The sequence below is a fragment of the Bartonella vaga genome (genome assembly GCF_037070895.1).
Classification (GTDB): Bacteria; Pseudomonadota; Alphaproteobacteria; order Rhizobiales; family Rhizobiaceae; genus Bartonella.
Map to the genome: position 1 here is coordinate 173,014 of NZ_JAYMZK010000001.1, position 115,343 is coordinate 288,356.

Below are 115,343 nucleotides of genomic sequence, written 5' to 3' on the forward strand. Positions count from 1 at the left end.
CAATTTCCACAGCATATTACAAAAACCAGCCACGGCTCCTACAGGAAGTCCATCCTTTTTGCGCTTTAAAGACGGCAAAGCGTAATAAGCACGAAAAATATAACCTGATCCATCAACCAAAAAAAGATGATCTGTTGCTTTCATTACAGTTTAATTTCTCCGTTTTAGTTAAAAAATAATTCACTTGTATATATTTTTTCACTATTACTTTTAAATTTAAAAAAAATTATTTTAAAATTTACAAAACCGCCTCTAAAAAGCCATTTTTTATTTCCATAAAGTATAAAGTCGTTACACTTTATATTCAGTACCTAGAGCTTTTCTTTGCTGTTACAGGATATAATAGCTTTCATTTTGCTCCTCCTATGATAGCTGAGGTACAATGTGGCGACATGGTCGTTGTGGTGTTCCCCTCCCCACAACGGCCGTATTTTTTTTGTTTTGCATCCTATTCAAATAATATTTCCAAATAAAGGAGTTAATGAAAGCTTTTGAACCTATTCCATAGAGCTTTTTCACCCATTTTTTTGATAAAATTGGCATGCATATTTTTTTCTTGCGCACTTAATCTTGAAGGTAAAGGCCGAGGACGAGTTTTAACTATGTAGAGCTCACCCTTATCATTTTGGATTTTCTCATCAAGACTCTCTATATTATCAAAGCCTAATACACCCTGTTTTCCTCCAATGAGTTCAATATAAACATCGGCGAGAATCTCTGCATCAAGTAAAGCACCGTGAAAAACACGATGACTATTATCAATTCCAAAACGCTTACACAAAATATCAAGAGAATTAGGCCCCATGGGAAATTTACGCCGCGCCATAGCTAATGTATCAAGAACATTATCGACACTAATAAGCGGTTTATTTGCTCGTCCCAATTCTGCATTAAGAAAGCCAATATCAAAATTAGCATTATGCGCAATCATTTTTGCTCCCTTGATAAATTCCAAAAATGCATCGGCAATATCACTAAAGCTTTTTTCATTTTTTAAACGTTCATTGGTCAATCCATGAATTGCTGCGACTTCATCAGGAATAATAACGCCTTGTGGGTTTAAATAAACATGGAATCGGCGCCCTGTGAGATAGCGATCAACCATCTCTATACAACCTATCTCGATTATGCGGTCTTTCTCTTTATCTAAACCTGTTGTTTCTGTATCAAAAATAATTTCACGCATTATTTTAATTCTTTAATAAACTTTTTATCATACTAAAAACTTGTTGACGTGTATCTTCTAAATCTTTTCCTGTATCAATAATGAAATCAGCACGTTCTCGTTTTTTTTCATCAGACATTTGTTGAGAATTTATAAAAGCTATTTTCTTTTCATCCATGTTTGGTCGAATCATTACACGCTCTTTTTGTATTTCTAAAGGAGCAGATACAACAACCACACTATCTACACGTTTTTCACTATTTGTTTCAAAAAGAAGCGGAATATCAAGAACAATTAGTTTTTCCCCCTTTTGGCGTGCTTTATCAATGAATTCTTTTTCTTTTTCTCGAACAAAAGGGTGAATTATTTTTTCTAATGTTTGCAATTTTTTACTATCATCAATCACAATTTTAGAAAGCTTTGAACGATTAACTTCTCCATTTTCAACAACATTAGGGAACGTATGAGCTATGAGCGACAAAATTGGCTCACTCTTATAAAGTTGGTATACTGCATCATCAGCACTAAAAACGGAGATACCCGCTTGTCTGAAAAAATTAGCAACCGTTGATTTTCCCATAGCTATGGATCCAGTTAATCCTATGATTTTCATCCTGTCTCTTCACCCATACTTTCTAAAATTGCCATTCGTAACGCCTTTGTTACCTGTGGTCTTATTCCAAACCATCTTTCAAAACCAAGAACAGCCTGATGTAGAAGCATTCCAAGTCCATCCACGATCCTCAAATCATGCGCTTTTGCTTGTTTTAAGAAGGGCGTTATCAACGGTGTGTAAACAATATCTGTCACCAATGCTGTTGTCTTCGTTTTTTGAAAATCACAAAAGGGAAGAGCATTTTTTTCATCATAGGATGATGACAACTCCGTAGAAGTTGCATTAACAATTAAATCAGCTTGGTAAAATATTTCATCAGCACGATGCCAATCGTAAACTTTAATAATTTTTCCGAAATGTTCGGCTAAATCGTCTGCGCGTTCTTTTGTACGATTAACTAAGTAAATACGTTCAAATCCACGTTTTTTTAAAGCATATATGATAGCGCGTGCAGCACCACCTGCACCAAAAACAAGAGCTACTTCTCTAGCCCAATCAGGAAAAAAATCGTCAAGATTAGCACTAAAGCCATAAGCATCGCTATTTGTGGCACAAAGTTTACCACCTTCATACCATAGAGTATTAACAGCACCAATCATTGTTGCTATATCATCTTTATGACTCACTAAATGAAAGGCTTCCTGTTTATAGGGTAGAGTGACATTACCTCCACAAAATCCTCTTCTTTTTATAGATACTAAAAAATCTCTAAATTCTTCAGGTATTACGTCCTGCGCTAGATATTCACCTTGTAAATTATATTTTTTGAGCCAAAAATTGTGAATTTTTGGTGACTTTGAATGGTAAATAGGATGGCCAACAACAAAAGCACGCGGAAAAGTTGTTTTTTGGCATTTGATTGTCAACTCAACCATCAATAACTCCTAAATTACGCAGCTTTACTAATAAAGGTAATAAAGGTAAACCAATAATGGTGAAAAAATCTCCATCAATTTTTTCAAAAAGATGGATTCCTTCTCCTTCTATTTGATACACTCCCACACTATTTAAAACATCTGTTCCTACACGTGCTAAATAACGTTCAATGAAGTCTGATGAAAGAAGACGCACTGACATATGCGCACTAAAAACTTCTGCCCAAATTTTTTGTCCACTTTTGTATAAAGCCACTGCACTATGAAGGGAATGGGTTTTTCCCGATAAATTAAGTAAACGTTGACGTGCTTCTTTTCTACTTTTGGCCTTATGAAAAACCTTCCCTTCTAAATTAAGCACTTGATCACAACCAATAACAAAAGCATCAGGAAAGCGATCAGAAACATTTTTTGCCTTTGCACTTGCAAGAAAACAACTAAGTTCTTTAGGATCCTTTGTTTTTTCTTCTTTTTCTATTGTCCTTTCATCAAAAGAGGCTCCTTCAATAAAAAAGTTTAAACCTGCTTTTTTCAATAGTTGTGCACGATAGGAACTAAGTGATGCTAATATTAATGTGTCTTTTGTCATTTTCTTCATGAAATCACGATAAAAGTTTAGATACAATCACAGCTATTTTTTTAATAAAGTATCTTGTGGCTTACATAACAGGTAAAAAACATTCAAAATACGTTTTACACAAATCAATTTTTAGCTATTTAAATGCTATTAGTACAAATTTAAATGGAAAAAGCTTTCTCAAAAATTCCAACATTTTCAAATATGTTGGATCTTTTCATTTTATTCTTTTAAATACCCAGCACAATGAGAGTAATCTGTATTGAGCCACTCTATCCTGTGAAACAGGAATTTGTTAACTTTTTAAAATAAAGAAAAATACCTAACTCTTGCTTATATTCCACGACAAACTTTCTAACGAAAGCGTTTCATTATAAATCATAGGGAAAATACACCATACCCTTTGAGTCAAGTTGCATAGCAATACAACAGTCCCTCAAAAATAGATTCTCATCTTTTATCTAAGGAATCAGAGTATGCATAAAAAGGATTTTCTTTCTCTTGTCACAAAAAAATTAACTCCTTGTTAACAAATGTGTATATATCTTGAATGCTCTTTAATAAAACTAAAATTTTGGAAAAACTTTCCATTATTATACACAAATTGAACAGTTGTGATATCTATGCTTCTCTTATTAAAAAAGAACGGGGATAGCATCTCTAATATAATGTTATATTTGTCTTTTTCCTTTTTATATCTGTGGATAAAATTCAGGAAAACTAAAGCATAACTAATAATTAATATTAAACACAGACTTAAATAAAAATAATCACCTTTTTAATAAATTATTAATATAAAAAATTTATGGATATTTAAAAATATATTTTGAATATTGGTCAAAAATATTGTAAACAAAATTCATTGTACAATTTGACTCTTGAAAAATGATGCTTCAATGTATCTCATTTTCTAAATATATTAATTTACATATAAATACTTATATAGTTACTTAATTTTATATGAAAACACCTCATATAAATGATGCTTGCGGATTAAAAAAATTGAGTATATAATGTCTTTTTCTTATAAGAATGTTCCATTCTTTAAATTTTCCGCACTTGATTCAAGGACAATCTCCCACACATACATCCACCATTATTAAAGAGCATATTTCATGCAAGAAATGAAACTACAAGAACTTAAAAGTAAAAATCCAGTTGAACTTGTCTCTTTTGCTGAAACATTAGAAGTTGAAAATGCTTCTTTGATGCGTAAACAAGAATTGATGTTCGCTATCTTAAAAAAACTTGCTTTACAAGATGTAGAGATTATCGGAGAGGGAGTCGTTGAGGTTTTACAAGATGGATTTGGGTTTTTGCGATCTGCTGACGCTAATTACCTTCCAGGTCCTGACGATATTTACCTTTCGCCTACACAAATTCAATCATTTTCCCTAAAAACAGGCGATACCGTTGAAGGTCCTATACGTAGTCCAAAAGAAGGAGAACGTTATTTTGCTCTTCTTAAAATTAATACAATTAATTTTGAAGACCCTGAAAAGATTCGTTATAAAATTCATTTCGACAATCTCACCCCTCTTTACTCAAATGAACGTTTTCAAATGGAAATACAGGATCCTACAGAGAAGGATATGTCATCACGGGTGATTGATTTAATATCTCCATTGGGAAAAGGACAGAGAGGATTAATTGTAGCACCTCCTCGAACAGGAAAGACGGTTTTACTTCAAAACATTGCTCATTCTATTACAACTAATCATCCTGAATGTTATCTTATAGTTCTTTTAATTGATGAGCGTCCAGAAGAAGTTACTGATATGCAACGTTCTGTGAAAGGAGAAGTGGTTTCTTCTACTTTTGATGAACCAGCAATGCGTCATGTGCAAGTAGCTGAAATGGTTATTGAAAAAGCAAAGCGCTTAGTTGAATATGGGCGTGATGTTGTTATTCTTCTTGATTCTATTACGCGTCTTGGACGTGCATATAATACAGTTGTTCCTTCATCAGGTAAAGTTTTGACGGGTGGTGTAGATGCAAATGCTTTACAGCGTCCAAAACGTTTTTTTGGTGCAGCGCGTAACATTGAAGAGGGTGGATCTTTAACCATTATTGCAACTGCTTTGATTGATACAGGTAGTCGTATGGATGAGGTTATTTTTGAAGAATTTAAAGGAACTGGCAACTCGGAAATTGTTCTTGATCGTAAAGTTGCTGATAAGCGTATTTTTCCTGCTATGGATATTTTAAAGTCAGGAACACGCAAAGAAGAGCTTTTGGTGGCACGACAAGAATTACACAAAATTTTTGTACTTCGCCGTATTTTAGCGCCTATGAATGTAACTGATGCAATTGAATTTTTAATTGACAAATTAAAACAAACAAAAAACAATAATGAATTCTTTGATTCAATGAATACATAAATATTAAACTTTTAAATTAGGATATATCCTGTGGATACAATCTTTGCCGTTTCGAGTGGATTGTTGCCTTCAGGGGTTGCTGTTATTCGGCTTTCTGGTCCTCATGTTGTAAACATTGTTAAAACGCTTTGTGGTTGTTTGCCTAAAGCGCGGTTTATGCATTATGGAAATCTTATTGCCCGTGATGGTAGTTTTTTAGATTCTGCTCTAACTGTTTTTTTTCCTTCTCCGCATAGTTTTACAGGAGAAGATTGTGCAGAATTTCATTTACATGGAGGAATAGCTGTTGTTAATCGATTCCTCGATGAATTATCCACATTTTACGGATGTCGTCTTGCCGAAGCAGGTGAGTTTTCACGTCGTGCATTTAGAGAAGGAAAATTAGATCTTGTTCAAGCAGAGGGTCTTGCTGATTTAATAGAAGCAGAAACAGAAAGTCAGCGACGTTTAGCAATCATGGGTACAAGTGGACGTCTAACCGCACTTTATCGCGATTGGCGTCATAAACTTACAAAGGCACGTGCTTTTATTGAAGCAGAATTTGATTTTTCTGATGAAGCTGATGTTCCAAATTCGGTATCTGATAAAATTTGGAAAGATATGGAGGATCTTTGTGCTTCTCTTCGAGAACATATTAATGAAGGGGAACGTGCGAGCATTCTACGTGATGGGTTAAAAATTGTTATTGTTGGTGCTCCAAATTCTGGCAAGTCAAGCATTATGAATCGTTTAGCGGGAAAATCTATTTCTATTGTGACAGAAGAAGAAGGTACAACCCGTGATGCTTTAGAAATGAGATTAGTTCTTGGTGGTTTACCAGTTTGTTTAACAGATACTGCTGGTTTTAGGAAAACGGAAAATAAAATAGAAAAATTAGGAATAGAAGTTGCAAAGAAGCATGTCATAAATGCAGATTTGGTTATTTTAGTTTATGATATGAAAAATCCTAAAAAAGTTGATTTACCGGAAACGTCAGCTGAAATATGGCATGTTGGTAATAAACTTGATCTTTATGAAAATAGTGAAACCCATTGGTTTGTGCAGTTTTCTGCATTAACTGGTTTAAATTTTGATTATTTTATTAAGGAATTGGAGTTATTTTGTTCACGTCGTGCTTCTGAAATTGGAAATCTTTTCCCAGCACGCAAAAGACAACTTCAGTTGTTAAAAGAGACAGTTGAAGAAATTGAGGCTTCTGTTAATTCTGATTTTCTTGATTTAAGTTTACGTGCAGAACATCTTCGCCGCGCAAGTGATTTTCTTGGAAGGATTACGGGAGATATAGATGTTGAGGATTTGCTTGACATTATTTTTTCAGAGTTTTGTATTGGTAAATAACGATTCACGTGAAACATTAATTATTACATAGACAGATTTAAAAGTTCATGTATTTTGTGTCTTGTTTCACGTGAAACTTTATATCTTTCTATGGAATTAATTTAAATGCAATTATATGATGTTGTCATTATTGGTGGTGGTCATGCTGGTTGTGAAGCTGCTTCAGCTTCAGCGCGTACAGGAGCACTAACAGCACTTGTTACACACAAAATATCAGGTTTAGGAACAATGTCATGTAATCCTGCTATTGGTGGGCTTGGAAAAGGGCATTTAGTTCGTGAAATAGATGCTTTGGGTGGTCTTATGGGGAGAGCTGCGGATGCTTCTGGAATTCAATTTAGGCTTCTTAATCGACGTAAAGGGCCAGCCGTAAGAGGGCCGCGTACACAAGCTGATAGACAATTATATAAAAAAGAAATTCAAAAGCTTTTACAAGAACAAGATAATCTCGTTTTAATTGAAGATGAGGCAGTTGATTTGCTTGTAAAAGATAATCATGTTTCAGGCGTTATTTTAAAAAAACAAGGAACTATTTTTTCTGGTGCTGTTGTTTTGGCAACGGGTACATTTTTAAACGGTTTCATTCATATTGGTGATAGAAGGTGGGCTGCTGGCCGTATGGGAGATAAATCAAGTGTACAACTTGCTGAACGTTTAAAAAAATATAATATAAATCTTAGTAGGTTAAAAACAGGGACTCCTGCTCGCCTTAGTAAAAAAACAATTAATTGGGATGTACTTCAAAAACAAAAAGCGGATGAAGATCCAGTTCCTTTTTCTTTTTTAACAGAAAAAATTGACCAGCCTCAGATTGAATGTGCAATAACTCGCACAAATAGTCAAACACATAAAATTATACGTGAAAATATTCATAGATCTGCTTTGTATTCTGGAAATATTGAAGGATTAGGACCGCGTTATTGTCCTTCAGTTGAAGATAAAATAATTAAATTTGGTGAACGTGATGGACATCAGATTTTTTTGGAACCAGAAGGCTTGAATGATGACACTATTTATCCAAATGGTCTTTCTACCTCTCTTCCTGAAGATGTACAAATTTCTTTATTAAAAACTATTGAGGGGTTGGAAAATGCTAAAGTTTTACAACCTGGTTATGCTATTGAATACGATTTTGTTAATCCTCAACAATTAACTAAAACTTTAGAATTACGAGCTTTACCAGGGCTGTTTTTAGCTGGTCAAATTAATGGTACAACAGGATATGAAGAAGCTGCAGCACAGGGACTTTTAGCTGGATTAAATGCTGCGCATAAAGTGGGTAAGTTAAACGAGGTTATCATAAGTCGTTCCATTGCTTATATTGGTGTTATGGTGGATGATTTAGTTACACGTGGTGTTTGCGAACCTTATCGAATGTTTACATCACGTGCAGAATTTCGTTTATCTTTACGATCTGATAATGCTGATGCTCGTTTAACGCCTTTGGCACAGAAATGGGGAATTGTTAATAAATTGCGTTGGAATTATTTTCAACAAAAGCAACAACGTCTCAATCAGGCACGATCAATATGTAAAGAGCTTTTTTTAACTCCTAATGAAGCTTCTGCTCATGGATTACAAATAAATCACGATGGAGTTCGACGCTCAGCTTATGATCTTCTTGCTTATCCTCATATGAGCATAAAACGTCTTTCACATTTTTGGCCACAATTGCAGTCAATTGATTCTAAAACATGTGAATCTTTAGAAATTGAAGCACAATATGCAGTTTATTTAGAAAAACAAGCACAGGATATTGCTGCTCTTCAAAGAGATGAAGGGTTAGAAATTCCATCTTCTCTTGATATTCAATCAATTTCTGGGCTTTCAAATGAGCTAAAAACAAAGATTCAAAAGATATCACCGCGTTCAATCGCTGATGCCCAGAAAATTGATGGTATGACACCTGCCGCATTGTCGCTTATTATTACGTATATTCAACGGAAAAGACGTGAAAAGGCTAAATCAGTTTAATGGATTTTTGTATAGAAAAAAAATATAAAGCATTATTAGATATCATTCCTTCTGTTTCACGTGAAACAATGGAGACTTTAATAAAATTTGAAACTTTAATCATCCAGTGGAATGCACATATTAATTTAGTATCCGCTACAACAATACCAGTTTTATGGAAACGTCATATTTTGGACTCTGCTCAAATTTATCCTTTACATAGTAATTTTCTAAATTGGTGTGATCTTGGATCAGGTGGTGGATTTCCTGCAATTGTTATTGCTATTCTTATGAAAGAAAAAAAAATAGGGCACATTGATCTCGTTGAAAGTAACGGAAAAAAAATAGCTTTTCTAAGAACAGTTATTACCCAACTTAATCTACCAGCCACAGTTCATCATTGTAGAATTGAAGATGCCTATCAAAAAATAAAAGCACCAGATGTTATAACAGCGAGAGGCTTAGCTTCACTGGATGATCTTTTAAAACTTGCTTTTCCTTTTTTTTCACAAAAAACAATAGCTCTTTTACAAAAAGGTCGGGATTATTCTAGAGAAATTACAAATGCCTCTGCCAATTGGCAATTTAATCTGATAAAATATAAGAGTAAAATTGATGAAGATTCTGTTATTTTAGAAATTTCTCATCTTTTATCACGAAGAAAGTAAGGCAAAATGAGCCAAACACGGATTATCGCTATTGCAAACCAAAAAGGTGGAGTCGGTAAAACGACTACAGCAATCAATCTTGCTACAGCTCTAGCAGCTATTGGTGAAAATGTTCTTATTATGGATGTTGATCCTCAAGGTAATGCTAGTACAGGATTGGGGATTGATCGTAATAGTCGCCCTCTATCTTCTTATGATGTTTTAGTTTCAGAAATTTCAATTACAAAGGCAGCTTTAAAAACAGCTGTACCAAATCTACACATTGTACCTTCTACACTTGATCTTTTAGGCGTAGAAATGGAAATTTCCTCATCAAAAGATCGTATTCAAAGGTTGCGTAAAGCCCTATGCCATGATCCAAAAATGGAAAAAAAGTTCAGTTATATTTTAATTGATTGTCCTCCCTCACTTAATCTTTTAACACTTAATGCTATGGGGGCTGCAGATTCTGTTTTAGTGCCCATGCAATGTGAATTTTTGGCACTTGAAGGTTTAAGCCAGTTGCTTGAAACTGTAAAGCAAGTGCAATCTGTACTTAATCCATCTTTAGAAATTCAAGGTATTGTTCTAACAATGTATGATGGACGGAATAACCTTTCAAATCAAGTTGTTGAAGATGTACGCTCTTTTATGGGGGATAAAGTTTATCGCACTGTTATTCCACGAAATGTAAGGGTATCTGAAGCACCTTCTTTTGGTAAGCCAGTATTGCTTTATGATCTAAAATGTGCTGGTAGCCAAGCCTACTTGCGTTTAGCATCGGAGATGATTCAACGTGAAAAACAAGCACGCGCTGCTGCTTGAAAATGTAAAAAATAACTTTTTAAAAGATAACTCAAAGAGCAAGATTATGAATGATGATCAATCAAAAAAAAGACTTGGGCGTGGATTAGCGGCATTGATTGGCGATATAAGTTTAAATGATAGTCTTTCATCTTTACAAAATAATGATAAATTGGCAGAATCTAGTACATTTTCTGAAAAGTTTGTCCCTATAGAATCTATTTCTTGTAATCCACATAATCCACGGCGTAATTTTACAGAATCAGAACTTGATAATCTAGCACAGTCAATTCGCCAACATGGCATTGTTCAACCTATTATTGTTAGGCCTTCACGCGATCATCCTCATAAATTTGAATTAATTGCTGGAGAGCGTCGATGGCGTGCTGCACAAAGAGCAAATTTAAATGAATTGCCGGTTATTGTTCGTGATGTGGATGATAAGACAGCTTTTGAATTGGCAATTATAGAAAATGTTCAACGTGCTGATCTTAATCCCATTGAAGAAGCTATAGGATATGAAATTTTGCTGAATGAGCATGGTTATACGCAAGAAGATTTGGCGCAAGTAATTGGAAAAAGCAGAAGTTATGTTGCTAATGCACTTCGTTTGTTAAAATTGCCACAAAAGGTACAAAAATTTTTAATAAATGGGGAGCTTTCAGTAGGTCATGCACGTTGTCTTATAACCGTTGATAATCCGGAAAATTTGGCGGAAAAAATTATTCGTGAAGGTTTTTCGGTACGTCAAACAGAAATGCTTGCATATGATCAGGCAAATACAAAAGTAAAAAAACGAACTTCTGTGGAAAAAGACGCGGAAACAAAATCCTTAGAAAAATTGCTTGCAGATGTAATAGGAATGAGAGTGATTATTCAACCTGGTAAAAAGGGTGGTGATTTAAAAATACACTATTCTTCACTAGAGCAATTGGATGATATTTGCCGACGTTTGCAAACCTAAACATTTTCCATAATTCGAGCCCTATAAAAAATATATTTATAGGGCTTAAAATTTTTCAAAAAATTTCTTTGTCTTCAAAAATTATACTTGAAGCTAATATTACCTTAAATTCTGTGAAAACAGATTACCCAATCTTCAGCTGTTATATTATTTTAAAACAATTTCTTTTGCTAAAAATATAGTTTTGTGAGGACTTAGAATACTATTATTTTTTCTTTTAAGGCGTATTTACTGTGGGTATTTGTATTACTGATAAGTGATAGAACAAAATGGTAGTGTATTCCTCTTATCATGCTTATTTGAGTATATGTTACAAAAGAGGAAGCAATAGAAATTAAAACATTATCAAAAATTATCTTTTCTTTTTCTTATGTTAGCAAATACCTCTTCATCCGTTGCATCTTCCATTCCGAGATTCTTTCTCAGCAAATTATCATCCCAACGAAGGAAAGGGTTAGTCGCCTTTTCCTGCCCCAAAGTGACAGGCAAAGTCATAGAATTTTTTGCACATAACAAAAAAACATTTTCTGCTCTTTTATGAAGTTTTCTATTATATGGATCAAGTGTCAATGCAAAAAGAGCATTGTTTTTGGTATACTCGTGTCCACAATAAAGAAGCGTTTCGTCTGGAAGTTGACGAAGTTTTTTTAAAGAATTCAGCATTTGTGCTGATGTTCCTTCAAAAAGACGTCCGCAACCAAGTGAAAAAAGTGTATCTCCAGTAAAAAGTAAATTTTCTTCAGGAAAATAATAAGATAATGATCCTAGAGTATGGCCAGGTGTTGAAAGAGCTAAAAGCTTTTGAGTTCCAAAGAAAAAAGTTTCATTGGGTTCGAGTGTTTTATCAAGATGAGTAATTTTTTCTTTTTCTGCTTCTGGACCAATAACTATAGCCTTATAAGTTTGCTTTAATTCTTCTAATGCTTCGATATGGTCATGGTGATGATGAGTTACAAAAATAGCTTGGAGTGTCCAGTTGCGCCGTTTTAATGCATGGTGAATTGCTTTACTTTCAGGTGCATCAATTGCAGCTGTGTATCTGCTTTTTTCATCGTGAATAAGCACACCGAAATTATCTTTTCGGCAAATGAACTGCTCGATTAACACGCATTTTCTCCATAACAATACGCAGCAATAAGCTATAAAATAATCTCTAGTAATGAATGTCTTATGTTTAAGAATCAGACCTATCAGTTTTTGTAAAGAGTTCCTGTGAATGTTTCATAATAAGAGGTATTTGGGTAAGCATGAAGAGAATTGTTATAGGCATGACACCGAAGACTTTAAAACTAGTCCAAAAATTATCGTTAAAATTTCGCCAAATTATTTCATTTAAAAAAGCAAGAAAAACGAAAAAAAACGCCCAACGGTAGGTAAGCTTCTGCCATCCTAAATCATCAAGCTTTAAAGTAGAATCGAAAATATAAAACAAAAGCGGTTTTTTAAAAAACATACCCCCAAAAAGGACAAGTGCAAATAAGCTATTAATAATAGTTGGCTTCATTTTTATGAAAGTGTCATTATGAAGCCAAAGAGTTAGAAATCCAAAGAATAAAACAAACACGCCTGAGATAAGAGGCATTATGGGAATTTTCTGTGCAAGAATCCAGGATAATCCTAAGGAAGCAACAATTGCCACCATGAAAATAGCAGTTGCAGGGAAAATAGGCTTATCAAAATTTTTAAATAGTTCAATGTTTTTTATCAGCCATTCACCTTTATAGTTAGCAAGAAAAAAGACGATTAACGGTCCTATTTCTAAGAGAAATTTAGTAAATGCTGGTGAAAAAAGTGGCTTTTTAAAATCAGAATTATTAGATAGATTGGGTTTTAAAGAAGTTTTTTTCATATGGATTTCCCTGCGATAGTTTCGGTAAAATCAGAAGCAGAAAAAGGTTGAAGATCCTCAATACTCTCTCCTATACCAACAAAATAAATGGGCAATTTATATTTTTCTGCAATAGCAACCAAAACCCCCCCCCGTGCAGTACCATCAAGCTTTGTCATTATTAAGCCATTAACTCCGGCGATTTCACGGAAAATATCTACTTGGCTAAGTGCATTTTGTCCGGTGGTTGCATCAAGCGTTTGAAGGATTGTATGAGGTGCTTGAGGTGTGTGTTTTCTTAAAACACGAATAATTTTTGCTAATTCATCCATCAATTCAGTTTTATTTTGTAAGCGCCCAGCTGTATCAATAATTAACACATCACTGTTTTCTTTTTTTGCTTTTTCATAAGCATCGAAGGCTAAACTAGCAGAGTCTGCACCTAGTTTTGTTGAAATAACTTTAGATCCTGTGCGCTCACCCCAAATGTGCAATTGCTCAATGGCTGCAGCGCGGAATGTGTCACCAGCAGCGAGCATAACTTTTAGCCCTCCTGCAGTAAGTTTTGCAGCAAGTTTTCCAATAGTTGTTGTTTTTCCAGTACCATTTACACCTACCAGTAAAATAACGTGAGGCTTATGATTAATATCAAGTTCTAATGGAATCGCAACGGGTTCTAAAACCTTTTTTATTTCATCAGCTACAATGGCGTAAATATCATCTAGAGATAAATTTTTTTCGTAACGATTAGAAGCTAAAGTATCTATAATGCGTGTAGCTGTTTCTACACCAAAATCAGCTTGAATAAGGATATCTTCCAGTTCTTGTAGTGTGTCTTCACCAAGCTTTCCCTTAACAAATAGAGCACTCATAGACTCGCTTAAGCGTTGTGAAGAAAGAGCTAACCCTTTTTTAAAGCGTTCAACCCACGCTGTATTGCTATGTTCAACAGGGAGTGGAATCGCAGACTCTTCAATTTTTTTTTCACAGATTGTATTCGTAACAATTATTTTTCCGGAATATTTTTCAAAATGTGGAGTTTTTTCATCATGTTTTATAGGTTTTATATTTTTATTTTCTGCTTTTTCTTCTTTTTTTAAATTTGTGCTTCCACTTTCTTCCTCTATATCGGTTTCGTAAGGAGTATAAACTTGTTTTGTTTTCTTCTTTTTATTTTGGTTAAAAGAAAATATTTTTTTTATAAAAGATTTTGTCATAGGGGCTTTCCTGCTCAAGCTGCATTTAATTTTTGTGGGACAGCAATCAATTTATCACCATCATGATCAACGATAAGGGCTTGAACAATTGTTCCATCTTTTGCACCTTTTATTTGTACAAGAGTGTAATCTTCTGTTCGTCCGATTTCATTTTTTTCAATGAGAACTTTTTGCTGACTGTTTTGTAAGTGAGCTAAATGCTTTTGGTAAGCTTCTTTACCTGCTTTACGCAATTTTTCTGCACGCATCTTAATTATTCTACGGTTTATTTGTGGCATACGTGCTGCAGGTGTTCCTTCTCTTGGACTAAAAGGAAAGATATGGAGATGTGTTAAATTACATTCATCAATCAAAGAGAGGCTGTTTTGGAACATTTCTTCTGTTTCTGTGGGGAAGCCAGCAATTAAATCAGCACCATAAACAATTGTAGGGCGTTTAGCGCGCAAATCTTGGCAAAATTGAATTGCATGTTCACGCAAGTGCCGTCTTTTCATTCTTTTTAGAATCATATTATCGCCTGCTTGCAAAGATAAATGCAGATGAGGCATTATTCTTTTTTCATAAGCTAAGAGATTGATTAGTTCTTCATCTGTTTCAATAGAATCTATTGATGAAAGGCGCAATCGGGGTAAATCGGGAATGTGGCGTAAAATAGCTGAAGTTAATTTTCCTAAGGTTGCTTTTCCAGGGAGGTCGTGACCATAACTTGTAAGATCCACGCCCGTTAGAACAATTTCTTGGATACCATTTCCTGTGAGTTTTTTTATTTGTTCAACTACAGCCCCCATGGGAACTGAGCGTGATGGTCCGCGCCCATAAGGGATAATACAAAATGTACAACGATGATCACAGCCATTTTGCACCTGTACAAAAGCACGTGTGCGCTCTTTCATTGCACTAACTATATGTGGAGCAATTTTTTTAACTTCCATGATGTCATTGATAAGCACTTTTTCAGAATGGTTTATGCCAAAATCAGGAAGCTGGCGATAAGAATGGGCATGAAGTTTGTCTTCGTTGCCTAAAACGAGATCTACCTCTGTCATAGAGGCAAAATTTTGTGCTTCTGTTTGTGCAGCACATCCCGTGACGATAATGCGAGCATGAGGGTTTTCACGTCTAGCTCTGCGGATTGCTTGTTTTGCTTGTCGTACAGCTTCAGCAGTGACTGCGCAAGTATTAAAGATAATAGCACCATCTTTCAGCTTATCGAGTCCAGAAGAAGCAGTTTTTTTGCGTATAATTTCTGATTCATAGCTATTGAGTCGGCAACCTAGTGTTACAATTTCTATCGCCATAAAAAACGATCCTTTTTGTAGTTCCCTGTTAAAGGATTAAGAAAACCACTAAATTCATATTCAATTGGGCCAGTCATAATAATGTGATCGTCTTTTTTATAAAAAATATCAAGTGTTCCCCCAGGTAAATTCACGTTGATATGGCGTTTTGTGAGTCCACGCCTATAAGCAGCCACCGCACTGGCACAAGCAGCGCTACCACATGCTTGTGTTAACCCGACCCCTCTTTCCCATGTGCGTAAATTTAGGCTTTTTTGTGATGTTACAAAAGCAATAGAAATATTACAACCTTCTAGAAAAAGAGGATCATGTTCAAGTTTTGGTCCATACTCTTCTAAGGGAATATGTTGAATATTATTCTTAACAAAAAAAACAGCGTGGAGGTTACCAACAGATATAAGGCAAGCATCCTTTAAGGGTCCAGCCGTAATTTCTAAGTGATTAGTATCAATTATTTCACGTGAAACAGACATTTTTCGGGGATTGAAATTTGGACACCCCATATCGACAGAGATAAGATTATTGGTTTGGCGCTTACCTTTAACAATTCCAGTAGGCATTTCCAATCTAAATGTTTCACCTAGATTGTGGTCTGTGAGCCACGCAATTACACAACGAGTGCCGTTACCGCAAGCCTTAGCCATTGAACCATCAGCATTCCATATTTCTATGCGGAAGTCGGCTTCCTTTAGACTTGGTGGATGGATAGCCATAATTTGATCAAAATGCATTTTTGGATCTTCTGATAAAGCAAAGATTGCTTGTGGTGTGATAGCGTATGTACTTTCACGCATATCAACAACAATGATTTTATTTCCAAGACCATTCATTTTGCTAAATGGCGTTTTCATGAAATTTCTCTATTTCTAATGATTATTCATAAGAAATATATGACTGAGAATCTTATAAATTTCTAGTACTTGGTAAACATAAACTACTAGAAGGAATTATTTATCGTCTAAAATAGAAAGTTTTCACCCTATTTTTTTTATTTGTTAATTTATCTTTGTAAAAGTCATATAAAAAATGTTCACCTATTTTTTTGAGTGAATCTATGTTCTTGTCATAGGAAAGAGTATAAATATGTCATTTTCAAAAATTTCGCCTTTCGTTGCAATGTTAACTGTAACTCTTTTAGGGGGATGTTCGACGTCGCAGTTTGGCAGTAACGATAGTAGCAACACAGCAGAAGTTTTTTATCCAGTTCAACAAATGTCAACATTTGAAGTGGTATCTGATAGTTCATCCGTATCTGAAGCATCAAATGTTTCAATGTATGAAAAAGGAGATTCTCAAACTGATGGGCAAATGGCTAAGCTTGAACTGCCAAACGATGCCGTTGATTTGTTTCCTGCAAGTATTGCTGGAGTGTGGAATCTTTCTGTTGGTGGAAAAGTTTGCCGAATTGCAACACCACAAACAAAATTTGGTCAAGGATATCGTGCTGCTCCTTTACATTGCTCGGGAATCTTTTCTCAGGTAAAATCATGGGATGTTAAAGGAAAGAGGTTGTATTTTTATAATAATTCAGGACGCATTATCGTTGTTTTTTATTCTTCTAATATTGATCGTTTTGAAGGGCGGACACTTAATAATCATCTAGTTGTTTTAAGTCGTTAAATTTTTTAAAGCCATTTATGAAAAAGTAAGAGATACGTTAAAGCTATGAAGAGAATTTCCACCGTTCATTAAAAACGTATTGAAAAAGGTTATTTGGATGATTTTAGTTTCAACGCATTATAAAGAGTTGGTCTGTAAAGGAGAAATCAGCTTTGATCCAGCTCAACAATCCTTAGCAGAACGTTTTGACTATTTATTAAAAGAAATTGCAGAGAAAAACATTCCTCGTCCTTGTAAATTCTGGCGTTTCTTTAAGAGAGAAAAACAAACTTCTTTTTCAAAACAAGATGGTTTTTTTCAGGGGCTGTATATTTACGGTGAAGTAGGACGGGGCAAAACTATGTTGATGGATTTGTTCTTTTCTTGTTTGCAGCAGAAGCGTAAAAAGCGCGCACATTTTAATGATTTCATGGTTGATGTGCATGAGCGCATTAATATTTATCGCCAAGCATCAACACGAAAAAAATCCGGACAACATGATCCCATTTTAGCTGTTTCTGCAGATTTGGCACAAGAAGCCCAGGTTCTTTGTTTTGATGAATTTAGTGTAACAGATATTGCTGACGCTATGGTGTTGGGGCGCCTTGTTTCTGCCTTATTTGATAAAGGGGTTTTTTTTATTGCTACTTCAAATGTTGCTCCTGATAATCTTTATTATAACGGTTTAAACCGAGAGCTTTTTTTGCCTTTTATTCAAATTTTGAAAGCACGCGTTCATATTATAAATCTTGATGCAAAAACAGATTATCGTCTTGATAAATCGGATCTACAAAATGTGTATATGACACCGTTAGGATTAGAAGCAAATAAATGCATGGATCAATCGTGGGCGTTGGTGCTACAAGGGCAGAAGGAAATATCTGATGAACTTTCTGTAAGAGGGCGTCTTATTCATATTTCACGCTCCGGAGCAGGTTGTGCACGATTTGATTATAAAGATTTGTGTGTGAAGCCTTTGGCAGCAGCTGACTATTTAGCACTAGGAAAACGTTATCATACTATTTTTATCGATAACGTGCCTGTGATGGATGATACGTGTCGCAATGAAACAAAACGGTTTATTTTACTTATTGATATTCTCTATGAACGCAACATAAGATTGTTTATGTCAGCGGCAGCTATACTTGAGAATTTGTATAAAGGATGTGCACAGACAATAGAAACCTTTGAGTTTAAAAGAACGCAATCGCGTCTTTATGAAATGCAAAGTCAAGATTATTTAAAACTTTGGGCAGAGCGTTTTCTTTTGAAATAGAAAAGCTGATTATACCTTTTCCTTTACATAGATCAAAAAAACAGTAACTTATTTGAAAATAAAAGAAGTATAATAATTCTATTGTATTTTTTTTAAATTCACTTTATCGATACAGCATGGTAGTTTTCTAACAATTGTTTTTACAGGAGATTATTGCTTCTGTGATGAAAAAAATGGGATAAATTTTATATTTGATGACATTATTGGAAATATGAATAAGATAAGAAAATATTCAGTATACTGGCGCTCATAAATGTGCGCTGATTGATCTAGTGTTAGAAAGAAATAAAATGGCACAAAAAAAAATAGCTCTTATTGGCTCGGGTATGATTGGTGGAACGTTAGCGCATATTATTGGGCTTAAAGAGCTTGGTGATGTTGTCCTATTTGATATTGCAGAAGGTTTGCCACAGGGGAAAGCTCTCGATATTGCTGAATCTTCGCCTGTTGATGGTTTTGATGTCAATTTAAAAGGTACTAATACTTATGAAGCAATTGAAGACGCGGATGTTATTATTGTAACAGCGGGAGTTGCACGAAAACCAGGTATGAGCCGTGATGACCTTTTGGGTATTAATCTAAAAGTGATGGAACAAGTAAGTGCAGGAATTAAAAAATATGCGCCTTCAGCTTTTGTTATTTGTATTACGAATCCCCTTGATGCGATGGTATGGGCACTACAGAAATTTTCAGGTCTTCCTACACATAAAGTAGTTGGTATGGCTGGTATTCTTGATTCGGCACGTTTTCGTTATTTCTTATCTAAGGAATTTAATGTTTCAGTTAAAGATGTAACTGCGTTTGTTTTGGGGGGGCATGGTGATTCAATGGTGCCTTTGGTGCGTTACTCAACGGTTGGTGGTATTCCTTTGCCTGATCTTATTAAGATGGGTTGGACAACACAGGAAAAAATTGATCAAATTATCCAGCGTACCCGTGATGGTGGTGCCGAAGTTGTTAGTTTGTTAAAAACGGGTTCAGCTTTTTACGCACCAGCGGCTTCTGCTGTTTCTATGGCTGAAGCCTATTTGAAGGACACTAAGCGTGTTATCCCTGTTGCTGCCTATCTTTCAGGTGAATACGGGGTTAATGATACATATGTCGGTGTTCCCGTTGTACTTGGCTCAGGTGGTGTTGAACGGATTATAGAAATTGATCTTGATAAAGAGGAAAGAAGTGCTTTTGAGCATTCTGTGAATGCAGTACAAAAGCTTTGTGAAGCTTGTATCACTATTGTGCCTAGTCTCGAGTAAATTGAGTAAGCTTCCGTTCGTTAAGTTATTTAACTACTTGTATTCAAAGCTTAATAAAGCAATTCATAAAAGAAAAGGACAAATGTATGAATATCCATGAATATCAGGCAAAACGTCTGCTTCATGCATATGGAGCACCAATTGCAAGTGGTGTTGCTGTTTATTCTGTAGAGCAAGCTGAAACCTGGGCAAAAAAATTGCCTGGGCCGCTTTATGTGGTTAAAAGTCAAATACATGCTGGTGGTCGTGGTAAGGGAAAATTTAAGGAACTTGGTTCTGACTCAAAGGGTGGTGTTCGGCTTGCAAAATCTGTTGAAGAAGTTGTTGCATATGCCCAAGAAATGCTTGGTAAAACTTTGGTAACCAAACAAACTGGTCCAGAGGGGAAGCAAGTGAATCGTCTTTATATTGAGGATGGTGCCGATATTGAACGAGAGCTTTACCTTTCACTTTTGGTTGATCGTGCGGTTGGTCGAATAGCCTTCGTTGTTTCAACAGAAGGGGGAATGGATATTGAAACGGTTGCTGAAAAAACACCTGAAAAAATATTAACTCTACCAATTGATGCTACGCAGGGTGTTACTTCTATTGATTGTATAAAGTTATGTGATGCATTGGATTTGCGTGATAGTGCACGAGAAGATGGTGAAAAACTTTTTCCAATTCTTTATAAAGTGTTTTGTGAAAAAGACATGAGTCTTCTTGAAATTAATCCGCTTATTGTAATGAAAAATGGCCATTTGCGTGTTCTTGATGCAAAAGTTTCTTTTGATAATAATGCTCTGTTCCGTCATCCAGAAATTTTGGAACTACGTGATCTTTCAGAAGAAGATCCAAAGGAGATAGAAGCATCAAAGCATGATCTTGCTTATGTTGCTCTTAATGGCACAATTGGTTGTATGGTCAATGGTGCGGGTCTTGCTATGGCAACAATGGATATTATTAAGCTTTATGGGGCTGAGCCAGCAAATTTCCTTGATGTCGGTGGTGGAGCTTCACAAGAAAAAGTAACTGCTGCTTTTAAAATTATCACTGCTGATCCAAATGTTAAAGGCATTTTAGTTAATATTTTTGGTGGTATCATGCGTTGCGATGTTATTGCTGAAGGTGTGGTTGCTGCTGTTAGGGAAGTTGGTTTAAAGGTTCCTTTGGTTGTTCGTCTTGAAGGTACAAACGTTGAGCAGGGTAAAGCGATTATCAGTGACAGCGGTTTGAACGTTATTCCCGCTGATGATTTAGATGATGCTGCTAAAAAAATTGTTGCAGCCGTGAAGGGAGCTTAAGTTATGTCAATTCTTGTGAATAAAGATACGAGAGTTCTGGTTCAGGGGCTTACAGGAAAAACAGGAACGTTTCATACAGAACAGGCGCTTGCTTATCATGGTACACAAATGGTTGGTGGTGTTAATCCTAAAAAAGGTGGTGAGGTATGGAAAGGTTCAAAAGGTGAAACTCTTCCTATTTTTGCAAGTGTTGCAGAAGGAAAAGAAAAAACAGGTGCGGATGCTTCTGTTATTTATGTTCCTCCTGCAGGGGCAGCGGCCGCTATTATAGAAGCCATTGATGCTGAGATTCGTTTAATTATCTGTATTACGGAAGGCATTCCAGTTATGGATATGGTTAGAGTAAAGGCTCGATTAGAAAAATCACAATCACGTCTTATTGGTCCAAATTGTCCTGGTATTCTCACGCCAAATGAATGTAAGATTGGTATTATGCCTGGTTCTGTTTTTAGAAAAGGCTCTGTTGGGATTGTTTCACGGTCTGGAACTTTAACTTATGAGGCAGTTTTTCAAACAAGTAATGAAGGTCTTGGACAGACAACAGCTATTGGTATTGGTGGTGACCCTATTAAAGGTACTGAGTTTATTGATGTGTTGGAAATGTTTTTAGCTGATGATGAAACTCAGTTCATTGTGATGATTGGTGAGATTGGTGGTTCATCTGAAGAAGAAGCAGCTCAGTTTCTCAAAGATGAAGCAAAAAAAGGTCGTAAGAAGCCGGTTGTTGGTTTTATTGCTGGTCGTACAGCTCCTCCAGGACGTACAATGGGGCATGCTGGTGCTGTTATTTCTGGCGGTAAAGGTGGTGCAGAAGATAAAATTTCTGCAATGGAATCAGCTGGAATTCAGATATCTCCTTCACCTTCGCAGATAGGAAAGACTTTGATGTCGATTTTGAAGGGATAAAAGAAAACTTTATATGCGTAACATGTGTTCTTATGTAGGTGAAGTATAGAGTATAAAAAAGATGAAACTTTTTTAATCTTTAGAGCATGGCTTTCTTTTCAGACATTTAAAGGTTGAAAAGAAATATAAGGAGACGGAATAAAGTGTTCCGGAGAGGTATATGGCAAGGCAGGACGAGATAAACAGTCTTTTTGCACAAACGTCTTTTCTGTATGGTGGAAATGCAGATTATATAGATCAACTTTATGCTGAATATGAAAAAGATCCCACCAGCGTGGATTCACAATGGCGTAGTTTTTTTAAAAATCTTCAGGATAATAAAGAAGATGTACTCAAAAATGCTGAAGGAGCAACTTGGCAACGTAATCATTGGCCATTAAAGGCAAATGGTGAGTTAGTTTCTGCTCTTGATGGAGATTGGTCTTCTCTTGAGCAATATTTTGGTGATAAGTTAAAGAAAAAAACGACATCCGGTGCTGCAGAAAAGGGAGAAATCTTTAGCAAACAAGATGTTATTTTAGCAACACGCGATTCTGTTCAGGCACTCATGATGATTCGTGCTTTTCGAGCACGAGGGCATCTTCGTGCACAGCTTGATCCTCTTAAATTAGCAGAAAAAATTGAGGATTACAAAGAACTGTCTCCGGAAGCTTATGGATTTACTCCTGCTGATTATGAGCGTCCAATTTTTATTGATAATGTTTTAGGGGTGGAATATGCAACTATTCCCCAGATTCTCGAGATCCTCAATCGTATCTACTGTTCGACGATTGGGATGGAATATATGCATATTTCTGATCCTGTCCAAAAAGCATGGCTTCAAGAGCGTATTGAGGGATCAAATAAGAACGTTGTCTTTACTCAGAAAGACAAGAAGGCTATCCTTAACAAACTTATTGAAGCAGAAGGGTTTGAGCAGTTTTTAGATATAAAATATAAAGGAACAAAACGTTTTGGACTTGATGGTGGTGAAGCGTTAATTCCTGCTCTTGAACAGATTATTCAATGCGGTAGTGCTTTAGGTGTACAGGAAATTGTTTTAGGGATGGCCCATCGTGGTCGTTTAAATGTTCTTTCACAAGTTTTTGCAAAGCCACATCGAGCTATTTTTCATGAATTCAAAGGTGGATCTTATAAGCCAGATGATGTAGAGGGATCAGGTGATGTCAAGTATCATTTAGGAACTTCAACAGATCTTGAATTTGATGGAAAAAAGGTGCATTTATCGCTTTTGGCTAACCCATCTCATCTTGAAATTGTTGATCCAGTTGTTATTGGCAAGGCCCGTGCTAAACAAGACAAACTTGCCGGCTCTATGTACGCTGATGAGCTGCCATTAAGCGAGCGTTCAAAAATCTTGCCGTTACTTATTCATGGTGATGCTGCTTTTGCAGGACAAGGTGTAATTCAGGAAACTTTTGGACTTTCAGGCCTTAAAGGTTATAGCGTTGCGGGCTCTATACATGTGATTATCAATAATCAGATTGGTTTTACAACAGATCCACGCTTTTCACGCTCTTCGCCTTATCCGTCAGATGTGGCAAAAATGATTGATGCGCCAATTTTCCATGTAAATGGTGATGATCCTGAAGCTGTTGTCTTTGTTGCAAAATTAGCAACAGAATTTCGTCAAATTTTTCATAAGTCAGTTGTTATTGATATGTTCTGTTATCGTCGTTTTGGACATAATGAGGGCGATGAGCCTTCCTTTACACAACCTCTTATGTATAAAGCTATCCGTAATCACCGGACTACCCTCCAACTTTATGGAGATAAGTTGGTAGCGGGAGGTGTGGTTTCTTCAGAAGAAATTGAACAACAGAAAAAACTATGGCGCGATAAGCTTGAAGTTGAATTTGAAGCGAGTGCTTCTTATAAACCCAACAAAGCTGATTGGCTTGATGGAAGTTGGACGGGGCTTAAAGCTTTCAGTAATGCTGATGAGCAATATTCTAAAACGACAGGTGTTGAGTTAAAAGATTTAAAAGAAATTGGTAAAAAGCTTGTAGAAATACCAGCAGATTTCCATGTTCATAAAACCATCCAGCGTTTTTTAAACAGCCGGGCTAAAATTTTTGAAACCGGTGAAGCTGTTGATTGGGCAACAGCCGAAGCTTTAGCTTTTGGTTCTCTTTGTTCAGAAGGAGCGCCAGTTCGTCTTTCCGGTGAGGATGTTGAACGTGGAACTTTTTCACAACGTCATTCAGTTCTTTATGATCAAGAAAATGAAGCGCGTTATATCCCTTTAAATAATTTGAAAAAGGGACAAGCTTTTTATGAAGTTGTTAATTCTATGCTTTCTGAAGAAGCTGTTCTTGGTTTTGAATATGGATATTCCCTTGCTGAACCAAGGGGATTAACGCTTTGGGAAGCACAGTTTGGTGATTTCTCTAATGGTGCACAGGTCATTTTTGACCAATTTATTTCATCTGCAGAGCGTAAGTGGCTTCGCATGTCTGGTCTTGTTTGTTTGTTGCCTCATGGTTTCGAAGGGCAAGGGCCAGAGCATTCTTCAGCACGTTTAGAACGTTTTCTTCAACTTTGTGCGGAAGATAATATGCAGGTTGCTAATTGTACAACCCCTGCAAATTATTTTCATATTTTACGTCGGCAAATTAAACGCGATTTCCGTAAGCCTTTAATTTTAATGACACCAAAATCACTTTTGCGTCATAAACGAGCAGTTTCTTCTTTAAGTGAGATGGGAGCAGAAACGAATTTTCAGCGTGTATTGCTTGATGATGCAGAATGTCTCAAAAATTCTGCCATCAAATTGCAGAAAGATAATAAAATTCGCCGTATTGTTCTTTGTACGGGCAAGGTTTATTACGATCTTTATGAAGAACGTGAAAAGAGAGGCATTGATGATATCTACTTGCTTCGTATTGAACAGCTTTATCCTTTCCCAGCGAAAAATTTAGTGAATGTATTGTCACGTTTTTTACAAGCGGAAGTTGTTTGGTGCCAAGAAGAACCAAAAAATATGGGGGCTTGGTCATTTATTGAGCCTTATTTAGAATGGGTTTTGACACATATTAATGCACAATATTCACGTGCACGTTATGCAGGGCGTCCTGCAAGTGCATCACCAGCCTCTGGGTTGATGGTGAAACACCTTGAACAGCTTGCTGCGTTTCTTGAAGATGCATTAGGCTCTTAATTTATTATTACTCTGATGTATGGAAAAAATATTATGACTACTGAAATCCGTGTTCCTACTTTGGGTGAATCGGTTACCGAAGCAACGGTTGGTAAATGGTTTAAAAAACTTGGCGAAGCTGTTGCTATGGATGAGCCCTTAGTTGAATTAGAAACTGATAAGGTAACAGTTGAAGTTCCTTCGCCTATTGCGGGAAAATTATCTGAAATCATTGCAAAAGAAGGCGATACAGTTGAAGTGAATGCGCTCTTAGGGGCAGTTGAAGCTGGAGTTTCAGGTATTTCTAAATCACCATCATCTTCTAAAGTACCTGTTCCAGCGGTAACATCTGAATTGGAACAGTTATCTTCGAGTGATACAATGCCTCCTGCACCTTCAGCAGCAAAATTGATGGCTGAAAATAATATTGCAAAAAGCGATATTTCAGGTTCTGGAAAACGTGGACAAATTCTCAAGGAAGATGTTCTGAATGCCTTGGCACAAGGAACAAAAGCACCTGCTCTTATGGCTTCTACAGCCAGCTCTTCCTCCAGCTCTTCAGTTGTTGCTACTCAGGAAATGCGTGAAGAGCGGGTTCGTATGACAAAGTTACGTCAAACAATTGCTCGTCGTCTTAAAGATGCACAGAATACAACAGCAATGTTAACCACATTTAATGAAGTTGATATGTCTGCTGTGATGGATTTACGCAAGCGTTATAAAGATCTTTTTGAAAAGAAGCATGGTGTTAAGCTTGGTTTTATGGGATTTTTTACTAAGGCTGTTTGTCATGCATTAAAAGAACTCCCTGCTATCAATGCAGAAATTGATGGGACAGATATTGTTTACAAAAACTACGTCAATGTTGGAATCGCTGTTGGAACAGATAAAGGACTTGTTGTTCCAGTGGTTCGTGATGCAGATCAGATGTCTTTGGCAGAAATTGAAAAAGAGATTGGCCGTCTTGGCCGCCTTGCTCGTGATGGAAAATTGGCAGTTTCTGATATGCAAGGCGGGACTTTTACCATTACAAATGGGGGAGTGTATGGCTCGTTAATGTCCACGCCAATTTTGAATGCACCACAGTCTGGTATCTTGGGTATGCATACGATTAAAGAACGAGCAGTGGTTGTTGGGGGACAAATCGTGATCCGACCTATGATGTATTTGGCGCTTTCTTATGACCATCGTATTGTAGATGGACAAGAAGCTGTCACTTTCCTTGTACGTGTTAAGGAAAGTTTGGAAGATCCGGAACGCCTTGTTCTTGACTTGTAAAAGTACAGTTTTCAAGATGAAAGGAAAAATGGATGTCTTATGATGTAGTTGTAATCGGAGCGGGTCCAGGAGGTTATGTAGCAGCAATCAAAGCAGCGCAATTGGGTCTTAAAACAGCAATTATTGAAAAGCGTATGACACTTGGTGGCACATGTCTTAATGTTGGTTGCATTCCTTCTAAGGCATTATTACATGCTTCCGAAGTGTTTGCTGAGGCGCAGCATGGATTTGAAACACTCGGTATTTCTATTTCAAAACCTAAGCTTAATCTTGAGCAGATGATGACGCATAAAAAAGCTGTTGTAACAGCCAATACCAGTGGTATTTCTTTTTTGATGAAAAAGAATAAAGTTGATACTTTTTTTGGTACAGCTAAAATTTTAGGCGCAGATCAAATTGAAATTGTTGCTAGGGATGGTCATAAACAAAAGATTGCAACAAAGAATATTATTATTGCTACGGGTTCAGCAAGTTCAAGCGTTCCAGGTGTAAGTGTTGAAGTTGATGAGAAGGTTATTGTATCTTCTACGGGAGCGATTGCTCTTGAAAAAATACCAGCGCGTATGATTGTTGTTGGAGCTGGTGTTATTGGTTCAGAGCTAGGTTCGGTTTGGAGCCGCTTAGGCGCTAAAGTTACTATTATTGAATATCTTAACAAAGTTTTAGGATCAATGGATGGTGAAGTTTCACGACAGTTCCAAAAAATAATGGAAAAACAAGGAATTGAATATAAGACTGGTACAAAGGTAACAGCCATTACTCGATCTGGTTCAAGTGCTCAGGTGAGTTGTGAAGCGGTTAAAGGTGGTGCATCTGAAACTTTAGACGCTGATGTTGTACTTATTGCTACTGGGCGTTCTCCCTATACAGAAGGTCTTGGTTTGGTGGAAGCTGGGATTCAATTGGATGAACGCGGCTTTATTGCGATTGATGCGCATTGGCAAACGAATGTTCCAGGAATTTATGCGATTGGTGATGTTGTTAAAGGACCAATGTTAGCGCATAAAGCAGAAGAAGAAGGTGTTGCTGTCGCTGAAATTTTGGCCGGTCAAAAGGGACACGTTAACTTTGATGTTATTCCTAGTGTTGTTTATACACAGCCAGAAATTGCTAGTGTAGGAAAAACAGAAGAAGAACTTAAAGCTTCTAGTATTGATTATAATGTTGGCAAATTTCCATTCATGGCCAATGGTCGTGCACGTGCTATGCAACAAAGTGATGGATTTGTTAAAATTCTTGCTGATAAAAAGACAGATAGAGTTTTGGGTGGGCATATTCTTGGATTTGGTGCTGGTGAAATGATACATGAAATTGCAGTTTTAATGGAATTTGGTGGTTCATCAGAAGATCTAGGACGTTGTTGCCACGCGCATCCTACCTTGTCAGAAGCGGTGCGGGAAGCAGCTTTAGCAACATTCGCTAAACCTCTTCATATTTAAGTTTTCTTTTAGAGGTTACGGTGCTTTTAAAAAACTAAAAGATACTTTTCTGTGACTTTATTGTTATGTGTTCTTGGAAAAACCGCTCTGAAAAGAGCGGTTTTCTGTATCTGAAACTGATATATAAGAAAAGTTTAAAACTGTAATTTTTTATCTTCTTGTCGTTCTCTTATATAAGTAGAAAGACCCATATAATCCAGATATTTTAGGAAGGGATGTGGTGGTAATTCTTCTACATTGACCATGGTTTTAACATCCCATTCACCGGTAGCAATAAGAATGGCTGCTGCTGCTGCTGGTACACCAGCTGTATAAGAAATACCTTGTGAACCTGTTTCATTGAAAGCTTGTTTGTGATCGGTTATATTATATATGAAGACTTCTCTTGATTTGCCATCTTTTTCACCTTTAACGAGATCTCCAATACAGGTTTTTCCTGTATAATCAGGCGCTAAAGAGGAAGGATTAGGTAAGACAGCTTTTACGACTTTCAAAGGGACAACTTCTTGGCCTTCTGCCGTTTTTATGGGCTGTTCGGATAAGAGTCCAAGATTTTTCAAAACTGTAAAAACAGTTATATAACGTTCACTAAATCCCATCCAGAAGCGGATGTTCTTAACATCTAAATTTTTAGATAATGAGTGGATTTCATCATGTCCTGACATGTAGGCTGTTTGCTTTCCAACAACGGGTAGATCCCATTCATGGCTAATTTCAAACATTTTATTGGAAGTCCACTTTTTATTTTGCCAGGACCACACCTGCCCTGTAAATTCTCGAAAATTAATTTCTGGATCAAAATTGGTAGCAAACCAGCGTCCGTGGTTTCCAGCATTAATATCAATAATATCAATATCAGTAATTATATCGAAGTAGTCATCACGTGCAAGTGCTGCATAAGCATTAACAACACCAGGATCAAAGCCTGCTCCCAAAATAGCAGTTATCCCAGCTTTTTCACATTCTTGACGCCGAGGCCATTCATAATTGCTATACCAAGGAGGTGTTTCACAAATTTTTAGAGGGTCTTCGTGAATTGCGGTATCGATATAGGCACATTTTGCTTGAATACAAGCTGAAAGAATAGACATATTAAGAAAAGATGACCCAACATTAATGACAATTTCGCATTTTGTTTTTTTAATAATTTTTACAGTTTCTTCCACATTCATTGCATCGAGCTCATGACCTTGAAGAGCCCCTTGTTTTTTCATAGTGTTTTTTTCTTTTATAGAAGCAATGATGGCTTCACATTTTTGGAGTGTTCGTGAAGCTATATGAATTTCACCAAGAATATCGTTGTTTTGAGCACATTTGTGCGCAACAACTTGTGCAACACCTCCAGCACCAATAATGAGAACATTTTTCTTCATCGTAGGTTTATCTCCTTTTCAATAGTGTTGTATGTTATTTTTCTATGAAAGACTTTTTTGATAATCACTGTAATTAAACTGGTGTTGAAGTTTTAGTGTACCATCAAACTCTTTGATGACAATGGCAGGCATTGCGATACCATTAAACCAGTTTTTTTTGACCATTGTATAACCTGCAGCATCTTGAAAAGATAGTTTGTCACCTATTTTTAGAGGTTTAGGAAACTGAAATGTTCCAAAAATATCACCAGCAAGGCAAGATTTTCCGCAGACCATAATTTCGTAAGGTCCCTGATTTGGTTCTAATTTGGCATTTTCACGATAAATTAAAAGATCAAGCATATGTGCTTCAATGGAACTATCAACGATCGCGAGGTTTTTTTCATTATACAATGTATCAAGAACACTTACTTCTAGTGTAGTGCTTTTAGTAATAGCAGCTTCTCCTGGTTCTAGAAAAACCGTCACACCATGAGTTTTTGAGAAATGTTTTAAGCGTTCTGCAAAAGCTTCTAGAGGATAATTTTCAGCTGTGAAGTGAATTCCACCGCCAAGGCTTATCCAGTCAACTGCAGCGAAAAGTTCTGCAAATTTTTCTTCCATGCGATTCAGCATTTTATTAAAAAGATTAAAATCTGCGTTTTCGCAATTGTTGTGGATCATCAATCCATTAATAAAGGGTAGAACTTCTTTAATAGTGCTCTGATTAGTTTCTCCTAAGCGGCTAAAAGGTCTAGAGGGATTGGCGATATCAAAATTAGATGCGCTGATTCCTGGATTTAACCTTAGTCCTCGTTGAATGTTTTTTGTTGCATCAGCAAAGCGTCGAAGTTGTTGAATGGAGTTAAAAATAATTTTATCTGCGTAACTACATGCTTCATCAATTTCATGATCTGCCCAGGCGACTGAATAGGCATGGGTTTCTTTGCCGAATTTTTCTCTTCCTAAACGCAGTTCATAAAGGGACGATGATGTGGTTCCATCCATAAACTCAGACATTAAATCAAACAAGCTCCATGTGGCAAAACATTTCAGAGCAAGCAAGATTTTTGCTCCAGACAGTTCACGTAAGCGAGCGATAATTTCCATATTTTTTATCAGCTTGGATTTATCTATAAGATAATAGGGAGTTCTTATCATTGTTTATCTGTTCTCTTTTTAAGGATCTTATTGCTAAGATTAACGTTTAGTACAAAGAGCGACAGAATATCTCAAGGGAAAAGAATATTTTTTTGTCTAGCGGTAAAAATATTTTCTGTAGCTTCGTTTTATTTTTATTATTTTGAGATTTGTGTTATGTGTATGAAAAGAAAATTATATTACGCTTTGGCTTTTATATCTGGTAGCAGTTTTTTCATTATAATAAACAATATTGTTGATTTAGTACAAAATAAGGGTGAAGCCGAAGCAAAAGTAGCCTCTCAAGTTTTTATTCAAAAGAATTCGGTTCCTTTAATTTTTACAGGACGTAGGGAACTTAATGGTTTTAAAGGTTATCATCATTATCGGAGTGGTTATCGTAAGTATAAAGATAATTGGTGGTATCCTGAAGCAGCCTTTGTTGTATTTCCAGATATAAATACAAAACTTGCGTCATCAAAAGCCGTACTAGAGAAAAAAAGAATGTTGTTAACCCCTCCTTTGGAGAAAAAAGAGCCATGGATGCTTAAAAAGCATATAGAATCTTGTCATGAGCGCTATCGTTCTTACAATAAAAATGATAATAGCTATCAACCTTTTCATGGGCCTCGTAAGGCGTGTTTTTCACGTTTTTTTAAAGGATAAAAATTATCCAATATAAAAACTCTTTGAGATGTTTGTATGTTGAGAAATTTTTTACACAATAATTTTTTTTGAGAATTCAAAATACTTTTAAGTTTTATTAAAACTTATTATCGTAAGTGCAAGATGGGGATGACAATATAGGTTTTTATTTTTGTCGGTGACAAAATATTAAGAGCATAGTGGAGCCTTAAAGAATGACAACACGGGAAGCAATATTGATATTGCTGATTTTGTTGCCCTTTTGTGGAAGTATTGTTATTAGCTTTTTTCGTTCAACAGCAAAAAATAATGAAGCTTGGTTTGCTGGTATTATTGCACTTTTTAGCCTTCTTTTTACAATAATACTTTATCCTGCAGTTCATGGAAACCGCGTAGTGCGTTTAGATATTTCGTGGCTTCCAGAATGGGGAGCTGATTTGATCCTCCGTATGGATGGTTTGTCGTGGCTTTTTTGCTTACTCATTACAGGAATTGGATTACTTGTTGTTGTTTATGCACGTTACTATATGGATCCGGCAGATTCTGTGCCACGTTTTTTTTCTTTTTTTCTGGCCTTTATGGGTTCAATGACAGGGATAGTCTTATCAGGTAATCTCATTTTTTTGGTTGTTTTCTGGGAACTTACTAGTATTTTTTCTTTTTTGTTGATCGGTTATTGGTACCATAATGCGAGTGCGCGTGAGGGTGCACGTATGGCTTTAACGATTACAGGTTTTGGTGGTTTTTTCCTTTTTATTGGAGTTTTATTGATTGGCCACATCGTCGGCAGTTTTGATTTGGATAAGGTGTTACGGTCTGGAAACCTGATTCGGTCAAGCCCCCTTTATAGTTATGTTCTTATTTGTATTTTATTAGGGGGATTAACAAAAAGTGCGCAGTTTCCATTTCATTTTTGGCTGCCCAATGCAATGGCTGCTCCAACACCTGTATCATCTTATTTGCATTCGGCGACAATGGTGAAAGCAGGATTATTTTTGCTTGTTCGTTTATGGCCTGTGCTTTCTGGGACAGAATCTTGGTTTTGGCTTGTTGGCTTTTCAGGACTCTCCACATTGTTGCTCGGTGCCTATTTTTCCATGTTTCAGCAAGATTTAAAAGGACTGCTTGCTTATTCAACCATTAGTCATCTTGGATTGATTACTACGCTTTTAAGTCTTGGTAGTCCACTCGCATGCGTTGCGGCAATCTTTCATATGGCTAATCATGCTACTTTTAAAGCTTCTTTGTTTATGGCTGCTGGCATTATCGACCATGAGACAGGGACACGTGATATGCGTAAGCTGACAGGTCTTTATTGTTCTATGCCGATTACAGCAACTCTAGCTTTAGTAGCGAGCGCAGCGATGGCAGGAGTTCCTTTATTGAATGGCTTTTTATCAAAAGAGATGTTTTTTGCTGAAGCGGTTGAAACGCATATGGAATCATGGCTTGATTGGATTGCGCCTTACGTGGCAACGCTGGCTAGCTTGTTTAGTGTAACCTATTCTATACGTTTTATTCATGGCGTCTTTCTAGGCTCAAAGCCTGTTAATTTACCAAAAACTCCACATGAACCTCCATATTTTATGCGTTTACCAATAGAACTTTTGGTGTTTATTTGTTTGGCGGTTGGTATTTTTCCCAATTTAACGATCGGGCCTATCTTGGATAATGCGGTTGTATCTGTTTTAGGGCCCATAACAATTCCTTATAATTTGGCTGTTTGGCATGGAGTTAATACTCCATTGATGATGAGTTTTGTGGCTTTATTAGGAGGTGGATTGCTCTATGTTGTTGGGTTTCGTTATTTTTTATCCTGTGATGATGGGCCTCCTTTTTTTCGTCACTTAAAGGGAACTCGTATTTTTGAACGTATTCTTGTGATCATTTCTTGGAAATGGGCACGTGCGGTGGAATCTACTTTTTCAACAAGACGTTTGCAAATGCAGTTACATTGGATTTTTCTGCTGTGTTTTGCATTTGTTGGTTTTTTGCTTTGGTGCAATGGTTTAATTTTAGAAGGTTCGTTTTCGTTTTTCCCGCTTGATATTCCTTTTCTCGTTTTTTGGTTAGTTGGTGGATTGTGCGCGATTTTAGTTGCTTGGAAAGCAAAATTTCATCGTCTTACCTCCCTTATGCTCTTGGGGGGAGCGGGTCTGATGATTTGTGCAACATTTTTATGGCTTTCTGCCCCTGATTTAGCAATAACACAGTTGGTTGTTGAAGTTGTAACAATTGTTTTATTATTGCTTGGTTTACGGTGGTTACCTAAGCGTTTGCATTATCCCAATCCAACGCCTGTTCATTTTTTGGTGCGCTTGCGTCGTATCCGTGATTTCGCCATAGCCCTTGCGGGAGGTGCTGGTGTGGCATGGCTCTCATTTGCTATGATGACACGCCCTAAAAGTGCGACAGTTTCTGATTTTTTTCTGACACATGCTTATTCGAGTGCTGGTGGTCGAAATGTTGTGAATGTATTGTTGGTGGATTTTCGCGGTTTTGATACCATGGGAGAAATTGTGGTTTTAGGGGTTGTTTCACTTACTGTTTTTGCTCTTTTACGGCGCTTTCGTCCTGCTCCTGAAAGTATTAATACTTCTTTGAAAAAAGAGACTGATGTAGATTTTGATACCGAAAAGTTTGATAAAAACATTGAGGATACAATGTCAAATTATTTAGCTGTTCCTGCTGTTATTATGTCTTGGCTTTTTCCGGTTATTATTGCTTTTGCTGTTTATTTATTTTTGCGGGGACACGATCTTCCAGGAGGAGGGTTTGCAGGTGGTGTGACTTTAGCTATAGGAATTATTTTACAATATCTTGCACGTGATATTCGGTGGGTGGAAAATCATTTGAAAGTTTTGCCTTTGAGGTGGATGGGCTTTGGCTTGCTTTTGTCAGTAGTAACGGGTATGGGATCTTGGTTTTTCGGGTATCCTTTTTTAACGTCCTTTTTTCAATATATTCACCTCCCATTTCTTGGAAATATTCCTATAGCATCTGCTTTTTTATTTGATTTTGGTGTATTTTCTTTGGTGTTAGGAGCAACTGTTCTTATTTTAATTGCACTTGCACATCAATCAATTCGCAGTTATCGAATCGGTAAAAAACCGAGTGTAAAAGAGAAAAAAAGCTAATGGAAATAGTTCTTTCTTTAGGTATTGGCATTCTTGTCGGATCAGGTATTTGGCTTCTTTTGCGTCCACGAACTTTTCAGGTAATTCTTGGTTTGTCTTTACTCTCCTATGGTGTCAATCTTTTCATATTTGCAATGAGTAGACCACGTGATAGTGCTGTACCAATTGTTGATCCATCCACTATAATCAATCCAGCTTATTATGTTGACCCTCTTCCACAGGCTTTGGTTTTGACTGCAATTGTAATTGGTTTTGCAACGACAGCTTTATTTTTGGTTATTCTTTTGGTTTCACGCGGTTTAACAGATTCAGATCACGTTGATGGACGTGAGGTGCAATGATGAAAGTTGAGATGCATCATCTCCTTATTTTGCCTATTCTTTTGCCTTTAATCACTGGAGCGATTCTTCTTTTCTATGATGAACGCCGTTCGAAACTTAAATCATTTATTAGTCTTTCTTCTTCAGGACTATTGATTGTTATTGCTTTTTTGTTAGTTCTACGTACTCTTGAAATAGCACCGGCTTCGGATGTTTATAGGCTTGGTAATTGGCCCTCTCCCTTCGGAATTGTTTTAGTTCTTGATCGCTTAAGTGCCATGATGCTTTTGCTTTCTAGCTTTTTGATAACTGCCGCATTAGTTTTTTCACAGGCTCATTGGTACAAAGCTGGTTCTCATTTTCAATCATTAATGCAATTTTTTATGGTGGGGATAAATGGTGCTTTTTTGACCGGTGATTTATTCAATTTATTTGTATTTTTTGAAGTCATGTTAACGGCTTCTTATGGGCTTGCTTTGCACGGTTCTGGTCAGTCACGCGTGCGTGCAGGGTTGCATTATGTTGTGGTTAATCTTGTTGCATCGCTGTTTTTTTTAATTGGTACGGCACTCATTTATGGAATCGTTGGAACTCTTAATATGGCCGATTTAGCTGTCAAAATAAAATATATAGCTTCAACGGATATTGTTTTATTTGAAATAGGTGCTGCGCTTTTAGGTATCGTTTTTTTACTTAAAGTGGGTATGTGGCCGCTTAATTTTTGGTTGCTACCCACTTATAGTGCAGCAGCAGCGCCTGTTGGGGCTTCTTTTGTACTTTTGAGCAAGGTAGGTCTTTATATTATTTTGCGTTTAATATTGCTATGGTTTGGTTCTGAGAGCGGAAATTTTAGCCATTTTGGTCATACTGTTCTGTTTTATGGTGGTCTTGCCACCATAACTTTTGGTTTTATTGGGATATTAGCCAGCCAAGTTTTAGTGCGCTTAGCAGCTTATAGTGTTCTTGTATCTTCTGGCACATTGTTGACAGCGATCGGGGTGGGCAATACAGCGCTCATCGCGGGTGCACTTTTTTATATGGTTTCTTCAACTTTAGCACTTGGAGCTTTTTTTCTTTTGGTGGAGTTGGTTGAGCGCTGTCAAGATGTAGCTGCTAATGTTCTGGCTGTCACAATGGAGGTGTATGGTGATGATGAAGAAGATGAAGAAGATGAAGTTGGTACTTATTTGCCAGTAACTTTGGCAATTCTTGGAGCTTGTTTTGGGATCTGTGCTATTTTGATTATTGGACTGCCGCCTTTTTCTGGTTTTGTTGCTAAATTTATGATGTTCATGGCAATTTTAAATAACAGTAAAGAGAGTTTTTCTTCTTCTACGCTGGTTTTACATGATTGGCTTTTTTTGGCTTTTGTCACAATATCTAGTTTTGCATCTTTGATCGCTATGACACGAATAGGTATTCGAACTTTTTGGGTTTCTCTTGAAGGTAGGATTCCACGTGTGCAGATGATCGAATTTGCACCTATTGCAGTTCTTATTTTTTTATGTTTTCTTGTGACGATTATAGCAAATTATGCTGGCCATTATATGTCTGAAACTGCCAAAACCTTGAAAAATCCTCAGAATTATATTGGGAGTGTTTTAACAGATTTTTCTCTTGAAAATAGGAAGATGAATCGATGAATCATTTTTTCCCTTATCCTTTTTTTAGTAGCTCGATTGTTTTTATGTGGCTGATCTTAAACGGTTGTAATTTAGGACAATTACTTTTTGGGATTATGATTGCTTTGTTGTGTGGTTGGATGATGCGGTTTCTTGAGCCAGAAAAAGTTACCATTAAAAATTGGAGTGCAGTTTTTTGTTTAATTTTTCGGCTGTTTATAGATTCTATAGTCTCAAATATTTCTGTTGCTTGGTTTATTTTGACAAAAAGATATAGAGAGCAGCAGTCTTGCTTTGTTGTTGTACCTCTTTTGCTCAAGAGCCGCACTGCTTTAGCTGTTTTAGCATGTATCCTCTCAGCAACTCCAGGAATCGTTTGGATTTCCTATAATAGAAAAAATAGTGAACTTTTACTTCATGTATTGAATTTTAAAAGAGGATATAATTATCAACAGTTGATTAAACAGCGATATGAGCAGTTACTTTTGGAGATTTTTTAATGGGTATGATGATCCTATTTTGGGGTTTTTTTCTTTCACAGAGTTTTTTAAGTTTAGCGATGATTCTTGCTCTGTTTCGGTTGATTCGTGGCCCACGGGCGCAGGATCGGATTGTTGGGTTGGACACTCTTTATATAACCACTATCCTTTTGTTTCTTACATTTGATATTCGTTCCGGAACAACTATTTACTTTGTAGCAACCCTCATTGTTGGGCTTTTAGGGCCTGTATCAAGTATTGCTTTGGCAAAGTTTTTAATGAGGGGAGAAATTATTGAATGAGGGATGATGTATCGCTCACGGTTGCTATTGCTGTTACGGTTTTTTTAATATTGGGGTCTGGTCTTACATTGATTGGGACAATCGGCTTGGTAAGATTTTCCAATTTTTATAAACGTTTACATATGCTTTCTCTGAGTACGGGTTGGGGTACCGGCAGTATTCTCATTTCTTCGTTTCTTTATTCCACGTTTGTGGATCATCATTTTGTGTTTCATGAAATATTATTGATGATTTTTTTATTTGTGACGATACCTGTGTCCTCTATGCTTATTTCACAGGCTGCAGCTTATCGACAATATTTAGAAAACAAATCAGAAAAACCGCTGGCTCTTTTATTTCCTCAAACAGAAGAACAAATACACGAATCAGAAGAAAAACCATATGATAAGAGCCAGCGTAATCTTTAATATATAATAGCCTTTTTTATTCTGTGCCTTTTTCTTCTATACAGTGTATAGGCTTTTCCTCATTTGGGTCACTAATCAGGTTATAAAATGAGGCTTCGTTTCTTTTTGTCCACCAAACATATGGTCCTCCCACATATTTTGCTCCGGAAGCAGCAATGACATTGGAGCCGATAATGCGGTTCCCTTTCCATTTGAAATCAACTAACGCAATATTGTCGGCATTGTGGTATATTGCTTCAACACGCTCTTTACTTGTTCCCGTATCACATTGATAAACAATGGTCTCTGTTGTTGGTTTTGGGTTGTCTGGTACCTCAATGATTAGAGAACCAGCAAAAGCATTGACTGAACCGAAGAATGATAAACTTAAAGTTGTAAAAAGTTGTACAATAAAAAAAGTTTTTTTCATAATTTTCCCTTAGTTTTTTAGAATAGTAATGTTTCTTCATCTTTACAGAGGATAGGTTTTTTCTCTTCTGGATCGTTAATAAGATCATAAAGTGTCACTTTATTGTCAGCCTCCCACCAGATATACTGGCCCCCTGCATATTTTGCTCCCGTAGCAGCGATGACATTAGCAGCAATTACGCGATTACCTTTCCATTTGAAATCAACCAACGAAATATTTTCAGCTTTGAGATAAATTGCTTCAACACGTTCTTCATTTATTCCTGTATCACATTTATAAACAACAGTCTGTGTTTTTGGTTCTGGATTATCTGGTACTTCAAGGATTAAAGAACCAGCTAAGGCATTGCCTGAACTAAAAAGCCATAGGCTTGAAGCGGCTAAAAATTCTAAAATACATAGAGTTTTTTTCATAGTGCTTTCCTATATTACGCAGAAGAATGACTGACTTTATGGTGTCTACGGCAGGATTCGAACCTGCGACCCCAGGATTCATACCACTTCGATTTTCACCGCCAGTTTTACAAACTGTTTGTGGTCTGGACTGTCTCTTCACCGTGAAGCTTGCGCTCTTTAGGTGCCGCCCGTTCAGTCTCTACACCTTCCTCCTCTTTGAAAGGAGGCTTGGCTCGGGATTGGCATATAGTCTCCTATGAAGCTTTCCCCGAATTTGAGCAGATCCACTTTGAGGATTTCTCCTTAAAGCGCCCAATTTCTTTAGGAATCCTGTGCTCTATCCTACTGAGCTACGCAGACATCACCATACTTATTTCTTTAATAGAAGTACAAAAACGAATCAATTATATTCAATATGAATTAACGAATTTCTGCTAATTTTTGTTCCAAAAAAGTAAAAACTGCATCTGATGGAATGTTTTTTGCAATAAATGATTGTCCCAATCCACGTGTTAATATGAAGACCAAATTGTCTTGCGAAACTTTTTTATCCTGAGCAATGAATGACATTAGTGTTTCAGCATCTGGCAGTTTACCTGGAATATCTTTTAACTGTGTAGGCAGCCCTACGGCTTTAAGATGTGCTTCGATGCGGTGTGTGAGTGCGTGATCTATTAAATTGAGTTGGGCAGAGAATTGGTGGGCCAAAGTCATCCCAATCGCTACAGCTTCGCCGTGGATTAAACGCTTTGAATCGTAGGCGGTTGCTGTTTCAAGCATATGCCCAAATGTGTGACCAAGGTTTAATAATGCGCGTTCTCCCATTTCGCATTCATCGCGTGCTACAATGTCGGCTTTAAATTGGCATGAGCGGATAATGGCTTCTGTTCGTATCGGGCCATTAGAAAAAACTTTTTGCCCGTTTTTTTCAAGCCATTCAAAGAAATCGGGCTGGTTAATAAGTCCATATTTGACTATTTCCGCGTAACCTGCGCGAAATTCACGTAATGGTAGTGTATCAAGAATACAAGTATCCGCAATAACGCATCGTGGTTGATAAAACGTACCAATAAGATTTTTACCATATTTGCTATTGATTCCAGTTTTTCCACCAACAGAGGAGTCAATTTGTGCAAGAAGCGTTGTGGGCATCTGAATGAAGTTCATACCACGGCGTATAATACTTGCGGCAAACCCTACTAGGTCACCAACGACACCACCACCAAAAGCAATAACGCAATCACCTCTTTCTAGACGCGCGGCAAGAATTTTATCAATGACAGTTTGTAGGGTCGAAAATGATTTTGATTGTTCCCCTGCCTCTACAATGATAGGAACAGTACGAATTTTATTTTTTGTTAGTTCTGCCTGTAATATCTCCAAGTGGAGAGATGCGACATTTGTATCTGTAATCAGTGCCAGGCGCGTTTTTTGTAAATCTTTTTTGTTAAGAGAAAGCTTAATCTGTGAAGCAACCTGTGCAATGAGGTCTGAACCAATAATGATATCGTAACAGTACTTGTTCAGTTTAACAGTGACGATTTTGGCTTGCATGGTTGTTATTCCTATTATTATTTTCTGTAGAGAGGTATTTCTGTACAGCTCGTATAACATTTTGTGCTATGGTATGAAGGCTTTCTTCGTGGTTGTTAATTGTTAAGTTAGCTTTTGCATAGATAGGATAACGCTGTTCCATAAGTTTTTTCATGGTTTCTTTAGGATTTTTTGTTTTAAGCAGTGGTCGTGTTGGATGCCTCGAAACACGTTGCATTAGGATATCAAGATCTGCTTTGAGCCAGATGGATATTCCATTTTGATGAATGGCGTTTTGTATGTCTTGGTTTATGTAGGAACCGCCACCTGTTGCTAAAACAAGAGGACTTTTTTTTATAAGGTTTAGAATAATACTCCGTTCAAGAGTACGAAATTCTGGCTCACCATAAGTTTTAAAGAATTCGGTGATGGTCATTTTTGCAGCTTTTTCGATTTCTTGATCAGAATCATAAAAGGGCAAATGGAGTAGTGTGGCAACGTGTTTTCCAATTGCTGATTTACCTACACCCATCAGACCGATAAGCACGAGTGCTCGTTTATCAAGAGATAATAAGAGTTGATTTTTTATTTGCGTTATCGGTATATGTTTAGATCGATTAGTTTTCATGGTGTTGTTTCTTTAATTTTTGCTTTAAAGTTAGCTCCTGTTAATCTTTATAAGGTATTATAGAAATAGAATATTTTGAGGATAGGTTATGGCCTTATGCCAACATTGACCAGATTTTTAATGATTCTTTTCATTTTTTGTGCTGTTCTTTTCGGTGTAATGATTACTCTTGTAGTTTATGTTGAACCAATAACAGTGGATACGCATATTGATGTTCCTCTAGATTTATCAGATCTTTCTTTGAGCGTAAATCGATGAAAAGTGGTGTTTTGATAGATCGTTTTCTTGAAATGATGAGCGCTGAGCGAGGAGCTTCCACTCATACGCTTGCAGCTTATCATCATGATTTACAGTGGGCACAAGATGAATTATCTCCACATTCGGTGTCACTTTTTTCAGCTCAAAGAAAAGACTTAATTGATCTTTTGTTTCTTATGCATACTCTTGGTTTTACAGCATCTTCGCAAGCGCGTCGTTTATCGACCTTGCGTCAGTTTTATCAGTTCCTTTATGCAGAAGGATTGAGAGCAGATGATCCCTCTAATAATATTGATGTACCTCGTCAGGGGCGTCCTTTGCCTAAAATCATTAGTGAAGATGCGGTGACAAAATTACTTGATTTGGCGCAATTGGAAGTAAATCAAGCGGATTATGGATCCAAGAATCATTTTCGTGCATTGCGTCTTCAGGTGTTGATTGAAATGCTTTATGCAACGGGATTACGTATTAGTGAGTTGGTGAGTCTTCCGGTGCAAGCTGTCCGAGGGACAGAATACAGTATTTTGGTTTGCGGGAAGGGCAAAAAAGAACGAATAGTAATATTTTCAAAAAAAGCGAGCCAAGTTCTTGCGCAGTGGTTAATACTACGTGATCAAGGAAAAGGTGCGAAAAGTATTTATCTTTTTCCTGCGGGTTCGGAAACAGGGTATCTTGCTCGTCAAGTTGTTGCACGAGAGTTAAAAAGCCTCGCCAGAAGAGCGGGAATAAAAAGTGTTGGCCTTTCTCCCCATATGTTGCGCCATGCTTTTGCTAGCCATCTTTTGCAAAATGGTGCTGATTTGCGTACAGTTCAACATTTGTTAGGTCATTCTGATATTTCTACCACTCAGATTTATACACATGTATTGGAAGCAGGGCTGTATCGTTTGGTCAATGAGCATCACCCACTTGTCGACGAGCAAAAGGCCAGGTAAAGAACGGGTGATGTTTTTGAAAAATACTTTATACTGCAGTGTATAAGTTACGCTAAATAAGTTAGGTACAATGTATAATTATCTTGATTTTGAAAAACCAGTTGCTGATCTTGATGGGAAAATTCTTGAATTAAAAAAGATTTCTCAGGAAGAAGGCAGTCTTGATATGAGTGACGAAATTGCACGCCTTGAAATGCGTTCCCAAACAGCCTTGCATGATATTTATAAAAAATTGTCGCCATGGCAAAAAACACAAGTCGCTCGCCATCCTGATCGTCCTCATTTTTTGGACTACTCTACGCGATTACTGAGTGATGTTACACCTTTGGCAGGAGACCGAAAATTTGCTGAAGATGAAGCTATTCAAGCTGGGTTTGCACGTTTTAAAGGTGAATCAGTTGCTTACATAGGCCAAGAGAAAGGTCATGATACGCAAACACGTTTACGTTATAATTTTGGTTCTGCACGTCCAGAAGGGTATCGCAAAGCGGTACGTATTATGGAAATGGCTGATCGTTTTGGTTTGCCATTACTCACTTTTGTCGATACAGCAGGGGCTTATCCTGGTGTGAGTGCTGAAGAACGCGGTCAAGCAGAGGCAATTGCTCAATCCACAGCAGCAACTTTGCGCTTAAAAGTTCCTGTTGTTTCAGTTGTGATTGGAGAGGGTGGTTCAGGAGGGGCGATAGCAATTGCAGCAGCTAATAAAGTTTATATGTTGGAGCATGCAATTTACTCTGTTATTTCTCCAGAAGGAGCAGCTTCTATTTTATGGCGTGATCCAACTCGCGCGAAAGATGCTGCAATGAATATGCGTATTACGGCTCAAGACTTGTATGGATTAAAGATTATTGATGGCATTATTCCGGAACCTTTAGGAGGAGCACACCGTAGCAAAGAGACCGTGATTGATGCAACGGGTAATGTTATCTCTACAGCTTTAGAGTCTATGGCTGGTAAAGACGGTGAAGTTCTTAAAAAAGATCGTTGGGAAAAATATCTGCAAATTGGTAGGTCTCTTGCATAAGTCATTTTTCGTGAAAAGACGGATTGGAGTTTTGTTCTATGATATTAAAGAGATCCTTCACAATATACCTTTTATTTTTAATTGGAATATTGGTAGCATGTGAGGGAAGATTGCCAACTTCTTTGCGCGCTAAAACTGAACAGCCACTACCAAGGAAAATTCAAAATAGAATGATTACGTATAACGTTGATCGGTATGCGCCAATTATGATGCGTTTTTTTAAGGAAGAAAATGTTGCTGAAGTTTGGAAGCAGTCCCGTTCAGGGTCTTTTCTTCTGGTGGCAAGTTATGATATTTGCAAATGGTCTGGTCATCTTGGGCCTAAATATAGGGAAGGTGATTTCCAAACACCGGAAGGTTTTTATACTGTTAGTGCTGACCAAATGAATCCTTATTCGAAATATTATCTTTCTTTTGATATAGGATTTCCTAACATTTATGATAAAAGTAATGGGCGCACAGGAAGCTATCTTATGGTGCATGGTTCTTGTTTTTCTGCTGGTTGTTATGCCATGAGTGATAAGAATATGGCGCAGATTTATGCTTTTGCACGGGATGCTTTTATAGGTGGACAGAAAGAATTTCAATTACAGACTTTTCCATTCCGCATGACTGAAGCTAATATGGCGCGTCATAAGAATAATCCTCATTATCGATTCTGGATTATGCTTAAGGAAGGCTATGATTTTTTTGAAAAAAATCATAAACCGCCGGTGGTTAATGTGTATGAAAAACGCTATGTTTTCAATTATGATATTGATAAAACTTTAGCTTCTAGAACACTGTAAGTATCATTTATCATTAAATGGAGCTCTCTTTGCTTCTTTCAGAATACTTTTTCTTTTATCATGGTATGTTAGCGTTTGTAGTTAATAATTAATAAGGCGTTTTGAAAATTGGCAATAGTGTCCGTCAAATGTTTTTATTGATTAATGGTTTGAGAAAAAACTAAAACTTTATTCCTGGAATAACTAGAGGGTTGTTTAATATAGCTGTTTTGTCTGCTGTATCTATTGCTGGTTTATTTAAAAAAGCATTGAAGAGTTTTTGTATCTCTTCTTTTTCAACACCATCAGAAATTATGACAAAACGCGTTTGTGTAATTCCTTTGGGCCATGCTGGAAGTCTTATCGGTGGATGAAAAAATGTTTGAATACCGTGTAACACAAGTGGGCGATGCGGGTCATCATGTAATGCGATAATTGCTTTAATACGTAATAATTTTTTACCGTAACGGTTTTTTAGAAGATCTAAAAAAGCTTCAATAACAGCATAATCAATTGGTTCCTCACAATCTAGTGAAAAGGCATGAATAGTCCACGGGTGGGTGTGATCATGGGGAAAAAGATTAAGACATTTTTTAAGTTGTATATTTTTTTCTTTTGCATCCCATAATGTCTTATTTATTAATATATTTGAACAAGAGTGGTTAGAATGTACATCAATAATTTGTGCTATAGGATTAATTATTTTAAGTGTGTTGAGTAGCGTATTTTGAGGTATCCTTGGGGTTGGAATGTCTGTTTTTGTGAGGATAATTTTGTCAGCAAGTGCTAATTGCTTATGTATTTCAGGATAGCGCTCAAATATGGAAAATGTGTTTAATGTATTAAATGTTGCAAGAACAGCGTTTATGGATAATGCTTGAGTTAAGCTAGGGTGGTTTAGAAGAGCTTGTAAAATAGGAGCAGGATCAGCCATTCCTGTTGTTTCAACGATAATATGATTAAGTCGTTTGAGATGTCTTGTCTGAACGCGATTAATTAAATCTATTAATGTATCTATGAGGTCACTGCGTAAATTGCAGCATAAGCAACCATTTGCGAGCTCTATGATTCCTTCAGTCGTTTTTTCAACTAAAAGGTGGTCAATACTTACTTCGCCAAATTCATTGATGATGACAGCACTATTAGCCAAAAGAGGATCACGTAGCATACGGTTGAGCAACGTTGTCTTTCCAGAACCTAAAAAGCCGGTAATAAGTGTGATAGGAATTCGTTTTGTTTTTATGCTCATCATTGACTGTGATTTGCGGCCTTTGTTATCGGGCTCTCTGCTTGTTTTTTACGCGGAATAGGATATTTTTTTAGCGGTTTTTCTTTGATTTTGTGTTTTTTGGGTGCACTAATGAGTCGTACGGGTAAAGGAAGAAAAAAAGCAGGTGAAGCAGCGATAAAAGGTGAAGTGAGGATAATATTTCCCTGATCATCATAGGACTCTGTATGTATTTTGATGCCATCATTTGTGCATATTTGTTGTCTCATATCACTTGCTTGTGTCATTTTTTTACCATAAGGTTTTAGTGTCTCCAGTGTTAATTGCGGCGTGCCTTTATGCAAAAAACCTTCTTCAAGTAGCTGTGCGGCCTTTTCTTCCCTTTCGTTGATGTTATTAGACCCTAAAATGACAGTAATTATTGTGCGCTTATTGCGGGTTGCTGAAGCAACAAGATTATAACCAGAGGCACAAATAAATCCTGTTTTCATGCCATCTATTCCATCAAAACGACCAATGAGGTTATTTGAATTTAGTTGGATTTTTTGTTGGTCACCAAAATCAATGGCTGGGATAGAAAAATAATGGGCATATTGAGGAAATTCCCTACGAAGCTGAACCGCTAAAAGAGCCATATCGCGTGCTGTGGAGTAATTTTGTGGGTTGGGTAAACCACTTGCATTGGTAAAATGGGTACCAAACATGCCTAGGCGTTGAGCCTCAGCATTCATTTGTTCTACAAAAGCTTCTTGTGAACCAGCAATTGCTTCACTCATACTGATAGCTAAGTCATTGGTAGATTTAACCATGGTTATGCTTAAAGCTGTATCAAGTGTGAGGACGGAACCAGCTGCATAGCCTGAACGATATGCAGGAGCCTTTACTGCAGATTTGCTGATGGTAATGAGTTTGTTGGGTGAAACTTTTCCTGTGCTCATGGTGCGAAAAATAACATAAGCGGTCATTAATTTTGTTAAGGATGCTGGATACCAACGCTCAAAAGCTTGATTATGTTCCAGAACTTGTTTAGTCGCAAGATCAACAGAAATAAAGGGTTGAGCCAGAGCAAGTGTGCTTACTAAACTCAACATGAAAGACAAAAATAAATTGTGTAAGGATCGTTGCATTAAGTCCCATTCCTTTTTATAGGTTATTTAGAACTGTTCCAATGTAGTACAAAAAGCTTTTAAATTCACAATATAGAAAGCAAATTATTAATTACGTATCAGTTTTTTCATGATTAAAAACAAGCTCTTATCTTTATTTTTCCCCTTGAATTCAATTTTACAGCTTGCAAGAGTCTCTAAGATAACATCTTTTAGTTTTATATCCTATAATGTAATTATGTCCCCCACGAAAAGTAGTTCACTATTGAACTGCTTATTCATATAATTCCTTTAAAGAGATATCTCGCTTTTTTCCATCCCATATCTTGGCACGACTCATGAGTGGTATAATATAAAGCTTATTGGGTCATTGCTATATTTATTATTATGAGGGAGAATGTTCTCATCACATTATATTTTATAGTATTTCCAATGTCGCAATTACTTTTGTATTGAGATGGTTCATAAAAGGTATATTCTTTTCTTTTTCAAATGGTTTTGCTTATATGTCTCTCTTTTTTTTAACTAGAAAGCGAACACTTTTTTATAATTATAGTAGGATAAAATATCCTGCACCTGGTACTTTATGCTTAATAAAAAGTAGTAACTTATTTTTATAAATCAATTTTTTAGCTTATAATTCTTCAGTTTTTTGAGTTTTTTTATAGCGCAAGGTGGCATAGGCGGAGGATTAGAATCTTGGGCTGCTAATAAAAGCAGTTCATCACAGTTTTTTTCCGTTTTTTGGATAAGTTGATCTAGGAAATCGCGTTTACTTAAGCCAGCTTCTATAGGGGGGAGAATGCGAACCCGAATTGTTCCAGGATAGCGACGAAAATTGTTGCGCGGCCAATATAAGCCAGCATTGTGTGCAATGGGAACAACTTGAAGCCCCAATTCATTGTAGAGAGCAACAATCCCTGATTTATAATTTGGTTCTTGACCTGGCTGTCGGCGTGTCCCTTCAGGGAATATTAGAATTTGACGCCCTTGTTTCACTTTTTTTTTAGCTTTTTGTATAATAGCTTTTAAGGCTTTAATGGGTGTTGTTCGGTTAATTGGAATAATTTGTGTTTTTGCCATGTACCAGCCAAAAAATGGAATCCACGTCAGCTCACGTTTTAGAATGAGGGTGGGATCATCAAGATAGGGAATAAGGCCAAAGGTTTCCCACGCAGATTGATGTTTTGGAGCAATGATGTAGGCTCCTTTGGGGAGGTTTTCTAATCCTTCAATTTCATAGCGTGTACCTGCAATATATTTTTGCAAAAAGAGGGTGAAACGCGCCCATGTTTTAGGAACAATCCACGCTTTTTTGCGTGGCATTAGAAAATAGACGGGAGCATAGAGAATCATTTGTATAAAAGTAGTTGTATAAAAAGCTAATGTAAAAAGAAGAGAACGAAAGATGAGCACTGCATTTTCCATTTTATATTTGCAAAAGTACCGTACATATAACCTAGTTTATGTGAGAAAACATCTCTCTTTTGTGTTTTTCAAACATCTATTTTTTCTAGAATTTATTTTTAGACATTTAAAAACATAAGGAAAGAGGCTGATGAAATTACAGGTTAGCCAAGATTCCCTTTTTATTCCACGAATTTTATCTATTTCTGGGACTGATCCTTCTGGTGGCGCTGGAATGCAAGCGGATCTGAAAGTTTTTTCAGCGATGAAGACTTATGGTATGAGTGTGGTTACAGCTGTTGTTGCACAAAACACACAAGGTGTCCGTGCTTTTAAAGCGTTAGATGCTTCTTTTGTTGCTGATCAAATTGATTCTGTTTTTGAAGATATCCATGTTGATGCTGTTAAAATCGGTATGGTAGCAAATGCTCAAATTGCAAAGATTATCGCAGAGCGTCTTGCTTATCACAAGGCGCGCTTTATTGTTTTTGATCCCGTTATGGTTGCAAAAAGCGGTGATCTTCTTTTAAAACTTGATACGATTGAAGTGATGCGTGATGTTCTTGTGCCGATGTCCACTTTAATCACGCCAAATTTGCCTGAAGCAGCTTTGTTGTTGGGATCTGATGTACAGTGGTCGTTAAACGCTATGTACCACTACGGTCCACGGCTTCTCGCTCTGGGTTGTAATGCAATTTTGTTGAAGGGAGGGCATTTGAGTACTCTTGCAAAAAAGAGTGCAGAAAATCACAATTCTTTTAGTCCAGATCTTTATTGTGATTCCAAAGGATCTGTTATGCTTGAAGGCTCTCGTTTCATAACTACTCATGATCATGGTACAGGTTGTACCATTTCAGCTGCTATTGCAGCTTTTTTACCTACACGGCCTTTGGTTTGTGCAGTTAGACAAGCAAAAGACTATTTAAATGGGGCTCTATATGCTTCAGAAGCGTTACAAGTAGGGAAGGGCCGAGGACCACTTCATCATTTCTACGAGTTATGGAAAAATATGTGAAACAACCGATTGTTGAAACGGAAACTTTCACTCTGCGGTTTTTTTCATAGTTGAATTATACCAAAGACTTAAACCCTATTTTAGATGGTGTAATAGTTTTTATTCTAAGCGAAAAAACGAGAATTAGCTTTTTATATGTATTTTTATCTTATGATCTGTTTAACAGAGAATTTTCTTAATCCTTGTTCATTGCAAGATAGAAATATTAAATAGAAATATTAAAGAGTAAAGTTCTCTGAGCATTCCCTTAACTTGCTGGTAAAGCATTTATGATGGAGTATGAAATTCTATTTGAATTCATTTCTAATAGCTATATCGACAGTACAATCAATCAAAAATAGAAAAAACAGATGGCATTCCGTAGCAGTTTTTGGCCTTCATTTTGCAAAATGTTGTCGAGGCATCCATCCACGTTCTGGATACGATGAACTGACATTTGCTCTAGATTCTGAACTCGTGGGAGAGGTGTTGAACGTTATCGGTGAATTGGCAGATGAGAGGTGCACAATAATTGTGGCACATGAAATGAGGTTTTCAGTGATGTTTCCAGAAAAGTCATTTTCCCGCAAAAAGAAATTATTGCTGAAGAAGGAAGGTCGAATCAGTTTTTTTACTACGTTGAAAATTAGGTCTGCCGATAATTTGTTTCACATTCGTTGTCGTACTGAAATTCTGCTAAGAACAGGACATTCTTAATCTGTAGTCGGTATTCGGTCGAGTTTAGGCTCGAACTGAGCTACAATAGAGTGCCTGTCGCCAGCATAAAGCAGATTGACCTTTGTTACGATACCGTTATGATTGCGGGTCAGGCGTTCAACAAGAAGGCAGGCGTCGCGCTCGGCAATTTGCAATATCCGCGACGTTTCCAAATCGGCCAATACGGCTGCAATGCGGTTGTCGGCTGTACTCCATGGAACCGTCTCGATTAGCCAATTTCCCGGTGCGATAGCCTTAAAATCGACGTTTTCAGCATTTGGTACGGTTTGAAGGTTGATGAGGCGTCGCTCAAGGCAAAATGGCCGCGCATTGGCAAGGTGAAGGCAGCTTATTGCAAGAACCACATCGCCTTGTCGCAAGTCCAGTTTTTGTCTTTCTTCCGGTTTTGCTTTGCGTTTTTCCTGTTCAAGAATGTTCCAACTGTAACTAAGCCCCATCGTTGCAACTTCTGTCGCAATTTCATTAATGGGCAAAATGGCAGACTGGCTTTGCGGCATACGGACAAATGTCCCTGATTTGCGCTTGCGTTCTACCATACCCGCTGCAGCAAGCTGCGTCATAACCTTGTTAACTGTCATACGTGAACAACCATAATGTTTAGCCAGATCAACTTCGAATGGCAAACGGTGTTTTGGCAACCAAATACCCGAGAGAATGTTATTTTGGATTTCGTGCAATATGCGCTGGTGTAGAGTTTTATCTTCTTTGGGTGTCATAACGTTATCTTATTCAATTCTATGACATCAGGCAAAGCACAGTTTGCGCAGATCACAATAAATTATGAGAAATCCATGTTATTTTTCAAACAAGGAACGCATAGTTTTTTGAAATGCTCCTGTTATCATTTGTCGCGCATGGTGTTGACCATTCTTGACGATTTCACGGCCCCCGATCCAAACACTCTCAACAGAGATATTGCCGGTGAAGATCCAATTATCTAATATAGCATCATCCACAAGCCAATCTTGTCCTTGACGGTCGAGTGCAACAAAATCAGCTGGTTGGCCGACATGTATGGCACTTTTGCAACCTAATGCTTTTTTTCCACCGGAAATAGCTTTTGTATATAGGTTGAGGCCATTGGACTGTTCTGTCGTTGCAACCACATTGCGCATGTGATTTTTTAATCGTAACGAATATTCAAGCTGACGCAATTCCTGATCGACAGAAATACAAACATTTGAGTCTGATCCGATACCGAAATCACCACCATGGTCAAGAAATTTCAAACCATTAAAAATACCATCGCCCAGATTGCCTTCCGTTATCGGGCAGAGACCGGCGATTGCGCCGGTCAAGGCCGCGCTTTTTGTTTCCCGTTCGGTCATGTGGGTAGCATGGATCAAGCACCATTTATCATCAACGGGCTGGTGTTCGAGCAACCATTCCACAGGGCGCTGTCCTGACCATGCGATACAATCATCCACTTCTTTTATCTGTTCGGCAATGTGGATATGGACGGGGCTGCCTTCAGTCATAGGCAAAATGGTTTCAAGTTCTTGTGGTGTCACTGCACGCAAACTATGCGGCGCAATACCAAGAACAGAACCATCAAGTTGTTTCAGGTGCCGCTTGCAGGATGTTAGAAGTTTGTAAAAAGTTTCGGGATTATTGATAAAAGGTTTTTGCCCGTCAATTGGTTCTATTCCTCCAAAGTTTGCATGAGCATAAAACACCGGTAGAAGTGTCAGGCGTATGGATGTTTTTTCGGCAGCTGCTGCAATACGACTTGCCATTTCACCAATGTCATCATAGGGCTTTCCATCAACATTATGATGCAGATAATGAAATTCTCCGACGCGTGTAAAACCAGCTTCCAACATTTCCATGTAAAGTTGGCTAGCTACATCTTCTAACTGCTGGGGTTTCATGGAAAGTGCAAGCCGATACATCTCCGTGCGCCAGCTCCAGAAACTGTCTATTGTGCTGCCGCGACGCTCGGCAAAACCAGCCATGGCACGCTGAAAAGCATGGCTGTGCAGGTTGGGCATGCCGGCAACCAGTGCTTGATAATGGTGTGCATGATCTGTAAGTTTCGTATCGGGGGTGATGGACTGTATCATCCCGTTTTCTACGCAGAGCGTGACATTATGTTGCCAAGCACGTCCAATCAGAGCAGTTTCTGAAAAAATTTTGTGCATTACGTCCTCCAAATTGCGCGTTTTTTAAAAGGGGCTTGCCAAGAAAAGTATTATGTATATACATTATAATCGCATTCAGGGAGGCTGCAATGGGAAAATTCACACCGCATGCTAATTTTGAAGAATTGGGCAAGGGTCGGTTTTTTTTTAAAAATGCGCGTCTCATGACGATGGCAGAAGGTTTTTCGGGCGTAGGTATCATTGAAGATGGTGTGCTCTATGTGGAAAATGGATTGATAGTATATTGCGGGTCTTCTGCTGGATTTAATCCAATTGAAGATGATACACGTATTATTGATTTACAGCAGCGCTGGGTTACACCTGGACTTATAGATTGCCATACGCACATTATCTACGGAGGAAATCGCGCAAAAGAATTTGAAATGCGGCTTGAGGGTGCTTCTTATGAAGAAATAGCGCGGGCAGGGGGGGGCATTACCTCCACGGTATCAGCGACAGCTTCGATGACCGTGGATGAATTAGCAACCTCAGCTTTGCCGCGGCTCGACCATTTGCTAAGTGAAGGCGTGACAACTATTGAAATCAAATCTGGTTACGGCCTTTCGGTTGAAGCTGAATTGAATATGCTTCGAGCCGCCAGAAAGATTGCTAATCTGCGCTCTGTTCATGTGTGCACAACCTGCCTTGCAGCTCATGCTGTGCCGCCGCTTTATAAAAATCGTATAGACGAATATATTGACGAAGTGGTTTTTCCCGTTATTGAACAAGGGCATGCGGAAGGTCTCATTGATGCTGTGGATGGGTTTTGTGAAAATATTGCTTTTTCTCCAGAGCAGATAGCTCGTGTCTTCAATAAAGCGAAAGAATTAAGTTTACCTGTTAAGTTGCATGCAGAACAATTGAGCAATCTTGGTGGTGCAAAATTGGCTGCTTCCTACGGTGCTTTGTCGGCAGATCATCTGGAATATCTCGACGAGGACGGTGTTCAAGCTATGGCAGCAGCGGGCACTGTGGCGGTTATTGTGCCCGGTGCTTTTTATACAATCCACGAAACCCGAAAACCTCCTATTGCACTTTTGCGTGCAGAAAATGTCCCCATTGCATTAGCAACCGATTGTAATCCCGGCACGTCGCCGCTGACGTCGCTACTATTGACAATGAATATGGCGGCAACGCTTTTTGATATCCGAGTTGATGAATGTTTGTCTGCAGTTACGCGCGAGGCGGCGCGTGCGCTTGGTATTCTGAAGTACTGCGGCACTCTTGAAAAAGGTAAGCGTGCTGATTTTGCAGTATGGGATATTGAGGAGCCTGCAGAGCTTGTCTATCGAATTGGCTTCAATCCTCTTCATGCCCATTATCGCTCATTGGCACCGTTTCCAAAAAATAACTTTAATTCTAAGTAACAGCTGAGAGAGGACATTATGAATTATATTTTAAAACCAGGACACGTTTCTCTTGATATATTAGAAGCCGTCTATTGGCACGGTGCTTTATGCAAGCTTGATTCATCCACAAACGCTGCTATTGAAAAAGGTGTTGCTCGCATTGCAGAAATAGTGGCAGGAAACGAGCCTGTTTATGGTGTGAATACGGGATTTGGTAAGCTCGCTTCCATAAAAATTGATGCGGCCGATGTGACAACTTTGCAAAGAAATCTTATCTTGTCGCATTGTTGTGGTATAGGCGCTCCGCTTCCTGAAAACATTGTTCGATTGATCATGACGCTTAAGCTCATTTCGCTTGGTCGGGGTGCTTCCGGTGTACGGCCGGAATTGATTGCTCTGATCGAAGCGATGCTGGAAAAAGGTGTTATCCCCGTCATTCCTGAAAAAGGATCGGTTGGTGCTTCTGGCGATCTAGCTCCATTGGCGCATATGGCGGCTGTTTTGATGGGTGAAGGTGAAGCTTTTTATCAAAATGCTCGTATGAGTGGTGCCGATGCTTTGGCAAAGGTAGGGTTAAAGCCTGTGGTGTTGCAAGCTAAAGAAGGATTAGCCCTGATTAATGGCACGCAGACATCGACTGCGCTTGCTCTTGCCGGTTTATTTCGAGGTTATCGTGCATTATGCGGAGCGCTTTTGGCGGGAGCTATGTCAACGGAAGCCATCATGGGATTATTAGCTCCTTTTCATCCAGATATCCACAGCTTGCGTGGGCATAAAGGGCAGATTGTTACTGCACAAAGTTTGCGCAAATTGCTTGAGGGTTCGCAGATACGCGTCAGTCATCTCAATAATGATGGGCGGGTACAGGATCCCTATTGTATCCGCTGCCAGCCGCAGGTTAATGGGGCATGTTACGATCTCCTTTCAGCGGCTGCTAAAACGCTTATCATTGAGGCAAATGCCGTAACCGACAATCCGTTGGTGTTGAGTGACAATAGCGTTGTGTCAGGTGGCAATTTCCATGCAGAACCAGTTGCATTTGCAGCTGACCAGATTGCTCTTGCGCTTTGCGAAATTGGTGCTATCGCACAACGCCGCATTGCGTTAATGGTGGATCCGGCATTGTCTTATGGCTTGCCGGCATTTTTGGTTAAAAAACCAGGGCTCAATTCTGGCTTGATGATTGCTGAAGTAACATCGGCTGCTTTGATGTCGGAAAACAAACAGATGGCGCATCCTGCGTCAGTCGATTCAACGCCGACTTCGGCAAATCAGGAAGACCATGTTTCCATGGCTTGCCATGGTGCGCGCCGTCTTTTGCAAATGAGCGATAACCTGTTTGCCATTATCGGGATTGAAACTATTGCGGCAGCACAGGGTATAGAGTTTCGTGCGCCGCTCAAAACCAGTCCGCTGTTATTGTCGGTTATTGAAAAATTACGCAAAGACGTGGCGACACTTGAAATAGACCGTTATATGGCTTCAGATTTGGAAAAGGGGCAGAAACTGGTGGCTGAAGGGATACTGCTTGGCGTGCTTCCGAGAGATATTTTTGTGGCACTGGAGGTTTAAGATGGATGTGTTCGATGTTAAATGTGGAAATAGCCCGCTCATATTGGCTTTTCCCCATACCGGCACCTTTATCCCTGAAAATATTCATCATAATTTGAACGAAAAAGGACAAATTCTTGCTGATACGGATTGGTATGTCGACCGGCTTTATGACGGTCTTGTCGACGATGTTACAACTGTTCGCGCTCTTTTCCATCGCTATGTTATTGATGCAAATCGTGATCCTGCTGATGTCAGCCTTTATCCGGGACAAAATACGACATCACTTGTACCGGTAACCGATTTTGATGGATGTCCTATTTGGTTTGAGAATCCCGATTCCGCTGAAATTGAACAGCGCAAAGAGCTCTATCATGCACCCTATCACGCTTCTTTACAGGCGGAAATTGATCGCGTGAAGGAGATGCATGGATTTGCTGTTTTGTATGACTGCCATTCAATTCGGTCACATATACCGTTTTTGTTTGAAGAAAAACTACCAGATTTCAACGTAGGGACTAATAGCGGCAAAACTACAATACCATCTATGGAGCAGGCAGTCTTGAACGTTTTGGTAAAAGCTGCAGGCTATGACCATGTTCTGAATGGACGGTTTAAAGGTGGCTGGACAACACGCCATTATGGTGATCCAGAAAACAATATTTATGCAATACAGATGGAGCTTGCGCAATCGACATATCTGGAAAAGGAAAAACCACCATTTGCCTATGATAGTGAAAAGGCAACGGCTTTGCAGATCCATCTCAAAGAGATTCTTGAAGCTATATTGGCTGATGTCAAAACATATTCAAACAATGGGAGATAAGAATGAAAATGATAAATCCGCGCCATAATATTTGTGAAATAAAGCCACCAGTGGGAAGTGAAATATCGGCAAAAAGCTGGTTGACAGAAGCGCCACTGCGAATGCTTATGAATAATCTTCACCCCGATGTTGCAGAAAATCCCCATGAATTGGTGGTTTATGGCGGTATTGGACGTGCAGCCCGCACATGGGAGGATTTCTACCGTATTATTGATACATTGCGCTTGTTGGAAGAGGACGAAACTTTGCTAGTGCAATCGGGTAAGCCTGTCGGTGTCTTCCGCACACATAAAGATGCTCCTCGGGTATTGATTGCTAATTCTAACCTTGTCCCACATTGGGCAAACTGGGACCATTTCAATGAACTTGATAAAAAAGGCCTAATGATGTACGGACAGATGACTGCAGGTTCGTGGATTTATATCGGTTCACAAGGTATAGTGCAGGGCACTTATGAAACCTTTGTTGAAGCTGGCCGCCAACATTACAATGGCGACTTGAAAGGAAAGTGGATTCTGACTGCAGGACTTGGCGGTATGGGTGGTGCACAACCACTTGCGGCCGTTATGGCAGGAGCATCATGTCTTGCTGTTGAATGTAATCCTGAGAGCATCGACTTCCGGTTACGTACGCGTTACCTTGATGAAAAGGCAGAAACCCTTGACGAGGCTTTGTCCATGATAGCAGACTGGACTTCAAAAGGTATCGCAAAATCTGTCGGGTTACTTGGAAACGCTGCCGAAATTTTTACAGAAATGGTGCACCGTGGTGTGCGTCCGAATATGGTAACAGATCAAACATCTGCCCATGATCCGATCAATGGTTATTTGCCAATCGGCTGGACAATGGAGCAATGGAAAGAAAAACGTGTATCTCATCCTGCAGAGGTTGAAAAAGCGGCGCGTGCGTCAATGAAAGTGCACGTACAAGCTATTTTAGATTTCTATCATGATGGCATTCCAACATTTGACTATGGGAACAATATCAGACAGATGGCCAAGGATGAAGGTTTGGAAAATGCGTTTGATTTTCCGGGCTTTGTACCTGCATATATTCGGCCGCTTTTCTGTCGAGGCATTGGGCCTTTCCGTTGGGCTGCACTGTCAGGCGATCCGGAAGATATCTACAAGACTGATCAAAAGGTTAAGGAATTGATACCGAATGATAAGCACCTGCATAACTGGCTTGATATGGCACGCGAACGCATAGCATTTCAAGGGTTGCCTGCTCGTATATGCTGGGTTGGCCTTGGTGATCGCCACCGCCTTGGTTTGGCATTCAACGAGATGGTCAAGAATGGTGAATTATCTGCTCCAATCGTTATTGGGCGTGACCATCTGGATTCAGGATCTGTCGCTTCACCAAACCGTGAAACCGAAGCCATGAAAGATGGTTCCGATGCAGTTTCGGATTGGCCATTATTAAATGCGCTGTTGAATACCTCATCTGGTGCAACATGGGTTTCATTTCATCATGGTGGTGGTGTTGGCATGGGCTTCAGCCAGCATTCTGGTATGGTCATCTGTTGTGATGGCAGCGACGATGCCGCAAAAAGAATTGAGCGCGTCTTGTGGAACGATCCGGCAACTGGTGTCATGCGTCATGCTGATGCCGGATATGAAATAGCGATTGAATGTGCAAAAGAACACAATTTACGGCTTCCCGGCATTTTGGGAAACTGATCGTATAAAACAGCAGTAAGGCAAGCCTAAAGTATGGGAGTATTGTACGGCTTGTCTTAAACTTCGCACTTTTTTCCTTAAGAGATAATACAAAATATGGGAGGAATAGGAATGGGTCGTCGTGGGTTAAAAAAAGGTTTGAATAAGAGGCACATCTTTTTTATTGCGCTTGGATCGACTATTGGTACAGGTCTTTTTTATGGCTCGGCAAGTGCAATCAAATTGGCCGGACCTATCGTGCTTCTGGCATATTGCATTTCTGGCGTTATGGCCTTCATGGTTATGCGCGCTCTGGGAGAAATGGCCATACGTAATCCACTTCCTGGTTCATTTTGCCGCTATGCTTCAGCTTACATTACTCCTCTCGCTGGTTTTTTGGCAGGTTGGACATACATTTTTGAAATGGCATTAGTTTGTGTTGCCGATATTACTGCTTTTGCCACCTATATGGCTTTTTGGTATCCTGGCGTGTCTCCTTGGATATGGACATTGAGTATCACGCTGATCATTACGGCCTTAAACTTAACTGCTGTAAAGATTTTCGGTGAAATGGAGTTTTGCCTGTCTATGATAAAAATATCAGCAATCATTGCAATGATTGTGGGCGGTATTATTATTATCGTTTTTGGCTTTGGCAGCTACGCAGATCAACCCGTAGGCATTCATAATCTTTGGAGCCATAGTGGTTGGATGCCCAATGGCTGGTTTGGTTTCATCGCATCATTTAGTGTGGTGGTTTTTGCTTTCGGTGGGGTAGCAATCATTGGTCTCACAGTTGTCGAGGCCGAAGATGCAGATAAGAATATTCCCAAAGCAATCAATGCAATACCGTTCCGCATCCTACTGTTTTATATTATGACGTTGGCTATCCTTATGTCGCTTTATCCATGGAATCAGATTGGCATACAAGGAAGCCCTTTTGTTACAATCTTTGAAAGTATTGGCATCAAATATGCTGCCAATATCCTTAATATTGTTGTCATAACGGCAGCAGTTTCAGCAATTAACAGTAATCTTTTTGGTGCTGGACGAATGATGCATGGTCTAGCGGAAGAAGGCCATGCCTTGAAATACCTTACCCATGTTTCAGAAAATGGCATACCCGTTCCGGCAGTTTTAATCATGTTTCTAGTGTTGGTAACTGGTGTCGTACTCAATTACTTCTATCATGATAAATTATTTTTTCTGATCGCTGCCATGGCAACTTTTGCGACGGTTTTTGTTTGGCTTTTTATCCTGCTTTCGCAATTTTTTATGCGGTTGAAAATGTCGGTGAGTGAGGTTGCGGATTTGAAATATCCTGTACCGTTTTGGCCCATAGGTTCCATTGTTGCCATCCTTTTTATGGTTTTCATCATTGTTCTTTTAGGGGTATTTGAAACAACAAGGGCGGCACTTGTTGTTGGTGCAATATGGGTCATATGGTTGACCCTATGTTACTATACCATTCAATATCTGGACAAAGATGGTCGATGGGTTGTCAAAAAGAATAATGGTTTTGGCTGTGATTAATGCGGATAAAAAAATTCTAATTATACTGAAGTTGAGGGTCCCAGATGCAATGGTTGAAAGCTAGTCAATATAAAGTCATGCCTTGGAAAAATGGCGGTGGGAGCACACGTGAAGTAGCACTTTCGCTGAATGATCATGGTGAAATGGATTGGCGCATTAGCATTGCGACTATTAGTCAATCCGGTCCCTTTTCCAGTTTCGAAGGTATTGATCGGACGATAGCGCTATTAGATGGAGATCAGGTTACTCTGAATGTTGCAAACCAAGATACTATCGTTCTCGATCGTAGCAGCCAGCCTTTTTCGTTTGCTGGTGAGGCTTCTGTGGACGCGATACTGAATGGTCGCGAAACGACCGATTTGAATATTATGACGCGCAGAAAAACTTGGAAACATGAGATGGTGCGGATGGACACCGATGAAGAAAATTTGCTGCTAAATGATGCTGCATATCTATTAGTTGTTTTCAATGCTGAGTATGAAGTAGAATTTGAAAGCAGAATAATAAATGTTTCGCGCTTTGATACGGTGATGCTGGAATACCCCGGTACAGTAAATTTGCGCTGTATAACAGGGAAAGGTACGTTCTTTGTTATTAAGCTTTATTATAATCAAAAGTGCTAATTAAAGAATTTAATCTTTATATTTGATAAGAGGTGGCTTTAAGGGGATGCGCAGCTTAAATTTATCAAATGCAAAAAGAAAAATAGTCAGTCTTTTATCGGATATTACTACAATAGGAATTAAGAGATTGGAATGACAAAAAAGCGAATAATTATGAAGAGGGCTTTTCTCTCATCTTTAACTTAACAATCGCTATTATGTGATAGATTTTCTTCATCAAAAACACAAGGATTACCATATGGTGATTATTTTTTCCTAAAGGATGTTTTTTGTCTTTATGGTTCATACGCTGCCATATCCAAGAATAGCGAGAATCGTCTTTTAACTTGATATTTAGAACCTGCATGACAGTTTGATGGCCAGTGTTGGTAACTTTTATCAACGGGCTTATAGTATGGACAAATGAACATACAATTTTAACCGGTGTCATTATCAAAATTATTGCTGTCCTCATGGCTTTTACCATTGCTCTATGGGTAGCTCGTTTTACCATGGCTGAAACACATCTTTGGTTTCTTCAATTGATCTCTTCTTTGTATAAAGTATGAAAACAATTTTTTCTGAAACGTTAAAATCGATTCATCTTATTATACCAGCTAACTGCTTACGTCGGTGGAAAAGGAATATTGGGCAAAACCCTTGTCAAAATTATTGAAGAGATTTCGCACAACATTTATGCTAAACCTTTTATCGGTACGGATGGGGCTTTTTTTAGGAGGAAATTGATATCAGCTGCGGAAGTCATTAATAATCGTGTGGGTGATGTAGTGAATTTTCCGAGTGTTGCAACGCTATTATCAGCTCTTTATGGATTTGCTGAAGTTCAAGATCAGCAGCCGTCAGGAGTTTCAAGGTCTCTTACGACAAGATCAAAAGGATTTAACTGATTTAGAGTGTGCTCTTCGATTTTTGTATTTGCAACTGTCAAGTTTTAGCGGCAAGGTGTTAAAGCGCGGGGGTGGCGGATTTCGCTTTATCCGTAGCATGTGGTTTAATACTTTTAAAATTGAAGCGTTTTTAAAGGCTCTTTACCGCCGTTTAGCAGGGGTTACCATTGAACATTTAAACTGGTCAGACTTTATGCTTCGCTATGATAAGTCAAACATTTTGTTTTACTTTGATCTGCCTTATTGGTGTGTTGAGGACTATTGCGGGAAATACTTGTTTCAGCAGTAAGATTATCAGGCGATGGCCAAGCTTCTTGCGCAATTAAAAGGTAAGCTCTTTCTTTAAATGACGTGCCAGAGATTTGCAAAAACTTTATCGATTTTCTATAAAAGAGGTTACTACATCTTATTCCTGTGGCATTTTAAATCATACTATTGCCAAAGAATTGATCATCACAAATTGCGATTTTTGACAGAAGAAAGAATACTCATTTAAAAGGTCTTTAAATGACCTTTGAAGATTCTTTGAGACCCCCTTAAAAACCCTGTGAAAAAAAATGAATTTATGCAAAAGGAGGTGGTAAGCTACATATAATAAGCCGAAAAAAAACTAGTTTGTAAATGCAAAATTTACATGGAGCGGGCGATGGGATTCGAACCCACGACCCCAACCTTGGCAAGGTTGTGCTCTACCCCTGAGCTACACCCGCTCACCGATTCGAAACATATTTTGCTTCAGATGTTGCCTGTATGGCGTAGGCTTTTGAGAATTGCAACAAAAAAATAACATTTCAGTTTGATTTATTTTTCTTACATCTCAAAAATAGAAATAAGTACCGAATTTGAAAGGTTTTTCAGAAATAAATTATTTCCTTTTTAATTGTTGTAAAACAAAGATCGTAATAGAATTTCGAAAAGAGTATTCGTATTGTAGATTACGATTACAGCTTTTTTTATCATGAATAGTTGTAAGAAAATGGCTGATTATTTTAAATACATTAAATTTATGCTTATACAAATTATAGAATATTGTGGATGCTTTTCGCAAAGAGATGGTGGTTGTATTTGTATAAAAAGGCTATCAAGATAGTAAAATTTTCAAAATCACTTTATTTATCAGTGTGAGATAATATATCTAAAAAAATGCAAACTGCACATAAGTTGTTGGCGATAAACTTAAATGTTATTGTAACAATTACTACCTATTCAGTACAAACAGTACTTGCGGTAACAAAGAAACTTTTATTGTTTCTGTTACAATTTTTGATCCTACTGAAACTAAAATAGTGTTTTCATTTACCAAGATTGCTGGTGATGTCATGGAGGTTGTTTATCATATAAATGTTGTAAAAATTTTAAAGTATTTATAAAAATTAAGCAAATTTGAAAAAAGTTGTTACTTGTATAATGCTTATTAGGTTAATTCTGTTTAAAAACTTAAGATATTAAAAGATGAAGCAGATAAAGCTGAGATTAAAGTCATTTCTTCATTGGTATTTAAATTTTCTGATGTTTAAGAAACAACACAGGCTTTAATTGATATTAACCAAGATTAATCAAAGCATTTTTACAGCTCTTCATGGTTCTTATCATCGTTTGTATTCAGCTTTAAATTTAGGAATGGTTCGTTTTGTAAAATGGTTAACTAAAAAACTGTTGAAGATAAGAGATTAACAACTATCATGGTGACGTATTTATACGTAAAGCTTTTAATTACAGAGATCGTACATTGATATCACACGTTGGAAAAGTGATTTTTGATATGTATCAAGAAAAGCTGAATGGTGTGAGTGTAAATGATTTGATTGATATGTTTTTTAACGTTTACAGGGAAGCTTTTTATGATGGTTAACTTTTAGTGGATTAATATTTTGGCTCAGAAAAAAGCGCATGAAGTTGATCATTTTTTAACGCGTTTTTCGCGTTCCTTTCCTGTTGTTCTCATTTATGGGTCAGACCGCGGTCTTGTTTGTGAACGTGCACAACGTTTTGCTAAGCTTACACAAGTAGCGATAGAGGATCCGTTTTCAACCATTCGTTTGGATGCAGCTGAGATCGATAAAGATCCTGCCCGTTTGGGAAATGAAGCGCGTACTTTGTCGCTTTTTGGGGGTGATCGTTTGATATGGATCTCTAATGGAGCTAACCAAAAGGGCTTCCTTAGGGCCTTGAAGCTTTTAATTGAGGAACCACTAGATGCGTGTTTTATTCTCATTGAGGCAGGAGATTTGAAAAAAGGAACAGGGCTGCGCAATATTATTGAAACGACTTCAAAAGCAATGGCTCTTCCTTGTTTTGCAGATGATGCTCATTCTCTTGACTGTCTGATTGATGAGGTTTTAGGCTATTTTAAGAAGACCCTTTCTTTAGATGCGCGCAAGTGGTTACACGAAAGCTTTGGAGGGGATCGTCTTGTATCACGGAGTGAATTAGAAAAGCTTTGTCTTTACGTTTCGGATACTCATATTACTATAGAAGATGTGAAAGCTGTTGTAAGTAATGTAAGTGCTGTTTCTCTAGATGAAGTAATTGATGCTGTTTTATTGGGTGATGTACAAAGTTTTGAGGCTTGTTTTAGCAGATACACAGCACTTCATGGTACGCTTTTTTTTATTTTGAGTACGGCACAAAGGCATTTTCAACAATTGCAGCTTTTGCGTTATCAATTTGAAATTGAAGGAAAGTCTCCTTCTACAGTGATTTCTCAAGCACGGCCACCGATTTTTTTTCAACGGAAAAGAACAGTTGAGAAAGCTTTAAAGTATTGGAAGTTGGAACACATATCCTACGCAATGGAAAAAATTCAGAGTGCTGTTTTAGAAAGTCGTAAAAATCCGCTTTTAGAGGAAGCTATCATTCGCCAATCCTTGTTAGGACTTACAATTTTTTTACGGCGCCAAATGGCTAATTAAGATATTCAGCTGTATTTGTGAAAGCTTATTTGAAGAGCTGGAGAATTTCATGAAATAAATTTTTCTCTCATGAGGTTTATTTATTTTTTTTAGAATAGATATGATGACCTTTAAAAGGCAGTGGTGATATAATTTGTATCTATCACTTTTTGTAATTTTTTATGACCACAAGGAGGCTTATAGGGAGAGAGCTTTTTATATCTTTGATAAAAAATGCATACCACTTTTATTACTAAATTTGTCTAATAAGAAGAATGTTAAAGGTGTTATTGCTCTAAAATCTTCTTTGTTTATAGCGAATTTACCTCATATTTATTTTATTTATGGCTCTTGAGGGGGGAAGAAGAAATGTTTTGGGAATACAGTATCTTTTTTCATAGTTTGTTTAGTGGAGTTTTCAACATTTGAAAAATTTGTGTTAATGATTGCTGTCGGAGAGTATTGTACATTATAATCCAAGCATTTTGGAGAGGAGTCGTATAAGCTTACATTTTAAGGGAATTTATTTCAAATAAAACCATAATGGTTTATACAGAACTGTTATTATTATTTCCAAACTCTTAAAAGAAAGCATTTGTACTTTATATTGTGATGTTTTCTAGCAGTGAATTGATCAGTTTTAGGACTTGATTTCACTTTTTCTATTACTAATTTCGGTGCATTTTTCAGGTAAAAATGACCTGTTAGTGGTTTATACAGGTGATTATTAGATGAGGTGTAGCTTTATCATTTATTTATAGGTTGTAGTTTTTAAATGTTTAATACATAACTCTTGAATAAACAGACATAAAAATTGGGGCCTTGTTATTGTTTCTCAAGAGTTTTTAAAGGTGAAAGATGCTCCATATTAGGTTTAAAAAAATAACACTCATTGGGATCGGTCTTATCGGCTCTTCTTTAGCAAGAGTGATTAAAAAGAAAAATCTCGCAGATCAAATTTCTATTGCAACACGTCGACAAGAAACCTTGAAAAGGGCGCGCGAATTAGAACTTGGAGATTTTTATACAACGGATAATGCAGAAGCTGTTGAAGGAGCGGATTTAGTTATTGTTTCTGTTCCTGTTGGAGCAAGTGCGGAGGTAGCAAAGACTATTCGTGACCATTTAAAGCTGGGGGCAATTGTGAGTGATGTTGGCTCTACAAAAGCATTGGTTATTGAAGAAATGGCGCCTTTACTGCCCAAAACAGTCCATTTTATTCCTGGGCATCCGGTTGCAGGAACAGAATATTCAGGACCAGATGCTGGTTTTGCTGATTTGTTTCTGAATCGCTGGTGTATTTTAACACCTTTTGCTGAAAGTAATGCTATGGCTATAGCCCAATTGACAGCGTTTTGGGAAGCTTGTGGCGCGCGTGTCGAAAAGATGGATCCTAAGCATCATGATCTTGTTTTGGCTGTTGTTTCACATTTGCCCCATTTGATTGCTTACAATACTGTTGGAATGGCTAGTGATTTAGAAAAGGTAACAGATTCGGAAGTAATTGCTTATTCCGCTTCAGGTTTTCGTGATTTTACCCGTTTGGCATCTTCTGATCCTGTTATGTGGCGAGATATTTGTTTGCATAATAAAGACGCTATTTTAGAAATGTTGAGCCGCTTTACTGAAGGGCTAGCTTCTTTAAAACAAGCGATTTGTGTGGGAGATGGTGAAACACTATTTAACTTTTTTACACGTACACGTGCGGTGCGCCGCAACATTATTGCTGCGGGACAGGAAATTGATGCTCCTGATTTTGGGCGCAATATTGCTAAAGAGGATGTGTAAAAAAATTTTTGTCAAATTGCGCTGGCTTTTTTAGAAATTTGTAAGAGATTTTTCTTTCTTGATTGATATAAAGAAGGCAGATAATTTCTCGGATGTAGATGACTATTGCTCAAAAACTTTTATGGGTACAAGATTATCTATGAATTTATATATTATATGATGTCTCAAAAAGGTTGTTTGTCCTGTCAGAGAGGTAAATTTTGTGCACAAGCTGTTTCTGGATAATCTCGTGAGCTGCATTATGCTTCATTGCTCTCTAGTTGTGGTGGGTATAATTTAAAACAAAAAATCATTTAATGTATATTTAAGTGTATAATGAAATTACAATTTATCTTGTGTAAGTTTTGTGGGTGAATGTATCTGTTTGATAAACAATATTGACGGTTTGTAGGTAGTGCCCTTTATCGTTTTTAGTTCTAATGCAGAGCTAAACTTGACTATGCTGGTTATTACCCTTTATATTAAAGAATGTTTGTTGTTAGAGATTTGGTGATTTTTTCTAAAGCTTGGGTAGATTAAGGAAGCGTGTTACCAGAAAGTATTAAGACTTGTTAAGAAATATCTTTTGGTATAGCTACCGTATTTTTGTTGATGCAGTAAGCCATTATTGGCGTGATAATGGGAGTGCTTTTGCTAGCCATGTCGCGCTGTCTGGGCTTTTAGCATTTTTTCCTTTTTTTATTTTTGGAACATCTCTTTCTGGTTTTATAGGCGCTTTCACGTATACACCACAAAAAATTAAAGCACTTGTGCAGTTGTTGCCAGATTTCATTGCAGAGCCTTTATCTAAAGAAATTATAAATGTTTTAACCGTTCAGCGGGGGGATGTATTGACGATTTCCGTCATTGGAGCAGCCTATTTTGCTTCTAATGGGATAGAAGCTTTGCGCATGGCCTTAAATAAAGCTTATCGTGTTATTGATCAACGCAGTTTATTGTTTTGCCGTTTTCAAAGTTTATTTTTTGTTATAATTGGAGCCATTGGTCTAGTGGCAATCAGCTTTTTATTAATTCTGACGCCTTTACTAGTCAAAATTGCACAAAATCATTCTTGTTTTATTACTGAATATATTTGTATCATTCGTTTATGGCGCTACATAATTGTGGCAGGTGTTTTATTTGTAAGTCTTGTGATTGTTCATAAATGGTTACCAGCAGAGCGACGTAAATTTATCGATATTTTACCAGGAATTGTGGTGACAATATCGGTATGGTTTCTGGCTTCAATTGCTTTTGCTCAATATTTAAAAATGTTTGGTTATATTTCTACTTATGCAGGGTTAGCATCTGTTATGGTGACCATAATTTTTCTTTACATATTAAGTGCCATTTTTATTTTAGGAGGGGAAATAAATGCGGCAATAATATTTTATCGCAATCATTTACGATATTCTAGATGAATGAAAGAGTATGTTATTGTTTGAAAATAAAGAGACACATACACAAATAAAATATGCCATAACTTTGTTAATTGATGCGGATGCTTGTCCTGTAAAAGCTGAAATTTATCGCGTTATGAGTCGTTATAAGCTCAAGACATTTATCGTAGCAAATCGTTTTTTCTCCCTTCCAGATGAAGAACTCATTGAAAGGGTTGTTGTTACTGGTGGACTCGGTTGTGTCGATGATTGGATCGTCGAACATGTGCATGAAGCTAGTATTGTTATCACTAGTGATATCCCTTTAGCATCACGAGTTGTACAGGCGGGTGGGGTTTGCCTTTCGCCAACGGGGCGTATTTTTGATGTAAGCTCGATTGGTCCAGCTTTGGCGATGCGCAATTTGATGGAAGATTTGCGAAGACAGGGCAAGATAACAGGTGGCCCTCGTCCTTTTTGTCGCAAAGATCGTTTTTCTTTTTTGTTAGCATTGGATTTGGCTGTACGGCGTTTAAAAAGACGTGGTTATTAAGCTATTGTGTTTCTTTTATAAAAGCTTTTATAAGCGTTTTTGCATCGTCATTAGCCCATGGAGCTTCACCATTAAAGGAAGCAATGAGGTGAGCATTTTTATCAATTAGAAGTGTGACGGGAAGTCCTAAAGCGAGCCCTTGTTTTCTGAGGTTATTAAAAATATTCGTTGTTTTATCACGGTAGTAAAATGAGTTATCCGCATGAACATTCTGTAAAAACTGTTGAATTTTTTCAGAAGAAGAAGTTGTATCGGTATTAATAGCTATTACATCGAAATTTTCTCCACCCATTTCACGTTTTAATTTTACCAATTCGGGCATTTCTGTTCGGCATGGCAGGCACCAGGTACCCCATAAATTGATTAACATCGGTTTGCCGGTAAATTCAGCGAGTGTATAGTTTTTTCCTTGAATATCTTGAAAAGAAAGTTTGCTCATATCATATTGCGTATCAGCGAAGCGTATTTTTGTAAAAAAGCCTTTTGCTGCTTTTCGGATTGCAATTATTTTTTCCTTTTGTATTTTGTTTGTATTTGTTTCGTGTGCTGTTTCTTCTGAGACAAAACTGGAAAAGAGGGATTCTTTTTTATTATAATAGTTTATTATTACGTATAAGCTTAAAGCAATAGAGAGCGTAATGAAGAACTGTACTTTCTTTTTCATAATAGTTTTATAAATCATAATTTTTATCCTTCTAATGGGGCTTGTGGGGTATGGTGGGTAAGAAATTTAAAAACAAAATGGGATATCGTTGGTTTATAGCAAGATTTTTTGTAATTATGGAGAAAATTAAAACTTCAGTTAATTATGACTAGAAACTTTATTGGTAAGGTATTAAAAATCCATTTTCTCATAAAAAGATATTAGTGCAAATGAAAACCATTATACAATAGAATTACGAAAAGGTTATTAATTGTTTAAGCTTATTCGTGAAAAAATTGAAGATGGTACATTGATTTTTTCACGAAGGTTTGAAGATATCCATATGAATATTGGAATATGGCTGAGCAAATTAATTGTGTCTTGTAAATTTTGAGAGTGTTTTCATATTTTCTTTATAGGTGTGTGAAGCTTTCGTAGAGAATAGCGCAAGCTAAAAGGACTGAGAGAGAAAATTGCTTGTTCGAGAAGAACAATGTGTCGATATTTTTATGTTAGCTTTATGCATTTATAATAGATACAACCTGTAATATGTGGTTACTCGGTCACTATATGATGAATTATATTGAAATGTTTGCGCGGAATTTACTGCGGATCCATAATTGTGGTTAAGTGGAGAAATAAACCGCTGTTAGGGGTCGAGCTGTCTCGTTTACAGAAGAACAATGTGATTTAAATGAATGGTTGTTGGTTGGGCATTAAATGGAGATGACCAATATCAACATAACATTTTTTAATATTTTAACGGTTGAAAAGTCTTTTAAAAGCCGTAAAAGCTTTTGTAGCACGGCGCTTTCAGAAGTATTTTATAAATTTATATATTGAAAAAACGTCTTGGAATTATCTCAATGATTTTATCGTAAATCTAAAAGAATGAGAAGCATCGATAGGAGAGAAAAGGACGTATGGAAATCATTTTAAAGAATTTAACAATTGTCCTTTTTGGGTGTGTTGTTATCGTTGGATGTGGGCGTAAAGGATTATTAGAGATGCCTTTTCAAAGTGTAGAAAAATCTGCACAAAGATCACCTATTTCCAAAAGTGAAGAAAATAAACCTTTTATTCTTGATCGTTTGATACAGTAGGAATGAAATATGCATTTTTTCCCTTATCATCAAGGCACACTTCATGCTGAAGGCCTTTCGCTTTCTGCTCTCGCGCAGGATGTTGGGACACCTTTTTATTGTTATTCAGCTAATGCATTAGTTACACGTTTTAAAGACTACAAAAATGCATTTCAAGAAATGCCCAGCCTAATTGCTTATGCGGTCAAAGCTAATTCTAATCAAGCAGTTTTACGATTACTAGCAGCAAATGGATCGGGAGCCGATGTTGTTTCAGAAGGTGAATTGCGACGCGTGCTTGCTGCTGGTATTCCTGCACATCGTATTGTTTATTCTGGTGTTGGTAAAACAGTGAGAGAAATAGATTTTGCACTTTCTAAAGATATTTATTGTTTTAATGTTGAATCAGAGGCGGAGCTTGAACAATTGTCGCAACGTGCTGTTGCGCTTTCAAAAATAGCACGTGTTTCATTACGCATTAATCCAGATGTTGATGCAAAGACTCACAAGAAAATTACAACAGGAAAATCTGAGAATAAATTTGGTATTCCATTGTCGTTTGCAAGCGAGGCTTATAGAAAAGCTGTTTGTTTACCTGGATTGAAAGTTTGTGGTATCGATATGCATATTGGCAGTCAAATTTGTGATTTAAAACCGTTTGAGGAAGCATTCCTTATCATTGCAGATTTTGTGCGTCAGTTATGGAGCGATGGTTATAAGATAACACATATAGATATTGGCGGTGGGCTCGGTATTGCATATGATAATGAAAAACAGGATATACCTTCTATTTATGATTATGCAGCACTTGTGAAGAAGCATATTGCACCTTTAGGGATCAATATTATCGTAGAACCAGGGCGTAGCATTGTTGGAGAAGCTGGTGTGTTGGTGACATCTGTTCTCTATTTTAAAAAAGGAAAAGGGCGGAATTTCGTGATTGTTGATGCAGCGATGAATGATTTTATACGCCCAACACTTTATGATGCTTGGCAGAATGTGGTGCTTGTGAAACAAGCAGAAGCAGATGTATCACTTGTTCGTGCAGATATTGTTGGTTCAGTTTGTGAAACAGGTGATTATTTAGCATTTAATCGCTGCGTGCCAATTTTAGCATCAGGTGATCTCTTGGCGATTACAGGGGCAGGTGCTTACGGTGCAGTGATGGCGAGTACTTATAATAGTCGGCTTCTAGTACCGGAAGTTCTTGTTCATGAGACGCGTTATGCTGTCATTCGTCCGCGTCTTGATTATACGCAATTGATAGGATGCGATCATATTCCAGATTGGATTGAGCATTGTTAGGTGTTTTTGGTCTTATTTTTACTAAACTTTGGTGAAACAATTTTATTTTCTGGAAATTGTCTTGTATGGGTTTTATGATCTTAACTTATTGCTGTAAAAGAGGGCAAGTATTTGTCTATGAAAAATGAAAACATCAAGAGTTTTGCAATAATAAAACTTTTGTATGTGCGCATTTTGATGTGGTTTATCCTCTTTTTTGAGCGGATATGGGTCCGGTTGTTACCATTTTTTCTAATTCTCAGTCTCTTTTGTTCGCTTAGTTGGTTTGGTGTTTTTGGCATTCTCGGTTATTGGCAGCATTTATTCTTACTTGGGATTATGCTTTTTGGTGCTTTGGGGAGCTTATTTTTTCTCGTTAATTTTCGATTTCCCACAATTAAAGCTGTTGATCAGCGCCTTGAACGAGAAAATAATCTTAAAAATCATCCTTTAAGCGTCCAAGCAGATCGTTTATGTCCCGAAAATGATGAAGATTTCAGTGCGATTATTTGGCATGAACATCAACGTCGCATGGCAGAACAATTACACAATTTAAAAACTGGGTTTGCTTATCCTAATAGTGCGGCTTTTGATCCTTTAGCTCTGAGGGCTTTATGTATTCTCCTTTGTGTGTGTGCTTTTAGCTTTTCTTTTGGCTCTTTGGGGGGACGTTTGGCAGATGGATTTGACTTACGTCCTATAGTCGATGAAGCGTCAATGCGAGTTGATGCTTGGGTAATCCCACCTGTTTATACCGGTGTTGCGCCCATTTATCTAACAAAAGGTGAGAAAACACAGCTGGAAATTCCTGAAGGGAGTGACGTGGTTGTGCGTGTTGTCAATGGTGCCGGCATTAAAGTACATGCAATATCTGAAGGAGATGCGCATAAAGTTTTATTTTCAAAGAAAAGCGAAAAAATAGCTTTGAATGATCCAATTGTTCAGTTTGAAGCACAGTTGGAACATTCAATAAATTTATTTGTATCGTCACGCCATAAGCAGTACCAGTGGCATTTGCAAGTGGTTAAAGATCAGGTACCAACAATTCATTGGATAGAAAAGCCAGGGAGGATTTTGGCTGGTTCATTAGAACTTCAGTATGAGTTAAGTGATGATTATGGAGTGACAAAGGCTTTTGTTGAAATAGAGCCCTTTTTAAAAACACCAAAAGCTACTCCCGCTCTTTATAAAGCACCTGAAATAAAACTTCTGCTACCGCGTGGTGGAAAGGGCAAAATGCGAGTGGTACAAGATGTGTCAGCTCATCCATGGGCTGGTTCGGAAGTCAAAATTACTTTACTGGCAGAAGATGGTGCAGGGCAGCAAGGTCGTAGTAAAACTTTTGTCATAACGCTACCACAGCGTGTTTTTTCGAATCCTGTCGCACGGGCAGTGGGCGAATTACGTCGTTTACTAGCTCTTGATGCTTCTGCGCAAGAGCGTGTGCTCGATATGCTTTCTGCTTTGCTTGTCCGTCCAGAAGAGGGGCTTCAAAATATTACACATTTTCTTGTTTTACAAAGTGCGTGGACAAGGCTCTTTATGGCAGAAACAAAGGATGATTTGTGCGGTGTGGTTGATTATTTATGGCAGATTGCTTTGGGTATTGAGGGCAATCAACCTGAATCCATGCAGAAAAATTTAAAACAAGCACAAGCTGCGTTACGTGATGCACTGCGTTACGGTGCTCCAGCTGCAGAAATTGAACGACTTATGGCAGATTTACGCCAAGCTATGAATGATTATATTCAAGCTTTGGCTGAAAAAGCACAAGACAGTAAAAATTTTAATCGTCCCAACGTTTCAGAGGATTCATTACAAAAAAAGTTGAATTTAATTGAAGAAATGGCCAAGACGGGCTCTTCTTTAGCAGCTGAACAACTATTGGCTGAAGTCGAACAGACTCTTGATCATTTGCAAATTCAAAAAGGCAATCAAGATGGAGAGCAGAGCCAGGGACAATCTGCACAAATGAAGGAAAAAATGGATCAGTTGGGAGATTTTATGCGTCGTCAGCAGGAAATTCTCAATGAAACACATCAATTAGAAATGAAACAGAAACGTGGAGAAAGGATACCAGAAAAGAAAAGAAAATCTTTAAAAAAACGTCAAGCTGAATTACAGTCGGAATTATCAATATTAGAAAAAGAATTATCAATGCAGGGTTTTGAACCGAGTAACGCATTCAAAGAAGCAAAAGAAAAAATGAATTCTGCCGGGGATGCTCTTGGTCATGGAGATAGTAAAGTATCTATTGAAAATCAATCAGATGCTTTGGAAGCCTTGAGGCAAGGCGCACAAAATGTTTTAAAAAAGATGCGTGAAATACTTAAAGAATCTGGAGACAATCAAAATGCTTCTTCTATTCTTGAGGATCCATTAGGGCGTCCACTTTCTTCAAAAACAGATCAGAAAGTACAAGAAGGCGTAGCTATACCACAAGAAAGTGATCAAATGCGTGCGCGGCATATTTTGGAAGAAATTCGCAAACGTCTTGGTAAGGAGAATATTTCAGAAGAAGAAAAAAATTATCTTGAGAAGCTCCTCCATTTTAATTAATCACTTTGCTTTCTTTTAGCTAATGTCAAAAAGAATGTGTTGAAAGCCTTCGCAGGGTTTAAAGCTAGAAAAGCGTGATCTAACAACTTATAATGAAGCGATTATAAAAATATTCTATATGGTTTTTTTATCATTTTTGTTTAAAATATGAAGTATTAAAGTTTTTTCCATTGTGAAGAAAAGACAAAGGTCCATATAAGTATGGTATATAAAAACCTGTGATGTTTGAAGTTTTTTTCTACACGGTATGTTGAGTTGGATATAGTCACACTGAAAGATTTTTATGTTTCTTCACTTGGATTGCGTGTGCAGGAGACATTGTGTGACCAATTAAATTTATGGTGGCCTAATCTCGCTGATAAAAGAGTGATGGGGCTTGGGTATGCTCCTCCTTATCTTTCTGCTTTGTGTACGCGTGCGCAACAATGTTTTGCTTTTATGCCCGCTGCTCAAGGTGCTTCGCCGTGGCCTTGTGCTAAAAAAGTTGCTACAGCACTTGTTTTTGAAGAAGATTTGCCGCTTCCTGATGCTTCGGTTGATTGTGTTTTATTGATACATGCACTTGAATACACAGAAAATGCGTATGAAACGCTGAATGAAATATGGAGAGTTTTAGTTCCAAATGGTAGCTTGATTGTTATTGTTCCTAATCGCCCTGGCTTTTGGGCACGCAATAGTTGTACACCTTTTGGTTACGGTGAACCTTATAGCCGACAACAGATTGCTCGTTTGTTTGAAAAAACAAATTTTATTTCTGGGTCAATGCAGGAAATTGTACATTATATGCCTTCTTCAGGTTATGTCTCGCGGTTATTCTCGTTTTTTTATGAACCGTTGGCACGTTATCTTTTGCCTTATTTTGGTGGACTCTTAATGTGTCAGGCGCAGAAACGTGTTTATCAAGGCTTGCTTGTCCAGCGTCGTCAATCTCGGCGTATTTTTATTCCTGCGTTATCACCACAAGCTTGTGAGAGTTCTTTTTCATCTCGGATGCACGTTATTTCAGAAAAAAATTAAAAATCGTTTTTGAGTCAGTCAATGTTGGAGAGCCTGTAAAGGCTTAAATGGTAGCTATTTTGATCGGTAATGAGAATTCATGAATTTTAGAAGTTTTTTTGATGATTTTTCTGTAAACAACACTAGATATCGGATCTTTAAGGCTGAGTGACTATATTTTCATTGTTGCCCAAATTTTTTAAGCAATGTTTTGCGGTTTATGATTTAGTCGTTGGTGTAGTATTATGGTACTTAAGAATTTCTGTTTTTTTCTGTCAGGTGTGTTATTATTGATCAATAAAGAGTTTTTATCCAATTTGTGTGTCTTCCTTATAGTGGCCATTCTAAAAAGATGTATCGTGAAGAAAAAAATGGTAAGAGAGAGTGCTATATTTATGCATTTAATGCGTAACGCGGAAAATTATACGCAAACAGAAGGATGTATTGCATTTGTTCACTGTGATATGAAGCATTTTTATCCCCGCCATTAGCTTGAGGATAAAAATTACCATTTTAAGATGGAAGAATTTCTATATTAAGGTTGCCCATCAAACAAACTTCTCTCCATTCATCTTCTGTTACAGGTTGTACTGATAAGCGGCTGGCATTTACAAGCACCATATTTTCTAGTTTTGGGTTTGCTTTAATTTGTTTTAATGAAACAGGCGTTGGCATATCGTAGAGTGCACGGATATCCACACATTCCCAGCGTGGATCAGAAGTTGTAGAATCATGATGTGCTTCAGCACATACTTCTACAATTCCTACGATTTCTAATCCTTTGTTTGAGTGATAAAAAAAACCTTTATCGCCATATTTCATGGAACGCATATTGTTACGAGCTTGATAATTGCGTACACCATCCCATTGTTCTCCGTCGGAACCTTTTTGTTTTTGCATATCCCATGACCATTTATGGGGTTCAGATTTAAAAAGCCAATAAGCCATGTGAGCTCCTTTTTATGAGTTGTAATGTATTTAACGAGTTATGCGCATTTTTTGTAAGCGTGTGTATAACATTATTCAGTACGATTTTTAAAATTAGATAAAGAGCGTGCATTATAGTTTTGTTTCTTCTTTTTTAGAAGAAATTGAACTGGGATAGAAAGATGAGCTATATTTTTACATGATGCGTGAAAACGTTTTACCTTTATTTCTTTTTTATTATGAAAGTATACACGTAGAGCAAAGAATATTCGTAAAGTAAAACTTTAAGTATAAGAAATTTACTCATTTTTACTTTATTATGGAAAGGTTAGTTAATATTATTACGTTGAATTAAATAAAATAGAGAAAATTTTATTTAAAATATTACTATGATAATAGTGATAAGTGAAATGTTAAAGGATGATGTTTATATTGTGCTTTGTGAATAATATAAGCGCCATTTTGATTTTCCTACACTTTTGTTCCACGGCGCCCCATACCGATTAAGGGGGTGGATTTTTCGTCCAATGGCCAGCGTGAGCGAGGGGCAATGTCAAGAGAGCTGGTTTCTCCCCGAGCGAGCTTTTGTGCTCCGGCAAAAGCAATCATTGCAGCGTTATCTGTACACAAAGAAAGAGGAGGAGCGATAAATTCAAAACCATGTTGATGTGCGAGTTCTTGCAACGTATTTCGAATAGCTTTGTTGGCAGCAACTCCACCCGAGACAACTAAAGCAGGAGGCTTACATCCTTGATAACAAGAGAAGGGATACTGGTGGATAAAATGTTGCAAAGCTAAGCCAACGCGATCATGTAGTGTATCGGTAACTGCTGCTTGAAAACTTGCAGCAATATCACAAATATCGCTTTCTGTAAGGGGAGCTATGGCAGTTGCTGCTTGTCGAACGGCAGTTTTTAGTCCGGAAAAAGAAAAATCTAACCGTTTTTCACCTTTTAAAGGGCGCGGAAGAGGGATACGGTTTTTATTACCCAATAAAGCCGCTTTTTCAAGTGCTGGGCCGCCAGGATAAGGAAGCCCTAAGAGTTTTGCTGTTTTATCAAAAGCTTCTCCCAATGCATCATCAATGGTGGTTCCTAAACGCTGGTAGTTGCCTAGCCCATGAACAAGAATTGTTTGCGTATGTCCACCTGAAACCAAAAGCAATAAATAAGGAAACTTGACATTATGGGTTAGTACAGCTGTTAAAGCGTGACCTTCCAGATGATTTACGGCAATAAAAGGTTTTCCAGTGGCAAGAGAGAGTGCTTTTGCGCTCATAACGCCTACTAACAGCCCTCCTATCAAACCAGGGCCACTGGTAGCTGCGATGCCGTCAATATCTTTTAGCTTTGTGTTTGCTTCTGTAAGTGCTTTGGAAATCAAACCATCAAGAATTTCAACATGAGCACGAGCAGCAATTTCAGGAACAACACCACCGTAGGGTGCATGCTGATCAATTTGGCTCCAAACAATATTGGAAAGAATGCAACTTTTTTCTTCATTTTTGTATTCAACAACAGCAGCAGCAGTTTCATCGCAGCTTGTTTCTATTCCCAACAGGCGCATTTCAAACAAGACCTTTATATTGAAGATTCTTTGTCTATGTGAGTATCACAGACGAGTAAAGATACAAAGAATTTCTCTAGGAGTTGATTTTTCTATGAAAAGGTGCATTCTAGCACTTTATTTGAATATAATGGATATATTAATTAACGATTTTTCTGTGTTTTTTAGTATAAAGTGCTTATGTGTTTTCAAAATCATTTTTATTAAAGTAAATAAGTATAACTGTTTTTTATAAAGATAAAATATTGAAAATTTTGTGAAATTATACTCTTTAGTAAAAATAGCGTAAAATAAAATATTATGTTTTATAATAGCTTTAATTTTAAAACTTTTTTTATTTTATTATTTTATCTTTAAAAAAAATTTGCGCAAAAAGTGACTAAAATGGCAGATTCTTTAAAACCAAAAGTTAAACCACATTATACGAAGGGTCGTCGTAAAAAAACGGTGATTGAACATGAAGTGGTGAAGCATGATTCAGAGAAGATGACCCAAAACTTTGTAGCAGCAGAGAGAATGGAGAAGAAAAATATGCAAAGTAAACATACGTCAGGTTTTACTTTGTTTTTCTTGCTCATTATTTCAGGAATTTTAGGTGCTCTTATTACTCTAGGTCTTTTTATAGGGCTTCAGTGGGCGGGTTTTCTTTCTTCTTCTTTGGTAGATACTCATATTGGAGGAGAAAAAGCTTTGCAGATTGCTGAAACAGCAAAAAGTCAAGGAGAAGAAATAAGAGAGCAACTGGGACATGTGCTTAAAGAAATTGATGTGATGAAAACAAAATTTTCTACTTTTTCATCACAACAAGCTAAAACAGCTCAAGATGATGAAGCATCGAAAGAAAAAAACAGTGAAGCTTTTGCAGCTTTAGAAGAAAAAGTAAGAGATCTTGAAGAAGCTTTGCAAGCTTTGGTTGGAGTATCAAAAGAGATAGAAACAGCTTTGTCCGTCGAGAAAAGCAATGCAAATGATCTTGCTGTATTAAAGAAACAGCTAGAGATTATGCAGGAAGAATTTTCTGCTAAGCATGTTGATAAGAAGGAAATAAACGTTGCACTCTTTACCGCAATTAGTTCTTTGAAAAATGCTATAGAGCGTGGCGGATCTTATAGCAATGAATTAAAGCTGTTACAGCAATTAGCACCTTCGATTGATGGACTGGATTTATTGCAAAAGACAGCGACTGTGGGTCTTCCAAGTTTGGCGCAACTTTCAGCTGATTTTTCTCGTATTGCAGATGCAATCGTTGGTACGCAAAATATTGTAACGGCAGATGCTGGTTTTTTTGAACGGGCTTTAAGAAGAATAAAAGGTCTTATTGTTTTACGACCTATCGGAAATGTTGAAGGTATGACGTTAGAAGCAATTGCGGCGCGAATGGAAGTTGCTATTCAGGCAGGTGATTACGAAAAGGCTTTGAGTGAATGGCAAACATTGCCCCAAAGTGCAAAAAATGTTTCGATGAATTTTGCTCATCAACTTGAAACACACATTGCTGTTTATCGGTTCCTCCAGCAGTTGCTAGTGTCGGTGCAACAAGGTTCTTTTAAGGAAACAAAGATGTAAATAGGCTCAAGATGATACGTGTTTTTATTTATATTTTTGTTGTATGTGTGCTCGGTTTAGCTTTCGGGTGGGTTGCTAATAATAATGGTGTTTTTGTCTTAACATTTTTGCATTTTAGGTTTTCAGCCTCATTACTCACAGTGTTAAGCGCGCTTATTTTATTTTTCGCAACGCTGGTGCTTTTATGGTGGTTTTTGTCTGTAATTTTTTCTTTATCTAGCGCTCTTTCCAATTATTTTTATAAACGTCATAAAAAGCGCGCTTATGAAGCTCTTTCACAGGGAATTCTTGCTGTTTTTGCGGGCGATAGCATTTTGGCTCAACAAATGGAGGCTCGAGTTGTAAAGTATTTTTCAGGACAACATGAGCCGTTGGTAAAACTTTTACAAGCACAAATATTTTCTTTGCAAAATAATTCTGCCCGCGCCATCAGTCTTTATGAAGAGATGAGAAAAGAAACATCGACAAAATTGGCAGGGCTTTACGGTTTGTTTCGTGAAGCTATTAAGAGCGAAGCTTATGAAGTAGCACAGCAATATGCAGAAGAAGCGCAAGCTTTATCACCAGCACTTTTTTGGGCTCATCAAGCTGTGCTTGATGAGTTCAGTAGGAACGGACAGTGGGACAAAGCACTTGCTGTTTTTGAACGTGCGCAAAAAGCTTTACCACGAGATGTCCGCTCAACGAAAAAGCGTCAACATATACAGGCTTTGCTGTTAAGTGGACAAGCCCGTCATTTATTTGAGACACATCCTGCGGCAGCACGCGCAACCATTTTGAAAGCACACAAGTTGGTACCTGATTTTGTTCCGATAACAACTATTGCTGCTGATATCCTTTATAAATTAAACGAAGTGCGTAAAGCTGATAAAATGATTATTACAGCTTGGAAAAAAGAACCTCATCCTGATTTAGGGATGCTTTACCTCGAAAAAGAAGAGGGAGCTGTTGGGCGATTGAGAGAAGCTAAGACACTTGCTTCTTGTAACAAAGATACATTTGAATCGGCTTTTCTTGTTGCTAAAGCTGCTTTGGATGCTGGCGAAATAGCCCTAGCAAGGTCACAGGCCCAAAAAGCACTTCAATATCATCCGCGGGAAAGTGTTTATTTATTGTTGGCAGATATTGAAGAGGTACAGGGAAATAATCATGGTGCAGTGCGTCAATGGCTTTCTTTGGCACTTCGTGCTGAACGCGATCCGGTATGGATGTGTGATGGTGCTATTTTTTCTTCCTGGTCTGCAGTTTCTCCAATAAGTGGACGTTTAGACCGCTTTGAATGGAAAGCGCCTCCCAGCCATCCTCCTCTCACACTAGAGGTTGATGATATTGATGTGCAAAAAAAACAAGATCAAGATAAAGAAGATATCGTGGGAAAAAGTTCTAGTATTGAAGATAAGGTGTTTAAAGAATCATTTCTTGTAGAGAATTCTCTTTTACATAATGCGCAAGTGGAAAAACAGGATGCTGAACTATTAAGTCAAATTCGCTTAAATGTTGACGATCCAGGGGTAAAAACAGAAGAAGAGAGAGCATATTTGTCCAAGAAAAAATTTCGTCTGTTTTAAAAAAAGAGAATTATAGTGAATATTGTTCGCCAAAATTATTCTTTTGTGCTTTAAAAAAAACTTTATTTGATCGCAGAGGTGATTGATTAAAAAATGTTTTTAATACAAAAGTGTCTTAATAAAAAGCATAGAAATAGTAAACCAAGAATTGCAGTCGTTATTCATCGTCGATCTACATATACTGGTCGTTTGGGAAAATTTTTGCAACAAAGTGGTTTTGTTCTTGATATTTACCACCATATTTTTGGCCAGAAACTCCCTGATACATTGGAGCATTACTCCGGTATTGTAATTTTAGGGGGGGCGATGAGGGTGAATGATAAGGATGCATATATTCGTGAGGAAATTGATTGGATTTCTTTGGCACTGAACAGAGAATAAGCCTTTTTTGGGTATTTGTCTTGGAGCACAAATGTTAGCGAGAAATCTAGGGGGCGTGTTGCTGCAAGAAGTGATGGAACAGTTGAAGTTGGATGGTATCCACTGGAAGGAACCTTACAAGAAAAGGCATTGATGAATTGGCCAGAAATGGTCTATCATTTTCATGATGAAGGTATTTATGATTTACCTAAAGAGGCAGTACTTTTGGCAACAGGTTGTACGTACCCTATACAAGCTTTCCGTTATGGAAATAATGCGTGGGGATTGCAATTTCATGCTGAATTTACGCGTGCTATGATACGGCGTTTAGTGATTCATTCCGCACACAAATTGATTGAAAAAGGTGCTCAACCTGCTTCCGAACATTTAAAAGGCCGTTTAAGCTATGATAAGGCTTTGAGCCAATGGTTTGAAAATGCATTGCAACAGATTTTTTGTGTATCTACCACACAAGTGTGAAATTTAAGAATTTTGGTCACCACAATTAGAGAAGGAAAGTTATAACTTTTGTCTATGTTCTTTCCGTTGAAATCAATACGGAAAAGCTTGTCTTTAAGTCATTTACTTTGTGGATTATTTTGTCTTTTTCTGATGCTCATTTATCGCTCGGTCTGTTTTTTTCACATTCAATAGAAGATCATGTTTCCAATTTATTAACAGGGTGTCCGCCAATAATATGATAGCTGTGTGCGAGTATCTACACAAGAACAGTTATCCGGTTACCTATTGATATTGTTTGCGATCAATTTCAGTTTGCTTGGCCTTTGTACGGGATTTCTTTATAAACGAGTCGTTTGATGGCTGGTGCACCAATGTATGCACATCATAGGGTAGAGGTTAAAATTCATTCTTCTGCGTCAATTATTTTTGCTGGAAAAACTTCTATAGTGTTACACTGGCGCAATTCGATAATTAAAACAGCATCTTATTGGATAACGGATAAGACATTTAAGTTTATGGCTGAAAGACTTGAAACTGTACCAATGGTGTCATCTCTTGGGTATCAGAAGTTTCAAGAAAAATTAGGATCTCATACAAAAAATAATAAAGAAGAGGCAAAGAAAATGTTGGAGATCAAACATTCTTGAGAAATGCTACAGGATGTAATTGTGTCTTCGTTAAACAAAAATAATGTATCCAAAAATCACAGTAGAAGTTTTACGTCTTTATCTTAAACGCGAGAATAATAATTTATCAGGGCATATTACTTTCGATGATTTTGATTCTTCTATGTTTTTTGCACCTTATTTTGTTGATTTTCCAAAGATTGAGGGTCATTTAAAAGCCCCATCTGTTAAAAATAGAGGAGGGAGTTGAAAGCAGAATTTGTATAGGCAAAGTGGCATTTTAAGGTGCGGTGAATTTATTTTTCATACAAGTAGTGTAGTGTGTGTCAGAGAGCTTTTTTCTTTTGATGATAAAGATATTTGACAACAAAATTTGGGCTTGTCTTTACTCAGCATATGAAGTTTTTTAAACTATGTAGTGTTTGTTTTCCAAGAAAGCTAATAATCTTCAATCTTTATTTTTTATTTTGAGCATTATGCATAAAAATGCAGACGGCCACCCTCTTCTACCCTCGTTTATTACTCATGGATGGGTAAAGTTAGGTTTTTTAAAATTTGGCCGTCTTGCACCACTTTAAGTCTGAAAAATTATGTTTTAAAGTTGCGCGATCATACCTGCAGCAAAGGTAAACCGAGAAATATTGAGATCGTTTTCAATGAGAGCAGAAATACGATTCGTTATATTATGAATTTGGTCTTCTTGTGTTTTTTTCCAAGCTGTGAACGGATCATTTTTTGCTCCATAATTTTTTAGGATTTTCCTAACAATTTTCCGTAAGCTTTCGGCAATATTTTCTTTTGCTTGGCTTAAGGCCATACTATCATAATAGTCTAGTATGGGAATTGTTTGACTTGCTTCATTAATGCGATTTATACGAATAATTTGAGCAAGTGAGAAATAGATCTCTGCGGTTTGAATAAGGTCGCTGTTGGTTTGTTTTGCAATCAAAGAAATATCACAAATTATTGGGGCAGCTTCCAAGAGAGCCAATTGTCTTGCTAAGGTTTTTGGTGCTCCTTCTTCGTTATAATGTGTTTCTTTTTCTCTAATTTTTTGATTAATATCTTTATCATTAGAATGTGTAAGAAGTTGTTCAATAACACTGCGGGCTTGTTTCATTATTTTCACAAGTTCTTCTAATGGAACAGAAAGATCCATATTGCGCAAACCCCAATTGACTGTTTCAAGAAGCATTGCAGTGATGGCTGCGTAGAATTTATTTTGGACAAGACCAGGTATCTTATTATCAAGCTTATCAATTTGGTCAGACAATTGAGGTATTTCAAAACCATCGCATAGTGTGATGAAAACGCGAATAATATTTTCAATATTTTGCCCTGTTGCATCTTGTAATCGATTAACAAAAGTAGGGCCTCCACGATTTACAATATCATTTGCAATGAGGGTTGCAATAATATTACGACGCAACTGATGATTAATGATTTCTTTCTCGAAGTTTTCTTGAATTTGAGTTGGGAAATAGCGCAATAAAATTGCATTAAAATAATGATCATCGACAATGGGGCTGTGAACGATTTCTTCTTTTAAAGTTAATTTAGCATATGCCAAAATAACGGCGAGTTCTGGACGCACAAGGGCTTGCCCTTGGGTTATTCTTTGTCGCAACGTTTGCTCATCAGGGAGAATTTCAACTCTACGATCCAGAAGCTTTTTCTGTTCCAAATCATGCATAAAGCGTATTTGATAAGGCAAGTCAGCAACGCTTTGGCTTTCAGCCAAGGAAAGGGCTAGTGGTTGTAAATAATTGTTGCGCAGAACTAATTGTTCAACTTGTGGAGTCATTTTTTTCAAGAGTTCATTGCGTGCTTCATGAGTAAGCGTTTTTGCATGAAGTGCTGATGCGAGAACAATTTTGATATTGACCTCAACATCTGAACAATTAACACCTGCAGAGTTATCAATGGCATCTGTATTGCATCGTCCACCGTTTAAGACATATTCAATCCGACCACGTTGTGTAACGCCAAGGTTAGCTCCTTCACCAATAACTTTTGCACGGACTTGTGCACCGGTGATGCGTAATGCATCATTAGCACGATCTCCTACTTGTTCATTAGTTTCTGTTGTTGCACGGATATAAGTACCAATGCCTCCAAACCATAAAAGATCAACAGGTGCTTTGAGAATGGCAGAGATAATTTCAAAGGGCGTTCCTGTTTGTTTTTCAAAACCAATAGCTTGTGCTGCTTCTGGTGAAAGAGTAATGGTTTTAGCTGTTCGTGAGAAAATACCACCGCCTTTTGACAATTTGGTGTGGTCGTAGTCTTGCCAGCTTGAACGAGAAAGTTGAAAGAGACGCATACGTTCTGCGTAGCTTTCAGTTATGTTTGGATTGGGGTCAATAAAAATATCGCGGTGATCAAAGGCTGCGATAAGTTTTGTTTGTTTAGAAAGTAACATTCCATTTCCAAAAACATCACCGGACATATCTCCAACACCGATACAGGTGAAAGGGATAGTTTGAATATCGTGATTAAAAGATTCTCGAAAATGTCTTTTAACCGCTTCCCACGCACCTTTAGCTGTAATTCCGATGGCTTTGTGATCATAGCCTGCTGAACCTCCAGAAGCAAAAGCATCATCAAGCCAAAAGTTGTTTTCTTTGCTGATAGTATTGGCTGTATCAGAAAAGGTTGCGGTGCCTTTGTCTGCAGCGACAACAAAATAAGGGTCATAGTCATCATGACAGATAATGTTATGAGGATGGTTTATTTGGCCGTTAACCAGATTGTCTGTGATGGAAAGCAAAGCCATGATAAAATCAATATAAGCTTGTCGTGCAGCTTCTACTATTATGGCACGGTCATTAGTTTGGGGAAGGCGATGAGGATAAAACCCACCTTTTGCACCTACAGGAACGATAACCGCATTTTTTACCTGTTGAGCTTTCACTAAATTGAGTACTTCAGTGCGATAATCTAATGCACGATCAGACCAACGAATTCCACCACGAGCGATAGAGCCAAACCGCAAATGAACGCCTTCAACTTCTGGCCCATAAACAAAAATTTCTCGATAAGGACGCGGTTCAGGCAAACCTTCAATTTTGCGTGGATCCAACTTGGTTGCTAAAATACGCCTTGGGCTACCATCTGGAAGAGGAGTAAAGGCGTTGGTTCGTAAACTCGCATTGATGAGATTACGATAACGGCGTAAGATGATGTCATCATCTAGACTTGGTACTTTTTGCAATTTTTCTTCAATAAGTTGTTGAATAATTTCTTGTTTTTTCTCGCGTTCTTGTTTTGTATGGCTTTGATGAAACTTCAAATGAAACAAAGCATAAAGATCTTTTGTAATTTCAGGATAGGTGTTTAAAGTTTGGGCAACACGGTTTTGTGAATAAGGAATTCCAGCTTGTTGTAGATAGCGTCCATAATAGCGCAGGACAACAATTTCACGCCAATCAAGTTGTGCTGTTTGGGTTAAGGCATTAAAAGCATCATTGTCAGCATTTAAAGCCCACGTAGCTTTAAATGTTTCTGCGTGCTTTTGAGCGTTTTTATCGAAATCGATACAGATTTTAAAAGCGCTTTCTAGCTGCATATCATGAAGATATACAGACTGTCCATTGCCGTCTGGTAATTCAAGAGTTTGTTCAGCAATGACCAGAAATCCCATATTTTCAAGAAGCGGTACACGTTTGGAAAGTGCTAGCTCTTTGTGCTGGTGAAAGAGCCGGAGAGAAATTATTTGTTTTTCTTTATTATGTGGTTGATGAAAAGTAACGAAAAGTGGTTTTTTATCATTAAGGCTTAAAATATGCCCAGCATCTTCAATGGCGTTTTCAGCTGAAAATAAGTCACGATAGCTGTTAGGAAACTGGCTGGCCAAACGCACTTGTTGCTCTGTTGTTTTGCGGGTAAGAGCTATGGCTTGAATATTATCTTCCCAACTTCGCGCTATGAAACGCACATGCTGTTCAAGTTTGGTACGCTCGATAAAAGGAGCACTTTCGCTCCCTTTACGATGGATTGTATAATACACACGGGTAAGGGTGCTTTCCAAAAACAACGGGTAAGATTCAAAAAAATCACCATTGTAAAGCTCAACAAAATATTCGCCAACTTTTTCGCGAATGTGGCTGCTATATTGTTCACGGGGTATATAGACAAGTATAGATACAAAGCGCTCAAAAGGATCAGTATGAACAAGTACCCGCAAACGTGGACGTTCGTCTAATTGCATGATAAGTTTGGCATTTTCTGTCAATGTATCAATATCAGAACGAAACATTTCATCTCTTGGATAGGTTTCTAAAACACTAATAAGTGCTTTTCCAGAATAGTCAGTGCGATTATGTCCAAGGCGTTGGATAATGGTTATGGCTTTCTCTTTTAAGAAAGGGATTTGCAAAATCGAGCGTGTGTAAGCTGAGGAGGTAAAAAGCCCTACAATGCGCAATTCTCCGCGTAGAGCGCCTTTTGTATCAAAGATTTTAAGCCCGATATAATCGAGCCAAACAGGACGATGAATTTTTGAACGACTGTTGGCTTTTGTCACAATAAGCAAGTTATCGCTCTCCATAAAGGATAATATTTCTTGAGGAGGTTCTTCCACACGTGAATCGCCAATAATGCGAATGGAAGCATCGGTAAGAATACCCAATTCAGTGCCGCTGGCTGTAAAGGCTTTTGTCGGTTCTTGACCTTTGGTGAAATTATAAGTACGTATGCCGAGAAAGATGAAATTATCATCCATCAGCCAATTGAGAAATTCAATGGCTTTTTCACCTTCTTGTTTGTAGTTTGATGGGAGGTTGGTTTTATAGGTGTGGATATGCTTTTTTACCTCTTCAAGCATAGGCTTCCAGTCTTGCACAGCAGCATTTACTTGTTCAAGAACTAAGGTAAGTTCGTCTTTGCACTTTTGTATCTGCTGCTCATTTAATGGCTCAATGTGAATTTGTACTAAGCTGATGCGTTGTCCGGAAGGGCAATCAAGGATGGGATGAGCAATCAAATGAATGTGATTTTTGTTCTGATTGAAAACATTTAAAATAGAATCGAGGAGGAAAGGTTTGTTGTCGTTGACGAGCGTTATAACGGTTATGGGTTTGTTATTGCGGGTCAAATTTTGTTCAAGGCAGATAGTATTTTTCCCTGTCTTGTGGAGATTAAGAGCTTCAATGGCGGCTGTTGCGGCTTCTTCAAGTTCTTTACTTTTATAGCAGGCTGTATCTTCTTTATCCGTATGAGCAAAAAGAGTCTGTTTTATTTTATCTTGTTCACTTTTTGTTGCTGATGCTTTTTCTTGTAACACAATAGTATTCCCTTTTAATTTTTAGGCTTTATTATTTGTAGAAGCAAATTATCATACTGCTTATTGTAGTGTAACATCTTCCCCCTAAAGAGGATAGTTGTTATTTGTGCAGGGTAAATTTATTTTTTCTATTTTACAGTAATAATTTTCTATTTTAAGAAAATATATTGTGTCTATTAAGGGCAGTTTTAGTATTTCATGGTAAGAATAGTCTGTTCTTAAAAATATATAAAGTAAAATTAAATAGAGAAAGTAAATAGAGAATGGTGTGTTTACCAGAAAGACTTTTAAGTGGTTATAAATCATTTATAAATAATAACTTTTTATATAAAGTAGAACATTATCAACAATTGGCAATTGAAGGACAAAAGCCTGAAGTTCTGGTTATTGCTTGTTGTGATTCGCGGGCAGTACCAGAAACGATTTTTGATGCTAATATAGGCGAAATTTTTACTTTACGTAACGTGGCAAATTTGGTCCCGCCTTTTTCTCCTGACCAAAAATATCACGCAACATCAGCAGCTATTGAATATGCTGTGCAATTGCTTGAGGTTAAACATATTGTTGTTTTTGGTCATGCTCATTGTGGGGGGGTGAAAACTGCTCTTAAGGGAACGTGTAAAGCTTTATCTTCAAATGATTTTATTGGTCAATGGATAAGTCTTTTAGCGCTAGCAGCGGAAACAGTTGTTAGCAATAAGTCGCTGACCGTGTTAGAACAACAGGTCGCATTGGAGCAACTTTCTATTCGTCATTCGTTGAGGAATTTAGAAACATTTCCATATATAAAGGCACGCAAAGATCAGGGCATTTTGAAACTACACGGGGTTTGGTTTGATATCTCAAGCGGTGAATTATGGAATGTAGAGCATGAGACAGGTTGTTTTGTGCGTGTTGACGTTGATAGTTCTAAAGAGTAAATTTTGCTATCTTTTTAAGGTACTGTATGATAAATCTTGACAAAATGGGGGTTTTATTGTTTGAAAGAGTGAGCTTTCAGTGACCAAATTAACTTGGAGCCACCGACTGAGACCCCAGTTAAGGGTATAAAGAGATCTCAGAGGTCAACATCCGACGGCGCGATGCGTTCTCGGATGCTTTTGCGGTTTGTTTGTTATGCAGCAATGAGGTAGGTAATGTTTGAATCTTTACAAGATCGGCTTGGCTCCATACTGTCTCATTTGACAGGACGTGGAGCGTTATCGGATCAGGATGTCACAGTGGCGTTGCGCGAAATTCGTCGTGCTTTATTAGAAGCTGATGTTGCACTTGATGTCGCCCGTTCTTTTACTGATAGGGTTCGTGAAAAAGCTGTTGGAGCCGCGATTGTCAAATCAATTAAACCCGGCCAGATGGTTGTTAAAATTGTTCATGAAGAATTGGTTAATGTCCTTGGAAGTGAAGGTGTTCTGAGTGATTTAAATGCACCGGCACCTGTTGTTATTATGATGATTGGTTTGCAAGGTTCTGGGAAAACCACAACAACCGCAAAACTTGCAAAGCGTTTAACTGTCAAAAATAATAAAAAAGTTCTCATGGCGTCCTTAGATACACGTCGTCCTGCAGCCCAGGAACAACTACGCCAATTAGGAGAACAAGCAGAACTTGCAAGTTTGCCTATTATCGCCGGTCAATCTCCTGTTGATATTGCATCACGTGCGGTACAGGCAGCCAAATTGGGTGGTTATGATGTGCTGATTCTTGATACAGCGGGTCGTAACCATGTTGATGAAGCTTTGATGCTCGAATTAGCTGAAATTAAAGCTTGTTCTCTTCCTCATGAAATTATGTTGGTTGCTGATAGTTTGACTGGTCAAGATGCTGTTCATCTTGCGCGTTCTTTTGATGAACGTGTGGGAGTTACAGGAATTATTTTAACACGTATGGATAGTGATGGCCGCGGTGGTGCTGCTCTTTCAATGCGTGCTGTTACGGGAAAGCCGATTAAAGCAATTGGAATCGGTGAAAAAATAGATGCTTTGGAGGAGTTCCATCCTCGTCGCATTGCTGACCGTATTCTCGGGATGGGTGATATTGTTTCTTTAGTTGAAAAAGCTGCTGAAACAATGGATCATGAGAAAATGGCAGCTTTTGCAAAAAAGATGCAGGCTAAAAGATTCGATCTAGATGATCTTGCAGAGCAATTGCAGAAAATGAAAAAACTTGGGGGAATGGGTGGCATTATGGGAATGTTGCCGGGTTTTGGTAAGATAAAAGATCAGATTGCTGCTGCGGGATTTGATGACCGTTTGTTTAATCGTCAATTGGCTATTATTTCATCAATGACGCCCCTAGAACGGGCCAATCCCGATCTTTTGAAACATAGTCGTAAAAAACGGATTGCTAAGGGCTCTGGCACAAGTGCTGCTGATATTAATAAGCTTTTAAAAATACATCGCCAAATGGCTGATATGATGAAAGCTATGGGAGGTAAGGGCAAAAGCGGTTTAATGGGCAAAATTTTAGGAGGATTTGGCTCTAAGATGGGGTTTGGTGATATGGGAGATGTTGCTGGAAGTTCTGGAGTCCTGCCTGATTTATCGGGATTTGATCCAAAGCAATTATCAACACTCCAAAAGCAGATTGAAAATAGTAATGGGGGAACGGTTTTACCTGGTCTGCCAGGGCGTGGGCTTACGTTTCCTGGTCTTTCTAATGGCGTTTCTGGTCGGGGAAAATTTCCTCAGCATCCCAAGAAAAAATAGGATGCAGAGAGGGAAAAAGGTATGACGCAGAAAAAAGTATTAGATGAATTAGTGTATTTACGAGCATCTATTGATAATTTTGATGCAACGTTGGTTCATATTTTAGCAGAGCGCTTTCGTTGTACGAAGGCAATAGGGCTTTTAAAAGCTCGTTACGATTTGCCTACAGTAGATTCTCTACGTGAGCAGCGTCAGGTAGAGAGGTTGCGTAAATTGGCTATAGATAGTCATCTTGATCCCGATTTCGCTGAAAGATTTTTGAAGTTTGTCATTAAAGAGGTTGTACATCAGCATGAGGTAATTGCTGAAGAGCAAAAATAAAACACAATAATTTAAAAGAAAGCCAGAACTGACAATAGGAGATAAATATGGCATTAAAAATTCGTTTGTCCCGTGGAGGTTCAAAAAAGCGTCCTTACTATCATATTGTTGTTGCGGATGTTCGTAGTCCGCGCGATGGACGGTTTCTTGAACGTGTTGGCGCATGGGATCCAATGTTGCCTAAAGATGGGCCGCGTGTAAAGCTTGATGAAGAACGTATCCAATATTGGCTTAGTCATGGAGCTCAACCAACAGATCGCGTTTTACGGTTTTTAGATGCTGCTGGCTTAAAAAAGCGTCCAATTCGCAATAATCCACACAAAGGTGAACCTGGAACAAAGGCACAAGAACGTATCGCAGCAGCAAAACAAGCTGCTGCTGAAGCTGAAGTAGCAGAAGAAGTATGATTGCCTTTTCACACAATCCGTTGTGTCTTTAAAAGCTTTTATAAATAAAGATGATTATTATCCATTTTTGACAGATAAAAATGGATCTTCTTTAAAAAGTGTTTGATTTTTTTTAAGTCAGCGCTTGTCTTTTAGAAATCAATGGCGCGGCCATTGATTTCCCAATCTCCATAGCGTGAAGGGTCTTTGCCGCCGCGTCCACCGTTTTCTAAAGGTTTTTTTTCATTTGTTGCATTTTTACGCCTTTCTTCAGCTTCGTTTAAAGCGCGTTGTGCTGTAGGAGAGAGGGATTTCTGTTTATTAGTAGTTGCATTTTTTTTGCTTATTTTTTCATCTTTTTCATTCATTTTACACCTATTACATTGAAGAAGTATAAAGAAAGCCCCATCATATAGTATTATTTGTGTTTTATCATGGAGTTTTTTGAGTAATGAATATCATGCGTACAGCGATGCTTTTGGCTTTTATGACTGCTCTTTTTGTAGGAGTTGGTTATCTTGTTGGAGGGGGCAGTGGCATGATCATTGCATTGCTGATTGCAAGTGGCTTAAATTTTTTTTCTTATTGGAATTCTGATAAAATTGTTTTACGTATGTATGGTGCGCGTGAGGTTGATCAATATTCATCGCCGGTTTATTATAAGATTGTAAGTAATCTTGCTCAAAGGGCTTCTCTTCCTCAACCAAAAGTTTACATTATTGATAGTGCGCAGCCGAATGCTTTTGCTACAGGACGTAATCCCCAAAATGCAGCTGTTGCTGCGAGTACTGGATTGTTAAAGCGGTTAAGTGTGGAGGAAATTTCTGGGGTTATGGCACATGAGTTAGCGCATATTGAGCATCGTGATACATTGACAATGACCCTGACCGCAACGATTGCTGGGGCGATTTCTATGCTTGGTAATTTCGCTTTTTTTATGGGGGGATCGCGTAACTCTTCAGAACATTCTCATGGTGCAGGGGGGATTGGGGGTATTATTGCTCTGCTTGTGGCTCCTTTTGCGGCTATGCTGGTGCAGATGGCTATTAGCCGTACACGTGAATATGCAGCTGATCGTCGGGGGGCTGAAATATGTGGTAACCCTTTATGGTTAGCTTCGGCGTTGCGTAAAATTGCAGATGGTGGATCTAGGGTATACAATGAAGAGGCAGAGCATAATCCGGCAACAGCACATATGTTTATTATCAATCCCTTGAGTGGTGAAGGGGCTGATAGTCTTTTTTCTACGCATCCTGCGACTGCAAATCGCATTGCAGCTCTTCTTCAGCAAGCGGAAAAAATGGATAAAAAGGTGATCGAAGGCATGGGATGGGATGGCCAAGGTGGTTTGCATGAAAAAGGCAGAGGTGATGGAGATTTAGATCAAAATGCTCAAAGCAGTATGACAGATAGTCAGGAAGCTAGTGCTTCTCAACGCGTTACGAAACGCCCTTCTTGGCTTCGTTATGAAGATTCAAAAAAGTCTCGATCATAGAGCTTTTAAGGAAAAAAGGTATAAAGGTGTTGTTTTGAAACACAAGCAAGTGGGGCGTGTGTCTGAAAAGAGTACTCCGGGATTAGGTGTTCGGCAGTTGTGTGTTCGTCTTTTAGGAGCTATCCTTGATAAACACGCGTCTCTTTCGGGGTTAACGGATAATGAGCATGGGCACCCACAATATTTAGGGCTTTCACAGCGGGATCGTTCGTTGTGCCGAGCCATTTTGGTAGCGTCATTGCGTCATAGGGGGCAGATTACGGCCGCTTTATCAAGCTTTTTGATGCGTCCTTTGCCTCCACAAGCACTTTCACTTCAACATCTGTTGCATATCAGTGTAGCACAAATTCTTTATCTTGATATTCCTGATCATGCAGCGATTGATTTGGCCGTACGTTTGGCTAAACTTGATCCTCGTATGCGCCGTTTTTCAGGGGTGGTGAATGCTCTTTTACGCAATGTTGCGCGTAATGTGGTGCTTTTACGCCAAAAAGCTCCGAGCATTGAAGAGATTCCGACGTGGTTTGGCCAGCTTTTAGTATCAACTTATGGAGCAGAAAAGGCTGAACAGATTTTAGCAATTCAAAGTGTTGAGCCCCCGCTAGATTTAACAGTAAAATCCGATAGCTCTGGATGGGCTAAACGGCTTGGGGGTGTTGTTTTATCCAATGGTTCTGTTCGGTTAAGCCGTTTGGATTGCTCTGTTTCTGGTTTACCAGGCTATGCAGAAGGTGCTTGGTGGATTCAAGATTTTGCTGCAGCTTTGCCTGCGTGTTTACTTGGAGATATTAAGGGGAAAAATGTTGCAGATCTTTGTGCAAGCCCTGGAGGAAAAACAGCACAATTGGCTTTGCAAGGGGCGAATGTGACGGCAGTTGATATGTCTGCTAATCGGATAAAGCGTTTACAGGAAAACATGAAGCGGCTTCATTTTTCAGTTCACACTTGGCAGGGGGACGTGAGAAATTTCCATCCAGAACGGCTTTTCGATGCTGTTCTTCTTGATGCTCCTTGCTCTTCTACAGGAACGATACGTCGTCATCCGGATATTTTATGGACGAAATCAATGGGTGATATCGTCAAATTGGCGGCGTTGCAATATGATTTACTTTGTGTGGCAATTGCTTTGGTGAAAAAGGGTGGACGCATTGTTTTTTCCAATTGTTCGTTAGCAAGAGAAGAAGGTGAAGATCTCATTGAGAAAATTTTATCGGAACGTAATGACATTATTTTAGAGCCTATTTGTATAGAGGAAATGGGTACTATGGCGCATTTGCTTTCTGTTAAGGGAACTTTGCGTACAACCCCTGCAGATTTTTGTCGTGAAAACTTTAATGCTGAGAGAAACGTGTTTTTAGGAATGGATGGTTTTTTTGCAGCACGTTTACGGAAAGTGGCTTAATTAACGATTCATTTACTAAAATGGCTGAAATTGTACACAATTTAGCATATATGGAGATGAGATTGTGGCAGTTGCGGTAAATGGTTCTCGGGTAAAGGTGGCGGCCTTTATGTATATGACACACCAATTTGTACGGCGTTTATGGGTTGGGCCACTGTTTCGTTGGCGGTTTTCAGGGTTTCGTCCCTATAAAATTTTAGCGCATCCCATTGATTTGTGTTTAGCTGATCCGATAATGGCGCATGAATTTTATCATGGTCGTTTTGCTTTTGCGGGTCGTATTGTTCATTCTGGTGCTGTTTCTCCTTTTTCATTGGTTCCACCAACGCTGGAATGGGAAGCGGCTCTTCATGATTTTCATTGGTTGCGACATATGGCGGCAGCGCAGAGTGATTTAGCTGCGGCACATGCGCGTTCTCTCGTAGAAGATTGGCTTGATCATAGTGGAAAGAAGGTAAAAGGGCTTCCTTGGAGTGGGCCAGTTGTAGCACGACGTTTGATTTCGTGGATTTGTCACTCAAAAATGTTGTTGCAAGGTGCAAGTGAGCGGTTTGAAAAACGCTTTTTGCGTGCACTTGGTTTCCAGTTTCGTTATTTACGTGTGATGATTGGCAGTATGGAAAAGAATGATCAACGTTTACAAGCTGCAGCAGCTTTGACATTCGCATCTCTTGCTTTGCCTGTTTCTGCGGCAATAAAAAAGAAGGTGCAAGCCTTTCTCATAGAGGAACTTTCTCGTCAGATTTTGCTTGATGGTGGCCATATTTCGCGTAGTCCTGCACTTTTACTCAATTTATTATCAGATTTACTGTCTTTACGTCATCTTTTTATGCGCAGCAATGAAACGGCACCACGTGCTTTGATTGATTCTGTTGAGCGTATGTTGCCAGCTTTACGGTTTTTTATCCATGAAGACCAAACATTAGCGCGTTTTAATGGTGTTGGCCCCCTTGTGTCTGAGCGTTTATCGACGCTTTTAGAGTTTGATGAAACAGTGGGGCATCCTTTTAGTTATGCACGTTATTCAGGGTTTCAGCGTTTACAATCTAATCAAACTACGGTGCTTGCAGATACAGGAAAGTTTCCACCACGCTCTGTTGCAGAGTATGCTTGTTCTGGGTGTTTGTCTTTCGAAATGTCTTCACGTGGAAGCCGCTTTATTATCAACACAGGTGTTAATCCCTATGGGCGTGAAGAGTATCGACATTTAGGGCGTGTCACCGCAGCACATTCAACAGCAACAGTGAACGATTGTTCAGTGGGTCTTTTCCATAAAAAAAAGAGAAATGGTCCTTCACTTTTACTGGCAGGGCCAACAGATATTAAAGTGCGTCGTATAGAGGACTCAGAGAAGACAGGTTTTATTGCGAGTCATAATGGTTATATGCAGTCTTTTAATCTTGTTCATGAGCGTGGTCTCGTGTTAGCGACAAATGGAGCAATGATTGAGGGTTTTGACCGCTTTTTTACGCCAAACAAAAAGTTATTAAAGAAACACAATGCAGCTCAAAATGAACAAAATAGTGTTGCTGTTCGGTTTCATCTGCACCCGCAAGTTGAAGTCAGCTATGATGGTAAACGTGTGCGTTTAGCCACGAAGAATGAGCAAGTGTGGTATTTTATATCGCCAGATACTGATATTTATCTTGAAGATTCTATCGATTTTGCTGGATTAAAAGGTCCGCAACGTACACAACAGATCGTTTTGTATTTCCGCCCTGCATTTCAAGAAAAAATACGTTGGCGTTTTATACGCCGTTAGTTGGAATAATGAGTTGCTTCTTTCATAATACGAATAGAAGAATAGTTATTATTTGTGTTTACAATTAAAGGCGTTTTATCCTTTGGGTGTATTTTAATAAAGACGTGTGCTATGAACGCATAAGCTTATTTTGTTTTGATTTTAACTATTTAATTTTTAGGATTCCTATTATGGGTATCGTTGCAAAAAATTTTCCGATACCGGATCTTCATCAGGTTCGTCGTGCTCTTTTCTCTGTATCTGATAAAACAGGCGTGGTTGCGTTTGCACAAGCGCTCCATGCTTATGGTATTGAATTGATTTCCACAGGAGGAACAGCAAAAATATTAATGGCTGCTGGTTTGCCGGTAAAAGATGTTGCTGAAGTTACTGGGTTTCCGGAAATAATGGATGGTCGTGTCAAAACTCTCCATCCCTTAATTCATGGTGCTTTATTAGCAGTAAGACAAGATCCCAATCATTTTGATGCGATGGAAAGGTATGGTATAAATGGAATTGATCTTCTGGTTGTGAATCTTTATCCCTTCGAAGAGACTTCCAAATCTGATGCAGATAGACAAACAATCATTGAAAATATTGATATCGGTGGACCGGCAATGATTCGTGCTGCAGCTAAGAATCATGCTTATACTGGTGTTGTAACAACGGTTAGTGATTACGATAAAATTCTTGCTGAATTAAAACAGCATGAGGGTTGTTTAAGTTTTTTTATGCGACGTCAGTTAGCAATGCGTGCTTATGCATATACAGCTGCTTATGATTCAGCGATAGCAGAGTGGTTTGCACAGGACTTGCAAATTAAAACGCCGTCTTGGCAGAGTTTTTCCGGTCATCTTAAAAGTGTTATGCGCTATGGGGAAAATCCACATCAACAGGCAGCATTTTATCGAAATAGTGATAAACGTTTTGGTGTTGCTACAGCAAAACTTTTGCAAGGCAAAGAACTTTCTTATAACAATATGAATGATACAGATGCGGCTTTTGAACTTGTGGCAGAATTTGATCCCCGGAAAACTGCTGCTGTTGCTCTTATTAAGCATGCTAATCCTTGTGGTGTTGCAGAAGGGCGAAGTTTGAAAGAGGCTTATTTAAAAGCTCTTATGTGTGATAATGTTTCAGCATTTGGTGGAATTATTGCTTTAAATCAACCACTTGATGAAGAATGTGCTGGGGAGATTATCAAAATTTTTACGGAAGTGATTATTGCTCCTGATGTTACAGAAGCAGCCCGTGAAATTATTGCACAGAAAAAAAATCTTCGTTTGTTGATTACAGGTGGTTTACCTGATCCACGTTGTGGAGGGATTATTGCCAAAACGCTTTCGGGGGGAATTTTGGTGCAGTCACGTGATAATATGGTTGTTGATGATCTTAAACTGCAAGTGGTGACAAAGCGGGCACCAAGTCAAGATGAAATGCGGGATCTTCAGTTTGCTTTTCGTGTTGTGAAACACGTCAAGTCAAATGCTATTGTTTATGCAAAAAATAGTGCAACAGTTGGGATTGGTGCTGGCCAGATGAGTCGTATTGATTCAGCTAAAATTGCTGCACGGAAAGCTGAAGAAAGTGGACAAAAGTTGGGTTTAACAGAAGTTCCCACTAAAGGTTCTGTGGTTGCGTCAGATGCATTTTTTCCGTTTGCAGACGGTTTATTAGCTGTTGCTGAAGCTGGTGCAACAGCAGTTATTCAACCGGGAGGATCCGTCCGTGATGAAGAAGTTATTGCTGCAGCTGATGCGCACGGATTAGCCATGGTTTTTACAGGTGTGCGGCATTTTCGCCATTAACTGTTTTGATTTCTATTGTTGTTTCTCTTGGATAAAGTGAATTTAAAATAAGCACATTGTATTCCACATGCATGTCGTTTATGCAGCTATAATGGGAGTATTTTGTGTAATTTTCTTTATCTTATATTTAGAGGGGATAACATAAAGTTTTGTAAAAAATATCGTGCTGTGCATTCCTGTTGGAATTTATGCTGTTATCATCACATAATAAATATATTAACTTATTTTTTAAATACAAACTCAATGTTTGGCAGTAATTGTGGTGATATTTGCTCGATTCTAGAGCGTTATTTTCTAAGTCTTGTTGATTTTTATTAATACTCAATGGTGTGTTTTATTGTTGTCTATAATCTGGTGTTTGATTGTGCTGGAGCTTTATTAGGCTGATCAATGTCTGATGAAGAAATTATTGCTGCAGCTTTAGATTTACAAGTTTCGTGATGAAATCGGGTGTATTTTTCTGTGTGGTAAGATTTTTATTGCTGTGGCATTTAGAAAGATAGGTTTCAAATTTGGAATATTTTCAATATACTAATTTCTAATTATTTTATGAAAAACATTTTTAAAAGTAAAAATGCTTAAGAGCCTGTTTCAAAGTATTAGAGTGTTCATGTATTTTCTTCAATTTTTTTGCCGTAGTAGAAAAATAGAGGCACCTAATACGCCAGCAGCTAAGACAAACCACGTGATAGCATAGACAAGATGATTGTTTCGAAAATGTACTACAGTTAAACCTGTAATAGGAAAGTTTGCTTGCGGGGTTGTTGCTTTTCCAGCATCAATAAAATAAGGAGCAACAATGGATAGGCCAAGTTTTTGTGCCATAGCAGGAAGATCGCGTGCGTACCATAAGTTGTTATCGGGATTATTTTTGCGTGGAAAAACCCCATTTTTTTCACTCATGCGTAACAGACCGATAATTGTGGTTTGCTCTACGTTTTCAGCAGAATGTATGTTAGCTGTGTCGTTGGTGTTTGGTTGTTCAGACTGTTGAAAGTGATGGCGTACATCCATGGGAATAAAACCACGATTCACAAAGGTTAGTGCATCATCATCTGTTTGTAGAGGTGTTAAAACCCAATAACCACTGGTGTTTTGAGCTACAGCAGTAACAAAAATGTTTTTATTTTTGAGTAATTTCCCCGTAATGACAACAGGACGATATTCATCTTTTTCAAAAGTGACATATTTCCATTGATTTTTGGAGGGTGCTTCGGTGGGGGTTAAATGAATACGTTGATTGGCACTTGTGATGAGATCTGTTTTCCATTTTAATCGTTGTATTTGCCAGACGCCTAGTGCACTGAAGATAATAAAAGCACTTATACATAAAACACCAAACAGAATAGAAGAGAAATTAATGTGCTTGTTTGGAAGTTTTGTTATGGAGTCGTGTATTTTTCTCATCGTTAATACTTTCTTTATGTCGTAAGCATTCTTTGTAGCATGGAGAGTGTTAAAAAAAAACATTTTGCATGCTTTATCACCCTAATTGTAGGAAAAGATTAAGAGAATTATTTGCAAGGGATTCAAAAGGTTTTAAAAAAGACTTGACCTTTTGTCGTCTACACCCTATCAGAGATATAATTTATCAGCCTGTTCAATGCAGTATTGCATAAGTTTTACAGGTTTTGTGGTCTAAGAGTTTTTTAGAGTTTAAAGGTGAAGTTCATGTCTCGTGCTTGCGAATTGACAAGGAAAGCCGTTCTTTATGGCAATAATGTTAGCCATGCGAACAATAAAGTCCGTCGTCGTTTTTTGCCAAATCTTTGCAATGTGACATTGATTTCGGAAATATTGCAACAAGGTTATCGCTTGCGCGTTTCGGCAAGTGCTTTGCGTTCTGTTGAGCATTGTGGTGGGCTTGATAACTTTTTAATAAAAGCTGGCGATAAAGAATTATCACAACGTGCACGTTTGTTAAAACGCCAAATCGTTAAGAAAAAAGCTGAACAAAAGGTTAAGCAAGCAGCGTAATTGTTGTTTTTTTAATTCACATGCTTTTCACGTGAGAGGCATACTGTTTTCAGGATTTTTGATTTTTTATCATTATATTTGCTTGTTTCTGCTACAAAAGCTAAAAGAGATGTTCTTAGAATGCAGTTTTTACTAGCACAGAAAAAGAGAAAATATATTTTTTTTTCCAGTTTGGTGATGTGCTTTGCTGTAACCGCTTCTAATATTTTGGTTCAATATCCTGTCGACTGGTTTGGTTTGAATGAACTATTAACCTATGGGGCTTTTACGTACCCGATAGCTTTTTTAGTCAATGATTTGACCAATCGTTTTTATGGTCCAGCTGCGGCAAGGCGTGTGGTTTATGCTGGTTTTTATGCTGGTTTTTTTGTTTCTTGGGTATTGGCTACGCCACGGCTTGCAATTGCTTCTAGCTCGGCTTTCTTATTTGCGCAGCTCCTCGATATTGTCGTTTTTAGTCCTCTGCGACGTAAAGCATGGTGGAAGGCACCTCTAGCTGCTGCATTAGTTAGTTCGGCTTTGGATACGGTTATATTCTTTGCTCTTGCTTTTTCTAGCTCTTTTGCTTTTATCGATAAGATAGCAGATTATGCTAATAGCTCAATCACCGAGAGTACTATTTTCTTTGGATTTGAGATTCCAGTTTGGTTTTCGCTTGCTTTTGGTGACTTTTCAATAAAAATCATTATGAGCGTATGTATGCTGATCCCTTACGGAACAATTCTTAAAAGTGTGAAGCTGCCTCTTTACCAAAGTAGTTTAAAAAGTAGTTCATCTTTGATTTGCGACAAGCAATAATTTTTTCTTCTCTCTTTTTATGCCGTTTTGCTTATAGATAGTTTGGTCTATGTGTGTATTTTAAATTTGAATATAACAAGCTGTTATTTAGAGAACTTGTTCTTAAAATTTTTTACGAGAATGAAATTTTTTATTACTGAAGAGAGCTGCTAATTGGTTTGTTATAGCGTTGGCTAGTTCTTCAGCATTCATAATTGTTACAGAACGTTGATAATAACTTGTGACGTCATGACCAATTCCAATGGCAATAAGTTCTACAGGTGAATGTGTTTGGATTTCTTGAATTACTGTGCGTAAATGTTTTTCAAGATAATTGTTGGAGTTAACAGATAGGGTTGAATCGTCAATGGGTGCTCCATCTGAAATGACCATAAGAATGCGACGCTGTTCACATCGTGATAAAAGGCGTTTATGAGCCCAAATCAATGCTTCACCATCTATATTTTCTTTCAATAAGCCATCCTGCAACATCAACCCTAAATTACGCCGTGCTCGACGCCATGTTGTGTCAGCTCTTTTATATATGATGTGACATAAATCATTAAGGCGCCCAGGGTTCTTAGGTTTATGTTGGTTTAGCCATTTTTCGCGTGATTTTCCTCCTTTCCAAGTTTTGGTAGTAAAGCCTAAAATTTCAACTTTGATTCCACAACGTTCAAGAGTTTGTGTCAAAATATCCGCACAACTTGCCGCAACAGTTATCGGCCGTCCTCGCATCGATCCTGAATTATCGATGAGCAATGAAACAACCGTGTCTCGAAACTTAGTATTGCTTTCCATTTTAAAAGAAAGTGGTTGCATTGGATCAATAATAAGGCGTGTAAGTCTTGCTGGATCGATATATCCCTCTTCAAGATCAAAATTCCAACTACGATTTTGTTGTGCCATAAGGTGGCGTTGTAGGCGATTTGCTAAGCGTCCAACAATATTTTGGAGATGATAGATTTGTTTATCAAGACAATGACGCAGGTGATTCAATTCACTTTCAGAACAGAAATCCGTTGCTTCCAAAACTTCGTCAAATTGACGGGTAAAAACTTTATAGCCATCAAGTCTTTCTATTTGTTCTGAAAAAGCAAAAAGATGTTTAGGGTTATTCGATTTCTTTTGCCAAAGGCTCTCTTCTTCTTTTACTGCTTTATTATCGTTGTTTGATTGAACTGCTTTTGTTTTTCCTTTGTCTTGTGCATCACTTTCTTGTTTAGCTTCTGTTTTTTTTTCGCTTTGAGTGCGTTTTTCGTTGTTGCTGTCTTCTTCTGCTTCGTTTTTAAGTTCGCATTTGTTTTTAAATTTTTTATTGTTTACGCTTTCAGAAGTTTCTTCTAGTTGAACTGACATTTTTAGTGTAACAAGCATCCGACGAACAATCCGTGCAAAAGCATGTTGATCGTGAATGTTATGTGTTAATTCGTTCAGTTCTTCTGTAGCTTTTTGTTCTATTGAGTGACGCCAGAATTCCAATATAGGCTTGGCTTCTTTTGGGAGAGGGCGTGCTGTTATTTTTTCACGTACTAAAAGTACAATCGCTTCTTGGAGGGGAGGTTCACTTTGGGAATTAATCTTATGATAGTTGGCTTTTTTATATTTATCGGCAAGCATTATATCAAGATTTTGTGCGATCCCTTCCATAGTTGAAATGCCGATTGCTTCAACTCGTGTTTGTTCGAGAGAGTCAAATATGGCGCGTGCTTCTGATTCTACTGGGGCGCACTGCATATGAATACGGCTATTATGCCACGCTTTGCGTAGAGCTATGGAATCGCCCAATCCGCGGGTAACGGTTATGTCTTTATTTGTTACGTGTTGTGGTAGTTTTGGTAAACGTGCGTAATTTTCGTTTAGGTATGCTTTATTGTGACTAAAGGAAATTTCGAGGTTGTGTGTGCCTGCAATTGCGCGAATACAGGTGGAAATAGCTTTCTTAAAAGCTTCAACATCAAGGGGGCGGTTGAGAAAGGTGTGTGTTAGATTTTGGCTGGTATCGCTAACTTCTGCGGCCATGATTGATGTATTCCTTAAGGTACGACACACTGTACAAGGGATTCTGGCAGCTCTTGTCCAAAAGCGCGTTGGTAAAATTCTGCAACGGTAGAACGTTCGAGTTCATCACATTTATTAAGGAAGGTTAACCGGAAGGCAAATCCAATATTTTTAAAAATTGTGGTATTTTCTGCCCAAGTAATGACGGTGCGTGGACTCATGACTGTTGAAAGATCCCCGTTAATAAAAGATTTTCGTACCATATTAGCGACGTGCACCATTTGTGAAATTGTTTTTTTTCCTTCGGCATTCTGAAAAGATTTAACTTTTGAACAAACGATATCAACCTCTTTGTCATGAGGTAAATAATTTAATATTGTTACAATGGACCAGCGATCCATTTGAGCTTGGTTGATTTGTTGTGTGCCATGATAAAGTCCTGTTGTATCACCAAGACCCACAGTATTTGCAGTCGCAAAAAGACGAAAAGCTGGATGAGGTGTGATAACACGGTTTTGATCAAGCAAGCTTAATTTTCCAGAGGCTTCAAGGACGCGTTGGATGACAAACATAACATCGGAACGACCTGCGTCATATTCATCAAAAACAAGAGCAATATTGTTTTGATAAGTCCACGGTAAAATTCCCTCTTTAAATTCCGTTACTTGTAAGCCATCTTTTAAAATAATGGCATCTTTTCCAATGAGATCGATGCGGCTAACATGACTGTCGAGATTAATCCGGATACAAGGCCAGTTGAGACGTGCTGCAACTTGTTCAATATGTGTAGATTTTCCTGTTCCGTGATAGCCGGAAACCATAACACGGCGGTTAAATGCAAAACCCGCTAAAATCGCTAAAGTTGTTTGAAAATCGAAAAGATAATCTGGATCAACATCGGGAACATGTGGGCTTTTTGTGCTAAAAGCAGGTACTTTCATATCTGTATCGATATGAAACAGATCACGGACAGAAAGCGTGATATCAGGCATATTTTCAACTGGAAGCTTTGTTTTTGTCATTGATTTTTCTGGAAAAGAAAGGAAATTATTTTATTTGTGTTCATTGAAAAACGATACAAGAATTAGAGTATTTACGCAATGGCCTGTAGTGAAAGTCTTAGATATGAAAAAACTCCTTTACCAGTGTTTTTAATGTCTTGCAAAAACGAAAATAATGATGGTTCAAATGAAAATAGATTAGTATAGGCAGGGATTTTTTTTAGCACAAACCAGATTTTTTTAGCAAATTATAGGCGTGTAAAACATCGCGAAAACGCTCTTCTGAAGAACGATTGCCACCATTAGAATCAGGATGGTGTTTTTTTACCAACTCTTTATATTTTGTTTTGATGTCTTCACTAGAAGCATTGGCTGATAAGCCCAATGTATCAAAAGCTTTTGCTTCTAAAGGTTTTAATTTTCGTGAGAAGTTGTTGTTTGAATGACGTTGGGTAAACATCGAGAATGGATTGCGCATACGATTTTGATAAGCTGCCGTACCAGAACGAATTTTTGCGTAATCTGCAGCTGTTTTTTTCGACACGTTATTACTAAAATCTGTGGGCCATGTTGGGCGATGTCCTGTGAGCGCATCTTTTTGGAACTTTGCAACATCTTTATCGCTAAGGCCAGAGAAATAATTAAAATTTTTATTATAGGCACGCACATGATCAATGCAAAAGTATAGATATTGCCCTTCGTGATTTCGTCCCGCTGGAGCTTTATGAGTTCCCGGTTTTTCACAGCCTTCCCATTGACATTGTTGGGCTTGTGATTCGTTCTTTTGTTTTTTATTAGAGCTGATTCGAATTGAGTCAAATAATTTAGATGTTGTTTCCATGTATTTTGTTTATGCAAAATCAATTGATTTGACAAGAATTGACTTTTAAAAAATTTATTTTCACACTGTCTTTGGTAATGAAAAAGAGTTGCTGCATTGTTTATTTTGTGAAGGAACAAAAATGTCCACTGCGATTCAAACAACGATAAAAATAAAGCTTCTAGATGCTTTTTGTCCGCAAAAGCTTGAAGTAATTAATGAAAGTCACCTTCACGCTGGACATCGTCATGGTGAGCACGCGTTTGATGGTAAAGGGGAAACACATTTTAGGGTAAAAATTTTGTCTTCTTCTTTTGCAGGCATGACGCGCGTAGAAATACATCGAGCAATTTATAAAGTTTTGCAGAAAGAATTAGCGACCTGCGTTCATGCTTTAGCACTGGAGGTTGGATCCGTTTAATGTCTCTTTTCATTCAAAAATTTTTTCAAGAGCGAGGATGCGCTTTTTTATAAATTTTCAATAAGTGATCTGTATCAACATGGGTATAGGCTTGTGTAGTAGATAAGCAAGCATGTCCAAGAAGTTCTTGAATAGTACGCAAATCCCCTCCACGTGATAAAAGATGGGTGGCAAAAGAATGACGCAGTGTATGGGGAGTGACGGTTTCTGGTAAACCCAGGTACGCTCGAAGGTTTCGAACGGCTCGTTGAATAATAGATGGTTGCAAAGGGCCACCTCGAGCACCGCGGAACATTGGTTGGTTATTCACTAAGGTATACGGACAACATTTTAAATAATTCTGTACGGCTTCGTAAACAACTTTTATGAGGGGAACAAGGCGCGTTTTCTTTCCTTTTCCAGTTACGAATAAACTTGTTCTTTCGGGATCAGAAAATTGTTCTGGTGTGAGTGCTAAGGCTTCTGATATTCGCATTCCACAGCCATAAAGGAGCATTAAAACAGCAGAATTCCGGGCGATGATCCATGGTTCATCTTCTTGTTGATTTTTTTGTTTAACTAAATGCAATGCTGATTTTATTGCTAAAGGCTTTGGTAGCGATTTTGGCTGTTTGGGGATTCTAATCAGTTGAGCCGCAGGGATGTTGACAATCCCTTCGCGGGATAAGTAGCTGAAAAAAGAACGCAATCCCGCCATTCCTCGGCTTAATGAGCGAGCACTTATATCCCGTGTACGACGGTAAGCAAAATAAGCACGCAAGTCAATAACCTGCAAATTGGCGAGATCACTGAAGGTTGGTTTGTGCCCTAAATGTTGACAAAGAAAAGACAAAAATTGTCGTGTATCACGTTCATAAGCTTGTGCTGTTTGTACAGCCATGCCGCGTGTTTTTATAAGACCATCCAGCCAATTTTTTCTTGCAGCTAAAATAGCTTGATCTGCTTGAACGAGAGTGAAATTTTCATCTTTTTTTTGTGTCATTTTTTATGGGCATATTTTAATTGAGGCTCTCTTTATTTTTCTTTGTAAGTTTTTTGTTTTTAGAGTGATCATCCTGTTTTTGCGGTTGCTCTTCATGGCTGCTCAGCTGCTTTTCGCCTTTCAGAGAAAGTATTTTTAAAAGATTATTCGTTGACATAAGGTGCGCAAAGATTAGCCCTAAAAATCCATTTTTATGGAGTTTGGCCAGTTGGTGTGCAGATAATTTGTTCAGTTTTTCTTCATCAACAATCCAGAAATGCTCTAATTGCGCTGAAAGGCCTTTGTCGTTTTTCACGTTTATTGATTTTTGGCTTAGAAGATCCATTTCCAAAAGAGCGTCGATAAATTCAGACGTTTTCTCCATAGCGATTTTAAAGCTTTCAAGAAAACGAATACGCTCTTCCATAAAAGGAGAAACAGAACCATCAGAATTAAAAAGTTCCGTGCCTGCGACTTCATTAAACATGCCTGATTGTTGATCAAAGCAAACAGAAAGCTCTTTTTCATTTGCAGTTTGTGCCAAAACAAAAGGATAGCGACGGACAAAAGCCGGAATATAAGTATTTGTTTTCCAACTTTTATCAGAAGCGATATAGTCATTTTCGTCGTTAGAAAGACCTACAAGAGCAGCGGATGTATAGTGCCGTTTCTGTTGGTTATCTTCTGCGGACATAAACAAAATGGGATAGTCTAGGGCAGCTTGAAAATATTCACTACTTGCTAAAGGAATCCAGTGGGTATCTTTGGCAAAAGACATATCACGTGGAGGAGCAAATTTTAGGTTTTTATGGGAAACTTTGTTTATTGGGGTAATATCTTTGTAAAACAGCATAACATTTGCCATAAGACTTCTCCTTATATTAATTTGTTTTTGTTACCAAGAAAAGCCTTCTTGGAAGATTTTTTGTATGGCAACAAGATTGCAAGCTTCGTTTTTAAGAGATAATATTTTATGAAGTATAATGAAGAAAAGCTGAAAAATAAAGTCTATCTTGCTATGATTGGTTTACCTCATGGTATAAAAGGGGATGTTCTTGTTAAGACCTTGGGTAACGAACCACAGCAGTTAAAAAGATACAGTATACTTTATGACGATATGGGGCGTTCTTATAAAATTTTAACTCTTCGCGTGCAGAAAAATAAAGCGATTGTGCGTTTTCAAGGGGTTGAAGATCGCCGTGCTGCTGAGAACTTAAAAGGGATCCGCCTTTATGTCACTCGTGATCAATTGTTGGATGATTTGGCTGAGGATGAATTTTATCAAGTCGATTTAATTGGGCTTTGTGTCCGGGATTGTTTTGGTCAAACCTTAGGCGAGGTGAGTGGTTTTTTTAATTTTGGGGCTGGTGATTTGCTTGAAATGCGTTTGAATACGCACAAAACAGTGCTTATTCCTTTTAGCAAGGCAGCTGTGTTAGAAGTTTGTATTGCTTCTGGTTTTCTTGTTGTTGATCCGGTGGCCGCTGGTTTAGGCGATATGGAAGAAAATAACACAAAAAAATTGTATAAACCTAAAAATGAAGGTGAAAATTAAAGGAATGCAAGAAGAAATTTATAAAAAAGTATATTGGGGTTTTATCCTAAAACGTTTCTTAGATTTTTAGGTTATTCTTTAGTAGAGCACGCTTTAGAGTTTGGAATACGAGCATTAGATGCAGAGAATTGGTGACTTTGCTTTGGATAAACATCTTAGATTGACAATATACCGATTTGTTTAAGTTTAGTAGGAATCGGGCTCAGAAAATGAGGACAAAAGAATAAAAATGAAGTTTCAGGCGCGCATTTTAACACTTTATCCTGAAATGTTTCCTGGATTTTTAGGCTATTCTTTGGCAGGGCAGGCTTTAAGACGAGGAATATGGGCCTTGGATACAGTGCAAATTAGGAATTTCGCTCTGGATAAGCATCATAGTGTTGATGGTACTCCATTTGGTGGAGGTGCTGGTATGGTGATGCGGGCGGATATATTAGCGGCTGCACTTGATAGTTTTCCTAATGATTCGCCAAGGTTACTGATGAGTCCGCGTGGGCGGCCTTTTAATCAAGCTTATGCACGCTCTTTAGCACGTGAATCGGGAGTGACATTGGTTTGTGGACGTTTTGAAGGGGTAGATGAGCGGATAATAGAAGCGAGAGAATTGGAAGAAGTGTCCATTGGTGATTATATTCTTTCAGGAGGGGAAGCGGCTGCATTGGTTCTCTTAGACGCTGTTATACGTCTTCTTCCCGGAGTTATGGGAAATGAAGCCTCTGGAAAGTGTGAAAGTTTTGAGAATGGTTTGTTGGAATATCCTCAGTACACACGTCCTTCTCTTTTTGAAGGACGGGGTATTCCGCCAGTGTTGACATCAGGTCATCACAAAGCTATTGCAGATTGGCGTAAACAGCAGGCTGAATTGTTAACACGCCAACGTCGCCCTGATCTTTATGCTCATTATGATAAAAACCGTCAGAAAACTTGATTCATGTTGTGAGGTGGTGTATTGCATGGCTCTCTTTAGAGAATTTTTGTGGACGGTTTTCTGTAATTCCAAAATTAAGGAATAGTGTATTCGCTTCTGTGTGAACATAGCTTAAAGAAGTTCTTTTCTTTCTGTGAGGAAGTTTTTGCGGCAAGAGTTGAGCGCTCTGACTATTCGATAAAGAATACGAAGGATAAAAGAAATGAATATTATCGCGCAGCTTGAGGCTGAACAATGTGCAAAAATTGAAGCAAAACGTAAACTGCCCACTTTTCAGCCAGGGGATACTGTACGTGTTATGGTGCGTGTGACCGAAGGTACGCGCACACGTGTTCAGGCATATGAAGGGGTTTGTATCGCACGTTCAGGTGGTGGATTGAATGAAACCTTTACAGTGCGCAAGATTTCTTATGGTGAAGGTATTGAACGTGTATTTCCGATTTATTCTCCCTTGATTGAAGGTGTTGATCTTGTGCGTCGAGGTAAGGTGCGTCGTGCAAAGCTTTATTATCTTCGTAATTTAAGAGGTAAGGCTGCGCGTATCGCTGAAAAGAAAGATCGCCGGAAAAAAGGTGAAAGGGTTGCTGAGAGAACGCAAGTAGCAACTGTTAATGCAGATACCACAACGCAAGTTGCCGAATAAATGCTACATTTACTAAGATTTATAAAAAAGCGGCTTTTGTGTCGCTTTTTTTATATTTTTTATAATTTGTTTTTGCAGCTAAAGGGTTGGCTTTTAGTGTGCATAAAATTGTTTGAGTCTTTCAGATCTTTTTTTCTCTTAAAACTATGGTTAGGATTAAGAATCTTAGAGGGCATGGCGTTTATATTCAGAATCAGAGATGAATATACTTGAAAAAATGCATGTTTATATTTGAGAAAAGATGTTAGACCTTTGACGGGAAGATAAAATTGTATTAAATTAGTGCCAGTTTTACAGCTCGTGTCTGTAGGGCAATCGGTTTTTTATGCGCGACCTTTAATCCGTTATTTAAGATGACCGACCTGTGAATATTGGCTCTTTAAGATGTCAAACTAAGTGGGAATGATAATGTGCTTAAATGAAAACAATGAGGTAGTTGGTTGTTTTGTACAAGCTTTCTCACTTATGATTCGGTTTTAGTTAAAGTCAGGTCAGGATATTTTATGACAGAAAAAACTAGGATAAAAGAGCGCCCTCGTTCTCCTCACGTGAGTATTTATCGTTGGTCTATCACTATGGCGATGTCAATAGGGCATCGTATAACTGGGATAGCTCTTTATTTTGGAATGGTCCTTCTCGCTATTTGGTTAATTTCAATTGCTTGTGGGGCTGAGACATATAGAGCAGTTCATGAGATTTATGCTTCTTTTCCTGGGCTTTGTATTCTGTTTCTTTATACGCTTGCAGGAGTTCATTACATGGTTGGTGGTGTTCGCCACATTGTTTGGGACATGAATCCTGACCTTTTGGATAAAAAAAAGGCAACAGTAACGGCTTGGATGACAGTTTTTATTTCTCTTTTTATTACTTTTATAATTTGGATTATTGGATATAGCATTGCTTAGTTGGGGGTGGACGAAGAGATGAAAAAGGATTTTCAAACAGAACTTAGAAATGTGCGTGGACGTGGGAGTGCACATGAAGGAACAGAACATTTTTGGCTAGAGCGTTTGACAAGTTTTATTAATTTGCCATTTTTTACTTTTTTTATTGTTCTTATTCTTTCACTTGTTGGGAATGATTACAGCGTTGTTCGTGCAAGGCTTTCACATCCTCTTGTGAGTATTTTAATGGGATTGTTAACTTTTTCAGCCCTTTATCATATGAAACTTGAAATGCAAGTTGTTATTGAAGATTATATTCGGCATGAAAGTGTGCGGATATTATTTTTGGCATTGAATGTTTTGTTTTGTTATGTTCTTGGTGGTGTAATCATTTTTTCTCTTTTTAGAATTGCATTAGGGGTTTAGATAATATGATGGGTACTGGATCGTCTCTAGGTGCTGTAGTATGTAAGGCCTCTTATCGTTATGTGGATCATAAATTTGACGTTGTTGTTGTTGGAGCGGGCGGTGCTGGTTTACGCGCAACACTTGGTATGGCTGAACAAGGGTTAAAGACAGCGTGTATTACAAAGGTTTTTCCAACTCGGTCGCATACAGTTGCGGCGCAGGGCGGTATTGCAGCGTCACTTTCCAATATGGGGCCTGATAATTGGCAATGGCATTTGTACGATACGGTAAAGGGCTCTGATTGGTTGGGTGATACTGATGCAATGGAATATTTGGTACGTAATGCACCTGCTGCTGTATATGAGTTGGAACATTACGGAGTTCCTTTTTCGCGTACCCAAGAAGGAAAAATTTATCAACGGCCTTTTGGAGGGCATACGACAGAGTTTGGTGAGGGCCCTCCCGTCCAACGTACTTGTGCAGCTGCAGATCGTACGGGGCACGCCATTTTGCATACCCTTTATGGGCAGAGCCTAAAACATAATGCGCAGTTTTTTATTGAATATTTTGCGCTCGATTTAATAATGACTGATGGTGTGTGCACAGGGGTTGTGGCATGGAATCTCGATGATGGCACAATACACCGTTTTTCTGCAAAGATGGTTGTTCTGGCAACCGGTGGATATGGGCGTGCCTACTTTTCGGCGACGTCGGCTCATACCTGTACAGGTGATGGTGGCGGAATGGTTGCGCGTGCTGGATTGCCACTCCAGGATATGGAATTTGTTCAATTTCATCCTACAGGTATTTATGGTTCTGGCTGCTTAATTACAGAAGGTGCACGTGGTGAAGGAGGGTATTTGATCAATTCTGAGGGTGAACGCTTTATGGAGCGGTATGCGCCTTCTTTTAAAGATTTGGCTTCGCGTGATCTTGTTTCGCGTTGTATAACGCTTGAAATTCGTGAAGGGCGCGGTGTTGGTTCAAGAAAAGATCATATTCATTTGGTTCTCAATCATATTGATCCCGCTATATTGCACGAGCGTTTGCCAGGGATTTCTGAATCCGCGCGGATTTTTGCAGGGGTTGATGTGACAAAAGAACCAATCCCCATTCTTCCAACAGTTCATTATAACATGGGTGGTATTCCTACTAATTATCACGGGGAAGTTCTCAATCCAACGGCTGATTCACCTGATCGTGTTCAACCAGGTTTGATGGCGGTGGGTGAAGCAGGATGTGCCTCTGTTCATGGTGCTAACCGTTTGGGATCAAATTCATTAATTGACCTTGTCGTGTTTGGCCGTGCCGCTGCTATTCGTGCTGGTGAGGTGATTGATAGAGATGCGGAAATTCCTCCTATTAATGAGGCCGCTGTTGATGAAATTATAACTCGTTTTGATCGTTTACGTTTTGCTCAAGGTACGACGCCAACGGCTGTATTGCGTGAAAAAATGCAACGTACTATGCAGGAAGACGCCGCTGTCTTCCGTACAAAAGATTCTTTACAACAAGGATGTCAGCGGATGAGCCGCATCTGGGATGAATTGTCTGATCTTAAAGTAACAGATCGTTCATTGATATGGAATTCTGATTTAGTTGAAACATTGGAGCTTGAGAATCTAATGGCAAATGCAATTACGACTGTTTATTCTGCTGAAGCACGTTTAGAAAGTCGGGGAGCTCATGCACGTGAGGATTATCCAGAGCGCGACGATAAAAATTGGCGTAAACATACGCTTTCACATTTGTCACGAGAGGGTGAGGTAACATTGTCATATCGACCGGTTCATCTTGATCCGTTAACATCTGAAGCGGATGGTGGTATCGATTTAAAGCGTATTGCTCCTAAAAAACGTGTTTACTGAGGGGAAAATGGATTATGGTTCAAATTAAGCTTCCCAAAAATTCGCAAGTGAAAGCCGGAAAAGTTTGGCCTAAACCTGAAGGTGCTACGCAACTAACAGAATTTCATGTTTATCGTTGGTCACCGGATGATGCGGAAAATCCACATTTGGACACTTATTATGTAGATCGTTCCGCTTGTGGTCCAATGATTCTTGACGGGCTTTTGTTTATTAAAAATCATATTGATCCAACTTTAACACTTCGCCGGTCATGTCGTGAAGGTATTTGTGGTTCGTGTGCGATGAATATTGATGGAACGAATACGCTGGCTTGTACCAAGGGTATGGATGAAGTAAAGCACCCAATTAAGGTATATCCTTTACCTTCCATGCCAATTGTTAAAGATTTGGTTCCTGATTTAAATAGATTTTATGCGCAACATCGTGTGATTGAACCCTGGTTGCAGACCGTTTCGCCTGAACCTGCGAAAGAGTGGTTACAGAGTTACTCTGATCGTCAAAAAATTGATGGTCTTTATGAGTGTATTCTATGTGCATGTTGTCAGACATCCTGTCCAAGCTATTGGTGGAATGGTGATCGTTATTTGGGACCAGCTATTTTGCTTCAAGCTTATCGCTGGATTGTGGATTCACGTGATGAGATGTGTGGTGAGCGTCTTGATAATTTGGAAGATCCTTTTCGCCTTTATCGGTGCCATACCATCATGAATTGTACGCAGACTTGTCCAAAGGGGTTAAATCCAGCTAAGGCAATTGCTGAGATTAAAAAACTTATGGTTGAGCGTCGCTTTTAAAAACTGACCAATTAATGAGGCTAATGTGGGAAGTGCGAGATTGTGCGCGCTTTTTGCATTTTGTGAGATAATGCACAAAGTCCAATCCATAAAAGATTTTATATGAGAATTCAAAAAACGGCTATTATTGCTTTTAAAGAGGGATATTTATTCTTTTGAGAAAAAGAGATCCTTCCTTAGGGAAAGACATCTTGAATGTGAATAATACATTGTAATAGATTTCTGTTGTCTAATCGGATTCAACTGTCATAGAAATTATACTTAGTTCTTATGTAATTTCAGGGGATGGGTAAGTGTTGTACTTTTTCATGCTCATCTGTGAAAAATAGAAATTTTTATTGTGGCTTGAGTTTTCGTTTTGTTATTGAATTTTACTGTTGCTTGTGGGAACGGGGTAAGAAGCTCATTTGAGAAACAAAAAATGCTTGTTACTTTCCAATGATTAGAAGGTGATCTAAAATACTATAAAATTATGCTAACAAAGAAGCACTAAAATAGAATGAGCTCCCATAAAGAAGTAGCAAATTTTGTTTCACAATATTTTCAGATACAAATTTGGTTTTCCATAGAAAGAGTATTGTGTAAGAGGGATCTCAATGGCACTTTCTTGTAAATATACGATAATGATGCTGTTATGCTATTCATTGTAAAATTGGATATGATCTGTTTATATTATGATTATCGCTTACAGTGATTTTTCCTATTTTGTATAAAATTCGCACCTCCATGAAATAAATGGAAAAACCATCAAAGACAATAGAACTCCGCACAAAAAGAATTTCGTATGTGCTTTTGCTTTTCTATAGAGTTTTATATCAAGCATTTACGTTCCTCTTGTAAGCACATTAAAGGCTTTCAGAAATCAAATGAGAAAGGAAACTTTTAAAGACATTAAATAAAAAGTCATAACAAATTTTTACACCTGTTTTTATCTGTATGATCATCCTATTGCATTAAAAGCAGAGTTCCACTCAGCCTATTTTTGATTTAGAGAAAATTGGGTCATAAAAAATTTCAGTGAGTTTTTGATCCTTTAGGAATAACACCACATCTACCGTAGTATAAAGCACTATTCTTATCATTTTCAGGTCGAGTTGACGGCCAATTTCTGATCTTTTAATCAATGTAGCGCACCGTTCGAATGTTTGTAAAGCACTGTTGGCGTGTGTTGTTGTAATTGATCCAGGATGCCCAGTATTTAACGAGTTGAGATACTCCCACGCTTCGTTACCACGGAGTTCTGCAAGAAAAATGCGATCAGGTGATTGACGCATACACGCATCTAGGCATTCATCAGCTGAAACACGGCCTGGGCTATTGCCATAAATCATATGTACATGATTGGGATGATTAGGTAGAAAAAGTTCATGAACATCCTCAATCGTAATAATGCGTTCTTCTACTGGTACCTTTTCAATTAAGGAGCGAGCGAACGTCGTTTTCCCTGATCCTGTTTTACCTGCGATAATGATGTTGCGCTTATGAAGTACACATTCTTTCAAAAATTCAAGAATTTTTCTATCACGTTTGAGCTGCAGAAGCTGCACTTCAAATGGTTCCAATCGCGTAAAATCTTGCTTCGATAATAAGCTATTTGCTTCTTTTGCGGAAGGTTTATTGAAACTTACATCGAGACAATTATCAAATACACCTTCTTCATTGAACTCCTCTAGCGTCTTAACCGCTAAAAAATGTTTACGAATCATAAAAGACAGCGCACCATCGATGACAGCTGGTGTTTGTATAATTGTGGCACGCTGTCCACCCGGCAGCAACACATAATTAATGCTTTTAGGAGCCATACTATTATAAACGATAATAGCTGTGATAAGCGTTTGCAAAAAAGGTGCTGTTAATTCTGGTACGCTATGCACGCGCCAACCCTGAAGGCTTCTTGTCCACACTTCACAGGGGCGGCAGATTGATAATTCAGTAATTGTGGAATCTTCTAAAAAACGATCAAGCGGCTGCAAAAGCTGGGCAACTGCTTGGTCTTTTTGTATTCGATTAGCGTGTAACAAGGCTGTAGACATCGCTGAAATCTAAATCACGAGCAACAAAAATGTTCACTCGTTCGCCTTGGTTTTTATAAAGTGTTGGTGTGATGTTTATTGAGTTTTGCAGAACGTCAGTCACCACCGATTCAGCACCTTGCACATTATTTTTAGAATTTACCTTTTCCTTACTTCCTTGACCAATTTTATCTTTAACCCATTCTCCAAAATCACCGATTATACTAATCATAATTGCACCTCCAAACCGTTGCCAAAAATGTGCATCAATCCAACCACCTATACCAGCTTCACCAAGGGGACCGGTTCCTGGTGAATCAAGATTGACGATTACACCAGAAGGTGTTTCAATGCGCGACCATTGCACGAACACACGCGTTTGCCCTTGTTGTATGCCGCCTTGGTAAAAGCCTACGACTTTGGAACCACGATCTAGCAGAACAACACGTCCGCTCGTAGAATAAACATCACGTGTTAAATAACATGTCGTCATTCCCGGTTGTGTTGTGATAATTTTCGTTTCTAATGTACAATCTATCTGCGTTCCTTGCGTAATCAAAAGATCACGGTTACGAAGTTGAAGCGCACGCGACTGACCCAAACGTATAGGCTGAAGCTGATCGAATAGTATGCCACTATTTCTATCATTTTCAAGGGCATTATTTTGGGAATGCCCTGTAGAGCTTTCGCTAGTGCCACCATTGTTAAGACTAGAACTGAACATACGTTTACGCGCCGATTCTTCAGAATCTTTGAGCAAATGTGGTGGAACTGTTGTTTGAAGAAGTCTAGCCAAAGCTGGTGAGATCTCCAGCGTTTGATCATCTGTTTGTGTTGGCTTTTCCATTTCTTCTACAACTTTTTGTTCCTCTATAACCCGAGGAGTATAGCTCGGTATAATTTGCTGCACTGTTTGTTGAGGTTTTTCTTCATCAACTTCTACAGCATTACGCATTTTAAATGCTTTCCAAGTCAAAGCAATCGGAACTGCTACTATAATAATAAGCCCCACCATTAATAATGCGCGTGCACCAGGAATTGTTGGACGGTGTTCTAAACCTAGTTCTGATCTACCATAGCTATCCTCAATACGTTTTTGTTCGGTATAATCCAGTTTTTCGGTTATGTTGATCTCATCTCCTTTCTTATTGTCGAACATCATTTACCTCCTTTATTGATGCGATGAACTACCGAAGATACTGTTCCAGTTGTATTTGGTATACCATTGGGGTCGTAGGCTTCATTGAAAATAGCCAAAGCGCGGTTTCCAAGTCGTATAAGCCACTTTGGATTAACCTTATGAACGGCAATAATATCATTACCACTACCTACAACAGTACGTGGTATTAAATTTTCATTGCCTTCAGCATCCACTACATAAATTGCTGGCATGTCCATGTTGGCAGTGAATTTGAAATAGGTGATTCGTCCATTGTCCCAAGCGTTTATCGGAGCAATATCCTTGTCACCACTCATGGTGTAACTGAGATTATAACCCTTAAAGCCTTTATAAAAACCACGCTCAACTTCAAGATTTTTACTGCTTTCCTCTAACTTTTGGGCACTGATATCTGGGTAATGGAAAGCCAACTCGTAGGTAGCTCCAGCACGGTCATTTCGAAATAGCAATCGGAATTTGTAACTCCGCTTGTCAGTTACAATAATGAGATTAGTATTGGCAAATTCTGCTTTTGGCTTAATAAAAATATGCCGCCCTTTGTGTGCAAAAGCATATGCGTCTGAATCACCAAAGGCGTGGGTAATATACTGTTCGCCTTCTTCAAGTATGATATGTGTTGCCACACCGAGAACGGTTTCAATTTGAACTACATCAGCTACGTTATATGTTACATAGCGAATACGGTGATCATATTGTGAGTTTGACGGAGTCTTAAGCGCTTGTGCGGGCACTGTATAAAGAGAGGAAAACGAAGATAGTAAGGCAAAGAACACAAGTTTTTTCATAATAATTCAATTCCTTAATTATTCAACAGTATTTCCGGGTCAGCACGATAACTTGTAACTTGGAAACCAAGAGGATTAAGCAATCGATCAGATGATTTCATCGGTGCACCGACATAGGTGTAACCGATAGTTGCAATCTGGTGTTGTTTTAGTCCAATTGCACCGTTGCTGTCATGTTGTTGCGTCGTAAAACGCACAGTCGCTTGACCACGTCCATTTGGCTGGATGGATCGTACTTTGACTGTAATACGTGCTTTATTAGCAAGCACTTTGTCACGCGCATTTTCGCCCTCATAAATTTTATAAAACTCTTGTTGAACAGTTGGTGCACTTAAAAGCGCTGCAGTGTCATAGTTTAGCTGAATTGTATCGTAGTCGTATGTTTCGCGGTTAAGTATATATTGATTAAGCCAGTATCTATCTACGACTTCGCCGTAGCTGGTTTCATGTTCGCGCATTACAGAGATAACGTCGACTGCACCAGTAGTTCCATCAACGCGTAATACCAAAGGAGTGGGAGCTGGTTGAGAAAAGCCAACAACTCCGCACATCATGCCTAACAAACCAAAAATTCCAACAGCACCTGCTACCCGCCATGCTGTTTTACGTGACTTTATAAATTCGTTAATGAGTTCACGTTCCAAACCTCGGCTTTCTTCATAATAAGTATTAAGTTGTCCAATTTTTACTGGTTTAGTTTGTTTCTTACTCATATTGCGCCTCGCTGGATTTCGGCAGGGATTGTCTTATTAACGGGTACGCGGTTCCGAGTACTCGGTTGCTTTGGTTTCGGCTCCGATGCACAAGCCGATAGAAGACCCGTAATCAAAATTACAAAAATGATTAATCTCAATTTAACACTCCTATTTCTCGGCTATGAGATTTAGCCTAACACTTTTTTATTATTATTTCAATTTTGATTATAAAATATATTGTTTTTAATTCAATTCATTTTTGATAATTTGATTATTTTATTGTACGGCTGTTTGTTGCACCTAATTTCCATAAATGTCCAAGAGTAACACCTTTTGCTAATGCACTGGCAATACTTGACAATTTGAACAACAGGACAATGGAGATAATGGATAGGATAAGAGCACCACCAAGTGAATGACCTACATTTTGTTTTCCATCGAATTCTAGATCAGTCATATAATTTGCGAAGATATTTATCATCAGATTAAACATAGTGGCTAGGAGAATGAGGAAGATTATATAACTCAAAATTTGAGCTACCCACTGTTCGAAGAAGCGATGCGTCGGTTTCCAAAGTAAAGAAACGATAAAAAATGGTCCGAGCCCGACAAGAAGTATAAGCACGACTTTTGTCAGCAGAATGAATGCACCACTGATTGCAACTAGGAAGCTTGTTGCAAGTAAGATGAGGATGCCAAAGAGGCCATAAAGGAGGCCATCAACATCTCCGAAAGCAGCCTCTTCAAAAGCTGCACTTGCGAAATCAAATCCTCTTTCAGCGGCTTTGTCAATCAAAGTGATGAATTGTTTGCTGTCTGGAGAATTGTTTATCAGTGCGGCTGATAAGCCATGAGGCATTTCTATTATTACATTTGCAATTTCTTTTTGATAAAGCCCTGCGGACAGTGCAATTGAAGTAATAATACTTACTTGCAAGCAACGGCTCAAGAATCCAGAGATTGAAATATCTACCGCACCACGAATGATAAGCCATCCATACACCATGAAAGCGATGGTAAGACCGA

Annotated in this window: 103 protein-coding genes, 1 tRNA gene and 1 pseudogene (2 of these 105 only partly in view); 66 read left to right on the top strand and 39 right to left on the bottom strand. The window is 38.1% G+C overall.

Going from position 1 to position 115,343, the window contains the following annotated elements:
- The 5 genes from polA to WCP76_RS00680 all read right to left on the bottom strand — a co-directional run.
- A protein-coding gene (polA, locus tag WCP76_RS00660; protein WP_336293761.1) for a DNA polymerase I crosses the window boundary here: on the bottom strand, window positions 1-144 show its 5' portion. It extends 2,763 nt beyond the left edge of the window; the window shows 144 of its 2,907 coding nt (coding positions 1-144); it begins with the start codon at window positions 142-144; its stop codon lies off the left edge, out of view.
- A 334-nt stretch (window positions 145-478) separates the two neighbouring features.
- Window positions 479-1,186, bottom strand: coding sequence for a DNA polymerase III subunit epsilon (dnaQ, locus tag WCP76_RS00665; RefSeq protein WP_336293762.1), 708 nt, complete (start codon window positions 1,184-1,186; stop codon window positions 479-481).
- 4 nt (window positions 1,187-1,190) lie between these two features.
- On the bottom strand, window positions 1,191-1,778 hold the full coding sequence (coaE, locus tag WCP76_RS00670) for a dephospho-CoA kinase (RefSeq protein WP_336293763.1): 588 nt from the start codon (window positions 1,776-1,778) through the stop codon (window positions 1,191-1,193).
- Window positions 1,775-2,656: a shikimate dehydrogenase gene (locus WCP76_RS00675; RefSeq protein WP_336293764.1), complete on the bottom strand. Its 882-nt coding sequence runs from the start codon at window positions 2,654-2,656 to the stop codon at window positions 1,775-1,777. Before WCP76_RS00675 ends, coaE begins: the two co-directional genes overlap by 4 nt.
- Window positions 2,649-3,245, bottom strand: a complete 597-nt coding sequence (locus tag WCP76_RS00680) for a Maf family nucleotide pyrophosphatase (RefSeq protein ID WP_336293765.1) — start codon at window positions 3,243-3,245, stop codon at window positions 2,649-2,651. Before WCP76_RS00680 ends, WCP76_RS00675 begins: the two co-directional genes overlap by 8 nt.
- A 1,103-nt stretch (window positions 3,246-4,348) precedes the next feature.
- Between WCP76_RS00680 and rho the strand changes: the two genes are divergently transcribed.
- From rho to WCP76_RS00710, 6 genes are all read left to right on the top strand, one after another.
- Entirely contained in the window at window positions 4,349-5,614 is a 1,266-nt protein-coding gene (gene rho / locus WCP76_RS00685; RefSeq protein WP_336293766.1) for a transcription termination factor Rho, read from the top strand.
- A 30-nt stretch (window positions 5,615-5,644) separates the two neighbouring features.
- Entirely contained in the window at window positions 5,645-6,952 is a 1,308-nt protein-coding gene (gene mnmE, locus WCP76_RS00690) for a tRNA uridine-5-carboxymethylaminomethyl(34) synthesis GTPase MnmE (RefSeq protein WP_336293767.1), read from the top strand.
- A 105-nt stretch (window positions 6,953-7,057) separates the two neighbouring features.
- Window positions 7,058-8,926: a tRNA uridine-5-carboxymethylaminomethyl(34) synthesis enzyme MnmG gene (mnmG, locus tag WCP76_RS00695; RefSeq protein ID WP_336293768.1), complete on the top strand. Its 1,869-nt coding sequence runs from the start codon at window positions 7,058-7,060 to the stop codon at window positions 8,924-8,926.
- Window positions 8,926-9,573 carry a 16S rRNA (guanine(527)-N(7))-methyltransferase RsmG gene (rsmG, locus tag WCP76_RS00700; protein ID WP_336293769.1) on the top strand — a complete coding sequence of 216 codons (648 nt, stop codon included), beginning with the start codon at window positions 8,926-8,928 and terminating at the stop codon, window positions 9,571-9,573. Before mnmG ends, rsmG begins: the two co-directional genes overlap by 1 nt.
- A 6-nt stretch (window positions 9,574-9,579) precedes the next feature.
- Window positions 9,580-10,377 carry a ParA family protein gene (locus WCP76_RS00705; protein ID WP_336293770.1) on the top strand — a complete coding sequence of 266 codons (798 nt, stop codon included), beginning with the start codon at window positions 9,580-9,582 and terminating at the stop codon, window positions 10,375-10,377.
- A 46-nt stretch (window positions 10,378-10,423) separates the two neighbouring features.
- Complete coding sequence (locus WCP76_RS00710) at window positions 10,424-11,320, top strand: ParB/RepB/Spo0J family partition protein (protein WP_336293771.1); 897 nt, start codon at window positions 10,424-10,426, stop codon at window positions 11,318-11,320.
- A gap of 345 nt (window positions 11,321-11,665) precedes the next feature.
- Here the strand turns inward: WCP76_RS00710 and gloB are convergent, their stop codons facing one another.
- The 5 genes from gloB to dapF all read right to left on the bottom strand — a co-directional run bounded on the left by gloB (window position 11,666) and on the right by dapF (window position 16,514).
- Window positions 11,666-12,427 carry a hydroxyacylglutathione hydrolase gene (gene gloB, locus WCP76_RS00715; RefSeq protein WP_336293772.1) on the bottom strand — a complete coding sequence of 254 codons (762 nt, stop codon included), beginning with the start codon at window positions 12,425-12,427 and terminating at the stop codon, window positions 11,666-11,668.
- 67 nt (window positions 12,428-12,494) lie between these two features.
- Complete coding sequence (locus tag WCP76_RS00720; protein ID WP_336293773.1) at window positions 12,495-13,169, bottom strand: septation protein A; 675 nt, start codon at window positions 13,167-13,169, stop codon at window positions 12,495-12,497.
- Window positions 13,166-14,365 carry a signal recognition particle-docking protein FtsY gene (ftsY, locus tag WCP76_RS00725; RefSeq protein ID WP_336293774.1) on the bottom strand — a complete coding sequence of 400 codons (1,200 nt, stop codon included), beginning with the start codon at window positions 14,363-14,365 and terminating at the stop codon, window positions 13,166-13,168. The genes WCP76_RS00720 and ftsY overlap by 4 nt, the downstream gene beginning before the upstream one ends.
- Window positions 14,366-14,379: 14 nt before the next feature.
- Window positions 14,380-15,663 carry a tRNA (N(6)-L-threonylcarbamoyladenosine(37)-C(2))-methylthiotransferase MtaB gene (mtaB, locus tag WCP76_RS00730; RefSeq protein WP_336293775.1) on the bottom strand — a complete coding sequence of 428 codons (1,284 nt, stop codon included), beginning with the start codon at window positions 15,661-15,663 and terminating at the stop codon, window positions 14,380-14,382.
- Window positions 15,654-16,514 (bottom strand): diaminopimelate epimerase, encoded by an 861-nt coding sequence (dapF, locus tag WCP76_RS00735; RefSeq protein ID WP_336293776.1) that lies wholly within the window; start codon window positions 16,512-16,514, stop codon window positions 15,654-15,656. Before dapF ends, mtaB begins: the two co-directional genes overlap by 10 nt.
- A 232-nt stretch (window positions 16,515-16,746) precedes the next feature.
- Between dapF and WCP76_RS00740 the strand changes: the two genes are divergently transcribed.
- The 8 genes from WCP76_RS00740 (at window position 16,747) to lpdA (ending at window position 27,836) form a co-directional block, all read left to right on the top strand.
- Entirely contained in the window at window positions 16,747-17,283 is a 537-nt protein-coding gene (locus WCP76_RS00740; RefSeq protein ID WP_336293777.1) for an AprI/Inh family metalloprotease inhibitor, read from the top strand.
- Between the two features lie 97 nt (window positions 17,284-17,380).
- Window positions 17,381-18,538: a cell division protein ZapE gene (gene zapE / locus WCP76_RS00745; protein ID WP_336293778.1), complete on the top strand. Its 1,158-nt coding sequence runs from the start codon at window positions 17,381-17,383 to the stop codon at window positions 18,536-18,538.
- 290 nt (window positions 18,539-18,828) lie between these two features.
- The gene (mdh, locus tag WCP76_RS00750; protein WP_336293779.1) at window positions 18,829-19,791 is read left to right on the top strand and encodes a malate dehydrogenase; all 963 of its coding nucleotides are present in this window, start codon (window positions 18,829-18,831) and stop codon (window positions 19,789-19,791) included.
- A gap of 86 nt (window positions 19,792-19,877) precedes the next feature.
- The gene (gene sucC / locus WCP76_RS00755) at window positions 19,878-21,074 is read left to right on the top strand and encodes an ADP-forming succinate--CoA ligase subunit beta (protein WP_336293780.1); all 1,197 of its coding nucleotides are present in this window, start codon (window positions 19,878-19,880) and stop codon (window positions 21,072-21,074) included.
- A gap of 3 nt (window positions 21,075-21,077) precedes the next feature.
- Entirely contained in the window at window positions 21,078-21,980 is a 903-nt protein-coding gene (gene sucD / locus WCP76_RS00760; RefSeq protein ID WP_336293781.1) for a succinate--CoA ligase subunit alpha, read from the top strand.
- Between the two features lie 160 nt (window positions 21,981-22,140).
- Window positions 22,141-25,140: a 2-oxoglutarate dehydrogenase E1 component gene (locus WCP76_RS00765; RefSeq protein WP_336293782.1), complete on the top strand. Its 3,000-nt coding sequence runs from the start codon at window positions 22,141-22,143 to the stop codon at window positions 25,138-25,140.
- Window positions 25,141-25,173: 33 nt separating this feature from the next.
- Complete coding sequence (odhB, locus tag WCP76_RS00770) at window positions 25,174-26,397, top strand: 2-oxoglutarate dehydrogenase complex dihydrolipoyllysine-residue succinyltransferase (protein WP_336293783.1); 1,224 nt, start codon at window positions 25,174-25,176, stop codon at window positions 26,395-26,397.
- Window positions 26,398-26,429: 32 nt separating this feature from the next.
- A complete protein-coding gene (gene lpdA, locus WCP76_RS00775; protein ID WP_336293784.1) occupies window positions 26,430-27,836 on the top strand; it encodes a dihydrolipoyl dehydrogenase in 1,407 nt (468 codons plus the stop codon).
- A gap of 134 nt (window positions 27,837-27,970) precedes the next feature.
- On the opposite strand, the gene WCP76_RS00780 is transcribed toward lpdA, so the two are convergent.
- Window positions 27,971-29,209 (bottom strand): saccharopine dehydrogenase family protein, encoded by a 1,239-nt coding sequence (locus WCP76_RS00780; protein ID WP_336293785.1) that lies wholly within the window; start codon window positions 29,207-29,209, stop codon window positions 27,971-27,973.
- A gap of 42 nt (window positions 29,210-29,251) precedes the next feature.
- A complete protein-coding gene (locus WCP76_RS00785; RefSeq protein WP_336293786.1) occupies window positions 29,252-30,349 on the bottom strand; it encodes a carboxynorspermidine decarboxylase in 1,098 nt (365 codons plus the stop codon).
- Between the two features lie 156 nt (window positions 30,350-30,505).
- Between WCP76_RS00785 and WCP76_RS00790 the strand changes: the two genes are divergently transcribed.
- From WCP76_RS00790 to mnhG, 7 genes are all read left to right on the top strand, one after another.
- Window positions 30,506-30,994, top strand: coding sequence for a BA14K family protein (locus WCP76_RS00790; protein WP_336293787.1), 489 nt, complete (start codon window positions 30,506-30,508; stop codon window positions 30,992-30,994).
- Window positions 30,995-31,188: 194 nt separating this feature from the next.
- Window positions 31,189-34,110 carry a monovalent cation/H+ antiporter subunit A gene (locus WCP76_RS00795; protein WP_336293788.1) on the top strand — a complete coding sequence of 974 codons (2,922 nt, stop codon included), beginning with the start codon at window positions 31,189-31,191 and terminating at the stop codon, window positions 34,108-34,110.
- Window positions 34,110-34,451, top strand: coding sequence for a Na+/H+ antiporter subunit C (locus WCP76_RS00800; RefSeq protein ID WP_336293789.1), 342 nt, complete (start codon window positions 34,110-34,112; stop codon window positions 34,449-34,451). The genes WCP76_RS00795 and WCP76_RS00800 overlap by 1 nt, the downstream gene beginning before the upstream one ends.
- Entirely contained in the window at window positions 34,451-36,073 is a 1,623-nt protein-coding gene (locus WCP76_RS00805) for a monovalent cation/H+ antiporter subunit D (protein ID WP_336294004.1), read from the top strand. Before WCP76_RS00800 ends, WCP76_RS00805 begins: the two co-directional genes overlap by 1 nt.
- Entirely contained in the window at window positions 36,070-36,552 is a 483-nt protein-coding gene (locus tag WCP76_RS00810) for a Na+/H+ antiporter subunit E (protein WP_336293790.1), read from the top strand. Before WCP76_RS00805 ends, WCP76_RS00810 begins: the two co-directional genes overlap by 4 nt.
- Window positions 36,552-36,833 (top strand): K+/H+ antiporter subunit F, encoded by a 282-nt coding sequence (locus WCP76_RS00815; protein WP_336293791.1) that lies wholly within the window; start codon window positions 36,552-36,554, stop codon window positions 36,831-36,833. Before WCP76_RS00810 ends, WCP76_RS00815 begins: the two co-directional genes overlap by 1 nt.
- Window positions 36,830-37,240 (top strand): monovalent cation/H(+) antiporter subunit G, encoded by a 411-nt coding sequence (gene mnhG, locus WCP76_RS00820; protein ID WP_336293792.1) that lies wholly within the window; start codon window positions 36,830-36,832, stop codon window positions 37,238-37,240. Before WCP76_RS00815 ends, mnhG begins: the two co-directional genes overlap by 4 nt.
- A 16-nt stretch (window positions 37,241-37,256) precedes the next feature.
- On the opposite strand, the gene WCP76_RS00825 is transcribed toward mnhG, so the two are convergent.
- The 4 genes from WCP76_RS00825 to WCP76_RS00840 form a co-directional block, all read right to left on the bottom strand.
- Entirely contained in the window at window positions 37,257-37,649 is a 393-nt protein-coding gene (locus tag WCP76_RS00825; protein ID WP_336293793.1) for an MliC family protein, read from the bottom strand.
- A gap of 17 nt (window positions 37,650-37,666) precedes the next feature.
- The gene (locus tag WCP76_RS00830) at window positions 37,667-38,062 is read right to left on the bottom strand and encodes an MliC family protein (protein ID WP_336293794.1); all 396 of its coding nucleotides are present in this window, start codon (window positions 38,060-38,062) and stop codon (window positions 37,667-37,669) included.
- A 402-nt stretch (window positions 38,063-38,464) separates the two neighbouring features.
- Complete coding sequence (gene aroB / locus WCP76_RS00835; protein WP_336293795.1) at window positions 38,465-39,598, bottom strand: 3-dehydroquinate synthase; 1,134 nt, start codon at window positions 39,596-39,598, stop codon at window positions 38,465-38,467.
- Window positions 39,573-40,205, bottom strand: coding sequence for a shikimate kinase (locus tag WCP76_RS00840; protein ID WP_336293796.1), 633 nt, complete (start codon window positions 40,203-40,205; stop codon window positions 39,573-39,575). The genes aroB and WCP76_RS00840 overlap by 26 nt, the downstream gene beginning before the upstream one ends.
- Window positions 40,206-40,301: 96 nt before the next feature.
- On the opposite strand from WCP76_RS00840, the gene WCP76_RS00845 reads away from it, so the two are divergent.
- The 4 genes from WCP76_RS00845 (at window position 40,302) to WCP76_RS00860 (ending at window position 43,213) form a co-directional block, all read left to right on the top strand.
- Window positions 40,302-40,463 (top strand): hypothetical protein, encoded by a 162-nt coding sequence (locus tag WCP76_RS00845; RefSeq protein ID WP_336293797.1) that lies wholly within the window; start codon window positions 40,302-40,304, stop codon window positions 40,461-40,463.
- Window positions 40,460-41,398: a site-specific tyrosine recombinase XerD gene (locus tag WCP76_RS00850; protein WP_336293798.1), complete on the top strand. Its 939-nt coding sequence runs from the start codon at window positions 40,460-40,462 to the stop codon at window positions 41,396-41,398. Before WCP76_RS00845 ends, WCP76_RS00850 begins: the two co-directional genes overlap by 4 nt.
- Window positions 41,399-41,468: 70 nt before the next feature.
- Entirely contained in the window at window positions 41,469-42,425 is a 957-nt protein-coding gene (locus tag WCP76_RS00855; RefSeq protein WP_336293799.1) for an acetyl-CoA carboxylase carboxyltransferase subunit alpha, read from the top strand.
- Window positions 42,426-42,463: 38 nt separating this feature from the next.
- On the top strand, window positions 42,464-43,213 hold the full coding sequence (locus tag WCP76_RS00860; RefSeq protein ID WP_336293800.1) for a L,D-transpeptidase family protein: 750 nt from the start codon (window positions 42,464-42,466) through the stop codon (window positions 43,211-43,213).
- A gap of 160 nt (window positions 43,214-43,373) precedes the next feature.
- On the opposite strand, the gene WCP76_RS00865 is transcribed toward WCP76_RS00860, so the two are convergent.
- The 3 genes from WCP76_RS00865 to WCP76_RS00875 all read right to left on the bottom strand — a co-directional run bounded on the left by WCP76_RS00865 (window position 43,374) and on the right by WCP76_RS00875 (window position 46,954).
- Window positions 43,374-44,444, bottom strand: coding sequence for a CobW family GTP-binding protein (locus tag WCP76_RS00865; RefSeq protein ID WP_442894697.1), 1,071 nt, complete (start codon window positions 44,442-44,444; stop codon window positions 43,374-43,376).
- Window positions 44,441-45,547 (bottom strand): D-alanyl-D-alanine carboxypeptidase family protein, encoded by a 1,107-nt coding sequence (locus WCP76_RS00870; RefSeq protein ID WP_336293801.1) that lies wholly within the window; start codon window positions 45,545-45,547, stop codon window positions 44,441-44,443. The genes WCP76_RS00865 and WCP76_RS00870 overlap by 4 nt, the downstream gene beginning before the upstream one ends.
- A gap of 600 nt (window positions 45,548-46,147) precedes the next feature.
- The gene (locus WCP76_RS00875; RefSeq protein WP_336293802.1) at window positions 46,148-46,954 is read right to left on the bottom strand and encodes a lysophospholipid acyltransferase family protein; all 807 of its coding nucleotides are present in this window, start codon (window positions 46,952-46,954) and stop codon (window positions 46,148-46,150) included.
- Between the two features lie 130 nt (window positions 46,955-47,084).
- Here WCP76_RS00875 and thiD point away from each other — a divergent pair, with 130 nt between their 5' ends.
- Both thiD and WCP76_RS00885 read left to right on the top strand, forming a co-directional pair.
- Entirely contained in the window at window positions 47,085-47,948 is an 864-nt protein-coding gene (gene thiD, locus WCP76_RS00880) for a bifunctional hydroxymethylpyrimidine kinase/phosphomethylpyrimidine kinase (RefSeq protein ID WP_336293803.1), read from the top strand.
- A gap of 291 nt (window positions 47,949-48,239) precedes the next feature.
- Window positions 48,240-48,644, top strand: coding sequence for a hypothetical protein (locus WCP76_RS00885; RefSeq protein WP_336293804.1), 405 nt, complete (start codon window positions 48,240-48,242; stop codon window positions 48,642-48,644).
- Here the strand turns inward: WCP76_RS00885 and hutC are convergent.
- Window positions 48,641-49,381 (bottom strand): histidine utilization transcriptional repressor HutC, encoded by a 741-nt coding sequence (hutC, locus tag WCP76_RS00890; RefSeq protein WP_336293805.1) that lies wholly within the window; start codon window positions 49,379-49,381, stop codon window positions 48,641-48,643. The two genes, WCP76_RS00885 and hutC, sit on opposite strands and share 4 nt — an antisense overlap.
- Window positions 49,382-49,459: 78 nt before the next feature.
- The gene (locus WCP76_RS00895) at window positions 49,460-50,806 is read right to left on the bottom strand and encodes a formimidoylglutamate deiminase (RefSeq protein WP_336293806.1); all 1,347 of its coding nucleotides are present in this window, start codon (window positions 50,804-50,806) and stop codon (window positions 49,460-49,462) included.
- A gap of 89 nt (window positions 50,807-50,895) precedes the next feature.
- Here WCP76_RS00895 and hutI point away from each other — a divergent pair, with 89 nt between their 5' ends.
- From hutI to WCP76_RS00935, 8 genes are all read left to right on the top strand, one after another.
- Complete coding sequence (hutI, locus tag WCP76_RS00900; RefSeq protein WP_336293807.1) at window positions 50,896-52,173, top strand: imidazolonepropionase; 1,278 nt, start codon at window positions 50,896-50,898, stop codon at window positions 52,171-52,173.
- Between the two features lie 18 nt (window positions 52,174-52,191).
- Complete coding sequence (hutH, locus tag WCP76_RS00905) at window positions 52,192-53,727, top strand: histidine ammonia-lyase (protein ID WP_336293808.1); 1,536 nt, start codon at window positions 52,192-52,194, stop codon at window positions 53,725-53,727.
- Window position 53,728: 1 nt separating this feature from the next.
- Window positions 53,729-54,532, top strand: coding sequence for an N-formylglutamate deformylase (hutG, locus tag WCP76_RS00910; protein WP_336293809.1), 804 nt, complete (start codon window positions 53,729-53,731; stop codon window positions 54,530-54,532).
- A gap of 8 nt (window positions 54,533-54,540) precedes the next feature.
- The gene (hutU, locus tag WCP76_RS00915) at window positions 54,541-56,214 is read left to right on the top strand and encodes a urocanate hydratase (RefSeq protein ID WP_336294006.1); all 1,674 of its coding nucleotides are present in this window, start codon (window positions 54,541-54,543) and stop codon (window positions 56,212-56,214) included.
- Window positions 56,215-56,325: 111 nt separating this feature from the next.
- Window positions 56,326-57,726 (top strand): amino acid permease, encoded by a 1,401-nt coding sequence (locus tag WCP76_RS00920; RefSeq protein ID WP_336293810.1) that lies wholly within the window; start codon window positions 56,326-56,328, stop codon window positions 57,724-57,726.
- Between the two features lie 44 nt (window positions 57,727-57,770).
- Entirely contained in the window at window positions 57,771-58,349 is a 579-nt protein-coding gene (locus WCP76_RS00925) for a HutD/Ves family protein (RefSeq protein WP_336293811.1), read from the top strand.
- Between the two features lie 362 nt (window positions 58,350-58,711).
- Entirely contained in the window at window positions 58,712-58,897 is a 186-nt protein-coding gene (locus WCP76_RS00930) for a hypothetical protein (RefSeq protein ID WP_336293812.1), read from the top strand.
- A 232-nt stretch (window positions 58,898-59,129) separates the two neighbouring features.
- Window positions 59,130-59,525, top strand: a complete 396-nt coding sequence (locus tag WCP76_RS00935; RefSeq protein WP_336293813.1) for a DNA adenine methylase — start codon at window positions 59,130-59,132, stop codon at window positions 59,523-59,525.
- A gap of 346 nt (window positions 59,526-59,871) precedes the next feature.
- Here WCP76_RS00935 and WCP76_RS00940 read toward each other — a convergent pair.
- Window positions 59,872-59,946, bottom strand: a tRNA-Gly gene (locus WCP76_RS00940).
- A gap of 1,161 nt (window positions 59,947-61,107) precedes the next feature.
- On the opposite strand from WCP76_RS00940, the gene holA reads away from it, so the two are divergent.
- The 4 genes from holA (at window position 61,108) to WCP76_RS00960 (ending at window position 65,826) form a co-directional block, all read left to right on the top strand.
- Window positions 61,108-62,148: a DNA polymerase III subunit delta gene (holA, locus tag WCP76_RS00945; protein ID WP_336293814.1), complete on the top strand. Its 1,041-nt coding sequence runs from the start codon at window positions 61,108-61,110 to the stop codon at window positions 62,146-62,148.
- Between the two features lie 837 nt (window positions 62,149-62,985).
- Window positions 62,986-63,915 carry a prephenate/arogenate dehydrogenase family protein gene (locus WCP76_RS00950; protein ID WP_336293815.1) on the top strand — a complete coding sequence of 310 codons (930 nt, stop codon included), beginning with the start codon at window positions 62,986-62,988 and terminating at the stop codon, window positions 63,913-63,915.
- Between the two features lie 548 nt (window positions 63,916-64,463).
- The gene (locus WCP76_RS00955; protein WP_336293816.1) at window positions 64,464-65,315 is read left to right on the top strand and encodes a YihY/virulence factor BrkB family protein; all 852 of its coding nucleotides are present in this window, start codon (window positions 64,464-64,466) and stop codon (window positions 65,313-65,315) included.
- A gap of 10 nt (window positions 65,316-65,325) precedes the next feature.
- Window positions 65,326-65,826 carry a YaiI/YqxD family protein gene (locus tag WCP76_RS00960; RefSeq protein WP_336293817.1) on the top strand — a complete coding sequence of 167 codons (501 nt, stop codon included), beginning with the start codon at window positions 65,326-65,328 and terminating at the stop codon, window positions 65,824-65,826.
- A 1-nt stretch (window position 65,827) separates the two neighbouring features.
- Here the strand turns inward: WCP76_RS00960 and WCP76_RS00965 are convergent, their stop codons facing one another.
- Entirely contained in the window at window positions 65,828-66,508 is a 681-nt protein-coding gene (locus tag WCP76_RS00965) for a TlpA disulfide reductase family protein (RefSeq protein WP_336293818.1), read from the bottom strand.
- A gap of 884 nt (window positions 66,509-67,392) precedes the next feature.
- On the opposite strand from WCP76_RS00965, the gene WCP76_RS00970 reads away from it, so the two are divergent.
- From WCP76_RS00970 to WCP76_RS00985, 4 genes are all read left to right on the top strand, one after another.
- On the top strand, window positions 67,393-67,572 hold the full coding sequence (locus WCP76_RS00970; protein ID WP_336293819.1) for a lipoprotein: 180 nt from the start codon (window positions 67,393-67,395) through the stop codon (window positions 67,570-67,572).
- Window positions 67,573-67,581: 9 nt separating this feature from the next.
- Window positions 67,582-68,856: a diaminopimelate decarboxylase gene (lysA, locus tag WCP76_RS00975; protein WP_336293820.1), complete on the top strand. Its 1,275-nt coding sequence runs from the start codon at window positions 67,582-67,584 to the stop codon at window positions 68,854-68,856.
- A 117-nt stretch (window positions 68,857-68,973) separates the two neighbouring features.
- Window positions 68,974-71,394 carry a TIGR02302 family protein gene (locus WCP76_RS00980; RefSeq protein ID WP_336293821.1) on the top strand — a complete coding sequence of 807 codons (2,421 nt, stop codon included), beginning with the start codon at window positions 68,974-68,976 and terminating at the stop codon, window positions 71,392-71,394.
- Between the two features lie 225 nt (window positions 71,395-71,619).
- Complete coding sequence (locus tag WCP76_RS00985) at window positions 71,620-72,411, top strand: class I SAM-dependent methyltransferase (RefSeq protein WP_336293822.1); 792 nt, start codon at window positions 71,620-71,622, stop codon at window positions 72,409-72,411.
- Window positions 72,412-72,903: 492 nt separating this feature from the next.
- Here WCP76_RS00985 and WCP76_RS00990 read toward each other — a convergent pair whose 3' ends face one another.
- On the bottom strand, window positions 72,904-73,338 hold the full coding sequence (locus WCP76_RS00990) for an EVE domain-containing protein (protein WP_336293823.1): 435 nt from the start codon (window positions 73,336-73,338) through the stop codon (window positions 72,904-72,906).
- 450 nt (window positions 73,339-73,788) lie between these two features.
- A complete protein-coding gene (gene tsaD, locus WCP76_RS00995) occupies window positions 73,789-74,883 on the bottom strand; it encodes a tRNA (adenosine(37)-N6)-threonylcarbamoyltransferase complex transferase subunit TsaD (RefSeq protein ID WP_336293824.1) in 1,095 nt (364 codons plus the stop codon).
- A 384-nt stretch (window positions 74,884-75,267) separates the two neighbouring features.
- On the opposite strand from tsaD, the gene WCP76_RS01000 reads away from it, so the two are divergent.
- The 5 genes and pseudogenes from WCP76_RS01000 (at window position 75,268) to WCP76_RS01020 (ending at window position 79,715) form a co-directional block, all read left to right on the top strand.
- On the top strand, window positions 75,268-76,449 hold the full coding sequence (locus WCP76_RS01000; RefSeq protein WP_336293825.1) for a COG4223 family protein: 1,182 nt from the start codon (window positions 75,268-75,270) through the stop codon (window positions 76,447-76,449).
- An 11-nt stretch (window positions 76,450-76,460) separates the two neighbouring features.
- Window positions 76,461-78,017, top strand: a complete 1,557-nt coding sequence (locus WCP76_RS01005) for a heme biosynthesis protein HemY (protein WP_336293826.1) — start codon at window positions 76,461-76,463, stop codon at window positions 78,015-78,017.
- A gap of 93 nt (window positions 78,018-78,110) precedes the next feature.
- A pseudogene (locus tag WCP76_RS01010) lies at window positions 78,111-78,857 on the top strand (glutamine amidotransferase).
- A gap of 338 nt (window positions 78,858-79,195) precedes the next feature.
- Complete coding sequence (locus WCP76_RS01015; RefSeq protein WP_336293827.1) at window positions 79,196-79,486, top strand: hypothetical protein; 291 nt, start codon at window positions 79,196-79,198, stop codon at window positions 79,484-79,486.
- Window positions 79,487-79,529: 43 nt separating this feature from the next.
- Window positions 79,530-79,715, top strand: a complete 186-nt coding sequence (locus WCP76_RS01020; protein WP_336293828.1) for a hypothetical protein — start codon at window positions 79,530-79,532, stop codon at window positions 79,713-79,715.
- 345 nt (window positions 79,716-80,060) lie between these two features.
- Here WCP76_RS01020 and WCP76_RS01025 read toward each other — a convergent pair whose 3' ends face one another.
- Window positions 80,061-84,749 (bottom strand): NAD-glutamate dehydrogenase, encoded by a 4,689-nt coding sequence (locus WCP76_RS01025; RefSeq protein ID WP_336293829.1) that lies wholly within the window; start codon window positions 84,747-84,749, stop codon window positions 80,061-80,063.
- A 263-nt stretch (window positions 84,750-85,012) separates the two neighbouring features.
- Here WCP76_RS01025 and WCP76_RS01030 point away from each other — a divergent pair, with 263 nt between their 5' ends.
- The 4 genes from WCP76_RS01030 (at window position 85,013) to rpsP (ending at window position 88,182) form a co-directional block, all read left to right on the top strand.
- Window positions 85,013-85,669: a carbonic anhydrase gene (locus WCP76_RS01030; protein ID WP_336293830.1), complete on the top strand. Its 657-nt coding sequence runs from the start codon at window positions 85,013-85,015 to the stop codon at window positions 85,667-85,669.
- 216 nt (window positions 85,670-85,885) lie between these two features.
- Window positions 85,886-87,454, top strand: a complete 1,569-nt coding sequence (gene ffh / locus WCP76_RS01035) for a signal recognition particle protein (RefSeq protein ID WP_336293831.1) — start codon at window positions 85,886-85,888, stop codon at window positions 87,452-87,454.
- Window positions 87,455-87,475: 21 nt separating this feature from the next.
- Window positions 87,476-87,775, top strand: coding sequence for a chorismate mutase (locus WCP76_RS01040; RefSeq protein WP_336293832.1), 300 nt, complete (start codon window positions 87,476-87,478; stop codon window positions 87,773-87,775).
- Window positions 87,776-87,822: 47 nt separating this feature from the next.
- Window positions 87,823-88,182, top strand: a complete 360-nt coding sequence (rpsP, locus tag WCP76_RS01045) for a 30S ribosomal protein S16 (protein WP_336293833.1) — start codon at window positions 87,823-87,825, stop codon at window positions 88,180-88,182.
- Window positions 88,183-88,313: 131 nt separating this feature from the next.
- Here the strand turns inward: rpsP and WCP76_RS01050 are convergent, their stop codons facing one another.
- Window positions 88,314-88,529 carry a DUF1674 domain-containing protein gene (locus tag WCP76_RS01050; protein WP_336293834.1) on the bottom strand — a complete coding sequence of 72 codons (216 nt, stop codon included), beginning with the start codon at window positions 88,527-88,529 and terminating at the stop codon, window positions 88,314-88,316.
- Window positions 88,530-88,612: 83 nt separating this feature from the next.
- On the opposite strand from WCP76_RS01050, the gene htpX reads away from it, so the two are divergent.
- The 4 genes from htpX (at window position 88,613) to purH (ending at window position 94,607) form a co-directional block, all read left to right on the top strand.
- Window positions 88,613-89,656: a zinc metalloprotease HtpX gene (gene htpX / locus WCP76_RS01055; protein WP_336293835.1), complete on the top strand. Its 1,044-nt coding sequence runs from the start codon at window positions 88,613-88,615 to the stop codon at window positions 89,654-89,656.
- Window positions 89,657-89,690: 34 nt separating this feature from the next.
- Window positions 89,691-91,058 carry an RsmB/NOP family class I SAM-dependent RNA methyltransferase gene (locus WCP76_RS01060; protein WP_336293836.1) on the top strand — a complete coding sequence of 456 codons (1,368 nt, stop codon included), beginning with the start codon at window positions 89,691-89,693 and terminating at the stop codon, window positions 91,056-91,058.
- Window positions 91,059-91,122: 64 nt separating this feature from the next.
- A complete protein-coding gene (locus WCP76_RS01065; RefSeq protein WP_336293837.1) occupies window positions 91,123-92,820 on the top strand; it encodes a heparinase II/III family protein in 1,698 nt (565 codons plus the stop codon).
- 170 nt (window positions 92,821-92,990) lie between these two features.
- Window positions 92,991-94,607 (top strand): bifunctional phosphoribosylaminoimidazolecarboxamide formyltransferase/IMP cyclohydrolase, encoded by a 1,617-nt coding sequence (gene purH, locus WCP76_RS01070; RefSeq protein ID WP_336293838.1) that lies wholly within the window; start codon window positions 92,991-92,993, stop codon window positions 94,605-94,607.
- Window positions 94,608-95,228: 621 nt separating this feature from the next.
- On the opposite strand, the gene WCP76_RS01075 is transcribed toward purH, so the two are convergent.
- Window positions 95,229-96,014: an SURF1 family protein gene (locus tag WCP76_RS01075; RefSeq protein WP_336293839.1), complete on the bottom strand. Its 786-nt coding sequence runs from the start codon at window positions 96,012-96,014 to the stop codon at window positions 95,229-95,231.
- 264 nt (window positions 96,015-96,278) lie between these two features.
- On the opposite strand from WCP76_RS01075, the gene rpmB reads away from it, so the two are divergent.
- Both rpmB and WCP76_RS01085 read left to right on the top strand, forming a co-directional pair.
- A complete protein-coding gene (gene rpmB / locus WCP76_RS01080; RefSeq protein ID WP_336293840.1) occupies window positions 96,279-96,584 on the top strand; it encodes a 50S ribosomal protein L28 in 306 nt (101 codons plus the stop codon).
- A 120-nt stretch (window positions 96,585-96,704) separates the two neighbouring features.
- Window positions 96,705-97,382, top strand: coding sequence for a VUT family protein (locus WCP76_RS01085; protein WP_336293841.1), 678 nt, complete (start codon window positions 96,705-96,707; stop codon window positions 97,380-97,382).
- Window positions 97,383-97,484: 102 nt separating this feature from the next.
- Here the strand turns inward: WCP76_RS01085 and cobT are convergent, their stop codons facing one another.
- From cobT to WCP76_RS01100, 3 genes are all read right to left on the bottom strand, one after another.
- Window positions 97,485-99,383 (bottom strand): cobaltochelatase subunit CobT, encoded by a 1,899-nt coding sequence (gene cobT, locus WCP76_RS01090; protein ID WP_336293842.1) that lies wholly within the window; start codon window positions 99,381-99,383, stop codon window positions 97,485-97,487.
- Between the two features lie 14 nt (window positions 99,384-99,397).
- Complete coding sequence (gene cobS, locus WCP76_RS01095; RefSeq protein ID WP_336293844.1) at window positions 99,398-100,384, bottom strand: cobaltochelatase subunit CobS; 987 nt, start codon at window positions 100,382-100,384, stop codon at window positions 99,398-99,400.
- A 199-nt stretch (window positions 100,385-100,583) separates the two neighbouring features.
- Window positions 100,584-101,204 (bottom strand): J domain-containing protein, encoded by a 621-nt coding sequence (locus tag WCP76_RS01100; RefSeq protein ID WP_336293845.1) that lies wholly within the window; start codon window positions 101,202-101,204, stop codon window positions 100,584-100,586.
- 121 nt (window positions 101,205-101,325) lie between these two features.
- On the opposite strand from WCP76_RS01100, the gene WCP76_RS01105 reads away from it, so the two are divergent.
- Entirely contained in the window at window positions 101,326-101,604 is a 279-nt protein-coding gene (locus WCP76_RS01105) for a BolA family protein (protein WP_336293846.1), read from the top strand.
- A 25-nt stretch (window positions 101,605-101,629) separates the two neighbouring features.
- Here WCP76_RS01105 and WCP76_RS01110 read toward each other — a convergent pair whose 3' ends face one another.
- Window positions 101,630-102,586, bottom strand: a complete 957-nt coding sequence (locus WCP76_RS01110) for a tyrosine recombinase XerC (RefSeq protein WP_336293847.1) — start codon at window positions 102,584-102,586, stop codon at window positions 101,630-101,632.
- A gap of 16 nt (window positions 102,587-102,602) precedes the next feature.
- Window positions 102,603-103,430 carry a SapC family protein gene (locus WCP76_RS01115; protein WP_336293848.1) on the bottom strand — a complete coding sequence of 276 codons (828 nt, stop codon included), beginning with the start codon at window positions 103,428-103,430 and terminating at the stop codon, window positions 102,603-102,605.
- Window positions 103,431-103,538: 108 nt separating this feature from the next.
- Here WCP76_RS01115 and rimM point away from each other — a divergent pair, with 108 nt between their 5' ends.
- The 7 genes from rimM (at window position 103,539) to WCP76_RS01150 (ending at window position 109,645) form a co-directional block, all read left to right on the top strand.
- Complete coding sequence (rimM, locus tag WCP76_RS01120; RefSeq protein WP_336293849.1) at window positions 103,539-104,120, top strand: ribosome maturation factor RimM; 582 nt, start codon at window positions 103,539-103,541, stop codon at window positions 104,118-104,120.
- A 229-nt stretch (window positions 104,121-104,349) separates the two neighbouring features.
- Window positions 104,350-105,048 (top strand): tRNA (guanosine(37)-N1)-methyltransferase TrmD, encoded by a 699-nt coding sequence (trmD, locus tag WCP76_RS01125; RefSeq protein ID WP_336293850.1) that lies wholly within the window; start codon window positions 104,350-104,352, stop codon window positions 105,046-105,048.
- 202 nt (window positions 105,049-105,250) lie between these two features.
- On the top strand, window positions 105,251-105,691 hold the full coding sequence (gene rplS / locus WCP76_RS01130) for a 50S ribosomal protein L19 (protein WP_336293851.1): 441 nt from the start codon (window positions 105,251-105,253) through the stop codon (window positions 105,689-105,691).
- 503 nt (window positions 105,692-106,194) lie between these two features.
- Entirely contained in the window at window positions 106,195-106,596 is a 402-nt protein-coding gene (sdhC, locus tag WCP76_RS01135) for a succinate dehydrogenase, cytochrome b556 subunit (RefSeq protein WP_336293852.1), read from the top strand.
- An 18-nt stretch (window positions 106,597-106,614) separates the two neighbouring features.
- Complete coding sequence (sdhD, locus tag WCP76_RS01140; RefSeq protein ID WP_336293853.1) at window positions 106,615-107,001, top strand: succinate dehydrogenase, hydrophobic membrane anchor protein; 387 nt, start codon at window positions 106,615-106,617, stop codon at window positions 106,999-107,001.
- Window positions 107,002-107,006: 5 nt separating this feature from the next.
- On the top strand, window positions 107,007-108,851 hold the full coding sequence (sdhA, locus tag WCP76_RS01145) for a succinate dehydrogenase flavoprotein subunit (RefSeq protein ID WP_336293854.1): 1,845 nt from the start codon (window positions 107,007-107,009) through the stop codon (window positions 108,849-108,851).
- Window positions 108,852-108,865: 14 nt separating this feature from the next.
- Window positions 108,866-109,645, top strand: a complete 780-nt coding sequence (locus tag WCP76_RS01150; protein ID WP_336293855.1) for a succinate dehydrogenase iron-sulfur subunit — start codon at window positions 108,866-108,868, stop codon at window positions 109,643-109,645.
- Between the two features lie 971 nt (window positions 109,646-110,616).
- Here the strand turns inward: WCP76_RS01150 and virB11 are convergent.
- The 6 genes from virB11 to WCP76_RS01180 all read right to left on the bottom strand — a co-directional run.
- Window positions 110,617-111,678, bottom strand: coding sequence for a P-type DNA transfer ATPase VirB11 (gene virB11 / locus WCP76_RS01155; RefSeq protein WP_336293856.1), 1,062 nt, complete (start codon window positions 111,676-111,678; stop codon window positions 110,617-110,619).
- Window positions 111,653-112,816 (bottom strand): type IV secretion system protein VirB10, encoded by a 1,164-nt coding sequence (gene virB10, locus WCP76_RS01160; protein WP_336294007.1) that lies wholly within the window; start codon window positions 112,814-112,816, stop codon window positions 111,653-111,655. Before virB10 ends, virB11 begins: the two co-directional genes overlap by 26 nt.
- Window positions 112,816-113,622 (bottom strand): P-type conjugative transfer protein VirB9, encoded by an 807-nt coding sequence (virB9, locus tag WCP76_RS01165; RefSeq protein WP_336293857.1) that lies wholly within the window; start codon window positions 113,620-113,622, stop codon window positions 112,816-112,818. The genes virB10 and virB9 overlap by 1 nt, the downstream gene beginning before the upstream one ends.
- Window positions 113,623-113,636: 14 nt before the next feature.
- Complete coding sequence (locus WCP76_RS01170) at window positions 113,637-114,335, bottom strand: VirB8 family type IV secretion system protein (protein ID WP_336293858.1); 699 nt, start codon at window positions 114,333-114,335, stop codon at window positions 113,637-113,639.
- Complete coding sequence (locus WCP76_RS01175; RefSeq protein ID WP_336293859.1) at window positions 114,332-114,475, bottom strand: TrwH protein; 144 nt, start codon at window positions 114,473-114,475, stop codon at window positions 114,332-114,334. Before WCP76_RS01175 ends, WCP76_RS01170 begins: the two co-directional genes overlap by 4 nt.
- Window positions 114,476-114,588: 113 nt before the next feature.
- Window positions 114,589-115,343, bottom strand: partial view of a TrbL/VirB6 family protein gene (locus tag WCP76_RS01180; RefSeq protein ID WP_336293860.1) — the 3' portion only. The gene runs 112 nt beyond the window's last position; only the last 755 of its 867 coding nucleotides appear in the window; its start codon lies off the right edge, out of view — the gene reads right to left on this strand; its stop codon occupies window positions 114,589-114,591.

Bases quoted from the DNA above. Each gene is read 5' to 3' on its own strand.
- sdhD (WP_336293853.1), top strand. From the start codon at position 106,615: ATGAAAAAGGATTTTCAAACAGAACTTAGAAATGTGCGTGGACGTGGG.
- WCP76_RS00870 (WP_336293801.1), bottom strand. From the start codon at position 45,547: ATGCAACGATCCTTACACAATTTATTTTTGTCTTTCATGTTGAGTTTA.
- mtaB (WP_336293775.1), bottom strand. From the start codon at position 15,663: ATGGCGATAGAAATTGTAACACTAGGTTGCCGACTCAATAGCTATGAA.
- sdhA (WP_336293854.1), top strand. From the start codon at position 107,007: ATGATGGGTACTGGATCGTCTCTAGGTGCTGTAGTATGTAAGGCCTCT.
- aroB (WP_336293795.1), bottom strand. From the start codon at position 39,598: ATGCAAGCCAAAATCGTCACTGTTAAACTGAACAAGTACTGTTACGAT.
- WCP76_RS00855 (WP_336293799.1), top strand. From the start codon at position 41,469: ATGTATAATTATCTTGATTTTGAAAAACCAGTTGCTGATCTTGATGGG.
- dnaQ (WP_336293762.1), bottom strand. From the start codon at position 1,186: ATGCGTGAAATTATTTTTGATACAGAAACAACAGGTTTAGATAAAGAG.
- WCP76_RS00815 (WP_336293791.1), top strand. From the start codon at position 36,552: ATGGGTATGATGATCCTATTTTGGGGTTTTTTTCTTTCACAGAGTTTT.
- WCP76_RS00825 (WP_336293793.1), bottom strand. From the start codon at position 37,649: ATGAAAAAAACTTTTTTTATTGTACAACTTTTTACAACTTTAAGTTTA.
- purH (WP_336293838.1), top strand. From the start codon at position 92,991: ATGGGTATCGTTGCAAAAAATTTTCCGATACCGGATCTTCATCAGGTT.
- WCP76_RS00980 (WP_336293821.1), top strand. From the start codon at position 68,974: ATGAAAAATGAAAACATCAAGAGTTTTGCAATAATAAAACTTTTGTAT.
- WCP76_RS00960 (WP_336293817.1), top strand. From the start codon at position 65,326: ATGTTATTGTTTGAAAATAAAGAGACACATACACAAATAAAATATGCC.
- cobS (WP_336293844.1), bottom strand. From the start codon at position 100,384: ATGACAAAAACAAAGCTTCCAGTTGAAAATATGCCTGATATCACGCTT.
- thiD (WP_336293803.1), top strand. From the start codon at position 47,085: ATGAAATTACAGGTTAGCCAAGATTCCCTTTTTATTCCACGAATTTTA.
- WCP76_RS00850 (WP_336293798.1), top strand. From the start codon at position 40,460: ATGAAAAGTGGTGTTTTGATAGATCGTTTTCTTGAAATGATGAGCGCT.
- hutU (WP_336294006.1), top strand. From the start codon at position 54,541: ATGATAAATCCGCGCCATAATATTTGTGAAATAAAGCCACCAGTGGGA.
- hutH (WP_336293808.1), top strand. From the start codon at position 52,192: ATGAATTATATTTTAAAACCAGGACACGTTTCTCTTGATATATTAGAA.
- rho (WP_336293766.1), top strand. From the start codon at position 4,349: ATGCAAGAAATGAAACTACAAGAACTTAAAAGTAAAAATCCAGTTGAA.
- cobT (WP_336293842.1), bottom strand. From the start codon at position 99,383: ATGGCCGCAGAAGTTAGCGATACCAGCCAAAATCTAACACACACCTTT.
- WCP76_RS01115 (WP_336293848.1), bottom strand. From the start codon at position 103,430: ATGGCAAATGTTATGCTGTTTTACAAAGATATTACCCCAATAAACAAA.
- sucD (WP_336293781.1), top strand. From the start codon at position 21,078: ATGTCAATTCTTGTGAATAAAGATACGAGAGTTCTGGTTCAGGGGCTT.
- odhB (WP_336293783.1), top strand. From the start codon at position 25,174: ATGACTACTGAAATCCGTGTTCCTACTTTGGGTGAATCGGTTACCGAA.
- hutG (WP_336293809.1), top strand. From the start codon at position 53,729: ATGGATGTGTTCGATGTTAAATGTGGAAATAGCCCGCTCATATTGGCT.
- WCP76_RS00875 (WP_336293802.1), bottom strand. From the start codon at position 46,954: ATGGAAAATGCAGTGCTCATCTTTCGTTCTCTTCTTTTTACATTAGCT.
- WCP76_RS00765 (WP_336293782.1), top strand. From the start codon at position 22,141: ATGGCAAGGCAGGACGAGATAAACAGTCTTTTTGCACAAACGTCTTTT.
- htpX (WP_336293835.1), top strand. From the start codon at position 88,613: ATGAATATCATGCGTACAGCGATGCTTTTGGCTTTTATGACTGCTCTT.
- WCP76_RS00795 (WP_336293788.1), top strand. From the start codon at position 31,189: ATGACAACACGGGAAGCAATATTGATATTGCTGATTTTGTTGCCCTTT.
- WCP76_RS01110 (WP_336293847.1), bottom strand. From the start codon at position 102,586: ATGACACAAAAAAAAGATGAAAATTTCACTCTCGTTCAAGCAGATCAA.
- WCP76_RS01005 (WP_336293826.1), top strand. From the start codon at position 76,461: ATGATACGTGTTTTTATTTATATTTTTGTTGTATGTGTGCTCGGTTTA.
- WCP76_RS01170 (WP_336293858.1), bottom strand. From the start codon at position 114,335: ATGAGTAAGAAACAAACTAAACCAGTAAAAATTGGACAACTTAATACT.
- WCP76_RS01085 (WP_336293841.1), top strand. From the start codon at position 96,705: ATGCAGTTTTTACTAGCACAGAAAAAGAGAAAATATATTTTTTTTTCC.
- WCP76_RS00845 (WP_336293797.1), top strand. From the start codon at position 40,302: ATGCCAACATTGACCAGATTTTTAATGATTCTTTTCATTTTTTGTGCT.
- WCP76_RS01105 (WP_336293846.1), top strand. From the start codon at position 101,326: ATGTCCACTGCGATTCAAACAACGATAAAAATAAAGCTTCTAGATGCT.
- ftsY (WP_336293774.1), bottom strand. From the start codon at position 14,365: ATGACAAAATCTTTTATAAAAAAAATATTTTCTTTTAACCAAAATAAA.
- virB9 (WP_336293857.1), bottom strand. From the start codon at position 113,622: ATGAAAAAACTTGTGTTCTTTGCCTTACTATCTTCGTTTTCCTCTCTT.
- WCP76_RS01100 (WP_336293845.1), bottom strand. From the start codon at position 101,204: ATGGAAACAACATCTAAATTATTTGACTCAATTCGAATCAGCTCTAAT.
- WCP76_RS00800 (WP_336293789.1), top strand. From the start codon at position 34,110: ATGGAAATAGTTCTTTCTTTAGGTATTGGCATTCTTGTCGGATCAGGT.
- WCP76_RS00920 (WP_336293810.1), top strand. From the start codon at position 56,326: ATGGGTCGTCGTGGGTTAAAAAAAGGTTTGAATAAGAGGCACATCTTT.
- WCP76_RS00865 (WP_442894697.1), bottom strand. From the start codon at position 44,444: ATGATGAGCATAAAAACAAAACGAATTCCTATCACACTTATTACCGGC.
- lysA (WP_336293820.1), top strand. From the start codon at position 67,582: ATGCATTTTTTCCCTTATCATCAAGGCACACTTCATGCTGAAGGCCTT.
- WCP76_RS00740 (WP_336293777.1), top strand. From the start codon at position 16,747: ATGTCATTTTCAAAAATTTCGCCTTTCGTTGCAATGTTAACTGTAACT.
- virB10 (WP_336294007.1), bottom strand. From the start codon at position 112,816: ATGTTCGACAATAAGAAAGGAGATGAGATCAACATAACCGAAAAACTG.
- WCP76_RS00810 (WP_336293790.1), top strand. From the start codon at position 36,070: ATGAATCATTTTTTCCCTTATCCTTTTTTTAGTAGCTCGATTGTTTTT.
- virB11 (WP_336293856.1), bottom strand. From the start codon at position 111,678: ATGTCTACAGCCTTGTTACACGCTAATCGAATACAAAAAGACCAAGCA.
- WCP76_RS01150 (WP_336293855.1), top strand. From the start codon at position 108,866: ATGGTTCAAATTAAGCTTCCCAAAAATTCGCAAGTGAAAGCCGGAAAA.
- rimM (WP_336293849.1), top strand. From the start codon at position 103,539: ATGAAGTATAATGAAGAAAAGCTGAAAAATAAAGTCTATCTTGCTATG.
- WCP76_RS00990 (WP_336293823.1), bottom strand. From the start codon at position 73,338: ATGGCTTATTGGCTTTTTAAATCTGAACCCCATAAATGGTCATGGGAT.
- mdh (WP_336293779.1), top strand. From the start codon at position 18,829: ATGGCACAAAAAAAAATAGCTCTTATTGGCTCGGGTATGATTGGTGGA.
- WCP76_RS00720 (WP_336293773.1), bottom strand. From the start codon at position 13,169: ATGAAAAAAACTTCTTTAAAACCCAATCTATCTAATAATTCTGATTTT.
- rplS (WP_336293851.1), top strand. From the start codon at position 105,251: ATGAATATTATCGCGCAGCTTGAGGCTGAACAATGTGCAAAAATTGAA.
- WCP76_RS00965 (WP_336293818.1), bottom strand. From the start codon at position 66,508: ATGATTTATAAAACTATTATGAAAAAGAAAGTACAGTTCTTCATTACG.
- WCP76_RS00790 (WP_336293787.1), top strand. From the start codon at position 30,506: ATGTGTATGAAAAGAAAATTATATTACGCTTTGGCTTTTATATCTGGT.
- mnmG (WP_336293768.1), top strand. From the start codon at position 7,058: ATGCAATTATATGATGTTGTCATTATTGGTGGTGGTCATGCTGGTTGT.
- WCP76_RS00950 (WP_336293815.1), top strand. From the start codon at position 62,986: ATGCTCCATATTAGGTTTAAAAAAATAACACTCATTGGGATCGGTCTT.
- WCP76_RS01040 (WP_336293832.1), top strand. From the start codon at position 87,476: ATGACGCAGAAAAAAGTATTAGATGAATTAGTGTATTTACGAGCATCT.
- coaE (WP_336293763.1), bottom strand. From the start codon at position 1,778: ATGAAAATCATAGGATTAACTGGATCCATAGCTATGGGAAAATCAACG.
- zapE (WP_336293778.1), top strand. From the start codon at position 17,381: ATGATTTTAGTTTCAACGCATTATAAAGAGTTGGTCTGTAAAGGAGAA.
- WCP76_RS00680 (WP_336293765.1), bottom strand. From the start codon at position 3,245: ATGACAAAAGACACATTAATATTAGCATCACTTAGTTCCTATCGTGCA.
- WCP76_RS00860 (WP_336293800.1), top strand. From the start codon at position 42,464: ATGATATTAAAGAGATCCTTCACAATATACCTTTTATTTTTAATTGGA.
- dapF (WP_336293776.1), bottom strand. From the start codon at position 16,514: ATGAAAACGCCATTTAGCAAAATGAATGGTCTTGGAAATAAAATCATT.
- rpmB (WP_336293840.1), top strand. From the start codon at position 96,279: ATGTCTCGTGCTTGCGAATTGACAAGGAAAGCCGTTCTTTATGGCAAT.
- WCP76_RS00675 (WP_336293764.1), bottom strand. From the start codon at position 2,656: ATGGTTGAGTTGACAATCAAATGCCAAAAAACAACTTTTCCGCGTGCT.
- WCP76_RS00705 (WP_336293770.1), top strand. From the start codon at position 9,580: ATGAGCCAAACACGGATTATCGCTATTGCAAACCAAAAAGGTGGAGTC.
- WCP76_RS00970 (WP_336293819.1), top strand. From the start codon at position 67,393: ATGGAAATCATTTTAAAGAATTTAACAATTGTCCTTTTTGGGTGTGTT.
- WCP76_RS00805 (WP_336294004.1), top strand. From the start codon at position 34,451: ATGAAAGTTGAGATGCATCATCTCCTTATTTTGCCTATTCTTTTGCCT.
- rsmG (WP_336293769.1), top strand. From the start codon at position 8,926: ATGGATTTTTGTATAGAAAAAAAATATAAAGCATTATTAGATATCATT.
- WCP76_RS00710 (WP_336293771.1), top strand. From the start codon at position 10,424: ATGAATGATGATCAATCAAAAAAAAGACTTGGGCGTGGATTAGCGGCA.
- ffh (WP_336293831.1), top strand. From the start codon at position 85,886: ATGTTTGAATCTTTACAAGATCGGCTTGGCTCCATACTGTCTCATTTG.
- WCP76_RS00830 (WP_336293794.1), bottom strand. From the start codon at position 38,062: ATGAAAAAAACTCTATGTATTTTAGAATTTTTAGCCGCTTCAAGCCTA.
- WCP76_RS01015 (WP_336293827.1), top strand. From the start codon at position 79,196: ATGGCTGGTGCACCAATGTATGCACATCATAGGGTAGAGGTTAAAATT.
- sdhC (WP_336293852.1), top strand. From the start codon at position 106,195: ATGACAGAAAAAACTAGGATAAAAGAGCGCCCTCGTTCTCCTCACGTG.
- WCP76_RS01030 (WP_336293830.1), top strand. From the start codon at position 85,013: ATGGTGTGTTTACCAGAAAGACTTTTAAGTGGTTATAAATCATTTATA.
- WCP76_RS00785 (WP_336293786.1), bottom strand. From the start codon at position 30,349: ATGATAAGAACTCCCTATTATCTTATAGATAAATCCAAGCTGATAAAA.
- WCP76_RS01020 (WP_336293828.1), top strand. From the start codon at position 79,530: ATGTATCCAAAAATCACAGTAGAAGTTTTACGTCTTTATCTTAAACGC.
- hutI (WP_336293807.1), top strand. From the start codon at position 50,896: ATGGGAAAATTCACACCGCATGCTAATTTTGAAGAATTGGGCAAGGGT.
- mnhG (WP_336293792.1), top strand. From the start codon at position 36,830: ATGAGGGATGATGTATCGCTCACGGTTGCTATTGCTGTTACGGTTTTT.
- lpdA (WP_336293784.1), top strand. From the start codon at position 26,430: ATGTCTTATGATGTAGTTGTAATCGGAGCGGGTCCAGGAGGTTATGTA.
- WCP76_RS00925 (WP_336293811.1), top strand. From the start codon at position 57,771: ATGCAATGGTTGAAAGCTAGTCAATATAAAGTCATGCCTTGGAAAAAT.
- WCP76_RS00840 (WP_336293796.1), bottom strand. From the start codon at position 40,205: ATGAAAACTAATCGATCTAAACATATACCGATAACGCAAATAAAAAAT.
- tsaD (WP_336293824.1), bottom strand. From the start codon at position 74,883: ATGCGCCTGTTGGGAATAGAAACAAGCTGCGATGAAACTGCTGCTGCT.
- WCP76_RS01075 (WP_336293839.1), bottom strand. From the start codon at position 96,014: ATGAGAAAAATACACGACTCCATAACAAAACTTCCAAACAAGCACATT.
- WCP76_RS01000 (WP_336293825.1), top strand. From the start codon at position 75,268: ATGGCAGATTCTTTAAAACCAAAAGTTAAACCACATTATACGAAGGGT.
- WCP76_RS00780 (WP_336293785.1), bottom strand. From the start codon at position 29,209: ATGAAGAAAAATGTTCTCATTATTGGTGCTGGAGGTGTTGCACAAGTT.
- hutC (WP_336293805.1), bottom strand. From the start codon at position 49,381: ATGACACCCAAAGAAGATAAAACTCTACACCAGCGCATATTGCACGAA.
- WCP76_RS01050 (WP_336293834.1), bottom strand. From the start codon at position 88,529: ATGAATGAAAAAGATGAAAAAATAAGCAAAAAAAATGCAACTACTAAT.
- trmD (WP_336293850.1), top strand. From the start codon at position 104,350: ATGAAGTTTCAGGCGCGCATTTTAACACTTTATCCTGAAATGTTTCCT.
- sucC (WP_336293780.1), top strand. From the start codon at position 19,878: ATGAATATCCATGAATATCAGGCAAAACGTCTGCTTCATGCATATGGA.
- rpsP (WP_336293833.1), top strand. From the start codon at position 87,823: ATGGCATTAAAAATTCGTTTGTCCCGTGGAGGTTCAAAAAAGCGTCCT.
- WCP76_RS00895 (WP_336293806.1), bottom strand. From the start codon at position 50,806: ATGCACAAAATTTTTTCAGAAACTGCTCTGATTGGACGTGCTTGGCAA.